This window comes from Corallococcus sp. AB011P (genome assembly GCF_003611605.1).
GTDB lineage: Bacteria > Myxococcota > Myxococcia > Myxococcales > Myxococcaceae > Corallococcus > Corallococcus coralloides.
On record NZ_RAVX01000019.1, the window covers coordinates 94,286 to 177,351 of the forward strand.

Consider the following 83,066-nt stretch of genomic DNA (forward strand, 5'->3'; position numbering starts at 1 on the left):
CTGGTGCCGGAGCCACTGCTGACGAAGGGAGTGGCGGCGACGCTGACGGTGGCGCTGATTGCGTACCTGGGCTGGGACACGGTGTGGAGTCTCATCCAGGGCTGGAGGGCGCTGGCGGCGGAGGTGAAGGAGGCAGAGACGTTCGACGGCATCCGGGACGCGGGGGAGAAGTACGGCGAGGTGATGGGGAAGCAGGCGGCAAGGGCCTTCGTGATGCTGGCGATGGCGGCGCTGGGAAGCACGGCGCAGACGCTGGCGACGCGGGTCGCGACATTGCCGGGCTCTGCGCAGGCGGCGCTGGTGGGAGCGGAGCAGGGAGGCTTCCGGCTGGTGGCCGCGGCGGAAGTCTCAGCGATTGCCGTGTCCGCGAGCGGCGAGGTGACCCTCGCGCTGGCGCCGAACGCGGTGGCGATGTCCGCCAAGGGGCGGAACGTCCCCGTGCCGGTCGAAGTCCGGGTACATCACATCGCCACGAACAAGTGGTGGGAGGCGACGCACAACGGTGGTCCCTGGTCGCCCGAGTTCCAGAAACTTTTCGACCGTGCGGGCATGTCGTTGGACGACGAAGTGAACACGGTCCGGGTCCAGGGCCATAAAGGGCCGCATCCTCGGGAGTACCATGAGGCGGTCTATGACCGCTTGAGCACGGCACTGGGAAGGTGCAGAAGCATCCAGACGTGCAGTGAGGCGCTCGTGAAGGAACTCAAGTCGCTGGGCGCTGAGATCTCCACGGATGGCAGTCGACTCAACTTGCTCGTCACTCAACCGTGATGCACAGGAAGTATAAGCCCGATGCGCTATTTCAACCTACGCAGCGACATGGATATCCGTGACCGCTGGCTTCCAGGCGAGGCAACGAACGCTCAGGGGCAAGAGATCGATGACATCTGGCAGTTCGCGGATGGCTGCCCGGTCCAGGTCCATGAGCGCCTGACGATCCCCATTGGCCATCCGGGGGTGGTTCAAGACTTCTCAACGTCGAGTGTGGGAGGGACACCTGTCGTCCACAAGCGCGTCGCGAATGTCTTCGCGGAACTGGCTCCTGACGAGGTGCAGGTCATCCCTGTCGATGTCGAGGGGCAGTCAGAGCCATACTTCATCCTCGTCGCCACACAGTCCATCCGATGCATTGATGATCAGGAATCCGCAGAGGTGCTGTATTGGGTGCCTGAAGACGGGCGGCCGGAGAAGACCGGGCGATACAGGTCCGTCATGGGCATGCGCATCGACACGACGAAAGTGGGCAATGCCAAGGTCTTTCGCCCGTGGGGCTGGAGCATCACGCTCATCGTCTCCGAGGACATCAAGGAGGCGCTGGAGTGCTCCGGCGCCACGGGAATGTCGTTCCGGGAAGTCACAGGCCCCAGCGAAGTCAGCCCCGAAGAGCGCGAACACAACCGCAAGCTCAAGGCGCTCTACGAGCGAACGGAAACAGCCCGCACCGCATTCTGGCGCACCCTGGGCACGCTGGACGAGAAATCCATCCTCCCCATCGTCGTCGGAGGAGGCTGGCCCGCGAGGCGCCAGGTCTGGCGCGTCATCCACCGTCCCGAAGGACGCACCCTCTTCGTGACGGACGGCCTCTCCGACTTCTTCGTGGCTGCCGTGGAACCCTCCATAGGCTTCGGCCTGGAGCTCGCGCTCGAAACCGACGAGCCCGTGGAGAACGTGGCGAAGAGCTGGCAGCAGCTTCTGCTGGAACGAATCGCCAACGAGCTCGTGGGCCACGAACACCTGCGCGAACCGGCGAGGACCGGCATCCTCTCCATGGAAGTGGACGGAGAGCGCATGCCCGAACCGCTCCTGACGAAGGAAGGCCGGGTGGCCGTGCTCCTGGGCATGGACACGCCCACGCTCCCCACCCACTTCACGATGCCAGACGGACAGGTCCGGCTCGTCACCGTGAAGACGCTGATGCCCCGGGAGCTGACGTACCTGCTGGAGCACGGCCGGGAGGAGCTGCTCCACCGCTTCAACCAGTCACACCCCGGCCACCTGTCCAACGCCTGGCGCCAGCCCGTGGTGTAGCTACCCCATTCCCATCATCAGCCACACCGCAAGCGCCCCATACAACGGCACGTTGAGCGCCAGCGTCAGCCGGTTGATGCGCCGGAACCGCTCCTGCTCCGCGTCCGCGAACCACACGCCGTCCTCGCCGGTGGTGCGTCCCTCCACGGCCTGATGGAACAGCGCCGCATACGCCACCTCCACCAGCAGGCTCACCAGCACCAACCCCACCAGCGCCAGCGACCACACATCGCGCCCATCGAGCACTCCGGCCCACTTCTCCCCGGTGTACACGAGCCCCGCCCCCACCAGCGCGATGCATCCCAGGTCATGGCCCACGCCATACGGCGGCCGCCAGTTGCGCGACACGTAGAGCATGTAGAGCTCCGCGGCACCGCGCAGCCACATGGACACCGCGAACGCCCCCAGCACGACGCGCGCCTCCACCGGCACGGACGCATCCAGCGCCACCAGCGGGCACACCAGGAACCAGAGGAACACCGCGTACAGCAGCCACGCCATCTTGGGTCCGGAGATGCGCCCACCCCGGCCGCCCTGCGCGTTCTGCCGGCGCCGGAACCCCACCGCCGCGCTCGCGCACGCCAGTAACGCCACCACCAGGAATACCCGCGTCGACGAAGTGAGCATCAGGAGGAACGGGGCCGGGGATAGTGGTGGGGAAACCGCTCGACGTACCACGCTCGAAGCCGGGGCAGGTGCGTGAGGGACACCCGCGGATGCAGGTGATGCACCACGTGCATCCCCACGTGCCGGGGCGCCAATCCGAACCCTCCCCACCACCCGAGCCCATGGTCGCGAGTGCACGCGAACACATCCCCCAGCGTCCGCCCCTGCACGGGCGCGGCGGTGTGCTCCGCGAGCAACCGGTGAGCGTTGAACCCAGACGCCACCAGCAACGGCAGCCCATACCCCCACAGCACCGCGGAGGGCCACCGCACCGCCAGCACCAGCACGCCCAGGTGGAACAGCACCTGCCCAGCCTCCGCCCGAGCACACGCCGCCACCTCCGCGTCCCGCGTGAGCACCCGTCCGGAGCGGTCCTGCAGGAACACGCGCGCATACGCCGTGCGCAGCGAAGGCAGCACCCACGCGCAGAGCCCCACCGGCCCGCGCAGCACCCAGCCGGGAATGACACCCAGGAGCAGGAACCACCGCCACGCCGTGCGCAGCCGTCCTCCATCCGGAGGCTTGCGGTACGGATCCGACGGCAGGCCCGCATCGCGATGATGGCGAAGGTGGTGGTAGCGCATCGCCGCCAGCGTGGACGCAATGGGATAGCCCGCGCCGGTCTCCAGCAGACACAGTCTCCATTCGCGCCTTCGCGAAGGCAGGTGGACCGCGTCATGAAGCAGGACGCCCAGCGCATGCAGCCGTCCCGCGACGACGAGCACCGCCAACGGCAACAGCACCGGAGGAGCCCAAGCCATGACCGCCCACCCCAGGGCCATCCCCGCCCACTCCAAGGCCGCCAGGCGCAGCAGTCCGGACGGCGTGGCGGGAACGAGCAGCTCGCGAGGCACCGCCGCGCGGCGAGGCAGGGAAGAGGACATCGGGCGCCAGGACTCCACGCATGGGCGCCGGACGCAAGCCCTGTGCGGATTGGACACCTGGCGACGGGCACGGCACGCTCCGCGCGTGCACCGGGACGGTCAATCATGAGTGTGGATGTGCCGACGCAGCCGGCCCTGGCGGGCACGCGCGTGGAGTGGGGCGGCTGGGTCTTCCCCCGCTGGAACGACCCGAGGCTGCCCTTCGCGGCGCTGCTCACGCTCTACGGCGTGCTGGGCTTCACCTTCTTCGGCTTCAACCGCAGCCCCGGGCAGATGGCCTTCCTGGTCGTCTCCGGCACGCTGCTGGACGCGGTCCTGGGCTGGGTGCTCAAGCGGCGAAAGGAGCTGCCGCTCTCCGCGTACATCTCCTGCTGCTCGCTGGCGCTGCTCCTGAACTACTCGCACGCGAGCACGTTGTTGTGGCTGCCGGTGTGGCTGGCCATCGGCTCCAAGTACGTGCTGACCTTCCAGGGGCGGCACGTCTTCAACCCGTCGATGTTCGCGGTGGCCGTGTCGCTGCTCACCACGCGCGAGCTCATCACTGCCGCGCCCGCCTACCAGTGGGCCAACGGGGAGGTCGCGCTGTCGGCCTTCATCGTGATGGCGGCGATGGTGCTGTTCTTCTTCCGCGTGGGCCGCGGCTGGCTGGTGATCAGCTTCCTGACCTTCTACGCGCTCCAGACGGCGCTGCGAGCGTTCATCCTCCGTCACCACCTGCCGCCGGAGGTGCTGTTCCTGGGCACGCTGGGCGCGCCGTCGTTCTTCATCTTCGTCTTCTACATGCTCACCGACCCGGCGACGTCGCCCGCGAAGCCGAAGGCCCAGGTGCTGGTCGCGCTGGCCATCACCTGCGTGGACCTGGTGCTGCACCTGAAGGAGAGCGTCTACACGTTCTTCTACGCGGCGCTCACGGTGGCCACCTGCCGCTTCGTGTTCATGCACGCGCGCGAGCTGTGGCGCACCCGGGGCGCGTCGCTGCGTCAATTCCTGGCTCCGGACATGCTCAAGCGCGTGGGCGTGGTGGGTGGACTCGGGGCGGTGCTGGCGACGGGCTACGCGGTGTCAGCGGCGCAGGGGGAGCGTCAGGCGCCGCTCGCGTTCCACCTGGATGCTCAGGACGTCACCCAGGCGGGCCTGTCCTCCCAGATGGGTCACACGCTGGAGGAACTGGACCCGCGCGTGGCCCACGTCGCCAAGTGGCTGGTCGCGGTGGGCGACGCGGTGGCCACCGGCGACTTCGACGGGGACGGCAAGCTGGACCTGTTCCTCACGCACCCGCTGGGCACGCCGGAGCACCATGCGGGCCTGTATCGCAACCTGGGCGGGCTGCGCTTCGAGCGTGTCCCCGTGCCCGCGCTGGAGCGCTTCGCCACTCGCTACAAGGAGGAGGGCCTGGCGGGCGGCGGGACGTTCGTGGACTGGGATGGGGACGGGGACCTGGACCTCGCGGTGGCGGTGGCCTTCGGGCCGGTGCGCCTGCTGCGCAACACGCTGCGCGAGACGGGCACCGCGGGCTTCGAGGACGTAACGGAATCAGCGGGCGTGACGGACCACGCGGTGAGCCTGGGGCTCACGTTCCTGGACTACGACCGCGACGGGCACCTGGACCTGCTGGTGCTCAACGCCATGACGACGCACCTGCCGGACTACCCGGAGCCCGCGCCGCCGCTCAACCTCTTCAAGCTGCCCGAACCTGAGTACGCGGGTGACCGCCGCATGCTGCGCTTCATGCACGACGGCTGGCACAACGCGAGCAACGGCGGACGCAACGCGCTCTACCGGGGCCGAGGGGACGGCACGTTCGAGAAACAGGACGTGGAGGCGCTGGGTCTGAAGGAGACGCACTGGTCGCTCGCGGTGAGCACGGTGGACCTGAACCAGGACGGGTGGACGGACCTCTACGTGGCCAACGACTTCGGGCCGGATGACATCTACCTGAACGAGGGAGGCCGGCACTTCCGCCACATCGTGGGCAACCGCTTCGGGGAGATTGGCCGCGACACGTACAAGGGCATGAACGCGAGCGTGGCGGACTTCGACCGCAACGGCTGGTTGGACGTGTACGTGTCCAACGTGCACCACTCGCTCCAGGCGGAGGGCAGCCTGCTGTGGATGGTGGGGCCGGGCGAGGACGCCTTCATCCCTCGCTTCAAGGACGAAGCCACCTTCCGGGGCGCGCTGAACGAGCGCCGCTTCGGCTGGGGCGCGGCGGCGGGGGACCTGGATGACGACGGATGGCCGGACCTGGTGCAGGCCAACGGCATGGTGGACGCGCGCCTGGACGCGGAGAAGTGGCGCATCCCGGCGGGGCAGCGCAACGACTACTGGTACGTGAACCACAAGTTGATGCAGTCCGGCCCGGAGGTGCACACGTACGCGGACAAGTGGGGCGACATCCGGGGCCGCGTGCTCTATCCGAACGAGGCGCGCCGCGTGTACCTCAACCTGGGCGACGCCCGGCCGGGGCACTTCGTGGACGTGGCGAAGGAGGTGGGCATCGAGGCGCCGGACAACTCGCGCGGCGTATTGATGGCGGACCTGGATGACGACGGGGACCTGGACGTGCTCATCACCAACCAGCACGCGCCGGTGTCGCTGTACCGCAACACGCTGCGAGCCAGTGCCACGGACGCGAAGCCGGACGCGCACTTCGTGGGCCTGTCGCTGGTGGGGGACGGTCAGCGCACGCACCGCGGCGCGGTGGGCACTCGCGTGGTGGTGTCCTACGAGGAGAACGGCAAGCGCGTGGAGCAGGTGCGCGAGGTGGGGCTGATGGGCGGGTTCTCCGCGTCGGCGGAGCCTCGGCTGCACTTCGGCCTGGGCCGTCACGCGGGGCCGGTGAAGGCGGTCATCCACTGGTATGGCGCGCAGCCGCAGGAGGTGACGTTGGAGGCGGACCGCTACCAGGAGGTGCGCCAGCCTCCCGCGCCCACGGCGCTGCGGGGAGGGCCCTGAAGCGATGCTCTCCGCGATGAAGGGCACCACGGTGCGGCGGGAGGACCTGGACGCCGGCACCCGGGCGCGGATGTTGGCGCTGATGCAGTGCTGCTACGTGGGCGTGAGCGCCGAGCGCTTCCACGCGGACCTGGACGCGAAGCAGTGGGTGTTCCTGCTGCACGCCCGGCGCACGCGGGAGTTGGTGGGGTTCAGCACGGTGCGGGTGGCGGAGGAGGACGGGGTGGAGGTGTTGTACTCGGGCGACACGGTCATCCATCCGGACTGGTGGGGCCACAAGACGTTGCAGGTGGTGTTCGGAAGGTTGTTGCTCGCGCGCAAGCTGCGCCGGCCGTGGCGGCCGCTGTACTGGTTGCTCTTGTCGGGCGGATACAAGACGTACCTGCTGGCGGTGAACTACTTCCCGCGCACGCATCCGCGCAGGGACTGGACGCCACCGGAAGGGCGCTCGGAGTTCCTGCGGGGACTGGCGACGCGGTGGTTCGGTGTGCAGTACGACGCGGCGAAGGGCACGCTGCGCTTCGACGGCGCGCACTACCGGGTGCGAGATGGCGTCTCGCCCATCGATCGCGACGCGGCGGCCCATCCGCACATCGCCTACTTCGCGGAGCGCAACCCCGGTCACGCCGAGGGCGAGGAGCTGGTGTGTCTGGTGGAGATCCGCGGCTGGGACCTGGCGAGGGCGCTGGCACGAAGCGTCTGGGGCCAGCTGCGCCGCTGGGCCCGCCGGGAGCGGGACGCCTCGCGGGTCCGCGTGGGGACCTGACGTGCTGACTTCCCGCATGATGTGGTCCGCCATGACGGCGGCGCTGGTCTCGTCCGCGCTGCTCGCAAGTCCGCGTGGAGTCGAGGCGTGCTGACTTCCCGCACGATGCTGTCCGCCACGATGGCGGCGCTGACGCCGTCCGCGCTGCGCTTCCGTCATGCGCTGCGCGAACCCGAGGCCGCGCAGGCGGAGTGTCTGGCGCGCATCCTCCGCGCAGTGGAGGGCACGGCACAGGCGGAGCGGGTGCAGCACTTCGGCCGCATCCGCACCGCTCGGGAGTTCCAGGACGCGGTGCCCATCACCACTCCGGACTCGGTGGCGGAAGACATCGAGCGCATCGCGCGAGGAGAAGCGCGGGTCCTCACCCACGATCCCGTGCTGCGCTTCGAGCTGTCCGGTGGTTCCTCGGGCGCGTCCAAGCGAGTGCCGGTGACACGGGGCCTGCTGCGCGAGTTCCAGCGCGCGCTCGCGCCCATGCTCCATGAGGTCTTCCTGCGCCGTCCCGCCGTGCGCGAGGGCCCCAGCTACTGGTCCATCTCCCCGCTGGGCCGGAGACAGCACCGGACAGCGGGCGGCATCCCAGTGGGCTCGGCGGAGGACAGCGCGTGGTTCCCGCGCCCGCTGCAACCGCTGCTCTCACGTGTCTTCGCGGTGCCGGGCTCGGTGGGCCAGGCTCCCCACGTCGAACCGTGCCGTTACGTGACGCTGTGGTTCCTGGTGCGGTGTTCGAACCTGTCGCTGATCAGCGTCTGGAATCCCAGCTTCCTCACGCTGCTGATGGACGCACTGGAGCGGCACGGCGAACGGCTCGCGGAGGACCTGGAGCGCGGCACAATGCGGCCCCCCGAACGCGACGCGGACGGCACGCCGGTGGGCCAAGACCCTGCCTGGACGGCGCTCGTGCAGGGGCTCCAGTGCGTGCGGGACACACCGAGGGCCCAGGTGTTGCGCGCCGCCCTGCGTGACGGACTGCTCTCCGCGCGCACGCTGTGGCCAGGGCTCGCGCTCCTGAGCATGTGGACGGACGCCCAGGCCTCGCACGCCGTGGCTGGCGCATGCCGCCGCTTCCCGGGCGTCGAGGTCCAAGGCAAGGGCCTGCTCGCCACGGAGGGCGTCCTCACGGTGCCCCTCTTCGAAGCGCCCGCACCGGTGCTCGCGGTCCGGAGCCACTTCATCGAATTCATGGATCCGGAGCGCCCTGACACACGCCCACTCCTGGCGCACGAGCTGACGGCGGGTCGCACCTATGCGGTACTCCTCTCCACGTCCGGCGGACTGCTGCGCTACCGGCTGGGGGACCTCGTCCGCGTGGAAGGCTTCGTGCACGCGACGCCGTGCCTGCGATTCCTCGGCCGAGCGGATGCCGTGTCGGACCTCGTGGGCGAGAAGCTCTCCGCCGCGCGAGTGGGCACGGTGCTGGATGCCACGCTGGGCCCCACCCGTCCTGCCTTCGCCATGCTCGCGCCGGAGTGGGGGACTCCACCGGCCTACCGTCTGTTCCTTGAGACGGATCAACCCACCGATGCGCTGGCCGCGAACGTGGAGCGCGCCCTGTGCGAGGGGCATCACTACCGCTACGCACGTGAGCTGGGACAACTTGGTCCAGTGCGGGCGGTGCGCGTGACACAGGGGGCCCGGCGTTACGAGGCCCGATGCATCCAGCTCGGTCAGCGCGCGGGCGACATCAAGCCCGTGGACCTGCACCGCCAGGCCGGCTGGGCGGAGTGGTTCGCAAGAGGGACATCATGACGACGCTCACGGTGGACCTGGACGCGGAGGCGGACCTCGCCCGCTGCGGCGCGCTGAAGGACTTCTGGTACGTGGCCTGCCTCTCCACGGAGCTGCCCGCGAACAAACCCGTCGCGCGCACCGTGTTCGGCACGGGGCTGGTCCTCTTCCGCGGACCCGACGGTGCACCCACCGCGCTGCGAGACCGCTGTCTCCACCGCAACGCGCGCCTGTCTCAGGGCGACGTCTTCGACGGACGGCTCGGCTGCCCGTATCACGGCTGGGTCTATGACGCGTCCGGCGTGGTGGTGGAGATCCCGGCACTGGGGCCGCCCCAACGCGGAGAGAAGCTGGACGCTCAAGCCTGTGCACACGAAGGACTCAAGCCCGCGCCCTGTGACGTGGGACGGCTCGCGCGCTTCCCCACGCGAGAGCAGGACGGGCTCGTCTACGTCTACCTGGGCAAGGACGTGACACAGGCCCGAGCGGAACCCTTCCGGGTCCCTTACTGGGGCGAGCGTGGTTGGACCGTCTACTTCATGGTGACGCGCTTCGCGAACGGCGTGACGAACCTGGTGGAGAACTTCATGGACGTGCCGCACACGTCCTTTGTCCACCGGGGCTGGTTCCGCAATCCCACACGCAAGCGCGTCCCCTCCACCGTGAAGCGTCACGCGGGCCGGGTGCGGATGACCTATCACCAGGAGGAGGACGCGCTCACCGGCCTGGGGCGGCTGTTCAACCCGCGCGGCCTGCCACTTGTGCACACGGATGAATTCATTGTCCCCAACGTCACGCGCGTGGACTACCAGTGGGGAGACAGCGGCTTCGCCATCAACTCCCAGTGCACGCCCATCGGGCCCACGGACACGCTCGTGTACACGGCCATCAGCTACCGGTTGCCGGTGGACATGCCGGGGGCGTGGGTGGGCCGGGCACTCACGCCGCTAGTGCGCTGGTACACGCGGCAGGTCATCCAGCAGGACGTCCGAATCATGGAGACGCAGCGCCAGGGACTGACGGATGGCCCCGGCGGAGGCGTGTACTCAGGCACGGAAGCGGACCTGCACCACGCGGACATCGAAGCGTACCGCCGCTGGCTGCGCGAAGGCGCGCACGGCTCCGGTCCCGAGGATGCGGAGCGCGACGTGGTCTTCTGGGTCTAGACCGTGCCGGAGGCTGACTGCTCCTCCTCGGCCTCCGAGGAGGGAATCAGCGCCAGGTAGTACCCGGAGAAGAAGGTCGCACCCAGGAAGACCCAGTGGATCAGCCCCAGGGTGAGCGGGAAGGGCATCGGGGGCAGATGCTCATGCATCCACATCAGCGTCGCCATGGCGTTGGACGCATGGCACGCCGCCGCCAGGCCCAGCGTGACGCAGATCTGCACCACCAGCGACCACGTGCCGGTGGCGGAGGTCACCCTCCGGGCCCGATCCCCCAGCTGCGCGAAGATGCGCGGCTGCACGAACTTCCGGAAGAGCGCGCCACTCGCCAGGCCCAACATCAGCGGGCCGGCGATCTCGATGATTGAATTGACGGCATCCATGGCCCGCGACCCTGCCAGAGGGCGCACGGCCAGTGCAAATCCTCTCACCCCATGCGACGCAGGCCCGGCAGGTCCTCCGGCCTGAGCACCCAGCGCGGCGGCTCCGGCGGCGACGTGCGCGTGCCCACCTGCGCCGCGGGGAAGCCCTCCACCAGCGCGTAGTCCGGGAACACCGCGCGCGCCTTCACCAGGCTGCCGGCGGCCACGTGGCAGCCTTTGCCCAGGTGACTGCCCTCGCAGAGGATGGCGCCGGGCTCCACCACCGTGCCCGCGCCCAGGTTGCACGCGTGCAGGATGCAGCCCGGGCCCACCACCACGCCCTCGTCCAACACCAGCATGGTGTCCGGCTGCAGGTGCAGCACCGTGTTCTCCAGGATCTGCACCCGCGCGCCAATGCGCACCGGACCGTTCAGGTCGCCGGTGATCTTCACGCCCGCGCCAATGATGGCCCCTGCGCCGATGACCACGTCGCCGGACACCTCCGCGGAGGAGAAGAGGGTGGCGGTGGGGTGGACGAAGGGGTGACGGTCGCGAAAGGCATACAGCTGTCCCATGGGGGCGTCCTCGGCGCGGTCGCGCGCGGAGAAAGGGGTCAATGGAGCGGCGGGCAGCGACAGGTCACCGCCCCGGCGCTGTTGCAGGTGGGTCAGGTCCTCGGAGGAGAGCATCCGCAGGACCTGTCCCGGCCGGCCCAGCACCACGGATTGATCCGGCACCGTCATGCCGGGCGGCAACACGGTGCCCTCGCCCACCAGGCAGCGGTCGCCCAGCGTCACGCCGGGCATCAGGATGGCGCCGTCACCGATGTCGCACAGGGACCCCACACGCGCACCCATCACGAGCGAGCGCGGACCGAGCACGGTCTTCTCGCCAATGGACGTGGGCCGTTCGGGAGTGCCCACCACCACCGCGTCTTCGCGCAGCGTGGAGAAGGCTCCCAACGTCACGGAGCCCCCCACCGAGCGCACGACGGCGCCGCGGGAGATGACGGCCCCGGGACCCACTTGCGTGGAGCCCAGCAGTCGCGCGGACGAGGCCAGGGTGAAATGAGGACCTACCGCGGTGGGCAGGAGAGAAGCGGTCGCGGGTAAGGGACTCATCGGGATGCAGCAAGCTACTCCCGGCCCTCCCAAGGGCATGTTGTCCAAAGGCACGACTCCGGCGTCCAGCAGCGGACGCTCGCTTGCTGAGCCGATGAGGGTGGGTGCGGCACCTTCAGATGTCAGGAGTGGGTGGCGGGGGGCGTAGGAAGCCGCGTCGCTGGGCGCCACGTGTGGGCGTTTCGCGGTAGGAAGCCCCCTCGCTCTCGAAAGGCCTCACCCCGTGGAAGAGACACCGTTGGCGGACAGCCACGCCCAGGCGCCCGAGCCCGTGGCAAGCCGCGACGCAGTGAAGAAGGGGCTGTGGTCCCTCGTGAAGGAGGCCCTGCACGGCACGGAGCAGGACCTCACCCAGCTGCCGCTCGGGAGGGCCATCTTCCTGCTGGCCGTGCCCATGGTGCTGGAGATGTGCATGGAGTCGGTGTTCGCCGTGGTGGACGTCGCCTTCGTCGGCCGGTTGGGCGCGGAGGCGGTGGCCACGGTGGGGCTCACCGAGGGCATCCTCACCATCATCTACGCGGCCGGCATGGGCTTGAGCATCGGCGCCACGGCGATGGTGGCCCGGCGCATTGGAGAGAAGGACGCGGAGCGGGCGGGGCGCACGGCGGTGCAAGCCATTGGCCTGGGGGTCATCATCTCCACGGTGCTGGCCGTGGCGGGCATCATCTACGCCCGGCCGATGATGGCGGCGCTCGGCGGCTCGCCGTGGGTGCTGGAGCACGGCGTGGGCTACACGCGCGTGATGATGGGCGGCGTGGTGAGCATCCTGCTGCTCTTCCTCATCAACGCCATCTTCCGGGGCGCGGGCGACGCGGCCATCGCGATGCGCGTGTTGATGCTGGCCAACGGAATCAACATCGTGCTCGCGCCGTGTCTCATCTTCGGCTGGGGGCCGTTCCCGGAGATGGGCGTGGTGGGCGCGGCGTGGGCCACTACGCTGGGCCGGAGCGCGGGCGTGGTGTACCAGCTCTTCCGGCTGATACGGTCCAACGGTCGGCTCCAGGTGCGGCGCGAGCACGTGTCGCTGGAGCCCGCGACGATGCTCGCGATGCTGCGGCTGTCGAGCGCGGGCATGGTGCAGGCGCTGGTGACCACGTCGAGCTGGGTGGTGCTGGTGCGCATCGTGTCGTCGTTCGGCAGCACGGCGCTGGCGGGCTACACCATCGCCATCCGCATCGTGATGTTCGCGCTGCTGCCCGCGTGGGGCCTGGGCAACGCGGCGGCCACGCTGCTGGGACAGAGCATGGGCGCGGGGGACCCGGAGCGGGGCGCGAAGGCGGTGTGGCTCGCGGGCAAGTACAACCTGATGGTGCTGGGCAGCATCGGCGTGGTGTTCTTCATCTTCGCGCATCCCCTGCTGGGAGCGTTCACGACGGATGCGGCGGTGGTGGACGAAGGGGCCACGGCGCTGCGCATCTTCAGCCTGAGCTTCCTGTCGTGCGCGTACGGCATGGTCATCACCTCCGCGTTCAACGGTGCGGGGGACACGCGCACGCCCACGCTCATCGACCTGGGGTGCCTCTGGGTGCTGGAACTGCCGCTGGCGTGGGTGCTGGCCCATCCACTGGGTCTGGGCTCGGCGGGCGCGTACTGGGCGGTGCCGGCGGCCTTCGCGTTGATGTCCGTGCTGGGCATCGTGTTGTTCCGGCGCGGGCGCTGGAAGACGCGCGTGGTGTGAGCGTCAGGGCAGGCAGATCTCGAAGCCGGTGCGTCCTCCGGGGAAGGTCCTCGGGGGGCGCGAGGCGGGCGTGACGGCGTAGAGGTGGAAGTCCAGCCTCCGTTGGATGAAGCCATCGAAGGCCGGAGTCAGCGGGTCACCGGCGTCCTGCTGCACGGTGAGGAAGTGGAAGCCCCGGCCGTGGAACGCGGCGTAGACGGCATCGAGCAGCGCGCGCAGGACGGCGGGGTCCTCGGACGGGACGCTGGTGTTGCAGAGGTAGAAGTAGCGGAAGTCGCCGCCGGGCGCGGGAAGGCGGGGCGCGCCGGTGACGGTGGCGAGCGCGTTGAAGCCCCGGCGGACCCACTTCATCCCGCCCCGGTACGCGAGCACGCGGTAGCGCTTCACCGCGTCGGGGTTCCAGGCGGAGGTGCAGCCGACGAGCTGTCCGGCGGGGTCGAACGCGAGGAACGAATCCTCCACGCGAAGTCCCGGCCAGTGTGCGAGCCGGTGTTCCAGCTCACCGGTGTCGAAGCGGTAGCCGAAGGGACGCGAGCGGTGGTCCGCGTCCAGCAGCGCGGCCATGGCGGGCACGTCCGCGGCGGTGGCCCGGCGCACGGTGTAGCGGCTGGGGCGCGGCTTGCGGCGCAGCACGAACTGGAGCGAGACGGCGGAGAAGGCGCGCATCAAGTGGTAGTGCGGCTGCGCTTCCCGGGACGCGCCACGACGCACCAGCGCCTGGAGCGCGGCGGCGTTGGAGGCCATGACGGCGGTGAGGAATACGTCCACGCCGTGGCGGCGGGAGGTTTCCTCGAGGACGGGGCCATAGAACCGGGCCAGGCCCCGGGCGCGGCGCGCGGAGAAGCGGGTGCGCAAATCGCCCAGGTAGCCCACGCGGCACGGTTTGCCTTCCAGCCAGCCGTCACGGACGTGGATGGCGCCCATGCCATCCAGGCGGGATGTTTCACCGTGGGCCCAGACCTCCGCATCACCGCGCTGCATGGCGAAGAGTCCGAAGTAGTCCGGCGACCGCTGTGTGCTGAGCACCAGGTCCCCGGTCATGGGCACGTCGCCGAACAGGTCCAGCAGCGCGGCGTTGTCGTCCCGGGTGGCGCGGCGGAGGGGGCTCATGGGTCGCGCGGCAGCCTATGCGACACAGGGGTGGACTTCCGCCCTCGCTTCCCGTGCGCCACATTGCGGGCCTTCACTCGCCGCACGGGGAGGACGTCATGGGGTTGTTGGGGTGGATCATCTTCGGCTTCTTCGCGGGGCTCATTGCCCGGGCCGTGCTGCCGGGGAACCAGCGCCTGGGGTGCATTGGCACCACGCTCCTGGGCGTCGCCGGGGCCTTCGTGGGTGGCTTCCTCACGTCCGTCTGGCGGGGCACCGATTGGCGCGACCCGGAGCCCACCGGCTTCCTGGGCGCCATCCTGGGCGCTATCGTCCTGCTCCTGGTCTCCCAGGCCGCCTTTGGCGGTCGCTCCCGGTAGGTCCCCCCTTCCGCCGGGAATCCGGGGCCTTCCCACCGGTTGGGGGGCCGGCGGCCGGTTGTCCTACCTGCGTGGACCCCCTTCCGGGGAAAGCACGGTTCCCAAGAGGATGCCGGGCACTTTCTGTAGTACACCGCGCCCCAGGCATGCAGCGGGGGGCGGTCGGCCGCCGCTGAGCCAAAGGAAAGGCGACGATATCATGATGAAGAAGACGATCCTGATCGCGGCGATGCTGAGCCTGACGGCCTGCCAGGGCCAGGGAGCGAAGCCGGGCGAGACCTCCGCCACCGGCACCTCCACGGCGGCGGCCACCGCCGGTGCTCCGCAGACCGAGGAGCAGAAGACGCTGTACGCGCTGGGCCTGTCCATCGGCCGCAGCATCAGCGTGTTCGACATGACCCCGCAGGAGCTGGAGTTCGTGAAGGCCGGCCTCACGGCCCAGGTCACCGGTCAGAAGACCGACGTGGACCTGGAGACCTACGGTCCCAAGCTCCAGGACCTCGCGCGCGAGCGTTCGCTGCGCAAGGCCAACGCGGAGAAGGAGAAGTCCGCGAAGTTCCTCGAGGAGAAGGCCAAGGAGCCCGGCGCGGTGAAGACCGAGTCCGGCCTCATCTACAAGGAGACCCAGGCGGGCACCGGTCCCCAGCCCCAGGCCACCGACATCGTGAAGGTGCACTACAAGGGCACCCTCTCCGACGGCAAGGAGTTCGACTCCTCGTACAAGCGCGGTGAGCCCACGCAGTTCCCGCTCCAGGGCGTCATCAAGTGCTGGACCGAGGGCCTCCAGAAGATGAAGGTCGGCGGCAAGGCGCAGCTCGTGTGCCCCTCCGACATCGCCTACGGCGACCGCGGCGCGCCCCCGAACATCCCCGGCGGCGCCGCCCTGGTGTTCGAGGTGGAACTGCTCGAGATCGTGAAGGCCCCCGAGGCTCCTCCGGGCATGCCCGGTGGCATGCCGGGCATGGGCGCCCACCCGGCCCCCGGCGCGAAGCCGCCCCCGGCCGCCAAGCCGCCCCCGGCGACGAAGTAGTCACCCCCTCCCCTTAACGGGAGCGGCGGGAACGAGGGCCGACGTGAGGGACTTCCCCTCGCGCCGGCCCTCTTCGCGTCCGGGGCTCAACGCGCTGGCGCCCCTGCCTCCACCGCGCTACGCCCGGAAGGCGGCCCGGACAGCCCGGGCCCCGAAAGGACACGGACGATGAAGCCGGACATGAAGAGGCTCACGTGGGTGCTGGCGGCGGCGCTGATGCTGGGCGCCTGCGCGACGAGCAGTCCGGCGGAGGTGGCTCGCGCGCCGTCCGCCACGGGCGCCGTCTCCGAGGAGGAGTTCAAGGCCATGCACACCCTGCGCACGGACGCCGCCCCCGAGCGCAGGGGCCAGCAGGTGGAGCTGTCCGACGGCTCCAAGGCCTACCTGAGCCTGCCGCCGGACGCGAAGGGCCCCCTGCCCGCCATCATCGTCATCCACGAGTGGTGGGGCCTCAACGAGCACGTGCAGGCCTGGGCGGACCGGCTGGCGGCGGAAGGCTACGCGGCGCTCGCGGTGGACCTCTACCACGGCAAGGTGGGCACCAACCCCGACGAGGCGCTCGCGCTGGTGAAGGCGGTGGACGGCGACCAGGCCACGAAGACGCTGCTGGCCGCGCACGCGTTCCTCAAGGGCGACCCGCGCATCCAGGCCGTGCGCACCGGCAGCATCGGCTGGTGCTTCGGCGGCGGCTGGTCGCTGCGCACCGCCATGGCCATCCCGGAGCTGAGCGCGGCGGTCATCTACTACGGCCACCCGGTGACCGACCCCCAGCAGCTCTCCACCATCAAGGCCCAGGTGCTGGGCATCTTCGGCACGAAGGACAAGTCCATCCCGCCGGAGACGGTGCAGGCCTTCGAGAAGGCGCTGGAAGAGGCCGGCGTGCGCAGCCGCATCGTGGAGTACGACGCGGACCACGCCTTCGCGAACCCCTCCGGTGGCCGCTACGACGAGCGCTCCGCCGCGTCCGCCTGGGCGGAGACGTCCGCGTTCCTCGCGCGCACGCTCAAGCGCTGAGGAGGCACGGGGCCAGCGGCCTTCAGTACGGACGCTGGCCCGGGAAGTTGCCCGGGGGGGCGTAGTTGCAGACCCAGAAGTCCCAGGCCGACCCGCCGAAGGGCGAATTGACGGTGCAGCGCTTCGTGGCGCAGCCCAGGCGGCGCGTGTTGCGCCACACGACCGCCGTGTAGTGGCCACAGACCTTGCCCGACGCGCAGGTGTTTTTCGAGTAGTCGTAATCCGCCACCTCGTCCACCCAATCCTTCACCACGGCCTTCGCGTTCAGATAGTCCGGCGTGGAGGCGGCGATGTTCTCTCCCGCGTTGCCCCGGCCCGAGTTGTGCTCGTAATCGCAGTTCTCCACCCACTTCTGGGCGATCTCCGCCACCGCGGGGTCCCACGTGAACGGCTCCAGCGCGGGTGACGGCGTGGGCTTCGCGGCGGCGCGGGCCGCGTTGTGGGCCTCCAGCATGTCGCGGGCGAACTGCGTCAGCTCCACGCCTCCGCCATCGGCGCTGGTGCCCCCATCCTCCTGGACGCCCGCGTCCGCGGGCGTGTCGTCCGGGTCCCCGTCAGGGATGCAGGCGAGCAGGAGGAACGGGCTGAGCAGAGACAGGGAGCGGAGAAGGGAAGGGCGTCGCATGGCAGGGATTATCCGCGCGCGGGTGGGTGTGCGGGCAAGCGGACAGGGGGGCAGCGAGGATGGGGAGGGGCGGGGACCCCGTGGTAGGGTGAGGGTCCGGTCAGGAGACGCGACATGAGCCAAGACGAATCCCGCGCGCGGAAGATCCAGACAGCCCTTGAAGGGAACGATGAGTTCAGCACCTTTTCCATCGACCCGGACCTCAAGAAGCTGAAGATGAAGCTGGACCTCCAGTCGGAGGCGCAGCAACAGCAGTCCGGCCGCCCGGAGACCGCGCCCAAGTCGGGCATGTTCATGCGGCTGTTCCACAAGATGTTCCGGGGTTGAGGGGCACGATGGTCAAGGAGTCCTACCGCGCGCAGTGGGATCGCTCGCGGGCGTATCTGGAGACGGGGGACCTGGGGCTCGCGCTTCAGGAGCTGCGAGACGCGCTGACGCTGGCGCCGGACGACGCGGTCCTCTGGGAGGAAATCTTCAACCTGTCGCTGCTCGGGGGCCTCTCGCAGAACGCCCTGGCCGCCGCGCTGCGGCTGCGCCAGCTGGCGCCGGAGAACCCCAACTTCATCGGCCTGCACGCCATGGCCGCGCTGCTCGCCGGCAAGCTGACGGAGGCCCTGCCCCTCTTCGAGGAGGTCCTCCAGCGCGACCCTGAATCGGTGGAGGCCCGCCGGCAGCTCGCGCGGGCGCTGGACATCGCGGGCCAGCGCGGCCGGGTGCGCACGCTGCTGGAAGAGGCCGTCGCGCGGGCGCCCTCGGACACGGGCGCGCCCAACGACCTGGCGGTGCACTACCTGGAGCACGTGCCGCAGGAGGGCCCGGCGCTCGCCGCGAGCATCCTGGCGCCGGTGCTGGAGGCGCACCCCGAGGACCCCACCACGCACTTCAACCTGGCGCTGGCGCTGCGCCTGGGAGAGCCGGCGAAGGCCCGTCACCACGCGGAGCAGGTGCTCCGGGGGGCTGACAAGGAGCTGCGCGCCAAGGCCCAGCAGCTGCTGACGATGATCCCCGGCTGAGGCCGGGCGGGCCGTCAGGCCGCGCCGGGCACCTCCGTCCCCGGCGCCATGGATTTCCAGAGACAGAACTTGAAGACCCCGGGCGCCGTGTCCTCCCTCTGCTGGAGCGGAGACGCGCTCGTGGATCCGGTGGGCGGACTGGTGCGCTACCACCTGGATGGCAGCACCTTTGACCCGCACATCCGCTACGCCTACCGCTTCGACCGCGCGGTGATGTCCCCGGATGGCCGCTACTGCGTGCTGTACGAATCGCTGGGGACGAAGGGACTCCTGCTCGACGGCACGCGCGTGGTGCGGCAGCTGACGCGGGACTTCTACCAGGCGCACGTCTACGACTATCCCGTGGCCCTGCACACGCTCCCCAGCGGACGCACGCTGCTGGCGCACTGCCCGGAGTCGTACTGCGAGGTGGAGTTGGAGGACGCCGCCACGGGCGAGCGCCTCACGAAGCGCGACAACACCCCGATAGACATCTTCCACTCGCGGCTCCAGTTCAGCCCGGATGGGCGCTACCTGGCGAGCGCGGGGTGGATGTGGCACCCGGTGGACGCGGCGTCGGTGTTCGACGTGTCCCGCGCGCTGGAGGAGCCCGCGTCGCTGGACAGCGCCGCGCTGATGGAGGGCGTGGAGAACGGCATCTTCCTCACGTCCGTGGCCTTCGGCGCGAAGGACACGCTCGTCTTCATGCGGATTGAAGAGTCCCGCGACGACGCCACCTTCTTCCTGGGCACCTACTCGCTGACGGAGAAGAAGGTGCTGTCAGAGGTGGAGCTGGAAGAGCCCGCGGGTCCGCTGATGGTCGTGGACGCGGAGCACGTGGTGGACTTCTTCGGCCACCCGAAGCTGGTGTCGCGCTCCACCGGCCGCGTCGTGCAGCGCTGGGAGGACCTGGACACGGGGAAGGTGCTGGCCAGCATCCGTCACCACCTGCCGCCCCCGCCGCACTTCGCGCTGGACCCCGCGCACCGCCGCTTCGCCGTGGGCACGGCGAACGGCATCGAGATCATCACGCTCGCGGCTCAGTAGGGCTTCTCGCCCACCCAGTTGCCCGGCGGCGCGTAGTTGCACACCCAGAGCTGCCACGTCTTCACGTTGCCTCCGAAGGGCGAGTTCTTCGTGCACAGCCGCGTCGCGCAGCCCACCGCCTTCGTGGTGCGCCACACCACCTGCGTGTAGTGGCCGCACATCTTCCCGGCCTTGCACTTGCCGGAGGCGTAGTCGTAGTCCACGGCTTCGTCCGCCCAGCCCTTCACCACCTGCGCGGTGGTCCACGTATCCGGCGTCGCCGCGGCCAGGTTCTCTCCGAAGCTGCCTCGGTCCGGGTTGTGCTCGAAGCGGCACTCCTTCACGTAGGCCTCCGCCTTGCGCGCCGCCTCGTCGGACCAGGTGAGCGCGGGCAGCGCCGGCTTCGGCGTGGGACGTGAGGCCTTCGCCCTCGCCTCGTTGTGCGCGGCCACCATGTCGCGCTTCAGCTCCGCGGCGGTCGGCACCGGCTTGCGCGTGCCCTCCGAGGGCGCGGGCGTGGCGGCGGGGGCCTTGCGCGCGGCGGCGGTGGCCGCGGCCTTCTTCGTGGAGGCGGAGACGGGCCGCTGCGCGTTCGCGCTGGAGCCACAGCCGAGCAACGGGGCCAGCAGCAACACGGTGAGCCCGCGACGGAACACAGGAAGAGCCATGCGCGGAATCATTCCGCACCTGGGCCCCGCGCGCTGGAGAACCGAACGGGGCAGGCGGCCCCCGGGGGGTCCGAGCCCCTTCCTGCCCTACGCTCCCAGTCCGGGCAGGGGCCCGGTGCCGTCGTCACCGAAGGTCGTCGCGGGCACGCCGAACATGTGGAGCAGCGCGATGTAGAGGTTCGCCAGCGGCTGGCCCTCGTAGCGGATGTGCCGGCCCGGTGAGATGGCGCCGCCCGCGCGGCCCGCGAGCAGGATGGGCAGGTTCTTGTGCTCGTGCATGTTGCCGTCGGCAATCTCACTGGAGAAGTACACGGCGCTGTGGTCCAGCAGCGTCCCGCCCTCCTCCTGCACGGCCTTCATGCGCTGGAGGAGGTACGAGAACTGCTCCACCTCCCACTTGTCGATTTTCACCAGCGCGTCGTAGTTGGCCTGGTCCCGCTGGTGGTGCGAGTACGTGTGGTGTTCGCCGGACAGCCCCAGGAACGAATACACGCGGGTGCTGCGCGCGTTGCCCAGCATGAAGGTGCACGTGCGGGTCAGGTCGCACTGGAACGCGAGCACGATGAGGTCCAGCATCGCCTTCGTCTTCTCGCGCACGTCCTCGCTCTCCGCGGGCGTCACGGCCGCGCCGCACGTGGGGCCGGAGCCATCCATCGCGTTCACGCGCAGCTCCAGCTCGCGCACGCCGGTGAAGTACTCGTCCAGCTTGCGCTTGTCCGTGGTGCCCAGCTTCCCCTGGAGCGACTTCGCGTCGTCGCGCACGGCGTCGATGATGCTCAGGCCGTACGCCTTGCGCTTCGCCAGCTCCTCCTGCGTGACGTTCGGGTCGAAGTCCGCGAAGAGCCGCTCGAAGGCCGCGCGAGGCTTCGTCTCCTTGGGCACGGGCGTGGACGGCCCCGCCCACGCGATGTTGTTCGCGTACGGGCACGCGTAGCCGGAGTCGCAGTTGCCAATGCCCTTGCCCTGGTCGATGCCCAGCTCCAGCGACGGGTAGCGCGTGGCCGTGCCCACCGCGTTCGCCAGCACCTGGTCCATGGAGATGCCGGTGCGGATGTTGGTGCCCTCCGTCTTGCGCGCCTTCACGCAGGACAGGAACGCGGACGTCGCGGCGGCGTGGTGGCCGTCGCCGTCCGGTTTGCCAGGCAGGTTGTCCAGTCCGCTCAGCACCAGCAGGTCGCCCTTCACCGGCGCCAGCGACGCGAGCGTGGGCGTCAGGGAGAAGTCCGCGCCCTCCCCGCCGGGCGTCCACTTGGGCATGTGGATGCCGCAGGGCGTGTAGAAGGCCACGAAGCGGCGCGGGGCCGGCGTGGCGGCGCGGGCCGTGCGCGGGCGCATGACTTCCAGCAGCGGCAGCGCCATCAGCGCGCCCATGCCGCGCAGGAGCGTCCGGCGGGAGAGGGCAGTGTGACTCATGGCTTTTGTCCCTCCGCTTCGCCACGCCGTTGCAGGAACGCGTCGCTGCGGACGATGGCGAGGATGTAATCGGTGAGCCGGCCGCCCCGGGTTTCGGCCTGCTGGGAGATGTCGCGCACGGTGCAGCGGTCCTGGTCTTCCGCGCCGCGCCCCAGCGCGTAGGTGAGCAGGTGACGTGTCATGCACGCGGACATGTCCGGGTCCTGCTTCACCACCGCGCGCATCTCCGCCACGCCGTTGAACGCCTTGCCGCCGGGCAGCTCGCCGCTGGGGTCCACCACCGCGCCGCCTTCCTCCTTCGTGCGCCAGCGGCCCACCGGGTCGAAGTTCTCCATGCCGAAGCCCAGCGGATCCATCAGCGTGTGACAGCCCGAACAGGTGGGGTCCACGCGGTGCTGGGCCATGCGCGCCTTGATGTTGAGCGTGGGGTCCACCGCCGGGGCCAGCCCGCCCGCGTCGGGCGGTGGCGGGGGCGGCCCCTTGCACAACAGCTGCTCCAGCACCCAGACGCCGCGCTTCACCGGCGACGTGCGGTCCGGGTTGGCGGTGACGGTGAGCAGCGCGCCCTTGCCGAACAGGCCCGCGCGCTCCGGGTGGTCCTTCAGCTCCACGCGCGTCATCGCGGTGGTGCCGGGCTTGGGCAGGCCGTAGTGCGAGGCCAGCCGGTCGTTCACGTAGGTGAAGGGCGCGTCCAGCAGGTCCTTGAGGTGGTGGTCCCCGGTGACGAACTCCTGGAAGACGAGCTGCATCTCCTGGCGCATGGCCTCGCGCAGCGGTTCGTCGAAGCCGTAGCGCGACTCCGGCTGGGCGAAGTCGAGCGCGCGTGTGTAGAGCCATTGCCCCGCGAAGTTGTCCACCAGCGCGTGGGACTTGGGGTCCGCCAGCATGCGCCGCACCTGCGCCTCCAGCACCTCCGGCTCGTGCAGGTGGCCGCCCTCCGCCGCTTGCAGCAGCGCTTCATCCGGCATGCTGCTCCAGAGGAAGTAGGACAGGCGGCTCGCCAGCTCCAGGTCGCTGATGGGATGCGGCGCCGTGGACGTGGGCGCGGGGTCCAGTTCCACGCGGAAGAGGAAGTGTGGCGACACGAGCACCGCGCGCAGCGCCAGCTTCACGCCCACCTCCGGCGCGTCACCCTGCTGCCGGGCCAGCGCGACGAACGCGACCAGCCGCTCCACTTCTTCCGACGTGACGGGCCGGCGCCAGGCGCGGCGCGCGAAGGTCTTGAGCAGCTCGCGCGCGCAGGCCTCCGGTTGGGCGGGGTCGAGCACGCACGCCTTGAACACGCCTCGCGTCCACGCGGCCTCCACCAGCGCCTCCGCCGCGTGCGAATACTTCTCCATCAGCAGCGGGGACATGCTGAGCACGTCCGCGTTGTTGTCGAAGCCGAAGCCGTGGTCGTCCGGCGGGAAGCTGCTCGCGGGCGAGCCCGTTTCGCCCAGGAGGTCGCGCACGGTGTTGTTGTATTCAGCGCGGTTGAGGCGGTGCAGCGTGACGCGGCCCGGGTCTCGCGCCGCCGAGCGGCACAGCGCGTCCTGTGGATCCACGGACGCGTCCGGCCCCGGCAACACCCGCGCCTTGGGAGGTGAATCGTTGCAGCTCGCGGTCAACATCGCCGCCACCGCCGCGAGGCCCACCCTCCGCCATCTCCGCCCGCAGGCCGTCACCGCGTGCACGCCTCCTCTGGGCCGCGAAAGGGCCCCGGTGAGCGCGCTCCAAAGCAAGACCCTCACCAGCAGCGGCGTGACGACAGACTGACGTCAGGCTCCGTCCCCGGGGTGGAGATGGGCACGTGCGAGGGACTTGATGGGGAAGGGGAGTTCCGCGACCGGGCAGGGCCCGGGGCCCACGGAGGCACCGCGCGCCGACTCCTGCCCCCAGGGGCGGGTCAGGCGGCGCGGCACTCCCGGAAGCGGGCTTCAAGACACGGCCCGCTTCCGGGGATGAGGCAGCGCTACTTCGCGTCCTTCGCGGTGCCCGTCGTCTTCGCGGCGCCGTCGAGGTACGCGCGGTAGGCCTCGAAGCCGTACGGCCGGCCGAGGAAGTCCTTCACCTGCTCCGCGGCGGGCTTGGAGCCGCCGGGCTCCAGCACCGTCTTGCGGTAGTGCATGGCCGTGTCGCGGTCCAGGTAGCCGGTCTCCTGGAACTTGGACTCCAGGTCCTTCGCGATGACGGAGGACCAGAGGTACGTGTAGTACGCGGCCGAGTACCCATCCAGGTGCCCGAAGGCGAGCTCGAAGTGGGTGCCGTCGCGGAACTCGTGGCGGAAGGGCGACAGCTTCTTCTGCAGCTCCGAGAGCACCGCGGACGTGTCGAAGCCCGGCGCGCGCGAGTAGTACTGGAGGCTGACCGCGGACAGGAACAGCTGCCGGCGCGCGTACAGGCCCAGGCCGAACTCCTTCGACGCGCGCAGCTTCTCCACCAGCTCCGCGGGGATGGGCTCGTTGGACTCGTGGTGCTTGGCGAAGCTCTTGAGCACCTCCGGCTGCTCCGCCCACTGCTGCAGCAGCATGGACGGCGTCTCCACGAAGTCGCGCTCCATGGAGATGCCGGAGATGGGCGTCCACTTCTGGTGGCCGGAGAAGATGGTGTGCATCAGGTGGCCGAACTCGTGGAAGAACGTCCCCACCTCGTCGTGCGTCATCAGGTCGCCGGGGCGCGGGAAGTTGCACACAAGCACGGCCTCCGGCAGCCGCTTGTCCAGCTCACCGGTGACCAGGTCGAACTGCGCCGCGTGCTTGTACTTGTCGTCGCGCGGGTGCATGTCCAGGTAGATGCGGCCCAGCGGCTTGCCGCCGTCCACGACGTCATACGCCTCCACGTCGGTGTGCCACGTCTTCGCGTCCTTCACCGGCTGGAAGGCCACCCCCCACAGGCTGGAGGTGATGCCCATCACGCCGTCCTTCACGCGCGCGTACTCCAGGTAGGGCCGCACCGCCTGCGAGTCGAACCCGAACTTCTCCGCGCGCAGCCGGTCCTCGTAGTAGTCCTGGTCCCAGGGCTCCACCACGGTGGCGCCCTTCACGTCCTTCTTCTTGCGCGCCAGCAGGTCCGCCATCTCCTTCTTCGCGCGCGCCTCCGTGGCCTGCGCCAGCTGGTCGATGAAGTCCGCCGCGGCCTGCTGCGTGCGCGTCATGCGCGTTTCGGTCGTGAAGGCCGCGTAGGTGTCGTAGCCCAGGAGCGTGGCCAGCTCGTTGCGCTTCTCGATGAGCTGCGCGAGCACCGCCTGGTTCTTGGGGAACGCGCGCTGGCGGTAGGTGCGCCAGAGCTTCTCGCGCGCCTTCGCGTTCTTCGCGTACGTCATGAACGGGAAGTAGTCCGGGTAGTTGCTGGTGATGACCACCTTGCCGTCCGCGCCGGGCGCGTGCGCCTTCTTGTAGTCCTCCGGCAGCCCGTCCAGGTCCTTGGGCGTGAAGGCCACGCTGCGCGTGTCCTCCGCGATGTTCTGCCCGAACTGCTGGCCCAGCTTGAGAATCTCCTCGTTGAGCGTCTTCACCTTGGCGCGCGTGGCCTCATCCCGGTCCACGCCCGCGCGGCGGAAGTCCAGCAGCGTGCGGTCCATCCAGTGGTGCGTGGCCGCGTCCTCCTTGGACAGGTCCACCAGCGACAGCGCGTCGTAGACGCCGCGGTCCTGAGACAGCGCCACGTTGGCCGCGTCCACCTGCTGCTCGCACTCGCGGGACGCGTCGCGCATGGCGGCGTCCGGGTGCACTTCATGCGTGAGGCTGGAGCGGTTGGCCGCGTTGAGGATGGCCGTCTGCGCCTCGTCGTACGCCTTGAGGACGCCCTGGCCGTTCGTCTTCGGATCCAGCTTCTTCAGCGCCGCGACCTGCGCCTGCGCGCGCTCCAGGTCCGCCTTGCACAGGGCCTTGAAGGCGTCCGGCGTGCTGGCCAGCGCTTCCGAGCCCTTCATGGGCGCCAGCTGGGGCTTCGCCGAGTTGGCGGCGATGCGGGCCTGGGCTTCACGGTTCTGCGTGATGCTGCCGTTGGAGCAACCCGTCGCGGCGAGCGCCGCCACCACGGTGAGCGCGGGGATTTTCAAGGGGACTTCCTCCACAAGGGGAACGACCTGCGTCGCGGGCCCGTCATGCCACATCCCCGCCCCTCCGCGCCCGTCCGCCGTGAACAGCCAGGGTGTCCTCCGGTACAGGCTGGATGCTTGGGGGCCCCAGCTGACGCAGCCCGCCTTGTTCCCCGTGCAGCCGCCCGGTAATCCGGCACTCGCTTCGAATTCTTGGAAGTTGTCCTGGCCGGAGGGTGAACACGGATGCGCAAGGCACTGGGTGGTGCGGTCGCGGCGTTGCTGTTGTGGGGCTGTGGTGGGGCGGGCACGGAAGCGCCGCCGGCGTCCCCCGAGGGGCTGTCGCTCCGCTCCGGCACGGGGCTGACCGAGGGCACCTGGGCGCACGACGGGCAGACGGTGTCCTTCGCCTCGCGCGAGGTGGAGCCCGGGGTGTACCGCCTGGAGGTGCGCATGCACGGCATGACGCTGACGGGGCTGATGGACCCGGCGTCGGGCGTGTCCACGCTGGACGGCTTCGCGGACACGAACGTGCAGGACACGCAGGTGGTGGACGCGGACCGCCAGGTGTTGAGCGCGTTCTACGGCGCGCTGAACCAGGGGCTGCCGCAGGGTGACGCGGCGGCGCCGGAGGCCATGTACCTGCGCCGCGCGGTGGGCCTGTGGGCGCAGCAGCCCACGAGCGTCACGCTCAAGCGCACGGTGATGGGCGAGCAGGGCCGCGGCTACACGATGCTGTGCAGCTACGCGAAGTGCGGCGGCAAGAACACGGGCAGCTGTGGCGGCACGTACAACTGGTACTCGTACGCGAAGCACGACTGCGACAAGGGCGGCTTCGACAACGCGCGCAACCAGCAGATCGCCCAGCTGGGTGACCACACGACGTGCAACGGCGACGAGTACTACATGAACGGCAGCACCTGGGTGTGCGGCGAGCCGGACCACTGGTCGCGCCCCAAGGTGATGGGCAACTGCTTCGGCCGCTGCGGCGGCGGCTGCGGTGGTGACACGCAGTACACGCTGGACGCCACCAACCATGACGGCTGCGTGCGCAACGGCCACGTGCTGGCGAGCGCCTACTGCAATGATCAGTTCGTGTCCGCGTCGGACGACGAGCTGTTCGCGCCCAACTGCTACTAGAGGCCGGATGGGACGACGCGCGGTGAGGCACGCGGTGGGGGCGGTGGGGCTGTGGCTCGCCGCGCTCGGCTGTACGTCCACGACGTCCTCCAAGGCGGAGGCCGCAGAGGCAGCGGTGCGCCGCTTCTTCCAGGCCCTGCCGTCCGGGGACTGCGCGGTGCTGGGCCCCATGCTGGTGACGGGGCAGGGTGTGCCTTCGTGCGAGGAGACGGTGAAGGACCTGCGCGAGCACGGCATGGGCCTGGTGGATGTGCTCGACGCGAAGGTGGATGGCCGCGATCCGAACGCGGTGGTCGTGCGGGCGCGGGTGTCGCAGGGAGGAACGGAGCGCGCGGAGCCGTTCCTCTTCCGGGTGGAGCGCCAGGGTGACGGCTGGCGCCTTCGGTTGTAGGGGGAGTGGACGATGCGGAACCGTGAGCGGGTGATGCTGGGGAGCGCGGCGGTGCTGGTGGCCGCGTTTATCGCCGTGGCGCCATGGCCGTCGCGCGAGGCTTCTTCTCCCGCCGCAGCGCCCCCGGTGACGAACGCGGGCCCTGGCCCGGTGACGGCGGCCCAGGTGTCTCCGAAGCGCGCGGTGCCGGTGCGGACGCCGGACCCCGCGCCGCCCCACGCCACGGTGGTGCCGCCTTCGCCCGGAGACGTGCCGCCGGAGCCGGAGGTGGCCAACGCGCCGCCGCAGCAGAACGACCCCATCGAAGAGGAGAGGCCCCAGACCGCGCGCTGGAAGCTGGAGAAGACGGAGCACATCGCCACGCTGCTGGGGCGGGACGTGACGCGGCTGGAAGGCGAGCGGCAGGAGGCGAAGTCGCGCGGGGACAAGGCCCGCGTGGAACAGGTGGACGCGCTGCTCCAGCGTCACCGCGTCCGTTTGGACGAACTGCGCGAAGAGGCCCGCACCCTGGCCGAGGCCGCGAGGAACGAGCCTTCGGAACCCTGACGGACGGGCGGGGCTCCCCGTCGGGGGCGCTCCGCACGAACTTGTCCGACAGTCGGACAGGGTTGGAGGAACCGGGTAGGGGCGCCCGAGCCCGCTGATCAGCGGAAACCTGTCCGACAGTCGGACAGGGTTGGAGGACCGAGGCTCCCCCACTCCCGGTGAACAGCGGGAACTTGTCCGACAGTCGGACAGGTTTCTGGACCGTGCCGGGGGAGGTGGGCCTCATGCTCGGGGGCCTGTCGGCGGAGGTGCCCGCTCGGCTGCCCTCCAGCCGGAGTGCCGCGCCCGCTTCACGCGCGGGCCCCACCGCTTCGCGCTGGGAGTACAAGTGCTTCTGCCGGACGCGGCGCGGCCTTCACGCGGGCGTGACAGGCACGGTGCTGCGTGCGCATAGAAAAGGACGTGTCCGTTACCGCGACTGCCTCCACCGCGCCTTCCAGCACCCCCTCCACCCGAGGCTCCCGGCTGGCATCCATCGCGGTGGCCAGCGCGCTGTTCATGGAGTTCCTGGACTCCACGGCGCTGTCGACCGCGCTGCCCACGCTGTCCGTGGCGTTCGGCACCGACCCCGTCCACCTCAAGCTCGCGCTGACGTCGTACATCCTGGCCCTGGCGGTGCTCGCGCCCGCGAGCGGGTGGATCGCCGACCGCTTCGGTCCGCGCCGCGTCTTCATGACCGCCATGGTCGTGTTCCTCGCGGGCTCCGTGTTGTGTGGCTTCTCCCAGACGCTCGCGCAGCTCGTCGTCTTCCGCACGGTCCAGGGCCTGGGCGGCGCGCTGATGACGCCCGTGGGCCGGCTCATCGTCGTGAACTCGGCGCCGCGCGAGAAGCTGGTGTCCGCGATGAGCTGGTTCACCATGCCCGCACTGATGGGGCCGCTCTTGGGACCGCCGCTCGCGGGCCTCATCCTGGGCGTCGCGGACTGGCCGTGGATCTTCTTCATCAACGTGCCGGTGGGCCTGTTGGGCATGTGGGCCGTGGCGCGCTTCGTGCCCCCGCTGAAGCAGCCGGACCCCGGCCCCTTCGACACGAAGGGCTTCGCCATCGCCGTGGTCGCCATCACCGCGCTGATGGGCGCGGCGGAGACGGTGGGCATCGGCCTGGTGCCGTGGCCCGTGCAGGCGGGCATCACGCTGGTGGCGGTGGGGGCGCTGGTGGCCTACGTGCGGCACGCGCTGCGCACGCCGCGCCCGGTGCTCAACCTGCGCCTGTTCCGGGTGGACACCTTCCGCGCCAGCATGATGGGCGGCGCGCTGGTGCGCATCGGCCTGGGCGCGACGCCCTTCCTGCTGCCGCTGCTCTTCCAGGTGGCCCTGGGCTGGGGGCCGCTGGAGGCGGGGCTCGTCACCATCGGGACGGGGCTGGGCGCCTTCGCGTGCAAGCCGGTGGCGCCCGCGCTCATCCGCCGCGTGGGCTTCCGTCAGACGCTCATCGCCTCCAACCTGGTCACCGCCGCGGTAACGGCCGTGCCCGCCTTCTTCGGCGTCACCACGCCCATCCCGTTCATCATCGGCACGCTGGTGTTCAGCGGCTTCATGCGCTCCCTGCAGTTCACCGCCACCAACACGATGGCCTACGCGGACCTCCCCAGGGAGTCGGTGAGCAACGCCTCCACCATCGCGGTGGTGACGCAGCAGATGGCGCTGAGCGTGGGCATCAGCTTCGGCGGCCTGATGCTGCACGTGGCGCGCGGCGGCGGCGACGTGCGCCTCACGCCGGACCGCTTCCTCCTGCCGTTCCTCGCCATCGGCTTCGTGTCGTCGCTGGCCGGGCCGCTCTTCCGCCGGCTGCGTCCGGACGCGGGCGAGCACATCGGCGGCAGGGCCGCGGCGCGCGGCTGAGGCGTCCAGCCCACGACACAGCCATCGCCCCGTCGGAGGGCAGGCGGGCAGGCGGCGACCCTTTTTCCCACCTTCTTTCGTCCCTCCCTCCCCACCAATTTCCCGGCGGGGAATCCAACGGAAGGGGTGGGAATGGGTTGGGCGGCACTCACAGGACTACTGCTCGCGGGCATGACGGCGGCGACGCCACCCTCGGCCATCCCGGTGCGGGGAGGCAATGCGCTGACGTTGCCCGCGCACCGGCACATCGTGCGCGTGTCCCGCAGCGAGGGCTCCGTGCTGCTCGCGGCCGTGCAGCAGGGCGGACAGGACGGGCATGGCCTGCGGCTGTTCCGCAGCGACAACGGCGGCAGCACCTGGAAGCAGGAGGGCATCATCCACGACGGCTCCACCTATGACCGCGCGGACCTGGTGGTGGTGGGCAAGGACGTGGCGCTCGTCTACGCGGTGGAGACGCCGGACAGCGCGGGCATCAGCGGCTCCACGTCCCGCGACGTGTACTTCCAGTGGTGGCGCTACAGCGCGTCCAAGAACCACTGGCTCCCGGACAAGGCCGTGCGCGTCTTCGACTCCACCAGCTCCAGCACCGCGTACTACCGCGCGGAGCTGGCGCGCGACTCCAAGGGCCGGCTCTGGGTGCAGGCCTTCTTCCGGGAGAAGGACGCGAGCAACACGCTCGTCATCTCCGTGAGCAGCGACGGTGGCTCCACCTTCCGCACCCAGTCCTCGCTCGCGCGAGACATCCCGAAGCGCGGAGGCGGGCGGCTCATCAGCCTGGGCAGCCGGCTGATGATGCTGTGGAGCTCGCACGACGGGCGCGACACCACGCACTACCGCATTCGCGATGACAGCGCGTCCGTGTCCAGCTGGTCCTCCACACGCACCGCCTTCTCCGACGGCATCTACCACGGGGCCGCGATGAGCGCGGTGGCGGACGGGAAGGGCGGCCTGCACCTGGTCTACAAGGACAACTCCGAACGGCTGCTCTACCGCCGCTTCGACGGCAACGCCTTCGGCTCCGCGGTGAAGGTGCTGGAGGACGGGGACTGGGCCACGCAGCCGGCGCTCGTGCGCGCGGGCAGCAGCCTGTACCTCTTCTACAACCAGCCCCGGAGCGACGGCACGGGCTACCGGCTGTGGGTCCGCGCGCTGTCCTCCAGCGGCAAGCCGGGCGCGGGCAAGGAGCTCGCGTCGGTGTCCGGCTTCGCGGGCTACCCGGCGGCGCCGGACGTGCTGCCCTCGGGCGTGCCGCTGGTGTGCTTCTTCGGCATCGAGCCGTCCTCCGGCTCCAGCTACCGGCTGTCCTTCTTCTCCACCAGCGCGTCGTCGCTCAAGTCCCAGACCGTGGCGGCGAAGCAGGCCCCGGCGAATGAGGACCAGGACGGCGAGCGGTTCACCGCCACCGGCGGCTCCGGGTTCGAGCCCCCGCCGGACCCCGGCGCTCTGGCGAGCGCCATGACGAGCCCCTCCCAGCAGGCGATGGCCGCCGGGTGTGGCGGTGCCAGCGCGATGCTCGCGGTGGGCGTGACGTTCATCCTGATGGAGTGGGGCCGGCGCCGACGCACCCGGGTCCTGCCCGGCTAGCAGGGCAGTCCGGCGTCACGGCCGCGAAGACGAACGCGGGCGGTCTCCCCGGGACGCATCCCAGGGGGCACCGCCCGTGTGCGCGTCTCCCGGTGAGGGGAGACGCGGGAGGCCTGCGGACGACTACGTCGTCGCGGGCGCGGCGTCCGGCGCTTCGTCCGGCGTATCGTCGCCAGCTTCGCTGGCGCCGTCGGATTCGACCGGGGCCGTGGAGGCACCGTCCGCACCCGGAGCACCGGCCGCCTGGGGCTTCTTGCCGGTGCCAGGAGGCGGGGACTTGCGAGCGGCCGCCGCGGCCTGCCGCGCCTGCTCACGCGCCTTCTGCGCGACCTTCGGCGTGGGGGCCAGGATCATGTACATCTGCCGGCCTTCCATGCGCGGCAGCTGCTCCGCCACCGCCACGTCCTTCAGGTCCTTGATGACGTCATCGAGGATGGCGCTGCCCAACTCCTTGTGCGTGATTTCACGCCCGCGGAACTGGATGACGACCTTGGCCTTGTTGCCCTCTTCGATGAACCGGCGGGTGTTGCGCACCTTGAACTCGTAGTCGTGCTCCTCCGTCTTGGGACGGAGCTTCACTTCCTTGAGCTGGATGACCACCTGCGTGCGCTTCGCGTCCGAGGCCTTCTTCTTCTCCTCGTACTTGAACTTGCCGTAGTCCATGATCTTGCAGACCGGCGGCTTGGCCATCGGGCTGACTTCGACCAGGTCGAGCGACTCGGAGCGGGCCTTTTCCAGCGCCGCCTCGATGGTCATGACTCCGAGCTGCGAACCGTCGGAGCCCACGACACGGACTTCCCGCGCGCGGATGCGGCGGTTGGTTCTCTGGTCCCTGTTGGGACCCCGGCTGCTGTTTCTCTGTTCGCGAATGATGTGAACATCCTCCAAAAAGGGTTGCAGACCCACCACCCGTGAAGATGTGGCGGGCCACTCAATGTGGCAGTCCCCTCCGGCGGAGAAGGCAGGCAGACAAGCCTTCAGCCCCTCGGGGCAGGGAGACGTGCAACGGACTCTATCCGGTTCACGACCCCCAGGGGCAAGGTAACGCGGGGCACCCCCCATTCCCATGACCCCCTGTTGCCTATGATGCGCCCCATGGTGAAACGGTCCACCGCGTCCGCCCGGGATAGGACAGGATGCCCACCCCCGAGGGTGGTTGCGCTCGGGACCTGGCTGGTGCTCGCCTGCCTGCCCTCCTGTGGCCCGGTGGACTCCGGGCCTCCGGGGGCCCCCGGGCCTGGCGGCGGCCCGGGCCAGGCCCTGGTCCAGGGGACGGACGCCCCCGGGGACACGGCGGCGGTGGCGCTGGTGGCCCGGCGCACCCGCTGCGGAGGGGAGGCGCCGGTGCTCCTCTGCTCGGGCGCCCTCATCGCCCCGGACGTGGTGCTGACGGCGGCGCACTGCCTGGCCGTCTTCGGGGAGGCGGGCCCCTACGAGGTCTTCCTGGGCCCCACCCTGCTCCCGGAGCCCGGGCCCGGCGGGCGGTTCGTGCGGGTCACCCGGGCGGTGGCCCACCCGGAGTTCGTCCCGGCCACGCACACCTGGGACGCCGCGCTCCTGCGGCTGGCGGTGCCCGTGACGGACGTCCCGCCCCTCCGGCTCCCCCAGGCGGGGGACGCCCCGGTGGCGCCGGGAGACCCGGTGCGGGCGGTGGGCTACGGGGACACGAAGGACGCGGCCCGGCCCGCGGGCCAGCGGCGGCAGGGCCAGCTCCAGGTGACGGGCGTCACCGGCAGCGCCTTCCAGGCCGGCCCCGCCCCGGCCATGACCTGCGTGGGGGACAGCGGAGGCCCGGTCCTGGGGGGCCCGGCGGGGAACGAGGTGCTCCTGGGTCTCACCGTCAGCGGTGACGTGGCCTGCCGGACGGAGGCGGTCCAGCTGCGGGTGGACGCGCTGGAGGACTTCCTCCGCCCCTTCCTGGAGGAGGCCCCACCTCCCTCGCCTCCAGGGACGCTCCCCCTGAAGGTCCTCTGTGAGGAGTCCTGCGCGAGCGACGCGGACTGCCCCGCGGGCCTGCAGTGCGTCACCGCCGGGGACGCCCCTGCCCGGTGCCTCCTGCCCGCGCTCCAGGCCGGGACCTACGGCGAGGCCTGTACGAAGGACGCCGCTTGCGGCGCCCCGGGCGTGTGCGCCCGGCTGGAGGTGGACGGCGACGACGCCTGCCGCTGCTTCACCCCCTGCGAGGCCACCGTCGACCCGCTGACACCGGACCTGGACCGGCCCGACGTCAAATGCGGGTGTGGCAGCGGCCCCGGTGGCTTGGGCGCTACACTCGCCGTCCTGCTGGGGCTGTTCTGGCGACAGTCCCACCGCAGGATTCCACGAGGTCGGTTCCCGGCGTGACTCTGCGTGAAAGCGCCTACAGAACCGCAAATGTAGGCGAAACTCCGCGAATCAAACTCCGAGAATCAGGCATCGACGTTTTCGGCAATCGCAAAGGTCCCTCCCCCCATGGACTACAAGATCAAGTCGGGCGACACGCTGGGCGCGCTGGCCAAGCGCTTCAACACGGATGTGGATTCGCTGGTGAAGGCGAACCCGAACATCACGAACAAGGACCTCATCTACGCGGATGCGAAGCTCAACATCCCGGGCAGCAAGGATGACTTCCAGGCTCAGGGTGTCTCCAAGGGGCCGGACCTGACGGGCGGCGCGCAGCAGGCGCAGGGCGCGCAGGCGGTGGGTGACGTGCCCCCGGGCCAGGTGGGTGATTGGATCAAGCAGGCCATGGACATCCTCAAGGCCAACGGCGTCCCGGTGGAGAAGATGAACCCCCAGGACATCGCGAAGATCATCCAGCACGAGTCCAGCGGGAACCCGAACGCCATCAACAACTGGGACTCCAACGCCCAGAAGGGCACGCCGTCCATCGGCCTGATGCAGACCATCCAGCCGACGTTCGACGCGTACAAGCTCCCGGGCCACGACAACATCCGCAACCCGGTGGACAACATCATCGCCGGCGTCCGCTACTCCATCGAGCGCTACGGCTCCGTGTCCAACGTCCCCGGCATCAAGGGCCTGAACAGCGGCAGCGGCTACGTCGGCTACTGACCGGCGCTGACAGCACCCAGACGCACCGCGCCCCGCGGTGGAAGACGGTCCTGACCGTCTCCCACGCGGGGCGTCGTCATTTCCGTGGCTGAAGCGTGCCGTCAGCCCCCGTGCAACCGGGAGCGCTCCCGCGGGCCACCCGCGCGCTTGATGTGGATCTGGCTGGGCGCCTTCTTGCGCCCCCGGAGCCCCGTGCCCCGGTTGTTGCGCTTGGGGCCGTGGTCGCCAGCGGCGGGGCCCAGCGTCACGCGCTTCAACTCCTTCTGTCGCAGCAGCGCCGCCGCGTCGTCATGGGCCAGGGTCTTGCGCCCTTTGCTGGCCTGCACGCTCGGCTGGGCCGCATGGGGATCCACGCGTCGCTTGTTCTTGATGCCTGCCACTCGGGTCCGCACGGACATGAAAGTCCTCCTTTGAGCTGAGGTAGGGACCCATGCGGGGTGTTGCCATCCCTGGCGACGGGCGGGACAGGGGCCGCCCTGTGAGCATGCGAGGCGCGGGCGCCCGGTGGCGCGGGATGACAGGGGGCGCACGAGCGGCGCTCAACCCCAGGCGGGAATCACACCCGGACGGCCGCCGCGGCTCAGGTCAGGTCAGGTCTTCGTTGTCGCGGCGGGCGCGCTTCTTCGCCTTGGGCTTGCTGGACTTGGCCGCCTTCGCCTTGGGCTTCGAGGTGGTCTCCGGCGGGAACAGCCAGCCGTCCTCGGGGCGGGGCTGGGAGGCGTTCACCGGCTCCAGGTGCTGGCCGCGGCAGCCCCGGCACCAGGACTGCGGACGGCGCTGGCCCTGGCTCATGATGCGGAAGCCGAAGTCCTGCTCCGTGGGCCCCACGTGGTTGCAGCGCGGGCAGCGCGTCATGGACGTGGTGCCCGTCTCCCGGGCCTTCTCCCGTCCGTGCTCCACCACCAGCGCCAGCGCGGCGGCGAACCCGAGCTTGCGCTCCGTGGGGACGTGGAACTGACGCGCGCGCTTGCGGTTGCCCCGGCCCATCACGGGCAGGAGGTCCAGGCCTCCCAGGAGGTTGCGCTGCTCCAGGACTCGCGACGGAGACGATGGCGGGGTCGAGTGGCTCACGCGATCATTTCTACGGGAGGGGTCTGACATGGCCGGTCCACGCGCCGGGTCGCCAGGTCCCGCTCCATTCGGAGGTCTGGACACATGTTCAGTAACCCCTGGCATTTCCAGGGGATTCCCCCGGCGGCCGGGCGGGGGTGGGGCGCCAGGGGGTGGGGCCCGCCTGCCTGCCGGGCGCGGACCGGCGTTCCGGTGCCCACCTTCCAGGAGGTCCCGTCCCCCTTCGCCCAAGGTGTGCCCATGGCCCAGGCCCATGAAACCGAAACCGAGAAGCAGGAACGCCACGCGCGGCGGCACGAAGCCCACGTGCGCGCCACCTACGCGGCGTTCATCCACCACGTCTGCGACTTGAGTGCCCTGCCTCCCGCGCTCGCGGAGTCCGCCGCCGTGTCGGTGCTGAGCGCGCTGGAGCGCAGGCTCATGCCCAACGGAGCGCGGAATCTGGAGTCCCAGCTGCCCAGGCTGCTGGTGGAGTTCCTGCCGCCGCCGGAGGAGCGCCCCCGGCACCCCCACCGCTTCGGTCGCGAGGAGCTGATGGCGTCCGTGGCGGAGGACCTCCAGATGCCGGTGGACCAGGCGGAGCTGGTGGTCCGCGCGGTGCTGCGCGCCTTCCAGGACCAGATTTCGGAAGGCGAGGCGGACAAGGTGGCCAGCAACCTGCCCGCGGACCTGCAGGCCCTCTGGCGCCTCACGCAGTAGTCGCGAGGCGCCTTGGGGCCCTGGCGCTACTCCGCGGGGCCGCTGCCCGCGCCGTCCCCGGTGGTGAACACCGGGGTGCCGCCAGGGATGCTGGGGTCGTGCGGGAGGCTGCCGCGCGGGCTGCGCAGGTAGACGAACGGCGTGGCGAAGAGGAAGTTGCTCACGCGCGACGTGTAGATGTCCGCGTAGCGCTCCACCTGCCGCGCCAGGTGGCTCTTGTCGTTGCCGGCGCGGGTGAGCAGGCCCCAGTGCGGGTTGGACAGCTCACCGGCCGCGCGGGCCATGGGGCCCAGCTCCGCGTCCAGCGCCTCCAGCTCCGCGCGCAGCTCCGTGAGCCGCGTCACCAGCTCGCCCTCCGCGACGTCCGAGCGGGGGCCGTACTGGTGGCGCCGCCGCTGGAGATCCAGGCGCACCTGGCAGCTCTCCGCCTCCAGGCGCTCCTTCTTGAGCATGCGCTCGCCAATGCGCACCTCGGTGGCGCGGAAGGCGGCGATGGCGCGCACCTCGTCCTCCAGCTCGCGCAGGATGAGCGCGGTGCGCCAGCGCAGCACGTTCTTGCTGACGTGCACGTCGCCGAACATGTGGTCGCCCACGTAGAGGATTTCGTCGCCGGACAGGCCCAGGTGCCGCTCCAGCTCCAGCGCGCTGCCGCCGAAGTAGGGCTTGGACTTGTCGAGCGGCCCGGAGTGCGGCCGCAGCAGCGCCTCGCCGTTGGCTTCCACCACCTCGAAGAGGGTGGAGCGCGTGGTGAAGAACTCGGGCTTGCGCGCGCTGACGATGACCACGTCGAAGAGCTGGCGCCAGGTCATGCCCTCGGGCAGGTGCCGGTCGAAGGCGAAGTGCATCATGGGCTCGGTGTAGGCCCACTCGCTGTTGGTGATGAGCAGCACCTTCTTGCCGGCGTTCTTCTGGTCCAGCAGCGCGAGCGGCGTCTCCGGGTCGTCGATGACGTAGCGTTCGGGGTCCGCGATGATTTCCGCCTTGAGGCGCCCCTGCATGTGCGTGGCGTCCAGGTTCTTGCGCACGTGCTCGTAGAGGTCCGCGTAGCCCATGGGGCCGGGAAGCTGTCCGGCGTCCAGGCGGTCCACGAGCTGCGCGTAGATGCAGGCCTCGGAGAGGGAGAACAGGGTGTTGAGGAACACCCAGCGCCGGTCCGCCAGGTCGATGACGGTGCGGGTATAGGCCTCGCGCTGGGACTCGAAGTCCATGGGGCGGCTGCCGTGCAGGGCCTTCTTCACGAAGCCGAAGCGGTTGGCCTTGAGCAGGTTGCCCTTGGCGGTGTCGATGATGAGGCCGCGGATGGCGAGCATCGGGTCGAAGGTCAGGTCGGCCACGGGCCAGCCCTGCTCCACCAGACGGTCGCGAATGTATTCGTAGGCACGGCGTTCCCACGCTTCCACGCGGTAGTGGATGAGCGTGTAGTCCATGTCGTAGCCCACGGCCTTGATGGCGCGCATGTTGAGGGTGCGGTTGCAGAACAGACCGCGTTCGGGTGGGGGACCGGAGAAGTGAGGAGCCATGGGAGCAAGGCTTGCCAAGGCTTGCTCGCAAAGTCGAGCGGCCCGTGTGCCCGAGTCGCCCCGTGGGCAGGCCCGGGGCGTCCGGGTGTCGGGAAAATGGGATACAGGTGACGCAAGCGCCGCGAAGGGCCGGGCACGCGCGGAACCAAAGGGCAGACACATGTCGGGAATGACGCGGCGCTGGGGCCTGGCCCTGGCGGTGGTGCTGGCGGCGGGCGTTGCGGGGGCGGAGGAGTGGGAGACGGTGGCGAAGACGCCCTTCGTGATCAAGGTGCGGCCCCGCCCGGGGACGAAGGCGAAGGACATCTGGGCGGAAGGGGAGCTCAAGGCGAGCGCCCTGCAAATCCAGACGGTGCTGGAGGACCAGGGCTCGTACCGGCTCTTCATGCCGTACGTGAAGGAGTCGCGGGTGGTGCGGCCCACGGACGACGGCGGGCGGCTCACGTACACGCGGCTGGACCTGCCGGTGGTGTCCTCGCGCGACTACATCTGCCACGTGGTGACGGAGTCGAAGGTCGCGCCGGACGGGACGGGCGTGTACCAGCAGCGCTGGAAGGCGGAGCCAGACGCGTTCCCCGCCCGGCGGGACGTGGTGCGCCTGCGGCTGAACGAGGGCAGCTGGACGGTGGAGCCGAAGGGCGAGGGCAGGTCCTGGGTCGTCTACAAGTTCACGGTGGACCCCGCGGGTTCCGTCCCCGGGTTCCTGGCAAGCCTGGGGCAGAACGACGCGGTGGTGGACACGCTGCGCGCCGTGGAGAAGCGGGCGCAGACGCTGCCCGTGGAGCCGCCTCCCGCGAAGTAGGGGATGGAGGCAGGCGGGCCGGGTGTTCCCTCCGGACGCCATGGCTGACAACTCCAAGATCGAGTGGACGGATGCGACGTGGAACCCGGTGCGCGGCTGCGTGAGGCTGAGCCCGGGGTGCAAGCACTGCTACGCGGAGACGTTCGCGGAGCGGTTCCGGGGCGTGCCGGGGCACCCGTATGAGCAGGGCTTCGACCTGAAGCTGATTCCGGGGAAGCTCGCCGAGCCGCTGCGCTGGAAGGCCTCCAAGCGCGTGTTCGTGAACTCGATGAGCGACCTGTTCCTGGACGACGTCCCGGAGGCGTACATCGAGACGGTGGCGCGGGTGATGGCGCTGGCGGACTGGCACACGTTCCAGGTGCTGACGAAGCGCGCGGAGCGGATGCAGCGGCTGTTGTCCACGCGGCTCGCGTTCGCGGCGAGGCTGCCGAACGTCTGGTGGGGAGTGAGCGTGGAGGACCGCAAGTACGGCCTGCCGCGAGTGAAGCACCTGCAAGCGGCGCCCGCGCGGGTGCGCTTCCTGTCCATCGAGCCGCTCTTGGAGGACCTGGGCCCGGTGGACTTCACCGGCATCGACGGCGTGATTGTCGGAGGCGAGAGCGGCGCGAAGGCGAGGCCGCTGGACCCGGAGTGGCTGCGCTCGGTGCGCGAGCAGTGTGACGCGGCGGGCGTGGCCTTCTTCTTCAAGCAGTGGGGCGGCAAGCGCAAGGCGGCGGCCGGGCGCGTGCTGGACGGGCGCACGTACGACGCGCTCCCCCTGAGCACGGTGGCGCCGTTCCCGGAGGATGTCCGGCGCCTGCGGTGGCTGGAGGATGCCGAAGCACTGGCGGCCCCGTGGCTGACACCGCCAAGCGTGATCAGCGCCGCCGCTTCAGCTTGAAGAAATCGATGAGCGCCTTGAGCTTGGGCGCCACCTGGATGCGGCTCGGGTAGTAGAGGAAGAAGCCGGGGAGGGTGGCGGAGTACGGTTCGAGCACACGCACGAGCTGCTTCTCCGCGAGCAGCTTCCGGACGCGGCTCTCCGGGACATAGGCGAGCCCCAGCCCGGCGACGGCGGCGTCCAGCACCAGCTCCGCGTCATCGAACACCACGCGGCCCTCGACGGCGACCTCGATGCGCTTTGCGCCGTCGCTCAGCCCCCAGCGGAGGAGCCCGCTGGTGGTCCGGCTGCGGTAGTTGATGCAGTCGTGGTCGCGCAGGTCGCGAGGGTGCTTCGGCTTGCTGCGGTTGGCGAAGTACGCGGGCGAGCCCACCACGTGCATGACGATGTCGCCGCTCACGGGGATGGCGATCATCTCGCGGTCCACGAGCTCACCGACGCGGAAACCCGCGTCGAAGCCCTGCTGGACGATGTCCACGAGCGCGTCTTCCAGATGGATGTCCACGCGGATGTCGGGATGGGCGGTGAGGAACTCCGCGAGGCGGGGCCCAAGCACCTCCTGGTAGCCGTAGCGGGGCAGGGTCAGGCGCAGCAGCCCCGCGGGCCGGTCGCGAAGCTCGCCCAGGGACTCGAAGGCGTCCTGCACGCCGTGCATCGCGGGTTCGAGCCGCGAGAGGAAGCGCGAGCCGGCCTCGGTGAGTCCCACGCTGCGGGTGGTTCGTTGGAGGAGCCGCACGCCCACGCGTACTTCCAGTGCCCGGAGGCTCTGGCTCACCGCGGAAGGAGTGACCCCGAGCTCCGACGCGGCGGCGGTGAAGCTGCGCCTGCGAGCCACCGCGAGGAACGCCATGAGGCCGGAGAGGTCGTCGCGCATTCCTTAGCGTAGCTACAAAGTGCATCCAGAGACGACGCGTTTCGGAGCGGAGGCCCGGGGCGTACTTCATGGGCCACGGAGGCAGTCATGAACGCACAGGGCAAGGTCTGGTTCGTCACGGGGTCGTCGTCTGGGTTTGGCCGGAACATCGTGGAGGAGGTCATCGCCAGGGGGGAGCGCGTGGTCGCGACGGCGCGAGACACGCGCACGTTGGAGGACCTGGTGGCGAGGGCCCCGGACCGGGTGCTCGCGGTCCGGCTGGACGTGACGAAGGCGGAGCAGGTGCAGGAGTCCGTCACCGCGGCGCTGAAGCGCTTCGGGGCCATCGACGTGCTGGTGAACAACGCGGGCTACACGTTGTTCGGAGCGGTGGAGGAGACGAGCGACGCGGAGCTGCGAGCGGCATTCGAGCCGCTGTTCTTCGGAGCGGTCGCGATGACGCGAGCGGTGCTGCCGCACATGCGGGAGCGGAGGACGGGCACCCTCGTGCAGCTATCGAGCGTGTCCGGGCTGGTCTCATACCCGGGCGCGGGTGCGTACGGCGCGGCGAAGCACGCGCTGGAGGGCCTGTCCGAGTCGCTGGCGAAGGAGGTCGCGCCATTCGGAGTGAAGGTGCTCATCGTGGATCCGGGCATGTTCCGCACGAAGCTGCTGGGCCCATCGTACCGGCCGATGCCAGAGCTGGCGGCCTACGCGGAGTCGCTGGGCCCCATGCGCGCCTGGGTGGCGCAGTCCGCCGGCACGCAGCCCGGGGACCCCGTGAAGGCCGCGAAGGCCATCGTGGACGCAGTGGACGCAGGCTCCCCGACGCTACGGCTGTTCCTGGGACCGGACGCCCCCGCGGCCGTCCGCGAGAAGCTCGCGCAGGTGCTGGACGACGTGAACCGCACGGAGCAACTGGCACTGTCGATGGGCTTCTGCGCCCGTAGCCAGAAGCCCGCCGACAGCGGAACCGTAGGACCGTCGTCGCTCACGAAGCAGGGAGACCCAGGGAGTGGGCAATCAACCGCCAGAGGCGCGAAGCCCACCGGCCCACGTGAAGCAGTCCGCCCTCCCTTGGATGATTCACCCCATGAGTGCGTTCACGGTTGCTAGCGGGTGGGGCCTCGGGCTGGAGGCCATCCTCCGGACACGAGGCGCCAGAACCTGCCCGACCATCGGACACGCCTCCCAAGACCGTGCCCATCACGGCCTCGGCGCACGTCCCACCGGATTCGGATGGGACGCGCTCCGGGAGCGCTGGAATCAGCGACATCCCGCTGTCGGACTCCACGGGGGTGGCCTTCTCATCGGGGCGAGCAGAGACCTCAAGCACCTCGGTGTCCCTGGTGGCTGGCTCGTGGTGGCCTTCGGGAGAGGGAGACACAGGTTCCTTTGGAGCAGGGGCGACGGCGTTCAGCACGCGCTCGTCGCACGCCTTGAGCAACGCCGGTAGCTCGTGCTGGAGGGCCTGGGTATCGCGCTCAGATACAACTCTCATGGCGCAGAGGGCCCACTCACGCAGCGCCTCGCCACCCATGAAGGGCTGTAGCCGGGCCGCTCCTCCCAGGAAGGCCCGATGCAGGGACTGAACGAGAAGCACATGCCCGGGACGATCCGCCACCCGGGCCGCCAACCGTAACAACTCGAATTCCACCTGTGCGCAGTAGGTTCCATCCTCCCAGCGCGCCGCGTCCTGGAGCTGGAAGCACGTGTACCTCAGCCGGTCCAAGTCGAGGTCCGAGGCCTTCGCGCAGCAGTCGGCCAGAAGCTCCACCAATACCTGCCGCCTGAGGCTGAAGTAGCCCGCCAAGAGCCACCGTGCGTTCGGCGAACGCATGTCATGCATCGCCAGCCCCAGGTTCTCCAGCGTCAGCGACTCATCCATGGCCACCGCGCGCGTCCTGCGGCCAGGGTGCTGCACCACCAGGCCTCGTGCCGCCAGTCGCCGCAGCGCTTCGCGGAGGGTGCCCCGGCACACGTTGAAGCGACGCGCCAGCTTCGCTTCCGGGCCGAACTGCCCGCTCGGATGCACCCGTCCGAGCGCGATATCGCGCTCGAGCTGCGCCTCCACATAAGCCACGAGTCCGCCTCGTCCCATCCCCATTCCCCTCCTCGTCCCAGCATCGCCATCCAACCACAGGGGTCTGACATGGACGTGTGGGCCCACCTTCCGTCCGCGTCACCTGACGGAGGAGGGCGCCCTCCGGCCCCGGACGGCGAAAACCTGTCCGACAGTCGGACAGGTTCACGGGCTCGGGCCCCGGGCGGCGAAAACCTGTCCGACAGTCGGACAGGTTTCTGGGAAGCGCCTCCGGCGGGCGGCCTCTGCCCGTGGTTCCGCCTTCGCGTCCTCTCACTGAGGCTTCGGATGGGGCTTCAATCCATGAACGTCGTCATGGCGTTCGAGGAAACAGTGGCCTATGCGGCCGTCGAGCCGTGACCCGCGTGGGTTGCTCAGATGGACGGAAACCGCACCCCTGGCAGGACGAGTAGCCGCGTGCCCTCCGCGTCCTGGATCTCCAGCGTGTAGACGCCGCGAGCTTCATGGGCCTGCGCTTCGGCTTCCACGATGATCTGGGTGGCCTCGGTTCCAGACTCGGGAACCACGTCGAGCACTTCCACGACCCTCAGGGTTTGATGATTCGGACCGCTGAGGCTCGCCTTGGCGGCTTTGCCAGACAGGGGCGTCCGCCCGGAGAACCTCAGTTGCACCGCGACCCGGCGTGCGGAGCGGAAGCTCATGAACTGGAACTCCGCGCCCGAGAAACCCGTTTCGGGGCCCTTCAGTTCCAACGTCTGGACTCCCCTTTGATCCAGGCTCGTCTCGGCGAGCATCGCCGACAGACCCACGTCAGCACAGACCTGCTCTGGAGGCGGAATGGCTGCGTCATCGTTGGACACCCCTCCATCCGCGGCTGCCAGGAACGGAAGCAGGAACAGGAGCACGGGCCTTCCTATTCGTCGTATCGAATCACTCCCCGCACGGACATCATGTTGGGAACAATGGCGGTGTTCTCGTCTCCCCCTTCGCTGCGAGGAACGCCCCGCGTGCGGTCGGACAAGAACCAGAGCTCGATACAGACGGGAAATGTTTCACCTGTCTTGTTCTGGCGCAGTTGGGTGAAACGGCCGTAGACGCGTTTGGAGCCGACGTAGAGCGTACCCGTCAGCATGGAACCGCCCCTCACGCGTCCCTCGCCGCCGTGCGTATACACAGCGGCACGCCCCTCTCGGACGGTGACGAAGTCGGAGCGCGTATTCGGGTCAAATCTGGCGGACCACTGGATGCTGCCAACCCTGAGCGCCTGCATGGCTGCCCACGCATCCGCCGGACAGTCCTCGGCGGGAGGCGTGGGCCGGTCCACCAGGGGAGCGCTGGCGCAGGCCATGCCCGCCATGCAGGTCGCAATCGTCGCGGCCTTGAGCGCACGGCCGGGTTTCGGAGACGGTGGGGCAGGGGGCTTTATCGTCACGGGAGCGTGTTCCTCTTTCTGCGCCGCCACGGGGGCGACGACGGGAACACTGTGCGGGCGGTCCGGTTGGTTTGCCAGTTTATGACCAACAGGGGCGGAAACACTCTCTGGGACCTCTGGGGTTGTATGTCGAGTCCAGCCCCGAAGCAGGACCTCCCAGGTCCGGGGTCCCGCCAGCAGCAATCCCAGGCATACCGCCACTCCCACCCACCCCCAGGGCGGGAACCGGCGCGGGGCCACCGGTTCGGGAGCAGGCCGAGGCCTTGGCGCGGGCCTCAGGTACGGCTGCGCGGGCCACGCCGGACGGCGGATCTGATTCGGTGTGCCCGGAATCTCATCGAACAGGTGCGCCTCGAACGCCGCCGCGCCCCCGGAGAGCAGCCCCCGCATCAGCTCCGAGTGCGCCGCCTCCCCCGTGCGCGGCCGCTGCTCCGGCTCCTTCTCCAGGAGCCGCAGGATGGCCTTCGACAGGGGCTCCGGCACCTGGGGGTTGATGTCCCGGGGCGACGGCGGCAGCCGCTCCGTGATGGCCACCGCCAGCAGCTCCGGTTCCTGCTCCGGCGGGAACGGGTAGTGCCCCGTGACAGCCCGGTACATGCACACGCCCAGGGCATACAGGTCATCCGCCTCCTGGTACGGATAGCGCAGCTCCGGCTGTCTCCAGTGGCGCTGCTGGAAGCGGATGGCCTCCGGACTGCGCAGGTGCAGCGTCCCCGGGGGCAGGGTGGTGGTCGTGAGCGTCGCGGCCCCCGTCTGGTCCCCGGCCCCGAAGTCGATGAGCACCGGCACCTGCTCCCTCGCGCGGATCAGGATGTGCTCCGGCTTCAGGTCGCGGTGCAGCACGCCTCGCGCATGCAGCACCCCCAGCGTCATCGCCACCGAGCCCCCCACCATCGCCACCTGCCGGAACGTGGGGTTGACCGTCTCCGTCCAGAGGTGGAGCGACATCCCCTCCACGCAGTCCATGACGAAGTACGGCAGCCCCTCCACCGGATCCGGCCACCGCCCCGTGGCATGCACCCGCACCACGTTCGGATGCCACGCCCGGTCCAACAGCAGCGCCATCTCCCGCAGCGCCCGGGCCGGGTCCGGATGCAGCGACAGCTTGAGCGCGAAGCTCCGCCCCGGCGCGTCCAGCGGCTCCACCCGGTAGACCGCGCCGTACCCTCCTACCCCCAGCGTCCCCTGCACGCGCCAGCGCCCCACCACCGCGCCGGGCTGGAGCGCCCCCGGGAACACCTGTGACCCTTCCTGACCCATGGACTCACAGGGTCGCATGAAGTCCACTAGACCTGGAAGGTCACCCGGGGCCGGATGCCGGAGGCAACCCTGGGTCCGTGTGTTCCTACGTCAGGAAGTCTCGCCCCGTGGAGCCGGGCGGAATGCTCCCAGCGGAACACGTCGGCGGTGACTGAAATGTGACATGAACAAGGCGCGTATCCGGCCGGTGGTGTCAGACGGATTTGATGTATTAAGCCGCGTCTCATCGCAGCACTCCCCCTCATTCAGGAGTCCCTGATGCGTCGTCTTGGCTCAGCCCTTCTCGCCGTGAGCATGCTCGTGGGTTGCGGTGCCGGTTCCGAAGCTGGAACCACCCCCGAGTCCGGCTCCACCACCCCGTCCGCCGAGCAGCAGCAGCAGGCCCCCATCCTCACGACGACGAACGTCGACGTGGCCATCGAGTGCTCCGGCATCCTCGAGTTCGCGAACACGGCGTCGTACTCACTGCTCGACCGCTACCTGCCCAGCAACGTGGTCACCAACATCGTGAACCGCCGCGCCACCGCGCCGTTCACGTCGCTGGCGGACCTGTCCTCCGTGCCGCTCGTTGGCCCGACCCGGCTCAAGCAGCTGGAGGGCGGCGCCCGGACGATGGACTTCATCGACGCGGACTGTGTCGGCATCATGGATGGCATCGCCATCTCCCGTGACGACCAGACCGCCATCGTCGCGCTGGTGAACAGCATCGACGACTCGGAGCTGCACGACGTCCTGCCGGACGCGTGGAACGGCGCCGTCAACCTGCTCAACACGCGCCCCTTCACCACCGCGCAGCAGATCGCCGACACGGCGGGCATCGGTGAGGTGAGCTTCCGCAACATCCGCAACTCCGCCACCCTGAGCCGCCCCCTGGAAGCGCTCTTCACCGCCATCAACGCCGTCCCCAGCAACGGCTCCTACGGCGCTACGACCCTGCGCCACTTCGACTGGTGGAACATCGCGTCCGCCGGCCACTACTACCGCGATGACAAGACGTGTTTCGGCCTGGAGCCCACCAGCGTCCCCTACGGCGCCGCCATCCGCCCGAACCTGGCCGACGCCGCCGAGGTGCGTGCCGAGGTCCAGCGCGCCTTCAACTACGTCGGCGGTGATACCAAGATCTCCGCCACGGTCCGTGACGCGGGCTTCGCGAACCTGGACGCGCTGACCCAGGGCCGCTCCTTCAAGGGCTGCATCATCACCTACGAGAACGACCCCTGGAGCCGCAACACCGTCCACATCTACGTGGACACCGTGAATGGCTTCAGCGTGATGACCGAGACCTGGTGGGCGGAGTAGTCCTCCCCAGCTGACGTCGTCTGTCGTCCCGAAGCCCCGGGTGCCCTCATGGAGCCCGGGGCTTTGTCGTGTCCGGAAGCAGGCAGGACCCTGGCGGGCAGGCACCCGGCCATGCCCGGTCCGGGAAGGAAACCGTGCATCCCCGCGTGTCTATGGGTATAGACACGCCCCATGTGCCCCCTGGTGAACACGAAGGACCTGATTGACGCCCAGGAGGTGGCGGGCCTGTTGCGCCTGCGCCACCCCAACAGCGTCAGCACGTACCTGCGTCGCTATCCGGACATGCCCCGTCCGGTGCTCGACCTGGGCGCCGGGCGCCCGCGCCTCTGGCTCAAGCCCCAGATGCTCCGCTGGGCCCTCGCCCGCCAGGCCGCCGCCAACACCGACACAAGCTCCCGAGGCTCCCGATGACCACCGCCACCCCCCGAACCGCCCCCGCCGTCCTCCCCGGGCCCAATGACGCCTGCTGGTGCGGCAGTGGCTCCAAGTACAAGAAGTGCCACCGTGGCGCGGACACCGTGGAGGCCCGCAAGAAGGGCGGCGACACGAACCGCAAGGGCATCCGCCCCGGCATCGTCAGCCCCCGCCGCGTGGTGCCGCTCACCATCGGCCGGCCGGACTACGCGGACTCCGTGGCCGGCCGTCCCTCGCGCTCGCGCAACGAGCCGGACGTGAAGTCGCCGGAGGTCATCGCGCGCATGCGCCGCGCCTGCCAGGCCGCCGCCCAGGTGCTGGTGGAGACCGCGCAGCACGTGCGAGTGGGCATCACCACGGACGAGCTGGACGCCATCGCGCACGAGGCCTACCTCAAGCGCGGCGGCTACCCCAGCACGCTGAACTACCACAAGTTCCCCAAGTCGCTCTGCACCTCCGTCAACGAGGTCATCTGCCACGGCATCCCCGACAGCCGCGCGCTGGAGGACGGCGACATCGTCAACCTGGACATCACCATCTACCTGGATGGCGTCCACGGCGATTGCTCGGCCACGTACCTGGTGGGCAACGTGGAGCCCCAGCACCAGCGCCTGGTCCAGATCGCGAAGGAGTGCCTGGACATCGGCGTCGCCGCGGTGAAGCCGGGCCAGCCCATCAGCGACATTGGCCGCGCGGTGGAGGCCCACGCCGTGAAGAACGGCACCAGCGTGGTGCGCGCCTACTGCGGCCACGGCATCGGCGAGACCTTCCACACCGCGCTCCAGATTCCGCACTACTACGAGCCGGAGGCCACCACCGTCATGCAGCCCGGGATGGTCTTCACCGTGGAGCCGATGATCAACCAGGGCCACTGGGACCACCGCACGTGGAACGACGACTGGACCGTCGTCACCGCGGACGGCATGCGCAGCGCCCAGTTCGAGCACACCCTGCTCGTCACCGACACGGGCGTGGAGATCCTCACCGTCCCCTGAGTGAGGCTTTCCCCCTGAAACACCACGGGCCCCGGACGCGCTTCGCATCCGGGGCCCGCTTCATTTCCAGCCGGAGCCTTACGCGCGGCGGCGGCGCAGCTTCATCGCCAGGCCGCAGAGCATCAGCAGGCTGGTGGCGCCCAGCGGACCGGGCACCGTGCTCTGGCAGTTGCAGCCGTCGGGCTCGTCCGGGTCCACCGCGTCGTCGGTGACGAACACGGCGGTGCTGCGCGCCGGCACCGTGAAGCCGCCCGTGGCCGCGTCGTACGCGGACGTGCGCACCACCGGGTCCGTGGACGCCTGCAGCACCGGGTGCAGCTTGAGCTTCAGGGACTTGTACCCGTCCGACTTGAACGTCTGTGCGTCGTCCGTGCCGTTGAACAGGACGATGGCGCGCTTGCCCTCCGCGTTCGTGCCGTGGTCCTGCATGGCCATCACGATGAGGCCCGGAATCTGGTCCGGACCGGTGTTCTCGAAGTGCACCAACTGCTTCACCTCGTCACCGGTGCGCAGGCGGAACAGCCGCGAGCTCTTGCGGATGGTCAGCATCTCCTCGAAGTGGTCGCGCGCCCGGAGGATGTCCGCCGACGCCGGCTTCAGCGCCGCGTCCGCCAGCAGCGGCCCGAAGAGCGCCCAGTTGCCCTGGTTGTCCGCGGCCGGGGGCAGGCCCACGCCCCAGTTGTTGGACTGGTAGGTCCAGTCCACCTTGTTGAACCAGTCGCCGGAGTTGTAGCTGTTGCGGTCCAGCGACTTGGAGCGCAGCAGCTCGTCACCCGCGTGGAAGAACGGGATGCCCTGGGCCAGCGCCACCAGCGAGATGCCCAGGTTCTGCATGCGCACGCGCTCCGCCATGGGCAGGTCGCGCCGCGCCTTCAACTGCACCGCGTCGAACAGCGTCTCGTTGTCGTGCGCGGAGACGTAGTTGATGACCTCCTGCGGATCCAGCGTGTAGCCCGCCTTGGCGCCGTTGTAGTCCACGCCTTCACCCGTGACGGTCGCGCCCGTGGAGTCCACCAGCGAGTAGTCCTTCAGGTTGCCGGCGAGGCCCACGCGGATCCAATCGCTGTAGAGCAGCAGCTTGTTCTTCTGCGCCGCCTCCGTGCCCTGGTTCGTGCCGTTGGGGTCGGACAGCAGGCCGCTGATGAAGCCCTGGTCCTGCAGACCGCTGAAGGGGCCACCGCCACGAGCGCCGTCACGCAGGCGGTCGTTGAACGCGCCGATGCCCGTGCCCGCCATGTTGAGCTGCGTGGCGTTGGTGCCGCGCGCGTTGTTCTGCACTTCGCCGAAGTCCCAGCCCTCGCCGTAGACGTAGATGGCCTTGCCGTCCACGCCGTCCTTCTCCAGGGTGAGCCCGTCCAGCGTGGCGCGCAGCTTCACCATGTTGGACTTCATGTGGTGGCCCATCAGGTCGAAGCGGAAGCCGTCCACCTTGTACGCCTTGGACCACGTCACCACGGAGTCGATGAGCAGCTTCTCCATCATCGCGTTCTCGGACGCGGTGTTCTGGCAGCAGGTGCTCATCTCCACGTTCCCGTCGTCGTTGAGGCGGTGGTAGTAGCCGGGGACGATGCGGTCCAGCACGCTCTTGGCGTCCTGACCGGCGGAGTTGGTGTGGTTGTAGACCACGTCCATCACCACGCGCAGGCCGTGCTGGTTGAGCGACTGCACCATCTCCCGGAACTCCACCGTGCGCGTCGTGCCCTGCGCGTTGGTGGAGTAGCTGCCCTCCGGCACCGTGTAGTGGAACGGGTCATAGCCCCAGTTGAAGCCGTCCAGGTCCGCCACGGCCTTCACCGCCGCCTGCTGCTGGTCGGAGTCCGGCGGCAGCGACACCAGGTCGCCCTGGGGGTGCTGCTGCGCCGCGCGGTCCTCGTTGATGGTCGCGATGTCGAACACCGGCAGCAGGTGCACGTGCGTCAGGCCCGCCTTCGCCAGCCGGGTCAGGTGCTTCATGCCGTCCGAGTCCCGCGTGAACGCCTTGAACGTGCCGCGCTCGTTCTCCGGCACCGTCAGGTCGTTGATGCTGAAGTCGCGCGCGTGCAGCTCGTAGAGGACGATGTCCTCCGGGGCCTCCAGCGTGGGCTTGGCCAGCGTGCTCCACCCCTGCGGCGCGAGCGCCGGGTCCGCCAGGTCGACAATCTGGCTCAGCTCGCTGTTGATGGAGAGGGCCACCGAGTAGGGGTCGGTGACGCGGTTGGTGACGACCTTGCCCTCCTTGCGGGCGTAGACCTCCACCTCGTAGAGGAAGAAGCGGTTCTTCCAGGACGCGTCACCCGTGGCGCTCCAGACGCCCTTGTCACCGGCGGTCATGGGCACGCGGGTGAAGGTGGACGTGGGGCTGCCGTCCGCGAACAGGAGCAGGTTTACGCTCTTCGCCGTGGGGGCCCACAGGCGCAGCGTGGGGATGCCGTTCTCGAACGTCGCGCCCAGCGCGCCGTCATACGTGTCCAGGTCGTCCAGCGCGCCCGCGAACTGCGCGCTGGTGGCGTCCAGCATCACGCCCTCCGCGTTCGTCGCGGACACGGATACCTGGCCCTTGAGCCACGTGGCCGCGTTGGCCACGTCCGCCTCGGCCAGCTTCAGCACCGTGCGGCCCTGGAGGTTCTTGAAACGCTCCGCCTGCGCGGCGGTGAGGCCCGCGGGGTCCACCGTCAGCGTCACCGCCGTGCCGCCCTGCACGCCGGCGCCGCTCAGCGTCATGCCGCCCGTGGGCGCCGTGTGCAGCTTGAACACCGTGCCAGCGGGCGCCGCGACTTCCGGGCTCCACACCAGCGTGTCGCGCGCAATCCAGTGCGCCCGCGCCAGCAGCAGGTCGCCCGCGGGGGCGCCCGCGGCGCGGATGGTCACCTTCTTGGAGGCACCGGAGTCGAAGGTGAAGATCATCTCCTGGTTGTCCGTCTCCACCTCGAACGTCGCGTTGCCGCCGGGGTAGGCGTTGGTCCACTGCTCATCGAGCGCGACCTTGCACTCGTAGATGCCCGCCGTCAGGCCCTTCGTGGTGAAGGTGTAGATGCCGTCGCCGTCCGGATCCTGCATCATCGTGCGCAGGCATTCCGGCTTCCAGTCCTCCGGGCAGCCCAACTGCTTCTGGAGCGTGCCCGCCACCGTGGCGATGGTGCCGGAGCGGCTGCTCGTCACGTAGTGCGTGTTCGCGTCGAAGTAGAACTTCACCGCGCCCGCCGACGGGTTGGTCAGCACCACATCCGCGCCGCCGGGGCCGCCGTGCGTCTGCGCCAGCGAACCGTCCAGCGCGACCTTGAAGTGCCAGGTGCCCGCCGGCACGTTGAACGTGCCCTGCCACTTGTCGTCGTCCGTGTCGTACGTCAGCGCCGTCTGCGCGCAGGTGGGGTCGTTGTTGGCGGCACAGCCGACGCCCGTCTGCAGGTCGCCAATGACAGTCACCGACGTGGGCGCCGCCAGCGACGACATGGGAAGCAGTGCGGCAAGGAGCCCGCCGAACGCGAGCGCTCGCGTCATGCGGGGTACTGCGAAGGGAACTCTCAGGGGAAACCTCCAGGGGGGCGGAAATTTCCGGGCACGGTAGCAGCCACCCCTGTCGCGGGTGATCCACCGTCTGCGTTCAGGAGTTACAGGACCCTCTGGATGATCCGAGTTGGGACTGGCACAGCCACCCCACGACGTCGGATGCGGAAAGACTCAAAACCGAGACGCGGTGCGGCAGGAACCGCGCGCTCCGTTGAGTCCGCCCGCGCCATGCGTCACACGGGTGTACAGAGGAAGACATCCGGGGCATGCCGCGTTGCGGCATCAGCCGATTGTTCCTACGCCCCTTCACCCCTTTCAAGACTGTTGGATACAGTGCCGCGCCCAGATGGCCCCCAGCCTCCCCTGCCCACAACCCAACGCTGCCTCCCACCGCGGTTGGTGGCGCCCGATGTTCCAGGGCCTTGTCGCCCTGTGTCTGGCGGGGTGCGCCACGGCCCCCACTCCGACGAAGCCCGCGCCGGAGGCCGCCGCGACGCAGCCCGCCGCGCCCGCTCCGGAGGCTCGGGCGACCCCCGCGCCCGAGGCCGTGAAGGAGGCCGCTCCGCCTTCTGAGAAAAAGGAGCCAGCGCGGCCCTGGGCGGACGAGGTGCTGTACTTCGTGGTGGTGGACCGCTTCGCGGACGGCGACCCCTCCAACAACGAGAAGGGCGACGTAAAGGCGGCGGGGACCTTCCACGGCGGCGACCTGAAGGGGCTCACCGCGAAGCTGGAGGAGCTGTCGTCGCTGGGCGTGACGGCGCTGTGGGTGACGCCGCTCTTGAAGCAGATCCCGGGCTTCGTCACCGGCTCTGGCTTCCCGGACTGGGGCTACCACGGCTACTGGGCGGACGACTTCCACGCGTTGGATCCGCGCTTCGGCACGGAAGAGGACTTCAAGGCGCTGGTGGACGCGGCGCACGCTCGCGGCATCCGCGTGCTCTTGGACGTCGTCTACAACCACCCGGGCTACAACTCGCGCTACCTGAAGGACCACCCGGACTGGCTGCGCTCGGAGGAGAAGGGCACCTGCGGCTCGGATGACCTGACGACGTGCGTGGCGGGCCTGCCGGACTTCAAGACGGAGCGCCCGGAGGTGGCGAAGTACCTGCTGGACGCGCAGATTGACTGGGCGAAGCGCTCCGGCGTGGACGGCTTCCGGCTGGACACCGTGAAGCACGTGTCCCACGACTTCTGGAAGGAGCACCGCCGCCGCACGCGCGCCGAAATCTCTCCGGACTTCTTCCTGCTGGGCGAGGTGTGGGGCGGCGACGTGGAGGGGCTGGCGCCGTACTTCACCCCGGACGAGATGGACGCCGGGTTCGACTTCGCCTTCCAGGGCAACGCGCTGGGCTTCGTGCAGGGCCGTGGCCGCACGGTGGCGTTCGACCGCTACCTCCAGTCGCGCGCGAAGGTGACGCCGGGCCACCACCTGTCGCACTTCCTGTCGTCGCACGACGTGGACGGGGCGCTGCACCAGCTGCAGGGCAACGTGCCCCTCTTCCGCCTGGCCGCCACGCTGCAGCTCACCACGACCGGCATCCCCGTCATCTACTACGGCGAGGAAGTGGGCCGCGCGGGCGGTGACTGGCCGCAGAACCGCAGCGACATGCCGTGGGGCAAGCAGGCGGTGAAGCCCGGCGAGGGAAAGAAGCGCGACGAGGCATTGCGCGAGTATTACAAGCGCCTCATCACCATCCGCCGCGCACACCCGGCCCTGTCGCGGGGCACGCACGCGCCGCTCTCCACCGAGGGCGACGTGTATGTCTTCCAGCGGCGCGACGAAGCGACCGGCGACACGGTGGTGGTGGCGGTGAACCGCGCCAAGACGAAGGGCACGGTGTCGGTGCCGTGGCCGGAAGGTTGGACGGGCGTCGGCGAGGTGGAGGATCTGCTGAACGGAGGGCGGACGAAGGCTGGCGCCACGCTGGACCTGGCGCTTCCGCCGCTGTCCGCGCGCATCCTCGGACGCGTGCCGTGAGGCACCCGGCGGTGCATGCGCAGAACCTGACCCGGACGTGCTGTTGTCACCGGCGCGAGCGGGGCTCTTGCTGGAGAACCTAGATGGCCGGCGTGTCGTTCAAGGACGTGGCGAAGCGGTACGGAGACGTGTCGGTCATCGAGGGGCTCAACCTCGATATCCGCGACCATGAGTTCATGGTCCTCGTGGGGCCGTCCGGTTGCGGCAAGTCCACGGCGCTCCGGATGATCGCCGGCCTGGAGGAGATTTCGGGAGGCACCATCTCCATCGGTGAGCGCGCGGTGAACGCGCTGCCGCCGAAGGACCGGGACGTCTCCATGGTGTTCCAGAACTACGCGCTCTACCCGCACATGTCCGTGCGGCAGAACCTGGAGTTCGGCCTCAAGATCCGCAAGACGCCCAAGCCGGAGATGGACAAGCTGGTGGACGAGGCGGCGGAGATCCTCGGCATCACGCACCTCCTGGACCGCAAGCCCAAGGCGCTGTCCGGCGGCCAGCGTCAGCGCGTGGCCCTGGGCCGCGCCATCGTGCGCAAGCCGGCGGTGTTCCTCTTCGACGAGCCGCTCTCCAACCTGGACGCGAAGCTGCGCGTGCAGATGCGCTCGGAGATCAAGAAGCTCCAGCACCGGCTCCAGGTCACGTCCGTCTACGTCACGCACGATCAGATCGAAGCGATGACCATGGGCCACCGCATCGCGGTGATGAAGGACGGCAAGCTCCAGCAGCTGGGCACCCCGCTGGAGGTCTACGAGAAGCCGGTCAACGTGTTCGTGGCGCAGTTCATTGGCACGCCGCCCATCAACATGCTCACCGCCACGCTGGACGCGGACGGCGCGTCGCTCACCGGTGGCGGCTTCAAGCTGCCGGTGCCGCAGAAGCTGCGCGCGGCCACGGCGGGCAAGGGCGGCCGCAAGGTGAAGGTGGGCCTGCGCCCGGACAACGTCCTGCCCGCGGGCAATGTCGCGCGCGGTGAGTCAGCGCCCGCGGAGGCGCGCGTGGAGCTGGTGGAGCCGCTGGGCAACGAGCTCATCGTGCACGCCCGCCTGGGAGACAACCCGCTGGTCTTCCGCCTGCCGCCCCAGGCCACCCCGGAGCCCGGCGCCGCCCTTCCCGTGACGGTGGAGCTGGAGTCCCTGCACCTCTTCGACGCTGAATCCGAGCTGCGGCTTTCCGTTTGATATCCCGGAGGATTTTCCCAATGACGCACCTGCGAACGTTGCTCGCGGCCCTCTGTCTGTGCGCAGTCGGCCTGTTGCCCGTCCCGTCCTTCGCCGCCACGGAGCTGGTGCTCTGGCACGCCTACCGCGCGGAGGAGAAGGCCGCGCTGGAGAAGGTGGTCGCCGAGTACAACAAGGCCAACGAAGGCAAGGTCAAGGTCACCACGCTGGCGGTGCCCTACGACGCCTACGCGGACAAGATTTCCGCCACCGTGCCGCGCGGCAAGGGCCCGGACCTCTTCATCTTCGCGCAGGACCGCCTGGGCGGTTGGATTGAAGCGGGCAACACGGTGGAGCCCATCGACTTCTTCCTGGATGACGCGACGAAGAAGCGCTTCATCCCCACGACGATGGAGGCGATGACCTACCGCGGGACGGCGTATGGCCTGCCGCTGAACTACAAGGTCATCACGCTCATCTACAACAAGAAGCTGGTCCCCACGCCGCCCAAGACGTCCGGCGAGATGGTGACGATGGCCAAGAAGCTCACCGACGCGAAGGCGGGCCGCTTCGGTCTGGCGTACGCGTACAACGACTTCTACTACCACGCGGCGGTGATGAACGGCTTCGGCGGCGGCGTGTTCGACGCGAAGAACACCCCCACGATGAACTCGCCCGCCAACGTGAAGTCGGTGGAGCAGGTCCTCAAGTGGAAGAACAAGGACGGCATCCTCCCCGCGGAGCCCTCCAGCGCGCTGATCACCTCGCTCTTCAACGAGGGCAAGGCCGCGATGGTGTTCTCCGGCCCGTGGTTCCTGGGCGAGGTCTCCAAGGACGTGGAGTACGGCCTGGCGCGGCTGCCCACGCTGGATGAGAACAAGGGCACGCCGATGAAGCCCTGGATGACGGTGGAGGGCGTGTACGTGGCCGCCCCGTCGAAGAACAAGGAAGCGGCGTACGACTTCGCGAAGTTCCTCACCGACGCGGGCCCTGGCAAGACGCTGGCCCTGGAGGGCCGCCAGAGCCCCGCGAACCAGGCGGTGTACCAGGACGCGAAGGTGTCCGCGGATCCGCTGCTCAAGGCGATGAAGGACCAGGTGGACGTGGCGGTGCCCATGCCCAACCTGCCGGAGATGTCGATGGTCTGGACCCCGGCCACCAGCGCGATGAACACCGTGTTCAAGAACACCGCCACCCCCAAGGCGGCGTTGGACTCGGCCCAGAAGAGCGTGGCGAAGGACGTCGCCGGCCTGCGCAAGAAGTAAGTGAGGAGCTGAAGTGAGCCAGAACGCCCCCCAGCAGCCCCCTTCCGCGGCCGGCGCCCCCACGCCGGTCTCCACCGCCCCGAGCCATTCCGCGCCGGACCCTTCGGCTTCGGGACCCGCCGGCCGTGCGGGCGGCTACCGGGGGCGAGTGCTGGTGGGGCTCGCCCTGGCGCTGGGCGTGTCCCTGTTCCTGGCGCACGGCCTGCTGGCGCGCGCCAACCAGGAGCGCGCGGCGGAGCGCGAGCAGCGCACCGCCACCGTGTCCCTGCTGGGGCTGGCGGACCTGGTGCAGCGCGCGGGAGGCACGGGCGACGGCGTGAAGGCCGTGGTGGCGGGCTGGCCGGGCGTGCCGGGCAGCTCCGTGCGCGTCATCGCCTTCAGCGGCATCAAGCTGGAGGCGTCGACCTTCCCGGATGACACCGGGGACAAGGCGGCGCCGCGCCGGCTGGCGCGCGAGGAGAAGCCGCTGTACGACCGAGGCCAGCGCCTGCGCGCCGCGGTGGAGACGAACCGCGAGGAGGGCAGCGCGCGCAAGGCGGAGGTGGAGTCGGAGCTGCTCGACAACGGAGCGAGCCGGCTGCTCTCCGCGCCCGTGGAGGTGGACGGGCAGGTGGTGGGCTCCGTGGAGTCCCTCACCCCCGCGGTGGTGAAGGGTGAAACGCCTTCCTGGACGCCGGTGCTGCTGGCGTTCCTGCTGCCCTTGGCTGCGTGCGCGGCGGCGGTGTTCGCGCTGTCGCGTCAGGGCGTGCGCGTGGCGGTGGCGGCGGCGCTGTTCCTGGCGGGCCTGGGTGGCTACACCGTCTATTCGCTGCGCGCGCTGGACGCGGAGCTGCGGCAGACGGAGGACGCGGTCAGCGCGGAGCTGCGCACGCGCGGCGAGAAGGCCCAGGCGCTCATCACCGCCAACAACCTCAACGCGGAGCCCGCGCTGAAGCCCGGCGCGTGGGACGCGGATTCCATGCGCCGTCCGCTGGGGCGGCTGACGGAGTCCGGGGCGCCGGATGAGGCCCGGCTCGCGGCGGCGGGCGCGCAGGTGCGCGGCAACGCGAGCAAGGCGCTGGGCGCGCTGGGCGTGGTGGGGCTGGCGGTGCTGCTGTTCATCGGCCTGGGCGCGCTGCACCGCGCGGTGGCCACGGCGGTGGAGTTCCGGCAGGCCTACGCATACATCCTGCCCGCCATGGTGGGCATGGTGGTGCTGGTGTTCTTCCCCTTCGCCTACGGCATCACGCTGTCGTTCACGGACGCCAACCTCTACAACAGCAGCCAGCCGCTGTCGGAGTTGTGGGTGGGCTTCCGCAACTACGTGGACATCCTGGGCGACTTCAGCTTCGCGAAGACGGCGGCGGATGGCTCGCTGGTCTTCAACTACCTGAACTTCTACTACACGCTGCTGTTCACCATCGTGTGGACGGTCACGAACGTGACCATCGGCGTGACGGTGGGCCTGCTGCTCGCGCTGGCTCTCAACGTGCCGAATCTGAAGATGCGGCCGGTGTACCGCGTGCTGCTCATCCTGCCGTGGGCCATGCCCAACTACATCACCGCGCTCATCTGGAAGGGCATGTTCCACCAGCAGTTCGGCGTGGTGAACCACGTCATCCGGATGTTCGGTGGGGACGGCCTGGCGTGGTTCGACTCGCCGCTCACGTCGTTCTTCACGGCGCTGGCCACCAACGGCTGGCTGTCCTTCCCGTTCATGATGGTGGTGTCGCTGGGCGCGCTGCAGTCCATCCCGGGTGAGCTCTATGAAGCGGCGCGTGTGGACGGCGCCAACCGGTGGCAGCAGTTCACAGCCATCACGCTGCCCGCGCTGAAGCCCGCGCTGGTGCCGGCGGTCATCCTGTCGGTGGTGTGGACCTTCAACATGTTCAACATCATCTTCCTGGTGACGGGCGGCGACCCGGGCGGCTCCACCGAAATCCTGGTCACGCAGGCGTACAAGTTCGCCTTCGAGCGCTACCGCCACGGCTACGCGGCGGCGTACTCCACCGTCATCTTCGGCATCCTGCTGATCTACAGCATGGTGCAGAACCGCATGAGCCGCGCCACGGAGGCCGCGTAACCCATGGCGCTCTTCTCTGAACGTCGCGAAGGCATCTCCCACCTGCCGCTGCACGTGGTGCTGGTGACCTTCACCCTCTTCACCATCTACCCCATCCTCTGGGTGGTGAGCCTGGCCTTCTCCGGCAAGCAGAGCCTGGCCATCGCCACGCTGCCGGAGAACCCCACCTTCTGGGACCGGCTGCGCGCGGTGACGCCGTGGCCGGAGACCTTCAGCGTCTCCAACTTCGCGTCGGTGATGTCGGATCAGCCGTTCGCCAAGTGGATGCTCAACAGCGCCATCGTGGCCATTGGCACCACGGTGCTGGGCGTCTTCATGGCGTGCACGGCGGCGTACGCCTTCAGCCGCTTCAAGTTCCCCGGCCAGCGCGCGGGCATGATGGCGTTCCTCGTGTCCCAGATGTTCCCGGGCACGCTGATGCTCATCCCGCTCTACATCATCCTGGTGCAGTGGCTGGGCCTGGGCAGCAGCCGGCTGGGCCTCATCATCGTGTACGCCACCACGTCCATCCCGTTCAGCGTGTGGATGCTCAAGGGCTACTTCGACACCATCCCCAAGGACCTGGAGGAGGCGGCGCTGATGGACGGCGCGTCTCCGGGGCGCATCTTCTGGAGCATCATCCTGCCGCTGGCGAAGCCCGCGGTGGCGGTGACTGCGCTGTTCAGCTTCATGACGGCGTGGAACGAGTTCATCCTCGCGGCGACGTTCATGGACCAGGAAGCCATGTACACGGCGCCGGTGGGCCTGCGCTTCTTCGTGGGCGGCTTCAGCCAGCAGTGGGGCTACTTCGCGGCCGGCTCCATCATCGTGTCCGTGCCCGTCGTGTTCCTCTTCCTCTTCCTGCAGAAGTACCTCGTCTCCGGGCTCACCGCCGGTGGCGTGAAGGGTTAGTCCCGCGGTCTTTCTTCGCAGTCCTTTCGTCTGTCGTTGCAAGGAGCAAGCACCCCCATGATCAACCCCCGCATCGCAGTCCTCACCCTGGCCGCTTCCCTGTCCGCGGCGCCGGCCCTGGCCGAGAAGGTGCAGTTCAAGGACCCCACCGGCGACGACAAGGGTCCCGGCAAGTACACCTACCCGACGGACCCCGTGTACAAGCCGGGCTCGTTCGACCTGACCGGCTTCAAGCTGGACCAGGGCGGCAACAAGACGGACGTTGAAATCCAGCTGAAGGCGTCGCTGGAGAACCCCTGGAAGATGGCGGACGGCTTCTCCGTGCAGGAGGTCTTCATCTTCATCGACACGGACCACAAGGTCGGCAGCGGCTTCACGGACAGCCCCCCGGGCCTGAACGTCTCCTTCGCGCCGGAAGACGCGTGGGACAAGGTCATCATCATCTCGCCGCAGGGCTCGTCGCGCGTGCGCGCGGAGGCCAACAACAAGGCCGGCGCGATGAAGGGCGCCGTCGTGGTGCCCACCAAGGTGCGCGCCTCCGGCAACAAGATCACCGCCACGGTCATGAACTCCGACCTGGGCGCCGGTTCCCCCTCCACGTGGGGCTACCAGGTCGTGATGCAGTCCAACGAGGGCTTCCCCGCGGAGAACGACCTGCTCACCCGCCGCGTCAACGAGTACGAGGGCCAGCACCGCTTCGGCGGCGGCTCCGACTTCAACTGCGATCCGCACGTGATTGACGTGCTCGCGGGCCAGGGCAAGGGCGACAGCTCTGAAATCAAGGCTCAGTACGACATGCTCGCGTACGAGTGCGCCGGTGACGGTTCCGCAACGAAGAAGGCCACGCTGAAGATGGTCTCCGGCGAGAAGCGCCCGGCGGCGCAGGGTGGCGCGGCGGCGGCGGCTCCGGCTCCGGCTCCCGAGGCGGCGCCCGCGGCTCCGGCCCCGGCTCCGGCGCCCACGCCGGCCGCTCCGGCTGGAACGTCGGTCGCTCCGGCGCCGACGACGGCCACGCCGACGAAGTAGTCGGTGGCGGACTGTTCAAAACAGTCTGTTTCAAGGTTTGATGCAGCACGGGGAGGGCTGCCGCGGAGGTCCCGCGGCGGCCCGGGAGAGGGGATGACCCCCCTCTGGTTCAAAGCTTTCTGAGAAGGGTTTTCCGGACATCATGAAGAATCGCAAGAACGTGGTGCGGGGAGCGTGTGCGCTCACCGTGGCGGTCGGCCTCATTCCTGGGGCGGCCATGGCACAGGACAGCGGCCCCAAGCTCACCATTGGTGGCACGACCTATACGAAGTACCTCTGGGGCACGCAGCGCGACCAGGGCGCGCTGTACAACTTCACCACGGTGCCCGGTGAAGGCTACGGCGACAACGGCATTGGCACGGAGCTGGAGCTGCTGCTGAACGCGAAGATCTCCCCGCAGGTGGAGGTCAACGGCCGCATCCACAGCCGCTTCAACCAGAACTTCTGGACGAACTTCGGCGGCTTCGGTGGCCGGAACCCGCCGACGCCGCCCTGCACCGCGGGCGACTGCGGCGAGTTCGATCCGCGCTCCAACCAGTACATCAAGCTGCGTGGCATGTCCGTGACGCTGCGTCCGGGCTACCTCATCGACTCGGCGCTCATTGGCGCGACGGACCTGGGCCAGTTCGACCCGTTCGTCATCGGCCGCGTCCGTTACATCGACCGCGACAACGCGGCGGCCATCATGCTGCAGGGCTCCAACTTCGAGCGGCGGCTCACGTGGGACGCGGCGCGCATCTCGCTGCCCCGTCTCTGGGCGGGCCCGGGCTTCAGCACGGGCGCCTTCCACGCGCGTGACGCGGCGTACGGCTTCCAGGCGAAGTTCACCCCGAACGAGCTCTTCGACGTGGGCGGCATCTTCCAGTACGCCAACGACCAGGAAGTGAACCCGGAAGACACCAACCTGGACGACGGCCGCGACCTGACCCCGCGCTACCGCAACGGCGTGGGCGGTCTGAAGGCGGGCCTGCACATGGGTTCGTGGCTGGACGTGCGCGGCGCCGTGTACTCGTCGTACTCCAACGCGGACCCCGTGCTGTCGGACAAGAGCTTCGGCGTGGGCGGCTACAGCGCGGTGCTGGCAGGCCGCCACACCGACCAGACGTACATGCTGAACGCGTCCCTCAACGACCCGCTGGACGTGGGCCTGTCGCTGAACTTCCAGCTGTTCAGCATCGGCGCGGACTACATGGCCGTGATGGCCAGCCGCCGCGAGGCGGACGTGCTCCTCACGGAAGGTCACGACGGCAGCTTCGCGTTCCCCGGTCCGTCCAACGCGGCCTACGGCATCTACAAGGGCAACCCCACCCGCATCGGCTACGGCGGTTGGACGAGCGAGGCCCAGCAGGTCGCGACCATCAACGTGGACAACGACTTCACGGACTTCGACGAGCCCATGGCGGAGACGGCCATTGGCTGGAAGGGTGTGACGGCAAACCCGGTCTACACGAACGGCGCGCTGGAGCTGGGCGGTGAGTATTCCTTCATCACCTACAACACCAACTGGCAGGCGTACGGCAGCGCCGACAAGGCGCTGGGCGACAGCCAGTACCCGGGCACGGAGCTGGACTCCGGCGTAGGCCACAACTTCCGCACGGCCTACCAGCCCTTCCAGGACAAGAAGACGCACCTGGTCGCGCTGCGCGCCAAGTACGTGGTGGACGTGCTGAAGGGCATCGATGTGTTCGGCAAGTTCAAGTACATCCACGAGACGGACAAGCGCCTGAACGACCCGCGCTTCCTGCCGTACGAGTCCGGCTCGTGCGTGGGCGGCGGCGTGGCGTGCGACAACTCGCTCCGCAAAGAGTACAGCCCGGGCAACAGCACCGCCGACCTCTACCGCAACCCGGACGTCATCACGAACAGCCAGGGTGACACGGGCTACCAGTTCAAGCCGTTCGACAACATCGCGGACGACGACCGCCTGCTGGACTACACGACGTTCACGGCTGGCGCGGGCTACCAGTTCACGGACGACCTGTACGTGTCCGCCAGCTACTCCAAGTTCTTCGCGGACCTGCTGGACGGCAACACGGCGTTCCAGGCGTACAACAACCACGAGATGGCGTCCGGCAAGCACAACAAGAACCAGGTGCTGGTGAAGGCGCGCTACATCCTGTCCGGCGTGGAGTTCGGCCTGGAGGGCCAGTACGCGTTCGGCACCTTCCGTCCTGACTTCGGCGACGGCTACGTGGTGCAGTACGCGGACGACACCATCGCGGCCGACCACGGCGTGGCGGTGGGTTCGCGCGGCTTCACCAACCGCAACAGCGGTTGGAACAGCCTGGAGGAGCGCAACTTCGAGCACATGCGCGTCAAGGCGTTCATGAAGGCGCAGTTCTAGTCACCGCGCGCTCCGCTTCGGGCGGGGCACGGGGTTGATGAGAGAGGGAGCCCGGGGCGCCTGTGAAGGCACTCCGGGCTCCTTGCGTTTGGGGCACCGCGCGATACACCTGACGGGCGTTCCCTTCGTGCATGAGGTGCCCCCCGATGTTCGTGCGTTCTCGCGTGTCCGCGCTCCTGCTCGCTTCCACCCTGGCCGCGTGTTCCGGCGGCAAGACGCGCGAGGATGCGCTGCTGTTCCGGCTGACGGATCCGGTGGGGGATGACCACGGCGACGGCGAGCTGCTGTATCCGCGCCGCACGGACCTGGGGCGGGGCGACCTGGACGTGGTGTCGGTGGCGGCGTTCGCGGACGGCGAGGCGACGCGGTTCGAAGTGACGTTCGCGCACCCCATCGCGAAGCCCTCGCGCGCGCAGTCGGTGGACCTGGAGGGCGCGACGGTCGCGGAGCGGGCGCGGCACGGCTTCTACACGTTCAACGTGGACCTGTACGTGGACCAGGACCGGGTGCCCGGCTCCGGACGCACGGACACGCTGCCGGGGCGCGGGCTCACGCTGGCGGCGGACTCGGGGTGGGAGAAGGCGGTGGTCCTGACGCCGCGTCCCTATGAGGCGCGTGAGGCGCTGCGCAAGGCCTGGCGGCAGGCGGCGCTGGATGCGTACGAGAAGAAGGCCGGGGGCATTGGCGGCAAGGTGGAGGCGGAGCTGAACGCGGCCACGGAGCAGGAGTTGGAGGCGCGGGTGTTCTTCCCCACCCTCATCCAGGTGAGCGGGCGCACGGTGGTGTTCCAGGTGCCGGACCGCTTCCTGGGAGGACACGCGAGCGCGGACTGGGGCTACGGCGTGGCGGTGACAGGCGCGACCATCGAGCGGCGCGTGTCGCTGGGCGGGCTGTTTGGCGGGGACACGTCCGCGAACACGCGGCTGATGGCGATGGGAATCGTGCCCGGGGAGCCGCCGTCCGCCGACCGCTTCGGCGGTGGGCGCAAGGGAGACCCAGCGCAGTCCCCGGTGGTGGACCTGCTGGTGGCGCAGGGGACGACGCAGGAGGAGGTGCTGGGGCCCACGAGGCCGGCGTGGAGCGCGGTGGTGCCGTCTGGGAAGTCGGCAGCCGTGGCTGCTCCGGAGGCGGGCACGGTGGAGGACGCCGGTGTGCCCGTGGACGTGCCGGATGCGGGGCCCGGGGTTGAGGACGCCGGAGCCGTGGGTCCTTCGTCGCCCGCCCCGTGACGGCCGGTTCCCGCGCTGTGCTCGGGAGGTCCTGGTTGCGGTGAGTCCGCGCGGCCGAGGATGGGTGCTTGGGAGGCATCCATGTCTTCGTGCCGGAGCTGGGCGGTCGCGGTGCTGCTGTTGCTGCTGGGCACGGGGTGTTCAGCGACGCGCGGCGTCCGGCTGAAGACAGGGCGGGGTGCTCCTGTCGTCCATGTGCCTCGGGCGGAGGTCGAGCCCGTTGAGTTGGACGGGGACTCGTTCACGGAGGCGGTGCGGACGCTGGCGGAGGATGCGCCGGTGTCTACGCGTCCTCGTGAGGACGCGTACCGGCTGTTCGCGGGCTCGTTCTCCTCGAAGGCCTATGCCCATGTGCGTGGGCGCTTGGGGCTGGTCTCCGTGGAGGAGCCTTCTCGGGCTCGGCTGCTGGGGGACGACTCGGACCGGGAGCTGGCGAGCGCTTATGGGCGGTGGTGCCAGCGCAAGCAGACACCGGGGGACTGTCTTCAATTGCTGGAGGCGGGTTCCACGCTGGATGAGGACGGGCGGCGTTCGCTGGCGTTCGCCATCGCGCTGGATTCAGTGTGGGAGGAGACGTCGGAAGCGCTGGTGGGGATGACGGATCAGCGCGCCGTGCTCACGGCCATCGTCGCGACGAGCACGGTGTACCTGGCGTTGTGGTTGATGCCCGAGCCCGTGTCTAAGGGCATCGCGGCGACAATGACGGTGGTGCTCATTGCCTACCTGGGCATCGACACGGTGTGGAACCTCATCCAGGGCTGGATCGAGTTGTCCGAACACGCTCGTGTCGCCCGGTCGTTCGATGAGCTTCGCGATGCGGGGGAGGAGTACGGGGAGGTGATGGGGAAGAACGCGGCGCGGGCGTTCGTGATGCTGGCGCTGGCGGCGGTGGGCAGTACGGCGGAGACGTTCGCGGCGAAGGTCGCCACGCTCCCGGGTTCAGGGCAGGCCTCGCTGGTGGCCGCGGAGATGGGTGGCTTCCGGCTGGGCGCGGCGGCGCAGGTGGAGTCCGCGGCCGTGTCCTCCGAGGGCGTCGTCACCCTGGTGCTGGCGCCGAACGCGGTGGCGATGTCCGCGCGGGATGAGAAGAGTCCCGTCGCGACGGGTGTGGATGTAAAGGGGCAGGAGCACCACATCGCATCCAATAAGTTCTGGAACGCCACGAATCGCGGTGGCCCATGGTCACCGAAGTTCCAGGAAATCTTCGATAAGGCGGGGATGTCACTCGACGATGCCGCGAATAAAGTGAGCGTGCCGGGGCATCGAGGTCCACATCCGGAGGCGTATCACCAGAAGGTTTTCAAGGTGCTGCGGGATGCGACGGAACCATGCAGAACCATGCAAGACTGCCGCGTCGCCTTGACGAAGGCACTGCGAAGGCTCGCGAGCCAGATTCAAGCAAAAGGGACGGACTTGAATCGATGGGTCACCGGCTTGGAGTGACATAGGAGCGCCGCCCATGCCGACGCACTATTTTGAACTCTACGAGCATGTCGCAGAAGGGTTCTGGTGCCTGGGGCATCCGCTTGATGCTCAGAGGCGAGAGCTCGACGACCCATGGCAATTCAGTGTGGGCGAGCCTGCCCACTTCAAGGGGCTGATCAGGCTCCCGCTAAGCCTGGAGGGAGAATCCCGTGACTTCTCCCACGCGGCGTTCGGTACTCCGGTGGTCAATGCGAAGCTGGCCGCACTCTTCCAGGAGCTGGCTCCCCATGACGTGGAGGTGATTCCCGTTGCGGTCGACGGCCACGCAGGGCCGTACTTCATCCTCAATGCCCTCCGTAAGTTCACATGCATCGATACCGAGGCTTCCGCTGAGGTGGACTACTGGACCGAGGAGGATGGGCTTCCTGAGAAGGTTGGGAAGCTCTTCTCCATCTCGGGCATGCGCATCGACACGTCGAAGGTAGGAGACGCGAAGGTATTCCGTCCGTCGGAGTGGAAGGGCTCGTTCATCGTCTCCGAGGACATCAAGGACGCGATGGAGCGCGCGGGCATCACGGGCGCGAAGTTCGAAGCGGTCACGGGGCCGACGACCTTCGATCCTGTGCGGCGTGCGGAGACGAAGAGGCGAGGCGAATTGTGGGACCAAGCACGCATTGCCCGTCGTTCGGTGTGGCGAGGGCTCGGCACCATGTCCGACGACCTCTACATCCCTCCTGTCGTGGGCGGTCCGTGGCCCGGCGAGCGTCAGAACTGGATTGCCGTCCGTCGTCCTGACGGCGGCATGCTCATTGTCACAGACGGCCTGTCCGACCCATTCAACGACATCCTGGACCGTCCCACCGCCGGCTTCGGATTGGAGCTCGCCATCGAGACTCCGGAGCCGCTCGGGGAGGTGTGGAAGAGCTGGCCGGTGCACCTGCTCGAACGTGTCGCCTATGAGGTCGCTGAGTTCGAGAAGCTCCGCGTCCGACTGGCCAACGGCACGCTGTCCATGGAGGTCGACGGCGTGGGCATGCCCGAAACCCTCGTCACGTCCGAGGGCCGTGTGGCCGTGCTCATCGGCATGGAGACGGACTCGCTGCCCTCGCGCTTCACGCTTCCCGGAGGCGAGGTCCGGCTCCTCACCGTGAAGGTGCTGATGCCCGCGGAGCTGAAGTGGCTGCTCCAGCAGGGCACGGGCGCAGGGGCGGAGCTCATCCGCCGCTTCACGGCCGCGGGAGAGACGCACCTCTCCCGCTCATGGCGTCAGCCTGTCGTCAGCTAGCGCAGCCGCCAGATGCCCGTGGAGCGCGCGGGGATGCTCGTCTTCCACGCTCCCGTGCCACCCGTGAGCGTCGTCACGCCGGCGTCCAGGAACAGCGGCTCCGCCGTGGTGGCCTCCACGTCGAACGGGCCCACCGACTCCTGCGAGGTGGAGAAGTTGTGGACCACCAGCACCTGCTCGTCGTCCAGCGTCCTCACGAACGCGAGCGTGCGCGACATACCCGTCGTCGCCGTGAACAGCCGCAGGCCTCCGTTGCGCATCGCCTCCGAACCCTGCCGCGCGTGGATGAGCGACCGGTAGCGCGACAACAGCGAGCCCGGGTTGCTCCGCTGCGCCTCCACGTTCGCCGTCTCCCTTCCGCTGGAGAACGCATACCAGGGCGAGCCCGTGGTGAAGCCTCCGCCCGCCGCCGCGGACCAGGGCATCGGCGTGCGCTTGGACTCGTCGTTGTTGGCGTTGCCGTTCCCCAGGCCCACCTCCTCGCCGTAGTAGAGGAACGGCGCGCCCGGCAGCGTCAGCAACACCGCCGCCGCCAGCCCCAGCTTCGCTCCGTCGTTGGAGAACTGTGTCGCCAGCCGCACATGGTCGTGATTGGTGAGGAAGGGCGCGTCCGCCACACCGGCCGGATAGTTGTTCTTCATCTCCAGCAGCTTCGCCGCCACGCCCCCGCCGTTGCCCGCGTTGATGCCTTCAATCACCCGCGTGGACATGGGGAAGTTGAAGTTGAGCGGCAGCTCGTCCCCGCCCGGCACCGTCGCCGTGGAGCCGTAGTACTTCGCCACCGATGGCGTCTCGCTCCAGTTCTCGCCCACCAGCACCGCGTCCGGCTTCACCGAACGCACGTGCGCGGAGAACTCCTTCCAGAACGCGTGCGTCTCCGGCGTGTCCGCCTGCCCCGCGCCGCCGCCCGTCTCGATGAGGTAGCGCGCGGCATCCAGCCGGAAGCCGTCCACGCCGCGCTGGAGCCACAGCGTCGCCAGGCGCTTCATCTCCTCGCGCACCGCGGGCGTCTGCATGTTCAGGTCCGGCATGCCGCCCCAGAAGACGCCGTAGTACCAGCCGCTGTCCTGCCGGTGCCACGTGCCGGTCTGCGAGTAGATGTCCCAGGGCTGCTTCCAGCCCGGGTCGCTCGCGCGCCACTGGTACCAGTCGCGCTTCGCCGACTGCGCCGAGGACGATGAGTCCACGAACCACGGATGCGATGCGCCGGTGTGGTTGATGACGAAGTCGAGGATGACGCGCATGCCCCGGCGGTGCGCCTCGTCACACAGCCGCTGCAGGTCCTCCAGCGAGCCGTACGCCGCCTGGATGCGCTCGTAATCCGTCACGTCGTAGCCGTGGTAGCTGGGCGACGCGAACACCGGCATCAACCACAGTGCGTCCACGCCCAGGTCGTCCGTCGTCGCCGGGTTGCCGTCGTTCAGGTAGTCCAGCCGCGAGATGAGCCCCGGCAGGTCGCCCACTCCGTCGCCGTTGGAGTCCTGGAAGCTGCGGACGAACACCTCGTAGAACACCGCGCCCCGGTACCACGCGTCTCCCGCGGGCGCGGCGAGCGTGATGCTTCCTGGCGCGGACGGGGTCGGCGCGGGCGTAGGCGAGGAACCGGCGCAGGCCGACAGCAGGGCCGCGCTGCAGAGGGAGAGTCCGCGGAGGGGGCGCATGGCGTCTTCCTCTAACAGCGAACGTTCCACGCGAGCCAGCGCACCCCCCGGATGAAGCGCGCTCACCCGGACGGTAGGCTTGTGGCCAACATGTCTCACCCTCCTCGCCGCCTTCATTCCCTGCATATCCGGCAGGGGCACCCGGACTTCCTCGACCTTCCGTGGGAGCTGCCGCTGGAGGCGTGGACGGAGCGTTCACCGCGCGTGGTGGAGGTGCCGCGCGGTCTGTCCCGGCACGTCGTGGTGTTCGTCAGCTACGGCGCCACCATCTACGCCTTCAAGGAGACGCCCGCGCGTGTGGCGCAGCGCGAGTACGACCTCTTGCGCGGCCTGGAGGAGCGCCGGCTGCCGTCCGTGGTGCCCGTGGGTCTGGCGGTCCAGACGGAGGAGGGGCTGGAGGCCTCGCCCGGGGACAGGCCTGGACTGCTGATCACCCAATACCTCGCGTCGTCGCTGCCTTACCGCGCGCTGTTCATGCACCAGGGATTGGAGCGCTACCGGTCGCGGCTCCTGGACGCGATGGCGGGCCTGCTGGTGCGGCTGCACCTGGGCGGTTTCTTCTGGGGCGACTGCTCGCTGTCCAACGTGCTCTTCCGCCGCGACGCGGGTGAGTTGCAGGCGTACGCGGTGGACGCGGAGACGTCCGAGCTGCACGAGCAGCTCTCCGCCGGTCAGCGGGAGATGGACCTCCAGATCATGGAGGAGAACATCGCCGGAGGCCTGGCGGACCTGGCCGCTCGCGTGGAGCTGGCGGAGGAGCTGCCCCAGGAGCTGGAGGCCTGGCAGGAGACGGCCGCGAGCATCCGCCAGCGCTACGAGCGGCTGTGGGCCGAAATCAACCGCGAGCTCATCCTCCAGCCGCACGAGAGCTACCGCATCCACGAGCGGATCCGCACGCTCAACGACCTGGGCTTCTCCGTGGGCGAGGTGGAGCTGCTGGCGAGCGGGCAGGGCAGCCAGCTGCGCATGCGCACCATCGTCACGGATCGCGAGTACCACCGGCACCAGCTGCACTCGCTCACCGGCATCGTCGCGGAGGAGCGCCAGGCGAGCCTGCTGCTCAACGAGATGCAGGAGATGAAGGCCACGCTCACGCGCAAGCTGGACCGCAGCGTGCCCCTGAGCGTGGCCGCGTTCCGCTGGCTGGATGAGCGCTACCACCCCACGCTCTCACGCCTCCAGAAGGACCTGGGCCGCGCGGCCGACACCGCGGAGCTCTACTGCCAGGTGCTGGAGCACAAGTGGTTCCTGTCCGAGCGCGCGAAGCGTGACGTGGGCCTGGACGCCGCCGTCCAGGACTACGTGACGCTCACCCTCAAGCAGCCCGGCATCGCGCCGTTGCTCGAGGACGCCTCACGGGTCGCGAGCGCCAGCGCGGAGGACGATGCGCCGGGCGTGACTCCCGCCGAGCGCTCGTCCGGGTAGCGTCAACGGCAGACGCGGATGGGCGGCTCGATGAGGAACGGCTCGGTGGCGTTCGGGTCGTCCGGGTCGAACGCGGGCGACATGGGCCCCGCGCCCGTGGGCTTCCACTTGCGCGGCACTCGCTCCAGGCCCACGGGATAGATGGTCAGCGCCCCGTCCTTGCCGATGCGCATGCGCAGGAAGTTCTTCCAGTCCGGCAGCGCGAGCGAACCGAAGGCCTCGTTGGAGTGCGCGCCGAAGAAGTTCACGCTCAGCCAGAGGTACAGGCCGGTGATGAACGGGCCCACGAGGAAGCCGCCCACGAACGTGAACGTGCAGGAGAAGAAGAACTTGCCCGCCAGGTGCAGCCAGCCGTCCGCGCAGTGCGCGCCATCCGGTGACAGCACCGGACACACGCCCAGCTTGCTCACCGTGAAGTACGTGGCTCCCCAGGCGACGAAGAACGCCGCCACGATGTGCGCCACGCCGTGCAGGCTGCCCAGGAGCGCGCGCCATTTCCCCAGCGCCGCGTCCGCCAGCCCCGCGAGTCCTCCCACCGTCACCATGCCGAGGATGAGCGTCCACGGCCGGTTGACCATGCTGTTGGCCACCGCCGTCACCACCTCCGGCAGGCGGGAGAGGCCCATCGAGCCCACCTCCGCGTAGGCGGCCAGCGCGAGCAGCAGGTACCACAGGCCGGTGATGAGCCCGAACAGCGGGCTGTAGCGGATGAGGAACAGGTTCTTGCGCGCGAGCTTCCGCGACGTGGCCTCGTCCGGGAAGCTCTTGCGCAGCGTGGAGCCGTCGCGCAGCACGGGCGCCGCGGGCGCGTGCGTGGGGTGCATGAAGGCGCCGCCTCCGCCCGCGGTGATGCGGTGCTGGCCGGTGTCGTCCTCGTGCCGGCGGTAGTGGTGCAGGTCGCCCGCGAGGAATACAGCGATGCGCCGCCCGAGCACCTTCTCCTCCAGGTACTCCAGGTTGTTCTCCAGGTAGCTGCCCTTGGCGCGCCGCGCGGCCGCCGCCAGCACCCACGCGGGCTCCGCGTTGCAGAGGATGACGCGGTCGTCCGGGCCCATCTGCTCCGCGACCTGGCGGAAGTACTCCACCTGGGGCACGTCGATGTCGCTGTTGAGCTGCACGTCCGTGCCGATGAGCCACCAGTTCTTCGGCAGCTTCAGCGCGAAGTAGCTGCGGCTCTGCCGCGTGCGGCGCCCGGCCACCCAGCGCTGCGCGCAGAACAGCCGCATGAAGGCGGACAGGCCGTCGTACCAGTCGTGGTTGCCCGGGATGACGAACAGGTCCGGGTGGGGCGCCTGCGAGCGGCGCATGGCGGCCTCGTAGGGCTGCACCGTGCGCTCCTCGTACGTCTCGCGGCTGGCGCCCGGGTAGACCTCGTCCCCTCCGAACACCAGCACGCGGCCTCGCGGCGTGACGTGCGCTGTCTTGCCGTCCTCTTCCGGAAGCCGGAGCTCCGGCTGCGCCAGCAGGCGCGCCACCGCGTAGGTGGAGTCCCAGCCGTCGCCGATGTCGGAGACGTAGTCGAGCCAGAAGTCGCCGTCCGCGCCGGACTCCTCCGAATAGTCGAAGTAGGGCTGCTGCGGCCGCACCACCGCTTCGATGAGCCGGTGGTCCGCTCTCGCGCCGAACACCGTGGCCACCACCGCGTCCAGGCCCGTGCGCAGCACCTGCCCGGGGTGCAGCCAGCGCACCATGTCCGCGTGCTTCTGGGGCCTGGTGGCGGTGGCGGTGCCGCGCTCGCGCACCAGGTGCGGCGGGGGATTGGGGCCCGGCTCCTCCCATGGCGCGGGCGGGTCGTAGCGGCTGTCCTCTTCGGGCCGCGTGGGCTCACCGGCCATGGCGAGGACCCGGGACGGCGGAGGGATGGGACGGGGCGGCGGGCGGCGCCAGCGTGGACCGGAGAGCCATGGACCCCTGGCTTAGCATGCCTGTGCGGGACTCCTGGAGAGCAGGCAGGCGTGGTTTCCGTTCCCTGGCGGGATGGTCCCTGCGACCCTGGGGCGCATGTCGAACGCCTCCCTGAAGGACTTCCCCGTCGTGGTGCCCTTCCCCGTGCACTGGAGCGAGATGGACGCGTACGGGCACGTCAACAACGCCCGCACGTTCACCTGGTTCGAGTCCGCGCGCATCGCGTACATGGCCCGCATCGGGCTGGTGGGTCCGACCGCCGCGGGCGCGGACACGACGACCGCGGACGGGGTGGGGCCCATCCTGGCCAACACGCACGCGGACTACCTCAAGCCGGTGGTGTTCCCGGTGAACCTGGTGGCGGGCGCGCGCGTCACGCGCGTGGGCACTTCCTCCATCACCTTCGAGCACGTCGTGGCGGGCGCGGACGACGGGGTGCTCTACACGCGCGGCGGTTCCATCGTCGTGACGCTGCGCTACGCCACGCATGAGAAGGTGCCGGTTCCCCCCGGGGTCCGGGCGGCCATCGAGAAGCTGGAGGGCAGGTCCTAGACCGGGAGTGTGGATGGGGGCCCTGTTCCAGGGTCCAACAGCGTCAGGCCCATGCGACGCGTACGCTGAAGCGGAGCGACACATGTCTCCAACTCCCTCCGCGAATCCCCGCCTCCGCGTTGCCAACCCCCTCACGGCGGACGTGGAGGCCGTGGGCCGCATCGACGCGGTGAAGACGGTGCTGCGCGTGCTGACGCGCACCACGGGGCTGCGCCTGGCGGTGGTGGCGCGCGTGACGCCGGAGTCGTGGACGTGCTGCGCGGTGCTGGACGAGCTGGGCTTCGGGCTGAAGGCCGGAGACACGCTGGCCGTCAGCACCACGTTCTGCGACACGGTGCGGAACCTGGGGACGCCGCTGCGGGTGAACCGCGCGAGCACGGATCCGCGCTTCGCGGACCACCCCGCGCCGAAGATGTACAACGTGGAGAGCTACGTCGCGGTGCCGCTGTACCGGCGCGGCGGGGAGTTCTTTGGCGTGCTGTGCGCGCTGGACTCGAAGCCGGCGGACCTCTCCGACGAGGTGCTGGAGACCTTCCGCCACCTGGGCGACCTGGTGGGCTCCCAGCTGGAGCAGGAGGAGGCGCTCACCGAGCGTGACTCGCAGTTGATGGGCGCCCAGGAGGCGTCGGTCCTGCGCGAGCAGCTGATGGGCATCGTCAGCCACGACCTGCGCAACCCGCTCAACGCCATCTCGCTGGCGGCGGCGACGCTGATTCGCAGGACGGACCTGGATGACCGGGCGCGCCGGGGGCTGCGGCGCATCCTCGATTCGTCGGACCGGGCGAACCGGCTCATCCGCGACCTGCTGGACTTCACCCACGTGCGCACGGGCATGGCCCTGCCGGTGAAGCCCCAGCCCATGAACCTGCATGAAGTCGCCGAGCAGGTGGTGGACGAGGTGCGGCTCACCGCGCCGGGACGCTCGCTGGACCTGGTGTGCGAGGGCCGCGGGCAGGGGCGCTGGGATCCGGATCGCATCGCGCAGGTGCTGACCAACCTGCTCACCAACGCCGTGCAGTACAGCGGGGCGGAGGCCTTGATTCGCGTGGAGGCGCGCGGGGACGAGCGGGAGGTGGTGCTGGCGGTGACGAACCCGGGGACGCCCATTCCGCCCGCGCTGCTGCCCGTGCTCTTCGAGCCGATGACCCGGGGCTCCACCGAGGGCAGCGAGCACCGCAGCGTGGGGCTGGGCCTCTTCATCGTGGATCAAATCGTCCGCGCGCACGGCGGCGCGGTGGACGTGGTGTCCACCGAGGAAGCGGGCACCACCTTCCGGGTGCACCTGCCGCGCGGCTGTTGATCAGCCCGTGCCCAGCGGGTGCATCCGCACCGCGCGGAGCAGCTCCGCCACGCGCTCGGGGGCGGGGGGCACCGGGCCCACCTTCGCGAGCTTCCCCGCCGCGAAGGCCGTGCCCCTCCGGGCGCAGGTCTCCAGGTCGTGGCCTTCCAGCCTCGCCGCCAGCACGCCCGCGAGCAGCGCGTCGCCCGCGCCCACGGTGCTCGCCACCGCCACGGGGGGCGGCAGGGCCCGCCAGGCGCCGTCGTCCGACACGAACAGGGCGCCGTCCGCTCCCAGCGACACCACCACCAGCCCGATGCCTGTCGCGTGCAGCTCGCGTGCGGCCCACGCGATGTCGCCCGCGTTCCTCAGGGGGCGTTCGACCAGCTCTTCCAACTCGTGCGTGTTCGGCTTCACGAAGTCGGGCCTCGCGGCCACCGCGTGGCGCAGCGGCGCTCCGCTCGTGTCCACCGCCACCACCGCGCCCTTCGCTCGCAGGCGCTCCGTCAGCGTGGCGTAGATGGACGCGGGCACTCCCACCGGCACGCTGCCGGACAGCACGAAGCAGCCGTTCTCCTCCGCGAGCGCATCCAACGTCGCCAGCAACGCGCCCAACGCCTCCTCCGGCACGCGCAGGCCCGGCAGGTTCAGGTCCGTCACCGCGCCGCTCGTGCGGTCCACGACCTTGATGTTCACGCGGCTGGAGCCCGGCAGCCGGAGGCAGCGGTCCTGGATGCCTCGCTCGCGGAACAGCGTCTCGAACAACGGCACCGTGTCCTCGCCCAGGAAGCCCGTGGCCGTCACTGGACGCGTGCCTTGCGCGAGGAAGGCCGCCACGTTGATGCCCTTGCCTCCCGGCGTGCGTGTCTCCGCCACCACTCGGTTCACCGCGCCCGCCGTGAACCCCGGACACTCCAGTGTCTGGTCGATGGCCGCGTTCAACGTGACCGTCACCACGCCCGGCTTCGTCGGCCTCACGCCTTCGCTCCCTTCCGGGCCAGCAGGCCGCGCACCAATCCTCGCACCTCGGAGGCGTTGCCGCACTCCAGCGCGGCCTGGGCCACGTCTTCCGCGTCCGCCATGGAGATGCCCCTCAGCAGCGCCTTCACCGCCGGGATGCTGGGGATGGCCACGCTCAGCTCCGTGACGCCCAGGCCGGACAGCACCACCGCGCCGGACGGGTCTCCCGCGATGCCGCCGCACGCGCCCACCCAGATGTCCGCCTTCCTCGCCGCCCTCACCGTGAGGTCCACCATGCGCAACACCGCCGGGTGCAGGCCGTCCGCCCGGGACGCGAGCACCGGATGCTGCCGGTCCATGGCCAGCAGGTACTGCGTCAGGTCGTTGGTCCCGATGGAGAAGAACGACACGTCCCGCGCCAGCTGCTCCGCCATCATCACCGCCGAAGGGACTTCCATCATGATGCCCGTCTCCACCGGATCCGCGCCCACCTCGCGGCGCACGGACTCGGTGATGGCGCGGGCCTTCGCCAGCTCCTCGGGCATCGCCACCATCGGATACATGATGCGGACCGGGCCCTCCATCGACGCGCGCAGGATGGCGCGCAGCTGCGTGCGGAACAGGTCCTCCCGTTCGAAGCACAGCCGGATGCCTCGCATGCCCAGGAACGGATTCGTCTCCGCCGGCAGGGACAAATACGGCACGTGCTTGTCCCCGCCGATGTCCAGCGTGCGCAGGATGAGCGGCAGGCCGTTCAGCGCGCGCACCATGGTGAGGTACGCGTGGAGCTGCTCCTCCTCGCCGGGCGGCTCGTCGCGCTGGAGGAAGAGGAACTCCGTGCGCATCAGGCCCACGCCCTCGCCGCCCGCGTCCACGGCCTTGCCCGCCTCCGCGGCCTCGCTGATGTTCGCGGCCACCTCCACGCGCCTGCCGTCGAGCGTGATGGCGGGCCGGTAGCGCTCCAGTTGCTCCTGCTTGCGCCGTAAGCGGATCCGCTCGCGCTGGTGCGCGGCCTTGGCCCTGTCCCTCGCTGAAGGCCTCACGACGAGCACGCCCGCGTCGCCGTCCAGGATGCAGTGCTGCCCGTTGCGCAGGTCCAGCACCGACGGCCCCACCGCCACCACCGCCGGCAGGTCGAGCGAGCGCGCGATGATGGCCGTGTGTGACGTGGTGCCGCCGCCCGCCGTACACAGGCCCAGCACCATGGCGGGGTCCAGCTTCGCGGTGTCCGACGGCGTCAGGTCCTCCGCCAGCAGCACCACCGGATGATCCGGGAAGGTGGGCTCGCCCTCCAGCACCCGGGCCAGGGGCCGCAGCACGCGCCGGCCCACGTCCCGCAGGTCGGCGGCCCGAGCGGCCAGCACCGGTTCGTCCATCGCGGCCAGCGCCTGCGCGCGGCTCTCGAAGACCCGGTGCCAGGACGCGCCCGCGCTCAGGCCGGTGTCGATGAGGCCGTGCGACTCCCTCAACATCTCCGGGTCGTCGAGCAGCTCCAGGTGCGCCTTGAAGATGGCGGCCCGCTGCGCTCCGGCCTTCTGGAGGAAGCCTTCGTGCAGCTGGCGCAGCTCCGCCGCCGCTCCGGCCAGGGCCGACTCCAGCAGCTGATGCTCCCGCGCGGCGTCGGCGGCCCACTCCTCCACCTCCAGCCGTTCGCGCTGGAAGGCCCACACAGGCCCGGCCGCGATGCCCGGCGACGCGGACAGGCCCGCGACCAGCGTCCCCTCGTAGTCGAGCACGGCGGCGGGCACGGGCTCCGGTGCCAGTGCGCGAGCGGCGGGAGGCTCCTCGCCCAGGCCGACGTCGAAGGCTTCTTGCAGCGCGAGGAGCACCGCCGCCGCGTCGTCCCCCGCCGCGGTGAGCGTCAGCCTGGAGCCGCCCCGAGCACCCAGGCGCAGCAGCGACAGGAGGCTGCGGGCGTCCGCCTGCCGCCCCTCGTGGTGGACGGTGACGTCCGCGCGGAAGCGGCGCACCACCTCCACCACCGCGGTGGCGGGGCGCGCGTGCAGGCCGTCCGGTGAAGGGGAGAGGACCTGGAGCGAGAGGCCTTCGAACGCGGGAGCGTCCTGCTGCTCCGGCAGGGCGCCGGAGCCCTGGAGCGCCTGGATGATGGCGGCCGCGTCCAGGGTGGAGGCCAGGGCCACGGCCCGGGCCTCGTCGTCCAGCACGCCGGTGAGGCTGGCGAGCACCTGGAGATGTTCATCGGACTGCGCCGCGATGCCCACCACGAGGTGCGCATGGCCGTCCTCGCTCCAGACGACTCCGGCGGGGAACTGCACCACGACGACGCCCGTCTGGAGCACGAGGTGGCGCGCCTCCGGCAGGCCGTGCGGAATGGCGATGCCGTGGCCGAGGAACGTGGCGGACACCTGCTCGCGCTTGAGCATGCTGTCGACGTAGTCGGGCGAGATGAAGCCGGACTCCACCATCACCTGTCCGACCAGGCGGATGGCCTCCGCCTTGTTGGTGGCGGACCATCCCAGGCGGACCTGTGACGGCGTCAACGACAGCATCGGTGCTCCTTGCCTCTGGTGCGCGCGAGCTTCACGCGGGGAACGACGGTGCATCCTGCCCGGTGTCCGCCCACGCCCGCGCGGGCGTCCCGAGCCCCGTCTTCCGGGTAACAACCCACAGAGGAGAAGACCTCCCGGCCCCCACGTGGCTCCGACATGACGGACAGGCGACGTCCAGCATCCACGCGCGTGACGGCCCGCATGGGGGTGTTAAAGGAGGAAGCCGTCATGTCTGACAGCGTCCTGGACTTCTACGAAGGGCTGGCCGAGGAGTACCACCTGCTCTTCGCGGACTGGGAGCAGTCGGTGGACCGGCAGGGCGCGGTGCTGGACGCGCTCCTGCGCCGCTCGGGAGCGCCGCCGCCGCGCCGGGTGCTGGACTGCGCGTGCGGCATCGGCACGCAGGCGCTGGGGCTGGCGGCGCGGGGTTATTCCGTGCACGCCACGGACCTGAGTCCCTCCGCGGTGGCGCGCGCGGAGCGGGAAGCCCGCGCCATGCACGTGAGCATCACCACCGGCGTGGCGGACATGCGGATGCTGGACTGGCAGGTGCCGGGCACCTTCCACGTGGTGATGTCCTGCGACAACGCGATGGCGCACCTGCTGGAGGACTCGGACCTGGACGACGCCGCGACCGCGATGGCGTCGCGCCTGGTGCCCGGGGGCCTGCTGGTGGCGAGCCTGCGCGACCACTCGGCGCTGCTGGAGAAGCGGCCACGCTTCACGGCGGAGCGCGTGCTGGACACGCCGCTGGGCCGCCGCGTGCTGTTCCAGGTCTGGGATTGGGCGGTGGATGAAAGGCAGTACACGGTGCGCCAGTTCATCCTGCGTCAGGAGTCCGGCATCTGGCACACCACCGAGCACACCGGCATCTACCGCCTGCTGCAACCGGTGGAGCTGGAGCAGGCGCTCACCCGGGCAGGGCTGGTGGATCCGCGCTGGTACACGCCGGAGGAGACGGGCTTCAATCAGCCGCTCATCACCGCGCGGAAGCCCTGAGCATCGCGGGGAGGAGCGGCGCCGCGTGACGGCGCACGGTGTCCGCGGCCTTCCACCACACGCGGGCCTTGTGTGCCCCGGCTTGCAGCGTCTCCATCAGGTGCAGGGACGGCATCAGCGCGAGCAGGAGGTGCAGGGCCAACAGCCAGCCCAGCCCTTCCCGGACGAACGACGGGAGCGGCTTCGACTCCTGGGACGGAGCTGACGACCTGTCCATGGCACCCCTCGTGACGACAGTTGTAGTCATGAGCGATATGCCATGGCTACAGTTGTAGTCAAGGGGCTGCTTTGGAAACTAGGCCCCCTGAGGAGAGCCGGGTTCTGGTCGGCAGGGAAACCGCCGGTACGGAAGATGCGCGTGCGGTCGATGGTCGCGAGCATCCACGAGCATCGTGGGTAGCGCGCTCATTAACGGAGGTAACGCGCATGCGCGGTTGCGCGGACCGTAGGCCGCAGCAGCTCTCGCCGTGAAGCAGTAGCGCGGTGTACCAGCGCCTCAGTGTCCCTCTTGCGCTCTAGCGGGCTTGAGCGAGGACCTGCAGGTCCTCGCAGACCGAACTTTTCTCGCTCCGGGCTGCAGAAGGCATGATGTAGAAACGGGACCATTGCGCGGAGCGATAACTGCGTGCGATGTGCAGCAGTGCACCTCGCAGTTTTCTGCGTGTGGAGGAGGCGTAACGTGGTTCGCACTGCGGCGAAGAGCGCTCGGGAGTCCACGCCGTGAGTTACGCGGTCAAGGAACTCTTCTACACGCTGCAGGGTGAAGGCGCCCAGGCGGGGCGTGCTGCTGTGTTCCTGCGGTTCGCAGGCTGCAATCTCTGGAGTGGCCTTGAACGGGATCGAGGCCGGGGTCCGGGGGGCTGCTCTCAGTGGTGCGACACCCAGTTCGTGGGAACGAATGGCCCAGGTGGAGGTCGCTTCGCCTCAGCGGATGCTCTGGCCGCATCTGTCGCAGCAGCATGGCCACGCGAGCAGTCCAGCGCACAGCCCATGGTGGTGTGTACGGGCGGAGAGCCGCTCCTCCAACTCGATTCGCTCTTGGTGGATGCTCTGCATGGCCGAGGATTCCAGGTTGCGGTGGAAACCAACGGGACGAAGCCCGTTCCCGACGGGGTGGACTGGGTCTGCGTCAGCCCGAAGGCGGGCAGCGAGTTGGTGCAACGCACGGGCAACGAGTTGAAGCTCGTCTTCCCCCAGGAGGGCTTTGGGCCAGACCGCTTTGAGGCACTGGAGTTCACTCACTTCATTCTTCAGCCCATGGATGGCCCGAACCGCGTGAGAAACACGCAGGTGGCCCTTGAATACTGCCTGGAGCACCCTCAGTGGAGATTGGGGATCCAGATGCACAAGGTCCTGGGAATTCCCTGAGGGACGCCTCCATGGGGAAGGTGCTTCACATCATCGCGAGTTGCACTGACCGGAAGCACCTTCTGGTGCCCGAGGCACTCCGGTTGCGACGCATCCGAGGGGCGGAAACCGAAGCCCGGGCCAACACCTGGTGGCAGCGGCTTGAGGCCCATAAGCACCCGCAGGGCCCAGCTCACCAACTCTACGCAGGTGAGCACTGGAGTGTTGTTCTTGGTCTTCCCGGGGCCGCGCGTGAAAACGGCTTCAACCCCAGCCTATGGATTGCTTCCGCGGGGTACGGGCTGATTCCACAAGAGGCCCAGATTCGGCCCTACTCCGCGACCTTCGCTCGGGGCCAGGAAGATTCCGTCGTGCGTGATTCCGAAAACAAGGATACGGGCGAACAACTCCGACGCTGGTGGAGGACGTTGTCGAGCCACCCTGGACCGGTGCGTGGCCAACCGCGCACACTTCGCCAACTGGCCTGCGAGCAACCGCAAGCGAACATCCTGATTGTGGCCTCCCCGCTGTACGTCGCTGCAATCGCGGACGACCTCGAATTCGCGGCAAAGAGTCTTCAGCACCCAGAGCGGTTGCTGATCGTTTCTTCGCCCGCATCCCTGTCGAACGGCTCGCTTGCGCCGCATTGGATTCCATCGAGCGCTCATCACCAGCAGCGATTGGGGGGATCCCGACTGGGACTTCACGCACGGGTTGCGCGCGAGATCCTTCTGGCGGCTCAGGGCGGCCATTTGAATGCTGCTGAAGTTCAAATGCGCTACCAGCAGTTGATCAAGAAGAGCGCCCCGCTACGACAGTATGATCGTCAGCCGATGACGGACGATGAGGTTCGCGAGTTCATCCGTCAGGTTGTGGATGAGGGCACGAAATCTTGGAGCGCGGCTTTGAAGCAGTTGCGAGCACGCCAATTTGCCTGTGAACAGCGCCGGTTCAAGAACCTGTTTGTTCAGACTCAGGAGAGCCCATGAAGAGGCCAACGCGTAAGGCTGTCGAGCGACGCGCAATTCGGGTCATCCAGACACCAGAGCATCCACTTTTCATGTTCGCTTTGAGCGCGAAGGAGCTTCAGGAGGTCGCTGAAGTTTCCCGGGTGTCTCGGGACTCAGAGGGAAGGCTCCTTGGGTATCAGCGTCCCAAGGTGAAGCAGCACGTGCGTAACATTACGGAGTATCTCAATGGGGAAGAAGTCATCTTCCCCAACTCCATTATTCTCGCACTCTCCTCCGCTGTTGTTTTCAAGAAGGTCAGGGGGCCGCGTGTGGATGATGGTTGGGCTGAGGCTGGGACGCTCCACATCCCATTGCCGAAGCCTGGCCAACCCCGACCTGCCTGGATTGTAGACGGTCAACAGCGTGCGTTGGCTCTGGCCCAATGCCGACGACAGGACCTGCTCGTTCCCGTCAACGCCTTCATCGCGGATGAAGTCGACCTGCAAAGAGATCAGTTCTTGAGGGTCAATAGCACCAAGCCACTCCCGAGAGGGCTCATCACGGAGTTGCTACCTGAAGTCGGGACCTTACTACCGCCAAACTTGGCGGTCCGGAGAGCTCCTGCCGCGCTCTGTGACTTGCTGAACCGGGACCCTGCGTCGCCGTTCAAGGGGCTCATCCGACGCAATTCAATGGACGCAGAGGCTCGGCGAAGCGCCATCGTTACGGACTCGGCTGTCGTCGCGATGATCAAAGACAGCTTGGGTAACCTGACGGGCTGCCTGTTCCCTTACCGGAATGTGGTTACCCAGGAGACTGATTTTGATTCAATTCGGAAGATGCTGGTCCTGTTCTGGACAGCTGTAAAAGAAGTCTTCCCAGAAGCATGGGGGCGTCAACCCTCACGGAGTCGGTTGATGCATGGGGCTGGGATTGGCGCGATGGGGCATTTGATGGACAAGGTCATGAGCAACATTGACATCAATGGGGCAAATGCCTTGCGGCTGGTGAAGGCGGAGCTTCTTCGGGTCCAACCCGTGTGCCGGTGGACCGAGGGACACTGGGAGGAGTCGGGGTTGGCCTGGAATCAGATTCAAAATACCTCTCAACACATTCGGCTCCTCTCAAACGTTCTGATTCGGGCGTACACGAGTAGCCGCCGGACGGCCGCATGAAGTTCTTCTTTCCGGACAGCCAGGATCTCATCGATCCCAGTTTCGACTTTGAGCGGGAACGGCGCTCAGCAACGCGGAAGCGCCAACGGGATGACCTCTACGCTCATGAGGTCTTCACGGCGACTCCGTTTGATGGATTCCTGGTCTCGAAGGGAATCGTGGATGGCTACGGCGCGCTGGGGAGTCGATACACGCTGGCGCAGCGACACCGGTTGCTGCGCCTGGGGGCGCCAGAATTCTTTCGCCTCGACCAAGCGCCCCGACAACTCTCCATCATGGGGGACTGCGGCGCGTTTACGTACGTGAAGGAAGAGGTGCCGCCTTATTCTGTTGAGGAGGTCCTGGAGTTCTACGGGAACTGCCAGTTTGATTTTGGTATCTCTCTCGACCACATCATCCTCCTGTTCAAGCCTGAGGCCGATGAGCGAGGCGCCTCCCGGGATCTCGTTCCCAATGAACTGCGCGAAAGGCGGGAGTTGACGCTGCAGTTGGCAAAGGAGTTTCGCCAAAAGCACAAGGCCGGCGGTTACTCCTTTGAGCCTGTGGGCGTTGCGCAGGGCTGGAGTCCCTTGTCATATGCGGATTCCGTCAAAGCACTCCAGAAAATGGGATATCGCTCAATCGCGTTGGGGGGAATGGTTCCGCTCAAATCAAGTGAGATTATTTCCTGCCTGAAGGCCATCGATGGGGTTCGAACCCCGGGAGTTCAATTTCATTTGTTGGGGGTCACCCGAACCGAGCATCTGAAGACCTTCTCCCGGCTAGGAATCACGTCCTTTGATAGCACCTCGCCATTAAGGCAGGCGTTCAAGGACGACAAGGATAATTACTACACGCCTGGGCGAAACTATACGGCAATCCGCATTCCTCAGGTGGAAGGAAACCCGGCTCTGCAACGGAAGATTTCATCTGGTGAGGTTTCGCAGGACATTGCCAGAAAGCTTGAGAAGGCCTGCCTTGAGGTCATGAATCTTTTCGACTCAGGCCGTAAGACGGTCGACCAAGCCCTGGCTGTGCTCATGGAGTACGAGCGCTTTTACGACCCGGATTCCAAGAAGAACCACGAAGCTGCGTACCGGCAAACGTTGACGGATGCGCCGTGGCAGCAGTGTCCCTGCGAGGTCTGCCAAGAGTTGCGATATCATGTCGTGCTCTTTCGCGGCGCCGAACGAAATCGCCGCAGGGGATTTCACAATATTTGGATGTTCCACAAGCAGCTCGAGAAGGAGCTTGGGCTCGGGCAGGGGAGCGCGGCCTGAGGACTCCGGCCCGATAACGACATATGCCAAAAGAGCTGAAGCTTCCTGCGATCGAGGTCAAGCAGTCCCGAGGCAGGACGCTCTATACCTTCGCTGTCGATGGGAAGCTTGTTCCTCAGTTCGCGACGATCTCTCGCGTGCGTCGTAAGGAAGATGGAGCGCTCTCGGGCTACCAGCGACCTGAGGTGCTTTCGCACATCGATGAGATCCGGACTTATCTGGAGTCAGGTTCACCCATGGTTCCGAATGCACTCGTGGTGGCATTCGATTCGCGGGTCAAGTTCCATCCAGACTCCAAGGCCATCACATCTGAGTACTCGCGTTCTGGTGTACTCACCATTCCGTTTGAATCGGAAATGGAAGATGACCGGAAGCCGGGCTTCATTGTCGATGGACAGCAGCGGCTTGCTGCAATCCGCGATGCCAATATTGAGCGGTTCCCCGTGTGCATGACGGCATTCATCACGGATGATGTCGGTCAGCAAACTGAGCAGTTCATTCTAGTCAATTCGACAAAGCCGCTTCCCAAAGGGCTCATCTACGAGCTTCTTCCCGGCACGAGTGCCCGCCTCCCGTCCTTGCTGGATCGGCGTCGGTTGCCGGCTCAGTTGATGGAAAGAATGAACCTGGAAGAGGGTTCACCGCTGCACAAGATGATTCAGACGGCAACCAATCCCGGCGGGATTATCAAGGACAACTCAATCCTTCGGATGTTGGAGAACAGTCTGAATGATGGAGTGCTCTATCGCTTCAATGCTTCGGAGGAAGCGAACGCGGACACCGAGCAGATGATCAACGTGCTCTATGCGTATTGGACAGCGGTGAAGGAGGTCTTCAAGGCGGCATGGGGATTGCCACCCAAGAAGTCTCGCCTTATGCACGGCGCGGGCATTATCAGCATGGGACTCATCATGGATGCGATCAGCGATCGCTACCGGGACCGCCCCTATCCCACCGCAGCCCAGTTCGCGACGGATCTGATGGGACTCAAGGAGTTCTGCCGCTGGACTGCGGGATTCTGGGACTTTGGCCCTGGGCTGCAGCGCAAGTGGAACGAGGTCCAGAACACCTCGAAGGATATTGAGGTGCTGACGAATTATTTGATGATTCAATACAAGAGCAAGGTGTGGTCCGCGCCAGTGGTGGCTGTTGGTTCATCCGAAAAGGGGGCGTCCGGAGCAGGTAAGAGGTCACGTGCGGTGACGAAGAGATAAGTCCGTTGGATGCTGGGGCAGTTCCCGGTGCGCAGCGGTACGCATGCCGCCTGCGTCGCGGGCCTCGTACGCACCGACGCCCACCGCAAGCTGCGAATGCGATACAGCGCGCCTGTCCTCGCTGGTAACCGTCCGGCCAACGACGTGCCGTGAGGGATTGCCGGGGTAGCGGCGCGCAGCGGACGCTTCCGGGCATGGCGAAGCAGGTGGAGAAGCCGGAGTGGGCGCGCGTCGCGGAAGCCTTCGAGGC

General features: G+C 68.9%; 69 protein-coding genes and 1 pseudogene. 46 read left to right on the forward strand and 24 right to left on the reverse strand.

Going from position 1 to position 83,066, the window contains the following annotated elements; all coding sequences use genetic code 11:
* A partial coding sequence (locus D7X30_RS32955; protein ID WP_199724619.1) for an AHH domain-containing protein occupies positions 1-771 on the forward strand: 771 nt, incomplete at its 5' end.
* 48 nt (positions 772-819) lie between these two features.
* On the forward strand, positions 820-2,028 hold the full coding sequence (locus tag D7X30_RS32960; RefSeq protein WP_370051890.1) for an imm11 family protein: 1,209 nt from the start codon (positions 820-822) through the stop codon (positions 2,026-2,028).
* Here D7X30_RS32960 and D7X30_RS32965 read toward each other — a convergent pair whose 3' ends face one another.
* The gene (locus D7X30_RS32965; protein WP_120566941.1) at positions 2,029-2,655 is read right to left on the reverse strand and encodes a hypothetical protein; all 627 of its coding nucleotides are present in this window, start codon (positions 2,653-2,655) and stop codon (positions 2,029-2,031) included.
* The gene (locus D7X30_RS32970; protein WP_120566942.1) at positions 2,655-3,578 is read right to left on the reverse strand and encodes a fatty acid desaturase; all 924 of its coding nucleotides are present in this window, start codon (positions 3,576-3,578) and stop codon (positions 2,655-2,657) included. Before D7X30_RS32970 ends, D7X30_RS32965 begins: the two co-directional genes overlap by 1 nt.
* 105 nt (positions 3,579-3,683) lie before the next feature.
* Here D7X30_RS32970 and D7X30_RS32975 point away from each other — a divergent pair, with 105 nt between their 5' ends.
* From D7X30_RS32975 to D7X30_RS32990, 4 genes are all read left to right on the forward strand, one after another.
* Positions 3,684-6,533 carry an FG-GAP-like repeat-containing protein gene (locus D7X30_RS32975; RefSeq protein WP_120566943.1) on the forward strand — a complete coding sequence of 950 codons (2,850 nt, stop codon included), beginning with the start codon at positions 3,684-3,686 and terminating at the stop codon, positions 6,531-6,533.
* Between the two features lie 4 nt (positions 6,534-6,537).
* Positions 6,538-7,299 (forward strand): hypothetical protein, encoded by a 762-nt coding sequence (locus D7X30_RS32980; RefSeq protein ID WP_120566944.1) that lies wholly within the window; start codon positions 6,538-6,540, stop codon positions 7,297-7,299.
* A gap of 105 nt (positions 7,300-7,404) precedes the next feature.
* Positions 7,405-9,048 (forward strand): GH3 auxin-responsive promoter family protein, encoded by a 1,644-nt coding sequence (locus tag D7X30_RS32985; RefSeq protein WP_120567007.1) that lies wholly within the window; start codon positions 7,405-7,407, stop codon positions 9,046-9,048.
* Positions 9,045-10,193: an aromatic ring-hydroxylating dioxygenase subunit alpha gene (locus D7X30_RS32990; RefSeq protein ID WP_120566945.1), complete on the forward strand. Its 1,149-nt coding sequence runs from the start codon at positions 9,045-9,047 to the stop codon at positions 10,191-10,193. Before D7X30_RS32985 ends, D7X30_RS32990 begins: the two co-directional genes overlap by 4 nt.
* On the opposite strand, the gene D7X30_RS32995 is transcribed toward D7X30_RS32990, so the two are convergent.
* Both D7X30_RS32995 and D7X30_RS33000 read right to left on the reverse strand, forming a co-directional pair.
* Complete coding sequence (locus tag D7X30_RS32995) at positions 10,190-10,600, reverse strand: hypothetical protein (RefSeq protein WP_147443378.1); 411 nt, start codon at positions 10,598-10,600, stop codon at positions 10,190-10,192. The genes D7X30_RS32990 and D7X30_RS32995 overlap by 4 nt on opposite strands.
* 17 nt (positions 10,601-10,617) lie before the next feature.
* Positions 10,618-11,520, reverse strand: coding sequence for a DapH/DapD/GlmU-related protein (locus tag D7X30_RS33000; RefSeq protein ID WP_199724620.1), 903 nt, complete (start codon positions 11,518-11,520; stop codon positions 10,618-10,620).
* A 391-nt stretch (positions 11,521-11,911) separates the two neighbouring features.
* Here D7X30_RS33000 and D7X30_RS33005 point away from each other — a divergent pair, with 391 nt between their 5' ends.
* Positions 11,912-13,351, forward strand: coding sequence for an MATE family efflux transporter (locus tag D7X30_RS33005; RefSeq protein WP_233591932.1), 1,440 nt, complete (start codon positions 11,912-11,914; stop codon positions 13,349-13,351).
* Between the two features lie 3 nt (positions 13,352-13,354).
* Here the strand turns inward: D7X30_RS33005 and D7X30_RS33010 are convergent, their stop codons facing one another.
* Positions 13,355-14,461 carry a GNAT family N-acetyltransferase gene (locus D7X30_RS33010; RefSeq protein ID WP_120566949.1) on the reverse strand — a complete coding sequence of 369 codons (1,107 nt, stop codon included), beginning with the start codon at positions 14,459-14,461 and terminating at the stop codon, positions 13,355-13,357.
* Between the two features lie 98 nt (positions 14,462-14,559).
* On the opposite strand from D7X30_RS33010, the gene D7X30_RS33015 reads away from it, so the two are divergent.
* The 3 genes from D7X30_RS33015 (at position 14,560) to D7X30_RS33025 (ending at position 16,864) form a co-directional block, all read left to right on the forward strand.
* The gene (locus tag D7X30_RS33015; protein WP_120567008.1) at positions 14,560-14,820 is read left to right on the forward strand and encodes a GlsB/YeaQ/YmgE family stress response membrane protein; all 261 of its coding nucleotides are present in this window, start codon (positions 14,560-14,562) and stop codon (positions 14,818-14,820) included.
* Positions 14,821-15,022: 202 nt separating this feature from the next.
* Positions 15,023-15,850 (forward strand): FKBP-type peptidyl-prolyl cis-trans isomerase, encoded by an 828-nt coding sequence (locus D7X30_RS33020; protein ID WP_120567009.1) that lies wholly within the window; start codon positions 15,023-15,025, stop codon positions 15,848-15,850.
* 180 nt (positions 15,851-16,030) lie between these two features.
* Complete coding sequence (locus D7X30_RS33025) at positions 16,031-16,864, forward strand: dienelactone hydrolase family protein (protein WP_120567010.1); 834 nt, start codon at positions 16,031-16,033, stop codon at positions 16,862-16,864.
* 22 nt (positions 16,865-16,886) lie between these two features.
* On the opposite strand, the gene D7X30_RS33030 is transcribed toward D7X30_RS33025, so the two are convergent.
* Positions 16,887-17,489, reverse strand: coding sequence for a CAP domain-containing protein (locus D7X30_RS33030; protein WP_120566950.1), 603 nt, complete (start codon positions 17,487-17,489; stop codon positions 16,887-16,889).
* A gap of 114 nt (positions 17,490-17,603) precedes the next feature.
* Between D7X30_RS33030 and D7X30_RS33035 the strand changes: the two genes are divergently transcribed.
* The 3 genes from D7X30_RS33035 (at position 17,604) to D7X30_RS33045 (ending at position 19,528) form a co-directional block, all read left to right on the forward strand.
* Positions 17,604-17,816, forward strand: coding sequence for a hypothetical protein (locus tag D7X30_RS33035; RefSeq protein ID WP_120566951.1), 213 nt, complete (start codon positions 17,604-17,606; stop codon positions 17,814-17,816).
* Positions 17,817-17,824: 8 nt separating this feature from the next.
* Positions 17,825-18,502, forward strand: a complete 678-nt coding sequence (locus D7X30_RS33040) for a lipopolysaccharide assembly protein LapB (RefSeq protein ID WP_120566952.1) — start codon at positions 17,825-17,827, stop codon at positions 18,500-18,502.
* A gap of 69 nt (positions 18,503-18,571) precedes the next feature.
* Entirely contained in the window at positions 18,572-19,528 is a 957-nt protein-coding gene (locus D7X30_RS33045) for a hypothetical protein (RefSeq protein WP_233591934.1), read from the forward strand.
* Here D7X30_RS33045 and D7X30_RS33050 read toward each other — a convergent pair.
* The 4 genes from D7X30_RS33050 to D7X30_RS33065 form a co-directional block, all read right to left on the reverse strand.
* Positions 19,522-20,175: a CAP domain-containing protein gene (locus D7X30_RS33050; RefSeq protein ID WP_233591935.1), complete on the reverse strand. Its 654-nt coding sequence runs from the start codon at positions 20,173-20,175 to the stop codon at positions 19,522-19,524. The two genes, D7X30_RS33045 and D7X30_RS33050, sit on opposite strands and share 7 nt — an antisense overlap.
* Positions 20,176-20,262: 87 nt before the next feature.
* Positions 20,263-21,588 (reverse strand): DUF1552 domain-containing protein, encoded by a 1,326-nt coding sequence (locus D7X30_RS33055; RefSeq protein WP_120566955.1) that lies wholly within the window; start codon positions 21,586-21,588, stop codon positions 20,263-20,265.
* Positions 21,585-23,222 carry a DUF1592 domain-containing protein gene (locus tag D7X30_RS33060; RefSeq protein WP_233591937.1) on the reverse strand — a complete coding sequence of 546 codons (1,638 nt, stop codon included), beginning with the start codon at positions 23,220-23,222 and terminating at the stop codon, positions 21,585-21,587. The genes D7X30_RS33055 and D7X30_RS33060 overlap by 4 nt, the downstream gene beginning before the upstream one ends.
* Positions 23,223-23,539: 317 nt before the next feature.
* Positions 23,540-25,681, reverse strand: coding sequence for a M3 family metallopeptidase (locus D7X30_RS33065; RefSeq protein ID WP_120566956.1), 2,142 nt, complete (start codon positions 25,679-25,681; stop codon positions 23,540-23,542).
* A 171-nt stretch (positions 25,682-25,852) separates the two neighbouring features.
* Here D7X30_RS33065 and D7X30_RS33070 point away from each other — a divergent pair, with 171 nt between their 5' ends.
* From D7X30_RS33070 to D7X30_RS33090, 5 genes are all read left to right on the forward strand, one after another.
* Positions 25,853-26,746 (forward strand): hypothetical protein, encoded by an 894-nt coding sequence (locus tag D7X30_RS33070; protein WP_120566957.1) that lies wholly within the window; start codon positions 25,853-25,855, stop codon positions 26,744-26,746.
* Between the two features lie 7 nt (positions 26,747-26,753).
* On the forward strand, positions 26,754-27,137 hold the full coding sequence (locus D7X30_RS33075; RefSeq protein ID WP_120566958.1) for a hypothetical protein: 384 nt from the start codon (positions 26,754-26,756) through the stop codon (positions 27,135-27,137).
* A gap of 12 nt (positions 27,138-27,149) precedes the next feature.
* Positions 27,150-27,683, forward strand: coding sequence for a hypothetical protein (locus D7X30_RS33080; protein WP_120566959.1), 534 nt, complete (start codon positions 27,150-27,152; stop codon positions 27,681-27,683).
* A 480-nt stretch (positions 27,684-28,163) separates the two neighbouring features.
* Positions 28,164-29,525, forward strand: coding sequence for a DHA2 family efflux MFS transporter permease subunit (locus D7X30_RS33085; RefSeq protein ID WP_199724624.1), 1,362 nt, complete (start codon positions 28,164-28,166; stop codon positions 29,523-29,525).
* A gap of 132 nt (positions 29,526-29,657) precedes the next feature.
* Positions 29,658-31,109, forward strand: a complete 1,452-nt coding sequence (locus tag D7X30_RS33090; protein WP_147443379.1) for a sialidase family protein — start codon at positions 29,658-29,660, stop codon at positions 31,107-31,109.
* 123 nt (positions 31,110-31,232) lie between these two features.
* Here the strand turns inward: D7X30_RS33090 and infC are convergent, their stop codons facing one another.
* Complete coding sequence (gene infC / locus D7X30_RS33095; RefSeq protein ID WP_120567012.1) at positions 31,233-31,982, reverse strand: translation initiation factor IF-3; 750 nt, start codon at positions 31,980-31,982, stop codon at positions 31,233-31,235.
* Between the two features lie 279 nt (positions 31,983-32,261).
* Between infC and D7X30_RS33100 the strand changes: the two genes are divergently transcribed.
* Both D7X30_RS33100 and D7X30_RS43190 read left to right on the forward strand, forming a co-directional pair.
* Positions 32,262-33,452, forward strand: coding sequence for a trypsin-like serine protease (locus D7X30_RS33100; protein ID WP_233591938.1), 1,191 nt, complete (start codon positions 32,262-32,264; stop codon positions 33,450-33,452).
* Between the two features lie 108 nt (positions 33,453-33,560).
* On the forward strand, positions 33,561-34,163 hold the full coding sequence (locus tag D7X30_RS43190; RefSeq protein WP_120566962.1) for a transglycosylase SLT domain-containing protein: 603 nt from the start codon (positions 33,561-33,563) through the stop codon (positions 34,161-34,163).
* A gap of 101 nt (positions 34,164-34,264) precedes the next feature.
* Here the strand turns inward: D7X30_RS43190 and D7X30_RS33110 are convergent, their stop codons facing one another.
* Both D7X30_RS33110 and D7X30_RS33115 read right to left on the reverse strand, forming a co-directional pair.
* Positions 34,265-34,561, reverse strand: coding sequence for a hypothetical protein (locus D7X30_RS33110; RefSeq protein ID WP_120566963.1), 297 nt, complete (start codon positions 34,559-34,561; stop codon positions 34,265-34,267).
* 187 nt (positions 34,562-34,748) lie between these two features.
* On the reverse strand, positions 34,749-35,264 hold the full coding sequence (locus D7X30_RS33115; protein WP_120566964.1) for a hypothetical protein: 516 nt from the start codon (positions 35,262-35,264) through the stop codon (positions 34,749-34,751).
* Positions 35,265-35,474: 210 nt separating this feature from the next.
* Here D7X30_RS33115 and D7X30_RS33120 point away from each other — a divergent pair, with 210 nt between their 5' ends.
* Positions 35,475-35,933: a DUF2267 domain-containing protein gene (locus D7X30_RS33120; RefSeq protein ID WP_121718214.1), complete on the forward strand. Its 459-nt coding sequence runs from the start codon at positions 35,475-35,477 to the stop codon at positions 35,931-35,933.
* 26 nt (positions 35,934-35,959) lie between these two features.
* On the opposite strand, the gene D7X30_RS33125 is transcribed toward D7X30_RS33120, so the two are convergent.
* Entirely contained in the window at positions 35,960-37,453 is a 1,494-nt protein-coding gene (locus tag D7X30_RS33125; RefSeq protein WP_120566966.1) for an HAD-IG family 5'-nucleotidase, read from the reverse strand.
* Between the two features lie 160 nt (positions 37,454-37,613).
* On the opposite strand from D7X30_RS33125, the gene D7X30_RS33130 reads away from it, so the two are divergent.
* Positions 37,614-38,255, forward strand: coding sequence for an SRPBCC family protein (locus D7X30_RS33130; RefSeq protein WP_120566967.1), 642 nt, complete (start codon positions 37,614-37,616; stop codon positions 38,253-38,255).
* A 40-nt stretch (positions 38,256-38,295) separates the two neighbouring features.
* The gene (locus D7X30_RS33135) at positions 38,296-39,135 is read left to right on the forward strand and encodes a DUF5131 family protein (RefSeq protein ID WP_120567014.1); all 840 of its coding nucleotides are present in this window, start codon (positions 38,296-38,298) and stop codon (positions 39,133-39,135) included.
* On the opposite strand, the gene D7X30_RS33140 is transcribed toward D7X30_RS33135, so the two are convergent.
* Positions 39,113-40,009, reverse strand: a complete 897-nt coding sequence (locus D7X30_RS33140) for a LysR family transcriptional regulator (protein ID WP_120566968.1) — start codon at positions 40,007-40,009, stop codon at positions 39,113-39,115. The two genes, D7X30_RS33135 and D7X30_RS33140, sit on opposite strands and share 23 nt — an antisense overlap.
* Positions 40,010-40,096: 87 nt before the next feature.
* On the opposite strand from D7X30_RS33140, the pseudogene D7X30_RS33145 reads away from it, so the two are divergent.
* Positions 40,097-40,909, forward strand: a pseudogene (locus tag D7X30_RS33145) (oxidoreductase); the annotation flags it as partial.
* Between the two features lie 70 nt (positions 40,910-40,979).
* On the opposite strand, the gene D7X30_RS33150 reads toward D7X30_RS33145, so the two are convergent.
* The 3 genes from D7X30_RS33150 to D7X30_RS33160 all read right to left on the reverse strand — a co-directional run bounded on the left by D7X30_RS33150 (position 40,980) and on the right by D7X30_RS33160 (position 44,724).
* The gene (locus tag D7X30_RS33150; protein WP_199724621.1) at positions 40,980-42,095 is read right to left on the reverse strand and encodes a FadR/GntR family transcriptional regulator; all 1,116 of its coding nucleotides are present in this window, start codon (positions 42,093-42,095) and stop codon (positions 40,980-40,982) included.
* 350 nt (positions 42,096-42,445) lie between these two features.
* Positions 42,446-42,937: a DUF2381 family protein gene (locus D7X30_RS33155; protein WP_120566969.1), complete on the reverse strand. Its 492-nt coding sequence runs from the start codon at positions 42,935-42,937 to the stop codon at positions 42,446-42,448.
* Between the two features lie 8 nt (positions 42,938-42,945).
* Positions 42,946-44,724 carry a serine/threonine-protein kinase gene (locus D7X30_RS33160; protein ID WP_158619426.1) on the reverse strand — a complete coding sequence of 593 codons (1,779 nt, stop codon included), beginning with the start codon at positions 44,722-44,724 and terminating at the stop codon, positions 42,946-42,948.
* A 258-nt stretch (positions 44,725-44,982) separates the two neighbouring features.
* Here D7X30_RS33160 and D7X30_RS33165 point away from each other — a divergent pair, with 258 nt between their 5' ends.
* The 3 genes from D7X30_RS33165 (at position 44,983) to map (ending at position 47,432) form a co-directional block, all read left to right on the forward strand.
* Positions 44,983-46,023 carry a helix-hairpin-helix domain-containing protein gene (locus tag D7X30_RS33165; RefSeq protein ID WP_120566971.1) on the forward strand — a complete coding sequence of 347 codons (1,041 nt, stop codon included), beginning with the start codon at positions 44,983-44,985 and terminating at the stop codon, positions 46,021-46,023.
* Between the two features lie 171 nt (positions 46,024-46,194).
* Positions 46,195-46,434 (forward strand): hypothetical protein, encoded by a 240-nt coding sequence (locus tag D7X30_RS33170; RefSeq protein WP_120566972.1) that lies wholly within the window; start codon positions 46,195-46,197, stop codon positions 46,432-46,434.
* The gene (map, locus tag D7X30_RS33175; protein WP_120566973.1) at positions 46,431-47,432 is read left to right on the forward strand and encodes a type I methionyl aminopeptidase; all 1,002 of its coding nucleotides are present in this window, start codon (positions 46,431-46,433) and stop codon (positions 47,430-47,432) included. The genes D7X30_RS33170 and map overlap by 4 nt, the downstream gene beginning before the upstream one ends.
* A gap of 78 nt (positions 47,433-47,510) precedes the next feature.
* Here the strand turns inward: map and pulA are convergent, their stop codons facing one another.
* The gene (gene pulA / locus D7X30_RS33180; protein ID WP_120566974.1) at positions 47,511-50,909 is read right to left on the reverse strand and encodes a pullulanase-type alpha-1,6-glucosidase; all 3,399 of its coding nucleotides are present in this window, start codon (positions 50,907-50,909) and stop codon (positions 47,511-47,513) included.
* Between the two features lie 418 nt (positions 50,910-51,327).
* Here pulA and D7X30_RS33185 point away from each other — a divergent pair, with 418 nt between their 5' ends.
* The 10 genes from D7X30_RS33185 (at position 51,328) to D7X30_RS33230 (ending at position 65,580) form a co-directional block, all read left to right on the forward strand.
* Positions 51,328-52,896 carry an alpha-amylase family glycosyl hydrolase gene (locus D7X30_RS33185; protein ID WP_120566975.1) on the forward strand — a complete coding sequence of 523 codons (1,569 nt, stop codon included), beginning with the start codon at positions 51,328-51,330 and terminating at the stop codon, positions 52,894-52,896.
* Positions 52,897-52,979: 83 nt separating this feature from the next.
* Positions 52,980-54,074: an ABC transporter ATP-binding protein gene (locus D7X30_RS33190; protein WP_120566976.1), complete on the forward strand. Its 1,095-nt coding sequence runs from the start codon at positions 52,980-52,982 to the stop codon at positions 54,072-54,074.
* Positions 54,075-54,094: 20 nt separating this feature from the next.
* Positions 54,095-55,318, forward strand: coding sequence for an extracellular solute-binding protein (locus D7X30_RS33195; RefSeq protein WP_120566977.1), 1,224 nt, complete (start codon positions 54,095-54,097; stop codon positions 55,316-55,318).
* A gap of 13 nt (positions 55,319-55,331) precedes the next feature.
* Positions 55,332-57,380 carry a carbohydrate ABC transporter permease gene (locus tag D7X30_RS33200; RefSeq protein WP_120566978.1) on the forward strand — a complete coding sequence of 683 codons (2,049 nt, stop codon included), beginning with the start codon at positions 55,332-55,334 and terminating at the stop codon, positions 57,378-57,380.
* A gap of 3 nt (positions 57,381-57,383) precedes the next feature.
* Positions 57,384-58,271 (forward strand): sugar ABC transporter permease, encoded by an 888-nt coding sequence (locus D7X30_RS33205; RefSeq protein WP_120566979.1) that lies wholly within the window; start codon positions 57,384-57,386, stop codon positions 58,269-58,271.
* Positions 58,272-58,328: 57 nt separating this feature from the next.
* Entirely contained in the window at positions 58,329-59,297 is a 969-nt protein-coding gene (locus tag D7X30_RS33210; protein ID WP_120566980.1) for a glucodextranase DOMON-like domain-containing protein, read from the forward strand.
* A 142-nt stretch (positions 59,298-59,439) separates the two neighbouring features.
* Positions 59,440-61,641, forward strand: coding sequence for a hypothetical protein (locus D7X30_RS33215; protein WP_120566981.1), 2,202 nt, complete (start codon positions 59,440-59,442; stop codon positions 61,639-61,641).
* A gap of 146 nt (positions 61,642-61,787) precedes the next feature.
* On the forward strand, positions 61,788-62,870 hold the full coding sequence (locus D7X30_RS33220; RefSeq protein ID WP_158619427.1) for a glucodextranase DOMON-like domain-containing protein: 1,083 nt from the start codon (positions 61,788-61,790) through the stop codon (positions 62,868-62,870).
* Between the two features lie 81 nt (positions 62,871-62,951).
* Positions 62,952-64,313, forward strand: coding sequence for an AHH domain-containing protein (locus D7X30_RS33225; protein WP_120566983.1), 1,362 nt, complete (start codon positions 62,952-62,954; stop codon positions 64,311-64,313).
* Positions 64,314-64,440: 127 nt separating this feature from the next.
* Positions 64,441-65,580, forward strand: coding sequence for an imm11 family protein (locus tag D7X30_RS33230; RefSeq protein WP_233591939.1), 1,140 nt, complete (start codon positions 64,441-64,443; stop codon positions 65,578-65,580).
* Here D7X30_RS33230 and D7X30_RS33235 read toward each other — a convergent pair.
* Entirely contained in the window at positions 65,577-67,241 is a 1,665-nt protein-coding gene (locus tag D7X30_RS33235) for an alpha-amylase family glycosyl hydrolase (RefSeq protein WP_120566985.1), read from the reverse strand. The two genes, D7X30_RS33230 and D7X30_RS33235, sit on opposite strands and share 4 nt — an antisense overlap.
* Positions 67,242-67,331: 90 nt before the next feature.
* Between D7X30_RS33235 and D7X30_RS33240 the strand changes: the two genes are divergently transcribed.
* Positions 67,332-68,666, forward strand: a complete 1,335-nt coding sequence (locus D7X30_RS33240) for a DUF4032 domain-containing protein (RefSeq protein WP_120567016.1) — start codon at positions 67,332-67,334, stop codon at positions 68,664-68,666.
* Between the two features lie 2 nt (positions 68,667-68,668).
* On the opposite strand, the gene D7X30_RS33245 is transcribed toward D7X30_RS33240, so the two are convergent.
* Entirely contained in the window at positions 68,669-70,501 is a 1,833-nt protein-coding gene (locus D7X30_RS33245) for a metallophosphoesterase (RefSeq protein ID WP_199724622.1), read from the reverse strand.
* Between the two features lie 166 nt (positions 70,502-70,667).
* Here D7X30_RS33245 and D7X30_RS33250 point away from each other — a divergent pair, with 166 nt between their 5' ends.
* Complete coding sequence (locus D7X30_RS33250) at positions 70,668-71,123, forward strand: thioesterase family protein (RefSeq protein ID WP_120567018.1); 456 nt, start codon at positions 70,668-70,670, stop codon at positions 71,121-71,123.
* An 82-nt stretch (positions 71,124-71,205) separates the two neighbouring features.
* A complete protein-coding gene (locus D7X30_RS33255) occupies positions 71,206-72,423 on the forward strand; it encodes a GAF domain-containing sensor histidine kinase (RefSeq protein ID WP_120566986.1) in 1,218 nt (405 codons plus the stop codon).
* On the opposite strand, the gene pfkB is transcribed toward D7X30_RS33255, so the two are convergent.
* Positions 72,424-73,380, reverse strand: coding sequence for a 1-phosphofructokinase (gene pfkB, locus D7X30_RS33260; RefSeq protein ID WP_120566987.1), 957 nt, complete (start codon positions 73,378-73,380; stop codon positions 72,424-72,426). It lies immediately after the preceding gene.
* Positions 73,377-75,872: a phosphoenolpyruvate--protein phosphotransferase gene (gene ptsP / locus D7X30_RS33265; RefSeq protein ID WP_120566988.1), complete on the reverse strand. Its 2,496-nt coding sequence runs from the start codon at positions 75,870-75,872 to the stop codon at positions 73,377-73,379. Before ptsP ends, pfkB begins: the two co-directional genes overlap by 4 nt.
* Positions 75,873-76,100: 228 nt before the next feature.
* Here ptsP and D7X30_RS33270 point away from each other — a divergent pair, with 228 nt between their 5' ends.
* Positions 76,101-76,871 carry a bifunctional 2-polyprenyl-6-hydroxyphenol methylase/3-demethylubiquinol 3-O-methyltransferase UbiG gene (locus D7X30_RS33270; protein ID WP_120566989.1) on the forward strand — a complete coding sequence of 257 codons (771 nt, stop codon included), beginning with the start codon at positions 76,101-76,103 and terminating at the stop codon, positions 76,869-76,871.
* Here D7X30_RS33270 and D7X30_RS33275 read toward each other — a convergent pair.
* Positions 76,852-77,088, reverse strand: a complete 237-nt coding sequence (locus D7X30_RS33275) for a hypothetical protein (RefSeq protein WP_120566990.1) — start codon at positions 77,086-77,088, stop codon at positions 76,852-76,854. The two genes, D7X30_RS33270 and D7X30_RS33275, sit on opposite strands and share 20 nt — an antisense overlap.
* A 503-nt stretch (positions 77,089-77,591) precedes the next feature.
* Here D7X30_RS33275 and queE point away from each other — a divergent pair.
* The 5 genes from queE to dbpB (D7X30_RS33300) are packed head-to-tail and all read left to right on the forward strand — an operon-like array spanning position 77,592 to position 82,816.
* Positions 77,592-78,239, forward strand: coding sequence for a 7-carboxy-7-deazaguanine synthase (gene queE / locus D7X30_RS33280; RefSeq protein WP_120566991.1), 648 nt, complete (start codon positions 77,592-77,594; stop codon positions 78,237-78,239).
* An 11-nt stretch (positions 78,240-78,250) separates the two neighbouring features.
* Positions 78,251-79,207 (forward strand): hypothetical protein, encoded by a 957-nt coding sequence (locus D7X30_RS33285; protein WP_120566992.1) that lies wholly within the window; start codon positions 78,251-78,253, stop codon positions 79,205-79,207.
* Positions 79,204-80,343: a DGQHR domain-containing protein DpdB gene (dbpB, locus tag D7X30_RS33290; protein ID WP_120566993.1), complete on the forward strand. Its 1,140-nt coding sequence runs from the start codon at positions 79,204-79,206 to the stop codon at positions 80,341-80,343. The genes D7X30_RS33285 and dbpB (D7X30_RS33290) overlap by 4 nt, the downstream gene beginning before the upstream one ends.
* Positions 80,340-81,602, forward strand: a complete 1,263-nt coding sequence (gene dpdA, locus D7X30_RS33295; protein ID WP_120566994.1) for a tRNA-guanine transglycosylase DpdA — start codon at positions 80,340-80,342, stop codon at positions 81,600-81,602. The genes dbpB (D7X30_RS33290) and dpdA overlap by 4 nt, the downstream gene beginning before the upstream one ends.
* A 23-nt stretch (positions 81,603-81,625) precedes the next feature.
* The gene (dbpB, locus tag D7X30_RS33300) at positions 81,626-82,816 is read left to right on the forward strand and encodes a DGQHR domain-containing protein DpdB (RefSeq protein ID WP_120566995.1); all 1,191 of its coding nucleotides are present in this window, start codon (positions 81,626-81,628) and stop codon (positions 82,814-82,816) included.
* Positions 82,817-83,066 lie beyond the last annotated feature (250 nt).

Coding starts and splice junctions, on each gene's coding strand:
- D7X30_RS33090 (WP_147443379.1), top strand. CDS start 29,658: ATGGGTTGGGCGGCACTCACAGGACTACTGCTCGCGGGCATGACGGCG.
- D7X30_RS33050 (WP_233591935.1), bottom strand. CDS start 20,175: ATGGCTCTTCCTGTGTTCCGTCGCGGGCTCACCGTGTTGCTGCTGGCC.
- D7X30_RS33240 (WP_120567016.1), top strand. CDS start 67,332: ATGTCTCACCCTCCTCGCCGCCTTCATTCCCTGCATATCCGGCAGGGG.
- D7X30_RS33190 (WP_120566976.1), top strand. CDS start 52,980: ATGGCCGGCGTGTCGTTCAAGGACGTGGCGAAGCGGTACGGAGACGTG.
- D7X30_RS33075 (WP_120566958.1), top strand. CDS start 26,754: ATGGGACGACGCGCGGTGAGGCACGCGGTGGGGGCGGTGGGGCTGTGG.
- D7X30_RS33130 (WP_120566967.1), top strand. CDS start 37,614: ATGTCGGGAATGACGCGGCGCTGGGGCCTGGCCCTGGCGGTGGTGCTG.
- D7X30_RS32960 (WP_370051890.1), top strand. CDS start 820: ATGGATATCCGTGACCGCTGGCTTCCAGGCGAGGCAACGAACGCTCAG.
- D7X30_RS33055 (WP_120566955.1), bottom strand. CDS start 21,588: ATGAGTCACACTGCCCTCTCCCGCCGGACGCTCCTGCGCGGCATGGGC.
- D7X30_RS33010 (WP_120566949.1), bottom strand. CDS start 14,461: ATGAGCCCCCTCCGCCGCGCCACCCGGGACGACAACGCCGCGCTGCTG.
- D7X30_RS33165 (WP_120566971.1), top strand. CDS start 44,983: ATGCGTCGTCTTGGCTCAGCCCTTCTCGCCGTGAGCATGCTCGTGGGT.
- D7X30_RS32980 (WP_120566944.1), top strand. CDS start 6,538: ATGCTCTCCGCGATGAAGGGCACCACGGTGCGGCGGGAGGACCTGGAC.
- D7X30_RS43190 (WP_120566962.1), top strand. CDS start 33,561: ATGGACTACAAGATCAAGTCGGGCGACACGCTGGGCGCGCTGGCCAAG.
- pulA (WP_120566974.1), bottom strand. CDS start 50,909: ATGACGCGAGCGCTCGCGTTCGGCGGGCTCCTTGCCGCACTGCTTCCC.
- D7X30_RS33150 (WP_199724621.1), bottom strand. CDS start 42,095: ATGGGGATGGGACGAGGCGGACTCGTGGCTTATGTGGAGGCGCAGCTC.
- D7X30_RS33040 (WP_120566952.1), top strand. CDS start 17,825: ATGGTCAAGGAGTCCTACCGCGCGCAGTGGGATCGCTCGCGGGCGTAT.
- D7X30_RS33270 (WP_120566989.1), top strand. CDS start 76,101: ATGTCTGACAGCGTCCTGGACTTCTACGAAGGGCTGGCCGAGGAGTAC.
- dbpB (WP_120566993.1), top strand. CDS start 79,204: ATGAAGAGGCCAACGCGTAAGGCTGTCGAGCGACGCGCAATTCGGGTC.
- D7X30_RS33220 (WP_158619427.1), top strand. CDS start 61,788: ATGTTCGTGCGTTCTCGCGTGTCCGCGCTCCTGCTCGCTTCCACCCTG.
- D7X30_RS33245 (WP_199724622.1), bottom strand. CDS start 70,501: ATGGCCGGTGAGCCCACGCGGCCCGAAGAGGACAGCCGCTACGACCCG.
- D7X30_RS33250 (WP_120567018.1), top strand. CDS start 70,668: ATGTCGAACGCCTCCCTGAAGGACTTCCCCGTCGTGGTGCCCTTCCCC.
- D7X30_RS33015 (WP_120567008.1), top strand. CDS start 14,560: ATGGGGTTGTTGGGGTGGATCATCTTCGGCTTCTTCGCGGGGCTCATT.
- D7X30_RS33135 (WP_120567014.1), top strand. CDS start 38,296: ATGGCTGACAACTCCAAGATCGAGTGGACGGATGCGACGTGGAACCCG.
- map (WP_120566973.1), top strand. CDS start 46,431: ATGACCACCGCCACCCCCCGAACCGCCCCCGCCGTCCTCCCCGGGCCC.
- D7X30_RS33035 (WP_120566951.1), top strand. CDS start 17,604: ATGAGCCAAGACGAATCCCGCGCGCGGAAGATCCAGACAGCCCTTGAA.
- D7X30_RS33025 (WP_120567010.1), top strand. CDS start 16,031: ATGAAGAGGCTCACGTGGGTGCTGGCGGCGGCGCTGATGCTGGGCGCC.
- D7X30_RS33115 (WP_120566964.1), bottom strand. CDS start 35,264: ATGTCAGACCCCTCCCGTAGAAATGATCGCGTGAGCCACTCGACCCCG.
- D7X30_RS33125 (WP_120566966.1), bottom strand. CDS start 37,453: ATGGCTCCTCACTTCTCCGGTCCCCCACCCGAACGCGGTCTGTTCTGC.
- D7X30_RS33110 (WP_120566963.1), bottom strand. CDS start 34,561: ATGTCCGTGCGGACCCGAGTGGCAGGCATCAAGAACAAGCGACGCGTG.
- D7X30_RS33030 (WP_120566950.1), bottom strand. CDS start 17,489: ATGCGACGCCCTTCCCTTCTCCGCTCCCTGTCTCTGCTCAGCCCGTTC.
- dpdA (WP_120566994.1), top strand. CDS start 80,340: ATGAAGTTCTTCTTTCCGGACAGCCAGGATCTCATCGATCCCAGTTTC.
- D7X30_RS33185 (WP_120566975.1), top strand. CDS start 51,328: ATGTTCCAGGGCCTTGTCGCCCTGTGTCTGGCGGGGTGCGCCACGGCC.
- D7X30_RS32965 (WP_120566941.1), bottom strand. CDS start 2,655: ATGCTCACTTCGTCGACGCGGGTATTCCTGGTGGTGGCGTTACTGGCG.
- D7X30_RS33170 (WP_120566972.1), top strand. CDS start 46,195: ATGTGCCCCCTGGTGAACACGAAGGACCTGATTGACGCCCAGGAGGTG.
- D7X30_RS33120 (WP_121718214.1), top strand. CDS start 35,475: ATGGCCCAGGCCCATGAAACCGAAACCGAGAAGCAGGAACGCCACGCG.
- D7X30_RS33275 (WP_120566990.1), bottom strand. CDS start 77,088: ATGGACAGGTCGTCAGCTCCGTCCCAGGAGTCGAAGCCGCTCCCGTCG.
- D7X30_RS33195 (WP_120566977.1), top strand. CDS start 54,095: ATGACGCACCTGCGAACGTTGCTCGCGGCCCTCTGTCTGTGCGCAGTC.
- D7X30_RS33020 (WP_120567009.1), top strand. CDS start 15,023: ATGAAGAAGACGATCCTGATCGCGGCGATGCTGAGCCTGACGGCCTGC.
- D7X30_RS33255 (WP_120566986.1), top strand. CDS start 71,206: ATGTCTCCAACTCCCTCCGCGAATCCCCGCCTCCGCGTTGCCAACCCC.
- D7X30_RS33215 (WP_120566981.1), top strand. CDS start 59,440: ATGAAGAATCGCAAGAACGTGGTGCGGGGAGCGTGTGCGCTCACCGTG.
- D7X30_RS33225 (WP_120566983.1), top strand. CDS start 62,952: ATGTCTTCGTGCCGGAGCTGGGCGGTCGCGGTGCTGCTGTTGCTGCTG.
- D7X30_RS33210 (WP_120566980.1), top strand. CDS start 58,329: ATGATCAACCCCCGCATCGCAGTCCTCACCCTGGCCGCTTCCCTGTCC.
- D7X30_RS33070 (WP_120566957.1), top strand. CDS start 25,853: ATGCGCAAGGCACTGGGTGGTGCGGTCGCGGCGTTGCTGTTGTGGGGC.
- D7X30_RS32990 (WP_120566945.1), top strand. CDS start 9,045: ATGACGACGCTCACGGTGGACCTGGACGCGGAGGCGGACCTCGCCCGC.
- D7X30_RS32985 (WP_120567007.1), top strand. CDS start 7,405: ATGCTGTCCGCCACGATGGCGGCGCTGACGCCGTCCGCGCTGCGCTTC.
- D7X30_RS33160 (WP_158619426.1), bottom strand. CDS start 44,724: ATGGGTCAGGAAGGGTCACAGGTGTTCCCGGGGGCGCTCCAGCCCGGC.
- D7X30_RS32970 (WP_120566942.1), bottom strand. CDS start 3,578: ATGTCCTCTTCCCTGCCTCGCCGCGCGGCGGTGCCTCGCGAGCTGCTC.
- D7X30_RS33140 (WP_120566968.1), bottom strand. CDS start 40,009: ATGCGCGACGACCTCTCCGGCCTCATGGCGTTCCTCGCGGTGGCTCGC.
- D7X30_RS32975 (WP_120566943.1), top strand. CDS start 3,684: ATGAGTGTGGATGTGCCGACGCAGCCGGCCCTGGCGGGCACGCGCGTG.
- D7X30_RS33205 (WP_120566979.1), top strand. CDS start 57,384: ATGGCGCTCTTCTCTGAACGTCGCGAAGGCATCTCCCACCTGCCGCTG.
- dbpB (WP_120566995.1), top strand. CDS start 81,626: ATGCCAAAAGAGCTGAAGCTTCCTGCGATCGAGGTCAAGCAGTCCCGA.
- ptsP (WP_120566988.1), bottom strand. CDS start 75,872: ATGCTGTCGTTGACGCCGTCACAGGTCCGCCTGGGATGGTCCGCCACC.
- D7X30_RS33080 (WP_120566959.1), top strand. CDS start 27,150: ATGCGGAACCGTGAGCGGGTGATGCTGGGGAGCGCGGCGGTGCTGGTG.
- D7X30_RS33065 (WP_120566956.1), bottom strand. CDS start 25,681: ATGTGGCATGACGGGCCCGCGACGCAGGTCGTTCCCCTTGTGGAGGAA.
- D7X30_RS33235 (WP_120566985.1), bottom strand. CDS start 67,241: ATGCGCCCCCTCCGCGGACTCTCCCTCTGCAGCGCGGCCCTGCTGTCG.
- D7X30_RS33285 (WP_120566992.1), top strand. CDS start 78,251: ATGGGGAAGGTGCTTCACATCATCGCGAGTTGCACTGACCGGAAGCAC.